We start from the raw sequence: 115343 nt of genomic DNA on the forward strand, positions 1-115343 counted from the left end.
AACACCTTCTGGCCCATGGTTATCAGTATTATAGGCGCCTCTCTTAATATCGCCCTTGATTTTATTCTCGTATTTGGTGTCGAAGGCCTTATTCCTGCCTTTGAGGTTGAAGGGGCTGCCTGGGCAAGTGTTATCGCCCAGGGCGTCATGTCGGTTTTGGCTCTGGTACTTCTTTTTAAGAAAACTCCCTTTTCACTCAAACTGAAATTCCCATTTCATCCAGAGATCAAGCGCCTGCTTTCACTTAGTCTTAATTTGATCCTAAGGGCCATCTCATTAAACATCGCCCTTTATATGGCCAATGCTTATGCAACAAAATACGGTGCAAATTATATCGCCGCTCAGACCATAGCTTTCCAGATATGGCTTTTCTTTGCATTTTTTATAGATGGCTATGCCAGTGCAGGCAATATTATGTCGGGTAAATTCCTTGGTCAAAAGGAATACGCCAAAATTTGGAAACTCAGCAGTCAACTCAACAAGTATTCCTTTTTCATATCGTTAGTTCTTGGATTGATCTGTCTTATATTTTATGAACCTATTGGCCTGTTGTTCAGCCAGGAAAAAGAAGTGCTTTCATTGTTCTACGGCATTTTCTGGATTGTCCTTTTGATGCAACCCGTCAATGCTGTTGCTTTCGTTTTTGATGGTATCTTTAAAGGACTTGCAGAAGCGGTCCTTTTGAGAAATACGCTTTTAGCTTCTACCTTTCTTGGCTTTATACCTGTCTTACTGATCGGTGATTATTTCGATTTGAAATTATACGCGATCTGGATTGCATTTTTTGTTTGGATGTTGATGCGTGGTGGCATCCTTCTAGTCATCTTTAAGAAAAGATTTCTCCCCAAAAAACTTAGATGATATTTGTTAGTTTTTTAATCGACCTGATTGATTATTTTTGTGCAAATGTTAAGAAAACTCCAATGAAAAAGTCAATATTTCACCTTTCAATCATCGTTATCTTATTCTCTTTTAACCTGGATGCTCAGGAAATAAGCCCCTACGTTTCGGTAGGTGAAACTCCGAACTCACTTGAACAAACCGAAAAATCCGTGGTAGATGCACTGGTTAAATCCGGTTTTGAAATTTTGGGTCAATATCACGCGGAGAACAACCAAACCCTTAAAGTGATTGTATACTCAAGAAAAGACCTGCAACAGATTACATTGAAGGTTAAAGACAGGGGAGCCCTGGCTGCGGCCCTCAAAGTTGGTTTAAAGGCAGATGGGCCCGGAACCCATATCAGTTATATCAATCCTGAATATCTTTTTCAGGCCTACTTAAGGAATTCATATGATGCACATGCCAAAGGACTGGAAAAAGTCACCGCCGATGTAAAGGCTGCACTTTCTCCTTTAGGCAACGAAAATAGAGAATTCGGGGGTTCTATGACTGTGGAAGAATTAAGAGAATACCATTATAAAATAATGATGCCATATTTCAGCGACCCTGTTACCTTAAAAGAATTCGGAAGCTTTGAAGAAGGGGTGAAAACCATCGAAAAAAACCTGAAATCAAAAAAAGGCAATGCTGAACTTGTATACAGTTTGAAATTTAACGATCAAAAAACTGCCGTCTTTGGAATTGGGTTCCTGGATGATGAGAAAGGAGAAAAACAATTTCTTCCAATCATAGGAGAAAGCCATCTCGCGGCCATGCCATACGAGATTATTATTCAAGGTAAAACGGCAACTATGTTACATGGCAGGTATCGTCTTGCCGTACATTGGCCAGAGCTATCCATGAGTACTTTTATGAAAATAAGAAGTACTCCGGGCGACTACAAAGATCTCTTTGAAGGACTTTGTGAATAGTAGTTTTTATTCAGAGATCATTGCACAGTATGACGTGAAAGGCATTGTCTAAGTATATTTTGTGATCAATTTTGCGGTTTTTTCGCTGGCTCCTTTCCCTCCTAAGGCCCTTTCCAATTCATAGTATTGATCAAACATAATTTCCCTTTCCTTGTAGTCCAGAATTTTAAACAATTCATTCTCCAGATTGGTTTCGTTAAATTCGTCCTGAATCAATTCTGTAACGACTTCCTTGTCAAGAATAAGATTAACCAGTGAAATATATTTCACATTGACCAGTCTTTTACCAATTTGATAAGAAATCTCATTTCCTTTATAACATACCACTTCGGGGACCTTAAAAAGTGCTGTTTCCAGGGTTGCTGTACCCGAAGTTACGAGAGCTGCCGTGCTAACAGACAGAAGGTCATAGGTTTTATTTATTACGATTGCAATATTTTCTTCGCTTATAAATTTGTGATAAAAAGAAATGTCCTGCCCGGGAGCCCCTGCTATTACAAATTGATAATCCGCAAATTTGGGAGCCATTTTAAGCATGACAGATAACATCTTTGAAATTTCCTGCTTTCGGCTTCCAGGCAAAAGGGCTATAATGGGTTTTTCATTCAATCCATTTTCCTTTGCAAACTTTGATGGATTAATTGGCTTTCTGCCAGCAATGGCATCGAGCAAAGGATGCCCTACAAAATGTACCGGAAAATCATGCTTATCTTCATAGAATTCTCTTTCAAAAGGAAGAATGACATACATTTGATCAACATCTCTTTTGATTTTTTTTATCCTGTTCTCTTTCCAGGCCCAAATCTGTGGCGAAATATAATAGTGTACAATGATTTGGTTCCTTTTGGCAAACTCGGCAATCCTTAAATTAAACCCCGGGTAATCTACAAGGATCAGTGCATCCGGAGCGTATTCAAGAATATCTTTTTTACAATACTTAATATTGTTGAGTATGGTTCTCAGGTTCATAATTACTTCGGCAAATCCCATAAAAGCAAGGTCCTTGTAATGCTTCACCATGGTGCCACCAACTTCCTGCATTAAATCACCGCCCCAAAACCTGAAATCAGCATGACTGTCTTCAATTTTAAGTGCTTTCATAAGGTTGGAAGCATGGAGGTCTCCTGAGGCTTCTCCCGAAATAATGTAATATTTCAAAATACGATCAATTTAAGTTATATTGATATCGGGCTTTATAAAAATTTACTGATCAAAATCAAAAAGGCTATAAAAAAGCAAGCAATTAATACGCCCCTTGCTCTGAAATCCTGTTTCTTTTTTAAAAAAATAAAAAAAACAAATAAGTTTGGAATAGCTGCCAGGCCAAGGACTTTTCCATACAAATTGCCTTCATTCAGTATTTTGATGGTTTCTTCAAAGCTATACGTCGATACAAATTCGACATAGATAAAAAAACCAAAGGCCGTTGCAATGAGGCCAACCAGGAATCCAATTAAAATTTCTTTTTTCATTATAATTTCCAGTTATTCAATGAGGGGAGAAAATGATGCGCCGTTAGATCAAATCCAACGGGTACCACTGCTATATAATTATTGTTAAGCGCCCATAAATCTGTATCTTCTCCTCGATCCAGATTTATAAACTTTCCAGTGAGCCAATAATATTCCTTGCCTTGTGGATTTACCCTTTTATCAAATTCTTCCACCCAATTAGCCCTGGCCTGCCGGCATATTTTAATCCCTTTAAAATCATCCCCTGCAATTTTTGGAAAGTTCACGTTGAGAACAACTCCATCCGGCAATCCGCGTTCCAGCACATTAAGTGCAAGGCTTTTAATATGCTTTTTAAGATGATCAAATTTCGCGTTCCACGAATAATCCAGAAGAGAAAATCCAATAGCAGGAATTCCCTCAATTCCTGCTTCAACGGCCGCACTCATTGTCCCTGAATAAATAACATTAATTGAACTGTTCGCACCATGATTTACACCGGAAACACAAAGATCGGGTTTCTTATTGAGAATTTCACTGATTGCCATCTTTACGCAGTCAGCCGGAGTCCCGGAGCATCGATATTCCAATTGAGGTCCCTCATCTATAGTGACTGCATCACAATAAATCGTCGAATCCAAAGTTATAGCATGACCCATTCCGCTTTGAGGGCTATCTGGAGCAATTACGATCACATCTCCTATTTCATTCATGACGGAGATTAATGTACGAATCCCGGGTGCCGTAATGCCGTCGTCATTTGTAACCAGGATCAAGGGTCGTTTTTGCATTTGAAAAGAATTTAAGACAAAAATAAAACTTTTGGAGTTACCGTCTGAAGTTTATGTTTAACATTTAATTATGAGCCAAATCGTGAATTTATAGCTAGTATTGTGTTCTGTTTTGTGAATTTTGCAGACATTTGTCGGACTAATTGTCATTTATTGAATGAAAAATAACGTTTTTCATTATCTTGGTCCGAATGTTGATAACTTTATGTAGCGAATAAATGAAAAAAAATTTCCCTCTGTATGAAAAAAAAGTATAAAATAATTTTTCCTTTGATCATTGTGGCCGGGATGTTATTTGGCTTTCAAATAGCAAATAATCCTGATCCGGAAAAAGATAAAATTTTAATTGGCCTTGTTAGATATGCCTTGAAACAAGGACATTATGAGCCACATGAAATTGACGATAATTTTTCTGAAAAAATATTTACTGATTTTATCGACGCATTAGATCCTTACAAGAGGTTTTTTCTAATGAGCGATATTGAAGAGTTCTCGCAATATGAGTTTCTGATAGACGACCAGATTAAAAGTGAGGACCTGACCTTCTACAATGTGGTCATGGATCGTTTCAATCAACGTGTTCTTGAATCTCAAAGCTTTTACAGGGAGATCCTTAAAAAACCTTTTGATTTCAGCACAGACGACAGTTTTAATGTTGACTATGACAAGAAAAACTTTTCTTCAAGTCAGGCAGAGTTGATCAAGAATTGGCAAATGCAATTAAAAGTTAGCACCTTGTCAAGACTTCATGAAAAAATTCAATTTCAGGAATCAATGGCAAAAAATGATAAATCAGGTGATAAGGGGCTTGATGCGTCAGATGAAAAACCAATGGTGATTAAATCGTTTGAGGAGCTGGAAAAAGAATCTCGTGAAGCTGCTGAGAAAAGTCTGGATGATTTGTACACCTTAATGTCGGAGCTTGATGAAACCGATTGGTTTGCGATATTTATCAATACGATGACCATACAATTCGATCCTCATACCAATTATTTTGCTCCAAAAGACAAAAAACGGTTTGATATCAGCATGGCTGGAAAATTGGAGGGCATTGGAGCAAGGCTTCAGAAAAGGGAAGACTATACACGCGTTGCAGAACTCATCTCAGGAGGTCCTGCCTGGCGCGGTGGGGAATTAGAAGTAGGTGACCTTATTTTAAAGGTTGGTCAGTCTGACGAAACGCCGGTTGATATTGTGGGAATGAGACTTGATGATGCGATTGAATTCATCAAAGGAAAGAAAGGTACCGAAGTAAGGCTAACTGTAAAGAAAATAGATGGTTCTATTCAGGTGATCTCTATTGTCAGAGACATTGTTGAATTGGAAGAAACCTTTGTTAAGTCAAGCGTGGTTGAAGTTGATCAGCGCAAATTTGGAGTGATAAACCTTCCAAAGTTCTACATTGACTTTAATGAGAGGAATTTTAGAAATTCGGCCACTGATATGGAGCAGGAAATCGCCAGACTGAAAGATGAAAACGTTGAAGGTTTATTGATCGACCTTAGAAATAATGGAGGAGGATCTTTAAAAACAGCTATAGAAATCGCAGGCCTTTTTATTAGTGACGGCCCGGTTGTTCAGGTTAAGTACCGTGGTGAAAAACCGAATATTAGATCCGATAAGGACAATAAAATTCAATGGAACGGTCCGTTGGTTGTCTTAGTGAATGAATTAAGTGCCTCGGCTTCTGAAATATTTGCTGCTGCCATGCAAGACTATAACAGGGCTGTTATCATTGGAAGCAAGCAGTCTTTTGGAAAAGGAACCGTACAAAATGTGCTCCCTTTGAATAATTATTTCAAATATGATAAGGATTTAGGAGCCTTAAAAATGACGATTCAGAAATTCTATCGCATCAACGGGGGGTCAACCCAATTGAAAGGGGTAGAAAGTGATATTGCCATGCCTGATAAATATACCTACTTTGAAATAGGTGAGCGTGATGAGAAAAATCCACTAAGTTGGGATAAAATCCAACCTGCTGAATATACACCTGTCGATATTTATGCAAATTTCCATACCGTTGTCAATGATAGCAAGAAAAGAATTGCGGACAATCCTCATTTTATTATTATCGATGAGAATGCCAAGTGGTTAAAACAAGGGCGTGATAACTCATTGGTGAATTTGAACTATGAGAAATACAAAAAAGAAATAGAGCAAAGAGAAAAGGAAAGTAAAGCCTTTGAAGACATTGCCCTGTATGAAAGTAATTTAACTTTTAATTCACCTTCATACGAAATACCAATGATGGAACAAGATTCAATTCTTGCCAAAAAACGCGAAATCTGGCACAAAAATTTGAAAAAAGATATTTACATGGAAGAAGCCTTAACGGTGCTCTCTGAATTAGAGGTCAATAATAAGAATCTTCTTGTAAAAAATTAAGATGTACAAACCCTAAAAAAGTCCTTAGTAAACGAAAATGGTTTAGTAAGGACTTTTTTTATCCCTTTTTGTTAAATAGCATAACTTTGCAGCAGGAAAACTTCAATAAGGCATCATTGTTCGACCGTTTCAAAATATACCTGCAGGAAAATTTCCAGGAGATGGAAAGCAAAAAATTACTCCTCGCTATTTCTGGGGGTGTTGACAGTATGGTTTTAATGGACCTGCTCTCACGGTTGGGCATGGAATTAAACCTGGCCCATTGTAATTTCGGTTTGAGAAGTGAAGATGCTGCTAAAGACGAAGCCCTTGTGAGGTCTGTGGCTGTGAACTATGGCCTGAATTTACATGTTATTCAATTTGATACCAAAGCATATGCAAAGCTTCACAGGTGCTCTGTTCAAATGGCAGCAAGAGATCTTCGATACCAATGGTTTGAGGAGTTACTAAAAGAAAACGAATACGACTATTTGCTCACGGCTCATCATGCCGATGACAATATGGAAACTTTTTTTATCAACTTATCGAGAGGAACAGGTATAGACGGCTTGTGTGGAATCCCTGAAAAAAGCAAGTATATCCTTCGACCTTTATTACCTTTCAACAAAGAAGAAATTCTTTCATATGCCACAGGTCAAAAACTTGTCTGGAGGGAAGATTTGAGTAATCAGGACTACAAATACCTCAGAAACAGAATACGTGCCGATCTGATTCCATTACTCAAGGATCTTAATCCCTCGTTTTTAGAAACATTTGAATCTACGATCTCACACCTAAAAGGAAGCAGAGATATCGTAAATGATAGAATAAAGGCCTTAAAGGACTTAATTATTGAACAAGGAAGCAATTCAGATCCTTATCTTATGCGTTTCAAAGTTGACAAACTATCTGAGGTGTCGAATAACGTTGCTTATTTGTACCAGCTTTTTCATCCCTATGGTTTTAACCAGTATAAGGATATCAGGTCATTGCTCAGCAGTCAGTCAGGAAAACAGGTATACTCAAAAAGTCATCGGCTTGTAAAAGACAGGGGGTTTTTGCTTCTCAGTAAAATTGATGAGTGTGACGATGCAGAAACTGTTGTTGAGCTGCAGGAAAATCAAAAATCTATTGCTCTTGACGGCGGTCAATTGCTCATGGAATCAATTCATTTGACAAAACGCTGGTCTCATGAGCGGATTGATACAGGTCCTGAAACAGCTTATTTTGATAAAGATCTGTTAACATATCCCTTAACTGTAAGAAAATGGGAAAAAGGCGACTATTTTTATCCTATCGGTATGGCAGGTAAAAAAAAATTGAGCAAATTTTTTAAAGACGAGAAGTACTCTCTGTTACAAAAAGAAAATATTTGGTTACTTTGTTCCGGTACTCATATCATTTGGGTCATTGGAAAAAGAAGTGATAACCGGTACATAGTTTCCGATAAAACAAAAAACATATTAAAAGCAACCTTAAACATATGAAATTTATTTCAACGTTATTTTTATTCATCTTTCTTTTTGTAACAGGATCATATGCACAGATTTATAATCCGGTTTCTTGGGAGACCTCTGTGGAAAAGATCAATGATTCTGATTTTCAACTCGTGATTTCGGCCAGTATTGAAGAAGGATGGCACCTTTATTCACAAAACGTTCCTGAAGGAGGTCCGATTCCAACAAGTATAAAAATTAATGAGGAACCCAATAGTTTTCAGCTAATTGGTGTGCCTTCAGAAGGTAAAGGTCATGAAGAATTTGACAAAGTCTTTGGAATGAATATCAAGTATTTTGATACCCGGGCTGTTTTTAAACAAAAAATACGGTTACTTTCAACGGATGAGGTCAATATAACAGGGATACTGGAATTTATGGTTTGCGATGATACAAATTGCCTGCCGCCTACCGAAGTGGATCTCAGCTTCAATCTTCAAGGAAAAGCCGGTGTGGCAACTGCAGAAATTGAAGGGGAAACCCAAAACGACTTTCTTCAAAAAGCAGAAATAGCAGACGAAGCGTCCAAAGATGTTTCAGAAACTGAACCGGAGGGCATCGTGAGTAAAACTAAAAAAGAAAAAAAGAAAAGCTTATGGACGCTTTTCATCTTGAGTTTCTTCGCGGGTTTTGCAGCACTTCTAACTCCTTGCGTTTTTCCGATGATCCCCATGACGGTTAGTTTCTTTACAAAACAAAGCAAAACAAAAGCAATAGGAATAAGAAATGCGCTTCTTTTTGGAGTTTCCATCGTTTTCCTGTATGTCTTGCTTGGAACTGTTGTGACTTCTATTTTTGGTGCAGATTCCTTAAACGCACTATCTACAAATGTATGGTTCAATCTGGTATTCTTCCTGTTACTCATCATTTTTGCTGTTTCTTTTCTAGGCGCCTTTGAAATTACGCTGCCCAGTTCCTGGGGAACCAAAGTTGATTCACAGGCAGACAGAGGAGGTCTTATTGGCATTTTCTTTATGGCTCTCGCACTTGCTATTGTTTCCTTTTCATGCACAGGTCCAATAGTAGGAACAGCTCTTGTGGCTGCGGCGGCCCAAGGCGGTACAGCTCCCGTGGTCAGTATGCTGGGATTTTCTTTGGCAATTGCCTTGCCCTTTTCATTATTTGCAGCTTTCCCGGGCTGGATGAATTCCCTGCCAAAATCAGGAGGGTGGCTCAATACAGTAAAAGTATTTTTAGGGTTTTTAGAATTGGCCCTGGCATTTAAATTTTTATCAAATGCTGATTTGGTCCTTCAGGGACATTGGCTCGAAAGAGAAGTTTTTATAGCCATCTGGATCACCATTTTTGGAGCGTTGGCACTTTACCTGTTTGGAAAGATCAAATTACCACATGATTCAGATTTGCCATATATTTCAGTGGGTAGACTAAGCCTTGGGTTGGTTGTGATGGCCTTTACCATCTATATGATCCCGGGACTTTGGGGAGCCCCCTTAAAATTGATCAGCGGCTTCCCTCCTCCTATGCATTACAGTGAATCTTCTTACGGGGTTGGATATACAAAACTCAGTGACACGGGCAGTAACTCAAGCACAAAAGTTCCTGAAGGAGCTCATCTTGGGCCTCATGATATTATTGCGTTTCTCGATTATGAGGACGGTATGGCCTATGCAAAAAAGGTGAACAAGCCGGTTATGATTGATTTCACTGGACATGCCTGTGTAAATTGCCGTAAAATGGAAGAAAGGGTTTGGTCTGATTCCAGGGTTTTACAGATACTGAAAAATGATATCATACTGATATCCTTGTATGTTGATGACAAAAGAGCACTTCCTGTTGAAGAGCAATACACCTCTTCAATCAATGGGAAAAAGGTAAGCACCATAGGGAAAAAATGGAGTGAATTTCAGATCGAGAAATATAAGGCGAACGCGCAACCTTATTATGTTTTGCTGGATCATAATGGAGATAATTTGAACGAGTATTCTGCTTATAATCCTGATATTGATGACTATTTGGCCTGGCTCAATGAAGGGATAGAGAACTTTCAAACCAAAAAAGACTAGAAAATTGGTATAAATTTTGATATCTTAGGTTTCGATGTCTATGAAAAACCCAGTATTTGTGGCTTAATATTAGAATTTGCCGATATGAACAGGTTGTTGCCTATAATCTTGCTTTTATTTTCTCTAAACACACAATCGCAAAATGAGACTTTATCATTTCAGCGCGGTGAATTCTTGAAATATAAAATACAATATGGGCTCATAAATGCCGGTATCGCAACTGTGGAGCTCAAAGAAAGCAATGAAAAAAGTGATACCCTGATGCACACAGTAGCTACAGGATGGACAACAGGAATGGTTCATTTTCTGTTTCCTGTTTTAGACATCTACGAAAGCTATTTTACAGAAACGGGGTTACAACCTAATCACTTCATCAGAAAAATTGATGAAGGCGGGTATACACAGGATAAAGAACTGTTTTTTGATTTTAATGCACATCAGGTAAAGGAGATCAATCATAAAAAAAACAAAGAGAAGTCATTTTTTATACAAAATGACGTACAAGACATGCTTTCTTCCTTCTATTATATGCGGAGAGTTGATTTTACAGGACTTAAAGAAAGTGATTCTATCTCGATAAATATGTTTTTTGACGGAAAAATGAATCCTATCAAACTCATGATTCTGAGCAGAGAAACCATTAAAACCAACTTTGGGAAAATTAAGACAATAAAGATCAGGCCCCTTGTTCAAAAAGGAAGGGTTTTTAAAGATGAAGAAAATGTGACGCTTTGGATCAGTGATGACGAGAATAAAATCCCTGTAAAAATAAAAGCTTCTTTGCTGGTAGGTGCAGCCAAAGCCGAATTAATTGAATATAATGGATTGGTTCATCCTTTTCCGTGAATTTTTAACTAATCTTAAGGTTATTTATTTATCAAATTCGATAAATTTGCAGCGTTGTTAGAAAATAATTCAAACGTGAAGATAACTATTGTATTTATTCTCGGATTAATTCTTTTGAGTTCCTGCCAAAAGGAAAATAAAGAAGTCGCCGAGACCGAAATTGTCGAAAAAGTTGAACCCATTATTATTGAAGAATTTGGATATATTTTAAACAACTATAAGGTTATCAAGGACACCATTCGAAGCGGCGAAAGTTTTGGTGAGATCCTCGACCGTCACCATATTGATTACCCAGAAATTTATAAGATCGCAACGGCAGCCAGGGATACTTTTGATATCAGAAAGTTACGGGCAGGAAAACCCTATACGATTCTCGCAAAAAATGATACAACCGAGCGCGCTCAGGTGTTTATCTATCAGCCCAACAAGGTTGAATATCTCATTGTTGACTTCACAGATTCCATACAAACCAAATTTGGTCGAAAAGAGGTCAAAATTGTTGAAAAAACCGCTACAGGTATCATTGAATCATCCTTGTCAGAAGCCATCGAAGGGCAAAACCTGAATTATATACTGGCTCATGAGATGAGTGATATCTATGCCTGGACCATTGATTTCTTTCACCTTCAAAAAGGAGACAATTTTAAACTGATCTACGAGGAAAAATATATCAATGATACTATTCCCGTGGGCATAGGAAATATCAAAGCCGCCTATTTCGTTCATAAAGACAATCCTATCTATGCCTTTAATTTTATCACTGATTCAACCAAAAACATCAATGATTATTACGATGAGAATGCCAAAACCCTGAGGAGACAATTTTTAAAGTCACCTATCAAGTTTAGCCGCATCTCTTCCAGGTATAACTTAAAACGTAGGATCAAATATTATGGCAATAAGGTAAGAGCACATAGAGGTACTGATTTTGCTGCCAATGTAGGTACTCCGATCATGACTACTGCCAATGGTACCGTAATCGAATCAAGATACAAAGGCGGCAATGGGAACTATGTAAAAGTCAAGCACAACTCAACCTATAGCACGCAATACCTGCACATGAAAAAAAGAGCTGTGAAAAAGGGAGATTATGTGAAGCAGGGAGATGTGATAGGCTATGTGGGAATGACCGGAAATACAGCCGGTCCACATGTTTGCTATCGTTTCTGGAAAAATGGTAAACAAGTGGATCCCTTTAGACAAAAACTACCTTCTGCAGCACCTATCAAGGAGCATTTAAAAGACGATTATTTTACATATATATCTCCAATAAAACAACAATTGGATGCTGTTCCAAACAGTTATTTGGAAACTGAAGTCGCAGCTAGTTTATCAGCTGAATAAAAAATACTTAAATTGAAATTATCATGTCATTAATAAATATAAATCCTACAACGACAGCTTCCTGGAAGGAACTTTCTGAACATTATAAAGACATTAAAGATATTCATATGAAATCTTTGTTCCTGGAAGATTCAGACCGAAAAAAAAATATGAGCCTGAAATTTGAAGATCTTCATCTCGATTTCTCCAAAAACAGGATTTCAGAAGAAACTTTAACCCTTTTGCTTCAATTGGCTAAGGAAAGTAAACTGGAAGATGCTATTGAAAAGTATTTCAGAGGTGACAAGATCAATGCTACTGAAAACAGAGCTGTATTGCATACTGCATTGAGAAATAACAATACTGAACCAATACTGGTGGATGGTCAGGATATCGTGCCGGAAGTACATGAAACGCTGCAAAAAATCAAGAAGTTTACCCAAGAGGTAGTCCAAGGGGAATTTAAAGGGTATTCCGGAAAGCCATTTACAGATGTGGTTAATGTTGGTATCGGAGGATCTGATCTTGGGCCGAACATGGTTGTTGAAGGGCTTCACTATTATAAAAATCACTTGAAGACCCATTTTGTATCAAATATAGATGGCGATCATGTAGCTGAGGTATTGAAAGAATTAGATCCTGAAACCACCTTATTCGTTATCGTTTCGAAAACATTTACAACGCAGGAAACCCTTACAAATGCCGAAACCATTAAAAAATGGTTCCTTCAATCTGCAACCGAAAATGATATACAGTATAATTTTGTAGCCGTTTCGACCAACCTGGAAAAAGTGAAAGGTTTTGGTATCGCCGAAGACAATATTTTCACGATGTGGAATTGGGTTGGAGGAAGGTATTCACTTTGGAGTGCTGTTGGCTTGTCTATTAGTCTTGCCATCGGATTTGATAATTTTAAAAATTTTCTGGATGGGGCCTACGCCATGGATCAGCATTTTAGAAAAACAGAATTTCGTCATAACATCCCGGTGATACTTGCAGTCATAAGTATTTGGTATAATAATTTTTTCGGATCTGAATCTGAAGTAGTTATTCCCTATACCCAATACCTGCAAAAATTAGCTCCTTTTTTACAGCAGCTTTCGATGGAAAGCAACGGAAAATCAGTTGATCGTAATGGTGAAAAAGTGACCTATCAAACGGGAAACATCATCTGGGGAAATACTGGTACCAATGTTCAGCACGCTTTTATGCAGCTTGTCCATCAAGGAACTAAATTGATACCGGTTGATTTTATAGGCTTTAAAGAATCTTTATATGGCAACGAAGATCATCATCAAAAATTGATGGCCAATTATTACGCTCAGGCAGAGGCCTTATTCGCAGGAAAATCTGCTGAGGAAGTGCACCTTGACATGAAAGTTTCAGGTGATCTACAGAAAATTAACACCCTCTTGCCCTTCAAGGTTTTCGAAGGAAACAGGCCTTCAAACGCTATTTTGATCAAAAAACTTGACCCAAGAAGCCTTGGATCGCTTATTGCCATTTATGAACATAAGACTTTTGTACAGGGAATTATTTGGAATATCTATAGTTTTGACCAGTTTGGTGTGGAATTAGGTAAAGAATTAGCAAATAAATTATTAGTTAACTAATTGTTAAATTCTGTTAAAAGAAATAGCCTTTTTTTAACATTCAATTTTATTTTTTTAAGTAGTTTTGCGGCAGTTATTAACTCAAATTAAACTACTTATGAAGACTATTCAAAAGTTTATAACTCTTGTCTTATTTTTAATGACAGCAGTTATTTATTCTCAAACAACAGTTAGTGGGACTGTTGTTGATGCTAATGGACCCGTTCCGGGGGCTAATGTTTTGGAAAAGGGGACTTCCAATGGAGCTACTACTGATTTTGACGGAAAATTTTCGATCCAGGTTCAGGAAGGAAGTGGTGTACTGGAAATCTCTTTTGTTGGAATGATTACTACAAAATTTCCTTTTACTGCTATAAGCGGTCAGAATATCGATGCTGGAACCATTTCTTTATCAAGCGATGAAAATGTACTTGATGAAGTTGTTATTACAGGTACTATTGATATAGCAAAAGACAGAAAAACTCCTGTTGCTGTATCTACTATCAGAGCGGTTGATATTCAGCGAAATTTAGGAACTCAGGGATTACCTGAAATTTTAAACCTTACTCCTTCTGTATATGCCACCAAACAAGGTGGTGGTTTTGGAGATGAAAGAATCAATATTCGTGGATTTGACCAGGCCAATACAGCGGTAATGATCAATGGTCAGCCAGTTAATGATATGGAAAACGGTTGGGTATACTGGTCAAACTGGGCAGGATTAGCTGACGTTACTACTGCAATGCAGGTTCAACGTGGTTTGGGATCTTCCAAATTAGCCATTTCATCTGTAGGTGGTACCATAAACATTGTTACTCAAACTTCTACTGCACGTAAGGGAGGAACTTTGGCTACTACTTTCGGCCATGATAATTCGTCAAAAGTTTTAGGGTCATATAACACCGGATTACTTGAAAGTGGCTTTTCTGCAAGCGTATTGATCAGTCATTCACAAGGTGATGGTTATATTGACGGTACAAAATATGTAGGAGACAATTATTTTATTGGTTTAGGCTATAAAGTAAACGAAAAGCATGATTTACAATTCATCTTTACTGGTGCGCCTCAATGGCACCACCAAAAGAGTTTTGCTCCTTCAATTGCCGATCATCAGTTATACCAAAAAAAGGGTCCAGATCCTGATGCCACAGAACCTAACAGAAAATACAACAGTGACTGGGGTTTCTTAAATGGAAAAGAATATGGTTTCAGAAGAAACTTTTACCACAAACCAGTAATGTCATTGAACTGGGAATGGGTACTTAATGAAAATATGAGGCTGTCTACAGTTGTCTATGGCTCTTGGGGTCGTGGAGGTGGAACCGGTGAGATTGGCAGAATTAACGGAAGACGCCAATACCAATTGAAAACTCGTGCAGGTTTGATCCCTGTTGATAATATCTTTGCTTGGAACAGTGGTGAATCAGTACCAAGCTTTGGTGATGACAGGACACAATTCAATGGTACATTTTCAAACACAGGAAATAATGGACATCCTGACGGAGGTGGAAGAAATGGTTCAGATAACGGTATCTCAAGAAGAGCTTCTATGAACTCTCATAACTGGTACGGAGCCATTATTAACTTTCATGACGACATCAATGAAAACTGGAGTTTTGACGTAGGAGCTGACCTTAGAACTTATAAAGGAATTCATTACAGAACTGTAAATGATGTTCTGGGTGCTGACAACTATATTGACTATGACAATAGGAACGAGCCAGCCTCTGGAAACCTAATTGAGCCTAAGGATTTTGTAGAAGCTAAGGCAAGCTGGAACCCATGGGATGATATTGACAGCCAAGAAAAAATTGATTATTACAATGATGGTCTTGTAAACTGGGTAGGTTTATTTGGACAAGTTGAATATACGAATGAGATTGTGTCTGCTTTTATTCAGGGGTCATTCTCTAACCAGGGCTTCCAAAGGGTTGAATATTTCAATGAGACTCCTGAGAACCAGAAATCTGAAAAAGAAAATATTGCAGGTGGTAACATTAAAGGTGGATTGAACTATAACATCAATGAAAACCACAATGTATTCTTTAATAGTGGGTATTATTCAAAACAACCTAAGTTCGATGCTGTTTTCATCAATTTTGGAAACAATTTGAATCCTGATCTGGTTAATGAAAAAATCATAGGGTTTGAATTAGGGTATGGTTACAGAAGTGCAAAGTTTTCAGCCAATGCGAATTTATACAGAACGTCATGGGAAGACAGGTTTGAAACCAGCTCTGTTACTATTGATGAATTCAGGGGAACAGCCAATTACAGCGGTGTAAAACAAGTGCATACGGGTCTTGAAATAGATTTCGTTTGGAAAGTTTTAGCTAATTTAAGCATCAATGGTATGACTTCAATCGGTAACTGGGAATATGAAGGAAATGCTGAAGCCGATCTTTTCGATGAAAGTCAAAACTATGTAGGTTCATCAACCTTATATCTTGACGGGGTTAAAGTAGGTGATGCAGCGCAGGTAACTGCAGCTTTAGGTGCCAATTACACTTTCTTTAAAAACTTTAGAGCCGGTCTTAACTGGAGATTAGCAAGCAGTTTATATGCCGATATAGATGTTACAGATTTTGATAGTGCAGACAATGACGGATCATTAGAATTGCCTTCATATAACCTTATGGATGCGCGTTTATCTTATAACTGGAACTTAAAGGGAAATAATTCACTTGAATTCAGTGTCAATATAAATAACCTTTTTGATGCTCTTTATATTTCCGAATCAGATACGAACATTCATGCTGAGGCCGGGGATGACACCTGGGAAGGCATTAATACAAGAAACAGAGTGTTTTTTGGTTGGGGAAGAACATGGAACTCTACAATAAGATTCAGGTTCTAAGGATTTGGTCTTTAAAAATTGAAAACCTACACTTTAAAAGATATTAAAGTGTAGGTTTTTTTTTTTGATTACTTTTGCCTACTAACTAAAACAATTTATTATCATGATCAAAATGCTACATTCAGGCTGGGCCTATATTACACTTCTTGTTCTCATCTTTGCTGTTGTAAATGTCGTCATAGGCCTTACATCCAAAAAAGAATTTAAAGACAAAGACTTAAGGATTTCTTTATTTACCTTGATCGTTGCTCATTTGCAGCTCATCATCGGGTTTATTGCGTTTTTTGTATCTGCACAGTTCGCCTATGTTTTAGATAACGGTATGGGAGCTGCCATGAAGGAGCCCGAAATCAGATTGATTGTGTTAGAGCATCCGCTGATGATGATATTGGCTATTGCAGCTATTACGGTTGGTTTTTCCAAACATAAAAGACAAACCACAGACAACGGTAAGTTTAAGACAATTGCCTTGTACTACGGTATTGCTTTAATTTTTGTTTTAAGCCGGATTCCATGGAGTCAATGGCTTTCATTTTAGTGCGGGAATTAAACCTTTTTACTTTATTTTGAATCTAAGACAATGGCACAATTCTTAAAGATTATTTCATATCCACTGTCGGTTATTCATTACCTTGTGTTTGGCTTGCTTTTATTAATTTTCCATCCTATCCAATGGCTGGCCTTTAATTTGTTTGGGAAAAAAGCACATAGGGCAACCGTTGTTGCCTTGAATATGGGATTGACCTGGAGTTTGTATTTATTGTTCTCCAGAGTTAAATTTATCAATAAACACAAAGTGCCAGAAGGGGTGCCCATTATCATTGTATCCAATCATCAAAGCACTTATGACATACCTCCAATGTATATGTTCTTTAGGAAAAACTTTCCGAACTTTGTGTCGAAAATTGAATTGGGAAAGGGAATCCCCAGTGTATCCTACAACTTAAGGCATGGGGATAATGTCTTGATTGACAGAAGGGACCGAAGACAGGCTATCAATACCTTGATGAAATTTGGTGAAAAAATTGAAAAAGAAAAACTAGTTGCTGTCATTTTCCCTGAAGGCACAAGAAGTAAAACGGCTGTACCAAAACCTTTTCGCGAAAGCGGCTTAAAAATGATGGTCAAAAAAGCGCCATCCTCTTATATCATACCACTTTCAATAAACAATTCCTGGAGGCTGGTCAGAAAAGGAGCCTTTCCTCTCGGTGTAGGGATTAAAGTAACCATGGAGGCGCATGAGCCCATTAAATCAGATTCTTTACCCTTTCCCGAATTACTGGAAAAAACCGAAAAGACAATAAATGAGGCATTATTGAAATTAAACCCTTCACACTGATCATTTATTTGATCACAAAATCATCACGGTCCTCTAAAAACCTGAATTGCCTTCTTGTTTGAATAATATGTTTAAGATCTATTGAAACTGATCTAACAGCCTCCTTTCCTGTCTCAAAGCTCAGGATAGTGCCTCCCATCGCGTCATAAACGGCAGAATGACCGGTATAGATCAGCTTATTATTGTCTTCCCCAACACGATTGACGCCAATAACATAACATAAATTTTCTATAGCCCGGGCTTTCAACAAGGTGTCCCAGGCAAGCATACGCGCATTTGGCCAGTTTGCCACAAAAATGATAAGGTCGATGTTGTCGGTATTTCTCGCCCATACCGGAAACCTCAAATCATAACAAATGAGCGGACATATCCTGAATCCTTTGTAGTCAAAAATCAAACGTTCCTTACCTGCCTTAAATACTTTGTCTTCACCGGCAAAAGAAAATAAATGGCGCTTATCATAATGCTCAAGATGGCCATCCGGGAAAGCAACGATCAGCCTGTTGAAAAATGCTCCAGACTCTCTTATCAACAAACTCCCTATCACGAGACAGTTTTTCCTTTTTGAAATCCCTTTCATCCATAGAACGCCCTTGCCATCCATTGATTCTGCCACCTTATCCGCTTCCATCGTGAATCCTGTTGAAAACAGTTCAGGAAAGATGATCATATCCGTTTGCTCTTCAATGTCATTAATTTTAGAGGAAAGACTGATTAGATTGGCTTCAATATTCTCCCAAATATTATTTGTTTGAACCAAACTTATGGTTAACGATGGCTTCATTTTGTGTATTGTTTAATGATCTGTTAAACGCTTTCAAATGTCACTTGATGCTGTTTAAAATAGCTGCTCCTTTTAACAGGGTTTCATCACTTTTTGCAAAACAGAACCGCAGTACTTTGTTATCTGTTGATTGCTTATAAAATGGCGATATGGGTATGGAAGCAAGTTTTAATTCCCGTGTCCATTTTTTGGCCAGTTCCAGATCAGGTTCCTTCGAAATCCTGCCGTAATCAAGCAATTGAAAATAAGTTCCCGATGATGGTTTAAATGAAAAGTTTGAATCTTTGATCGCATTTAGAAACAAATCTCTCTTGGCCTGAAAAAACCCGGGCAGATAAAGATAATTTTCCTTTTGCTTTAAATAATCTGTCAATGCTTTTTGAACAGGATGATTCACACTGAAAACATTAAATTGATGCACCTTTCTGAATTCCTTCATCAAAGCATGAGGCCCAGCGCAATAGCCCATTTTCCAACCCGTATTATGAAATGTTTTACCAAATGACGCTACCAAAAAACTTCGTTCGGCCAAACCCGAAAATCTAGCGATACTTTGATGCTCAAGGCCGTCATAAATAAGGTGCTCATATACTTCATCACTTAGGATCATGATCTGTGTATCTCTTACCAAATCCTGAAGTTTGAGCATATCCTCCTTTGCCATTACCGTTCCCGTAGGGTTATGCGGCGTGTTGATGATGATCATTTTAGTTCTTTCTGAAATGACATCTTTTACTTGTTGCCAGTCTATCCTGAAGTCAGGCGCTTTTAATTCTATTTCAACCGTTTTCCCTCCATTCAACCTAATTGTAGGGTCATAACAATCATATGCCGGTGCAAATATAATCACCTCATCATCCTTCTGTACGAGCGCTGTAATAATGGTAAAAATAGCCTGTGTTGCTCCTGCTGTAATTGTAATCTCTGATTCCGGATCATACTTCGCACCGTAAAGCATTTCTATTTTTTGAGAAATCACTTCTCTTAAAGGATAAATCCCAGGCATTGGCGCATACTGATTAAAGCCCCCTTTCATCGCTTTATTGACCAATTCGATCAATTCAGGGGAAGATGGGAAATCAGGATATCCCTGTGATAAATTAATGGCATGTTCTTCGTGTGCCAACTTACTCATGACCGCAAAAATACTTGTAGTGGCATCCGGTAATTTTGAGGAGACTTGTGCGTGGTAATCAGGCATGATAAAAATAGAATTAAGCTATGATCTAAAGTACTGCTTTTTCATAAAAACCCCTATACATTATTCAATAATAAGTTCCCCCGGCTTTGTATTACTGTTTAAGCCTGGACCTTTCCATAAGCCCGGCCGCGGAGACAATTAAGTCGGTCTCCTGTAAACAAAAAACCCCTCATTCCTGAAGGGTTTAGTTATTGTTGTAATGACTAAAAGCCATTTAAGAATTAACGATTAAATACTCGCCTTTAAATATTCACGGTTCATTCTGGCGATATTCTCCAAAGAAATATTTTTGGGGCATTCAACTTCACAGGCTCCTGTATTTGTACAATTTCCAAAACCTTCTTCATCCATTTGTTTTACCATATTCATCACCCGTTCCTTGGCTTCAATCCTTCCTTGCGGAAGTAAAGCAAACTGAGATACCTTGGCGCCGACAAACAACATGGCTGATGAATTTTTACATGATGCAACGCAGGCTCCACAACCAATGCAGGCTGCGGCATCCATAGAAAGGTCTGCATCGTGTTTTGGAATAAGGATTGAATTTGCATCCTGGGTATTTCCTGAAGTATTTACAGAAATATAAGCTCCTGCCTGCTGAATTCTTTCAAAGGCGGTTCTGTCAACAACAAGATCCTTGATCACCGGAAAGGCTTTGGCCCTCCATGGTTCAATATAAATGGTATCTCCATCATTGAACATCCTCATGTGCAGCTGACAAGTGGTTATCCCCCTGTCAGGACCATGAGGTTCCCCATTGATATGCAGGGAACAGGTTCCGCAAATTCCTTCTCTGCAATCATGATCAAAGGCTATTGGATCTTCGTCCTTCGCTACCAAACTTTCATTCAACACATCCATCATTTCTAAAAATGACATATGCTCAGAAATGTCGGTTACTTTATAGTCGACCATACGCCCCTTATCCTGCGGCCCACTTTGTCTCCAAATTTTTAAGGTTAAATTCATAATATCAATTATTTATAGGAACGTGTTTTCAATTCAATATCTTTAAACTCTAACTGTTCTTTATGTAAAATCGCTTCGCTTGGTTTGCCTGTATATTCCCAGGCAGCCACATAGGCATAGTTTTTGTCATCCCTTTTGGCTTCGCCATCTTCTGTAACGTGTTCTTCCCTAAAATGGCCTCCACAGGATTCTTCTCTTTCCAAAGCGTCTTTGGCGAATAATTCTCCTAATTCAAGGAAATCGGCAACTCTTCCGGCTTTCTCCAATTCGGGGTTCAACTCATTCAACTCACCGGTAACTTTAACATTCTTCCAGAAATCTTCCCTGATTTCATGAATCTCTTTAATCGCCTCTTTAAGGCCTTTTGCATTTCTGGCCATTCCGACCTTATCCCACATGATTTTTCCGAGTTTTTTATGGTAATAATCTACGGTATGTGTTCCCTTGTTATTGATGAAGAATTCCAATCTTTCTTTTACTTCTTTTTCAACTTCATCGAATTCAGGGCTATCCGTCGGGATTTTACCGGTCTGGATATCATCAGACAAATAATCCCCTATGGTATATGGCAATACAAAATATCCATCTGCTAACCCTTGCATCAAGGCAGATGCGCCAAGCCTGTTGGCTCCGTGATCCGAGAAATTCGCTTCTCCTATGCAATACAAACCGGGTACGGTGGTCATCAGGTTATAATCAACCCAAACACCTCCCATAGTATAGTGTGTAGCAGGGTAAATCATCATAGGGGTTTTATAAGGATTCTCGTCGATGATCTTTTCATACATCTGGAATAAATTACCATACTTGGCTTCTATAATAGCCGCCCCCAATTCAGTTATTTTCTCTTTCGAAGGGTTCGCAATATGCTTGATCTTGGCCTGCTCCTTTCCATACCTTTCAATGGCAGCAGCAAAATCCAAATAAACAGCTTCACCAGTTGCATTTACACCAAAACCGGCATCACACCTTTCTTTGGCAGCTCGCGACGCAACATCGCGAGGAACAAGGTTCCCGAATGCAGGATATCTCCTCTCTAAAAAGTAATCTCTATCTTCTTCGTGTATTTCTGTAGGTTTCATTTTACCTTCCTGAATTGCCTTGGCATCTTCAAGCTTAGCCGGTACCCAAATTCTTCCATCGTTCCTCAACGATTCTGACATCAGCGTTAATTTCGACTGATAATCTCCAGATCTTGGGATACAGGTCGGATGGATCTGGGTAAAACAAGGATTGGCAAAATAAGCCCCTCTCTTGTGTATTTTCCAGGCAGCTGTGGCATTCGACCCCATTGCATTGGTCGAAAGGAAATAAACATTTCCATAGCCTCCTGTTCCAATGACTACAGCATGCGCACTATGTCTTTCTATTTCACCCGTAATCAGGTTTCTAGCTATAATTCCCCTGGCTTTTCCATCGACGATCACTACGTCAAGCATCTCGTGGCGGTTAAACATTTCTATTTTCCCACGTGCAATTTGTCTGTTCATGGCCGAATAAGCACCGAGTAACAACTGCTGACCCGTTTGTCCTTTTGCATAAAATGTTCTGGACACCAGTACCCCGCCAAATGAACGGTTATCCAGTAAGCCTCCATAATCCCTTGCAAAAGGAACTCCTTGAGCAACGCATTGATCTATGATATTCCCAGAAACTTCTGCTAGCCTGTGAACATTTGCTTCACGTGAGCGGTAATCACCGCCTTTTACGGTGTCGTAAAATAATCGATAGTTCGAATCACCATCGCCCATATAATTTTTTGATGCATTTATCCCTCCCTGAGCCGCAATTGAGTGTGCCCTTCTGGGAGAATCCTGATAGGCAAAAGCCTTTACATTATAACCCAATTCTGCAAGGGTTGCAGCAGCTGAACCTCCGGCCAGACCGGTACCTACAACGATAATATCTATATTTCTTTTATTTGCAGGGTTAACCAGATCAATATTGTCCTTATATGTTGTCCATTTATCTTTTATTGGACCCTTTGGTACTTTAGAGTTTAACTTAGTCATAAATGAATAGATTAATGGTTAAAATGATGATATAAAGCAATGATGATGAAGCCTAATGGAACAACAAAAGAATAAAACTTGCCAAAAGATTTCACCGCACCGGTATACTTGTTGTTAAATCCAACCGACTGAAAGGCTGATTGAAAGCCGTGCAGCAAGTGTAAGGCCAAAAGTACAAAGGCAATCACATAGGCCCCTACCCTCAATGGATTAACAAATTTATGCTGTAATTCGCCAAAATACCGATTGGGATCTTCAGGCAGGAATTCAATATATTTATGATTCATTTCAGGAAACCAGAAGTCAACAAAGTGCAAAACAAGAAAAGCAAGAATTACCAGCCCTGAGAAGATCATGTTTCTAGACATCCAGCTTGCATTCGCACCTCCGTTATACTTTACATAGTTTATATTTCTGGCCTTTTTGTTCTTAAACTCCAAAATAAAACCCATTACAAAATGAAAAACCACACCAAAAATAAGTACCGGCTGCATGGCAAATTGTATTAGGGGATTTGTACCCATAAAATGCGATAATTCATTAAATAATTTCTCACTAAAAAGAGAAGTGATGTTGACCGATAAATGGATAATCAGGAAAATAATTAAGAAAAGTGCCGATAAGGCCATGGCAACTTTTCTTGCGATGGATGAAGATAAAAATCCGCTCATTTTGCTTGGTTTATAAAATAGAAAACAAATATACCAAATCTCATAATTCTATTATATCTAAATGCCCCGATTATTTTAATATGATTAACATTCTTATATTTATACACTCATAAAATTGAACAAAAATGTCGGATAACATGAAACACTCCTTAAATCCAAATAAATGGATAGTGTTGTATGCCGATTATTTATACAATTATGCCATTACAAGGGTAGATGATCAGGATGTGGCGAAGGACCTTGTTCAGGAAACTTTTTTTTCAGGAATTAAAGGCAAAGACAACTTTCGGGGTCAGGCCGCCGAGCGTACCTGGTTGGTTTCTATTTTAAAAAGAAAAATCATCGATCATTACAGAAAGGTCAACTCAGCTAAAGGGCAGAAAGAAGTCAGAATGAATTTCTATGAAGAAGGCAAAAAAAAAGGGAACTGGATAGAAGAGAAGGTGCCTCAGGCCTGGGGAAATGATGCTGAAAAAAAGATTGAGAATTCTGAGTTGAAAGATGCCTTGGATGCATGCATCAACAACTTGCCTGAAAAATACAGAATGGTTTTTTTACTCAAGACAGTTCAAAAATATGAAACTGAAGAAATATGTAATGAACTCGGCATAACTGCGTCAAATTTGTGGGTGATTATACACAGGGCAAGGATGCAGCTGAGGAATTGTATGGAAGAAAATTGGTTTAAACAATAAACAAGGGCGTATGAAATTTATGATAAATTGCGACGAAGCAACTGCTATCTGCGACAAAAATCAGTACGGCGAAGCATCACTCTCCGAAAAGGTCCGTTTAACTTTTCACCTGCTTGTTTGTAAATATTGCAAAAGCTATTCAAAACAAAACAATTTGATGTCGCAGATTTTTGGAAGACACCTTAGGCCTTGTGATGGTTCAGAAAAACTAAGTGTGGAAGATAAACTTGAGTTGGAAAAAAGTCTTCAGAAAGAATTGAAAAAACATTAAAAAAACAGCTCAATTATAAAAAAGGTATTGATTCGTCAATACCTTTTGTTTTATCTTTGAGAAAGATCATTATTCAAGGGTATAAAGGCAGCAATGTCATGAAAACAATTGAAGCCATGATCTGATCAAAATTTGATCTTGAATGGAATATATAGATACTATTAGGCCCTTTGCTTTAATCGCCTATTATGTTTTTATCAGCTTTATTATCATCATCATCATTCTTGATAATAAAAAGCCCGAAAAAGCTTTTGCTTTTATTTTTTTGATTCTTTTGGTTCCAATAGCCGGTGTGATCATCTACCTGCTTTTTGGGGCTCAGTACCACAAAAAGAAAATGCTGACTAAAAAACGCTATTTTGATAAAGTGTACCTGCATCAGGTCAGCGAAGCAACGAAGTTAACTCCAATAACCAACCCGGAATCTTCCTACAGTAAATTACCGACATTATTCTATACGATAGAACAGGTAAATTTTACCAACAACAACAACATTGAAGTTTTAATCAATGGAGAGGAAAAATTTCCAAGACTTTTGGAAGAGATCAATAACGCCAAAAAAAGCATACATCTTGATTATTATATTATTGAGGATGACACCATTGGAAATAAAATTTTTGACCTCCTTTGTCAAAAGGCTCAAAACGGAGTCAAAGTAAGGCTGATCTTCGATGATGTGGGCAGTTCGATTAGTAGGGACGGATTAAAAAAATTAAAATCGGCAGGTGTGGAAGCCTATGCCTATATGCCTGTTTTATTTTCAAGACTCGCTCACAAGGCCAATTATAGAAATCACCGAAAAATCGTTGTTATTGATAATGAAACAGGTTTTTTGGGGGGTATCAACATTAAAGATAAATACATCAACCCGAATGATTCAGGCTTATACTGGAGGGATACCCATATCTTGATCAAGGGCGAAGCTGTAACTGATCTGCAATACTTATTCATAAGTGACTGGTATTTTGTAAGCGGACAAAAAATTGATCTCAACGAAGTACTGTATAAAAATATACATCAAATATCCAACAAGGTCCCAACAAGTATTTTGGGAAGCGATTATGGAAAAAATAATCAAACCATTATGGAGGCTTTTTTTGGTATGATCACAAGTGCACGCGAAGAGATACTGATTACTACGCCTTATTTTATTCCGGATGAGTCTATTTTCAACGCTTTAAAAATTTCCTCTAAAAGCGGCGTAAAGATCAAGCTCATGGTTCCGGAAAAAACCGATATAAAAACAGCATTTTATGCTTCTCAGACCTATTTAAAAGAACTTCTGCTGAGCGGTGTAGAAGTCTACTTTTACACCAAAGGGATGATGCACTCAAAAACAATGATCATCGATTCTTTGATTAGTACCGTGGGAAGCACCAATATGGATCAGAGAAGTTTTAGCCTTAACGCAGAGGTCAATGCCTTTATATATGATGCAGCGATTGCCGAAAAGCTAAGGTTTCATTTTGAAGAAGATCTAAAGAATTGTTATAAATTACAACTTGAAGATCTTAGAAGAAGAGCCTGGTATGTGAAGGTCCTGTGCTCCATTGCAAGATTGATTGCTCCAATACTATAAGACTGAAACTATGAATTTTTTACCTGAAACCATTGATCAATACGCATCAGATCATTCTCAAAAAGAACCCGAACTTCTCCATGAGCTGTTTAAGGAAACATGGCAGAAAGCCCTTGTCCCAAGAATGATAAGTGGACACTTTCAGGGCAGGGTCCTCTCGATGATCTCAAAACTCGTGGCTCCAAAAACCATTCTTGAAATTGGCACCTACACGGGTTATTCGGCACTTTGTTTGGCAGAAGGCCTGCAAAAAGGAGGATTGTTACATACGATTGATCACAACGAAGAACTTTTTGATTTTCAAAGAAAATACTTTGACCGATCAGCTTATTCAAATCAAATCAAGCAATATGTCGGGGAGGCCCTGGAGGTTATGGTTGATATTCATGGCCCTTTTGATTTGGTGTTTATTGACGCTGACAAGGCAAATTATGCAAATTATTTTAAGGCTGTCATCGATAAAATGAATTCGGGAGGCGTAATCCTTTCTGATAATGTGTTATGGAGCGGTAAAGTAACGCAAAACCCAAATCCAAAGGATGAAGACACGATAGCCCTTATTGCTTATAATAAGCTGATCAATGAAGATCCAAGACTGGAAACTGTTTTGCTACCCATCAGGGATGGATTAACCATAAGCCGGGTGATATAAATATAAAAAGAGACTAGCTCTTTATCATGGTTAACACCATTTTGAATTTTTCCACAGCTCTGAGTGCATGGGGAACGTTTGCAGGCATTATAATGGATTCCCCCGATTCAAGCAAATGGGATTCCCCGTTGATGATGATCTCGGCCTTGCCATCAACAATAAGAACCATAGCGTCAAAAGGCGTGGTGTGTTCACTTAGCCCTTCTTTTTTATCAAAAGCAAATAAGCTGATGTTTCCTGTTTGCTTTTTGAGTATATGCTTGCTCACTACGGCCTTTTCGGCATAGGAAATACTTTCTGCAAATAAAAATTTCACGCCCTTTTCAAATTCGTTTTGTCCCATTTAACTGTGTTTTATTTTGTGCTAATCATCAAAATTTGTTGCTGCGGTATTAGTTTATGAATCAAAGGCCTTTTTTAAATGTTTGGCATGGTCATCCAGAAAATCCTTAATTTCTTCGAGAAACTCCTGATCTTTTTCAGTTCTGTTAATGGTTAAGTGAACCATGACCGAATCAGGCGCAGGTTCATATCCCGTTGTAACTGTCCAGGCAAGTGCATTGGGGCATTCTAAAAGAGAAAAGCGAAGGCCACCCTTAATTTCTTGTCTTGTCAAGGTAAACTCACCCCATAAACTGCCTATTGCGGCTTGATGTTCATTTAGTGTTTCCAACAAGAAAAGTTGAGCGCTGATGCGTTCCAAATTCTTAAATTGACCTGTGTTTTTGATGCCTTGCTCGTTGGTATTTACATCAACCTTTCGAAAAAACTCCATCGCTTATTATTCTATATAAATCGTATAAATATCGCTTTGTTTATCAAGTGTATACTCAGCATTATCAATCCTTTTTTCGTTGTATTTCGAAAAACTACAACAATTTTCGGAGGCGCGTTCCGTATCAACATACAAGTTCAAAATATCTTCCCCTGCAATTTTCACAACCACTTTGGCTACTTCAGTTTCCCATCCAATCGAACCGATAACAATCAAATTAATGTCATCTTCAGAAAGAAAACCAAAAGTTCGTTTTGAGTTATCGTCAGTATTTAAAACCTCTATTTGCTCAGGCGTATAGGTACCATTCGTAAAGAGGTTTTCTCCTGATTCCTTATCCACAATCTCAAATACAAATGAGGTTGGAGGCGTAAAGCAGAGCAAATCTTCACAATCATTATTATCACATCCCTGTAAAAATATAAACAACAATAATGAAAGATATTTCAACACATTTCTCATAATAAAAAGTACTCGAATCAGCTTGTAAAGCTAATCAAACAATGCTTTTTTAAGCTGATAATTGTCATAAAAAAACGACCATGTGTTTACGTGGTCGCCTGATTTAAAGATTGTACTCCGATCTATGATTGTGCCTTTGTTTTATTAAACATATAACGAGCAATTTTCCAGGTTCCTTCTGTTTTTTCAAAAACAAATAACTCTCTGTTTTCTTCCGGAACAGTTTGTCCATTTGCATGAATCAAAGTGGTTCCTTTAGAGCTTGTTGTGGCAAAAGCCAGGTTCCCTTCAATCACAATTTCTTCGATATAGAATTCAATATTGAGTTGAATTTGTGAGAATACAAAATCATAGGCTTCCTTAATATGCTGTGTGCCAACAGCTGAAGGTGCTTCACTAGGCATAAAAATTCCGTCTTTGGTATAAAGACTTGTTGCCAAACCTGAATCGGACGTGTTCAGAGATCTTTTATATTCGTTTAATAATGCTTCAATTAATTGTTTTTCTTGTTTATCCATGATTTCTGTGTTTAAAGATTCTTTATTATTCCCTTTGGTTGTATTCGGTTCCTCGCAAGCAAATACTAATGCGATAATCGTTGCTATTGTTATCATTTTTTTCATATGGTATAGTTTAAATGTTATAAAGCAAATTTGAGACAATAAGTTGTACCGGGGCTATAAGGTGGGTTAAGAAAAAATCTTAAGATAAATTAAGAATCTTCTTACCTCGAAGTGATCTCTCTTCTAATCTTAGAGAGAAATTCAGGCGTTACGCCTATGAAAGAAGCAATTTGAACATTTGAAATGCGGTTAAATAATTTGGGGTAGTTTTTAAGAAAGTCGAGATACCTTTCTTCGGCTGTGGCCGAGATGTTTTGTAAAACCCGCTTTTGAAGATTGACAAAGGCGTTTTCTACAAGCACCCTGAAAATACGGTCGAATACACTGTGTTCTGTATACAAATATAGCAGGTCCTCCTTGGCAATTTGAAGTATTACCGATTGCTCCATGGCCTCTATATACAATTCGCTGGGTATTTCAGAATGAAAACTCCCTATATCTGCGATCCACCCACCTTCTACGGCAAACTGGAGGTTGTGTTCGTTTCCTTTATCATCGACTTTATACATTCTAAAACACCCATCTACGACAAAAGTGTAATGCTTACACAGATCTCCTTGCTGAAGAATAAATTGCCTTCTTTTGATTCTTCTTTCTGCAAGTCTTTTTTCCAAATCATTTACCTCCTTTCTATTGAGTGCCCTGTAGTTTGAAAAATGATCTAAAAGTGGTTGTATATTCATATGCATTGTGAATTACCTTTTTATCTCCTTATTTGATCCTAATTTTAGTTCATGCCTGACGACAATATGTTATTTATCTTGACCTTATAGAGCCTGCTTTGACCATTTTCATATCCGCTAAATTCCTTCAAAAGCTCCTCTAAATTTTGGTAGGCCCTATTTGAGGTTAGGTTGCTTCTTTTACTTGTAAAATATAAAGTATTAGAATTCATATCTACAAAGGGACAATAATCGATTTCATCCGAATTAACCTGGTTTCCCAAATTTACAGAGGGTTGCCATCCACTGCCTTTATTGAAGCTTATATACAAATCTCCGCTTCCCAGGCCATCGGGTCGATTGAAACCGGTAAAAATAAGAAAGCTTTCATCAGGAGAGACAAAGGCATTAAATTCATAACCTTCTGTATTAATGGATTCACTTAGAGAAATAGGTTCCTGATACATGTCTCCGTCCCATTTGCTAAGGAAAATATCATCTTTTCCTTTTGTCGTAGACAAATTACTTGTGAAATATAAATTCATATTATCCGACAAAGAAGGATAGAATTCATTTTTTTCGCTGTTCACTGGCGACCCTAAATTTACCGGTTTGTCCCATTCAGCGGAAAGGGTTTGGCGCGAAACATACCAAATATCATAATCTTTGACCTCATCACCTGTGTTTTTCAAAGGGCGGTTAGAAGCAAAATACAGTCTTAAATTATCCGGGCTCAAAAAAGGTTCTATATCCTGGTAATTACCCGAGAATGAAGCAATAAACGGTTCTGACCACTCCTCTTTGGTTTTTTTTATATGCATGATGGCCGAAATTTCTCCATTTGGACTTTGCAGGGTAAAATAAGCTTCATCACCCGATGAAGCCAAGGTAAAATCCCTGATATTTTCAAATTTTGACAAAGAAGTGAAAGCAGGTTCAACCTTTTCAAGCCGCTGACACCATAAAACCTGGCTCGTCAATGATATCAAATAAATTAATTGCCACTGAATCCCCATATTGTTGTTCTTTTTCGGAATTGATTCATGTTTTTGAATTTTTATGTTTTCATAGAAGGCCTAATCGGCTTCACTTTGTAATTGATTTATTCCTTTATTTAAATAAATGGCCCCTGGCTCCAAACCTTACTGTTCTTGCCGAAGAAAATGGTAGGTTTACTAGCCGGAGTACTTTCTCAATCAAGAGCTTCTGAAGCAAAAGGCAACAGTATTTCATGAAAACCGTTTATAATATCTTAGCATATTCAAATTTGGGATCCCTCAGATCAATTACCCAACCGGAACCTACTCCTCAACTCTTTTGATATTGATAAACGGACTTCTTAACTGATAAAAAAATGACTGCTTATGGGCTCCTTCAAATTCTTTAAGGCCATAATTGATCTCTTGCACAGGTTTGGTCTTGAAAGTTCCAAAAAGCTTGTCCCAAACAATAAAGAGGGTTCCATAATTCGAATCGGTATAATATTGGTCCTGTTCGTGATGCACTTTATGATAGTTGGGCATCATGAATAACCAGCCAAACGCCTTATCTAACCAAATGGGATAGGTTAGGCTTGTGTGCTGCATAAACAGCACCGGGAACAGTAAAAACAAAAATATATTCATCGACATGATATCAAGGCCAAAAATCACGGAAAAAGCCAATTCACCAATGGTAAAAAAGATGATGTCGGTTGGAAAGGTCCTGAAGCTTGTTGAGGCGTCCATAGAGGTATCACTGTGATGAACACGGTGTTGTCTCCAAAGCAAGGGCGAAACATGATCCAGCCTGTGCAACCAGTAATCTGATAAGTCAAGTATAATGACTCCTGCCAGGACCTTAAACCAATAAGGCATGCTTATAAGGTTAAATAAACCCAGTTGATAGGTGCTGATCCCGTCGAAAGTAGTGACGACCAAAAACCCTAACACTGATCCTGTCGCAATCGCCAGCAATTGAAACAAAAAATTATGGAATAAATGATTGATCTTGCTCCCCACATGCTCCCTCTCCCGACGGTTAAAGAAAGTTTCAAGTACAAAAAACAAAATGATAAGACCCACTACTATATAATTGGGGTCTATGGCTAAAAGGGTGTTGATGGTTTCCATAAGGTTATAAATTTAAGGGATTCTTACAAACTGGAACAATACTACTTTTCCGTCTCCCGAGATAACGGCGTTAAGGCCTTTTTCAACTTTGGCATAGCGAATCTTCTTAGGGAATTCATTGGCCTTGTTTTCGCAGGTAAAACTCTCCAAGTCAATTTGGGTTACTTTGAAAATCGTGGGCTCAACAGCGTCATGTCCTTTCACTTCAAAGTTCCAGCTATCTTTTGATTTGATCAATCTGATTGATTCCTGCCATAGCGTGTCTGAGGCTTTTAAGGTATAGCCGCTGCCTTTTAATTCAGTATCATCAATTTTTTTCCAGTGTTCAAAAGTTTGGGACCCTTCCTGGTCATTTGTTCTTTTCCAGCTTCCGAGAAGCCAATCGAAATTGACTTGATCCTCATTTGATTCAGGGAAAGCATTTTTATCATTGCTTAGATCAGAAAACCCGAGAAAACAGCACAGGCTAATAAACAGGAGTATGTTTTTCATGGTATTGAATTTGCTGATTTCGTAAAAGTATCCTAAGATACTCAATCTTATTGAATGGGTCAAATCTGTTGAAAATGACCGTTTTACTTAGTTTCTGAATCAAAATTATCCTTCTATTCTCAAAGATTATCTTTACCTTGATCGCAATTCTTATCCAACCCATTATGAAAAAAACGCTACTTCTGATCTTGATACTTCTATCCTTACAATCTTGTAACAACGCTGATGCGTACATGGTGTTTTCTGAAGTTCCGGACCTTACAATGCCGGATAATGGCCTTCGTTTTAAAGAAATTGAAAATTATAAAAACTATAAAATTGTGGCCACGCATTTTGTGACTGATAATAGCGAACTCCGCTATATTCTGGCCAATAAAAAAGCTTTTATAGCCCTTTCTAAAGAGCAGCCCTTTCCTGAAGGCAGTATTTTAGTGAACATCGCCTGGAGCGTAAAGAATATGTCAACCTTTAAAGAGGCCTTGGAAGCTGATGAAATTCAGCAAATCGATTATTCCATTAAAGACAGTAAGCAATTCTCACAAAACCCCGGTAATTGGGGTTATGCAAGTTTTGAAAAACGAAACGGAAATTATCAGAGCTCAACGGGAGGTACGGCAAGGTGCATCGCCTGTCACAATAATGCGAAAGAGACTGATTTTAAATTTACAACTTACCAAAAAATGCAGTAATTAACTTATTTCGAGTCTTTGTCCTGGCTTTGGAATTGTATAAATTACGGAGAAGCCTGACTTATTTTAAGGGCTGTAAAGGAGAAAAATTGATGAATTGACCGAATTTTGAGTCCCGTTATTTTCATTAATTCAAATCTCAATCACTTCCTTTACCATGAAGCCTGTATTTCCAGTAGAAATTTTAGAATATAGTACTGAACAGCACCGGTTCAAAAATTCAAAAAGGCACAGAATAATCTATATCATCTTATTGTTGAGTTTACTTGCTATATGTGTAGCCCTGCCCCTTATAAGAATTGACCTTTACAAGACTTCTTCAGGGATAATCAGATCAGAAAAAGAGATAAATCCGGATGCAAGCCCCAAAAATGAAAGGAATACTGCTGATTTTATATATCAAAATGACAGTGTACTGCTGCTCAAAAGGTTGGAAACATCAAATCCTGGCTTTCTAATAAGTTCCCTTGATGGGGCATCTCCACAAACTGATCTTGTTGTCGAATGTTATTTATCTCCTTCAGATATGGCTTTGATCAAAAAAGACCAGAAAGTTAAATTTCGGATACATGCCTTTAAACAAGGGTATTGGGGTTTAGCCTCAGGGCATATTATTGGGATATACAGGAGCCTTGTTAAAATCAATGATCTTCATATGTACAGAATTTTATGTTCCCTGGATGAAACCAATCTTTTTTTAAATAAAACGACAATGGCAAATCTTCAAAAAGGCATGGCGCTTACTGCCCGGTTTCTTCTGGAAAAGAAGTCCCTGCTTCAATTATTGTTCGACTCGCTACATAAATAGAATCACACTTGCTTTAAACAATTATGTCAAAACTGAACATTAAACAACAGGATATTACAGACTGTGGAGCAGCCTGTTTATCATCTATATCTTCTTATTATAAACTTTATATTCCCATTTCAAAAATCCGTCAATTGGTTGGAACCGACAAGGAGGGGACCAATCTTATGGGTCTAATCGAGGGGGCAGAAAAACTGGGATTTGACGCAAAAGGAGTAAAGGGAGCAGAAGCAAGCCTGCATAAAATTCCAATACCGGCAATTGCCCATATTATTATCAACGGCCGTTTACAGCATTTTGTCGTGATTTACAAAGTTTCCGAAAAAAAGATCCGGATCATGGATCCTGGAATCGGTCAACTCAAAAATGTTTCTATTGATAGCTTTATTAAACAATGGACCGGTGTTCTTGTCATTTTGCTTCCAAATGATTCTTTTATGCCCGGAAATGAAAAAGTGTCTTTGATGTTAAGGTTCTGGTATTTGTTAAAGCCCCATAAATTTACCTTGATACAATCCTTGATAGGATCTGTATTCTACACCCTTCTTGGATTTTCAACCTCTATATATATTCAGAAAATCACTGATCATGTTCTCGTAAACGATAATACTAATTTACTGAATATCATGAGTATATCAATGGTCTTTCTATTAATCATACAAATCATTCTCAGTGTTTTTAAAGATATTTTTCTCCTTAGGTCCGGACAGGAAATTGATGCCCGGTTAATCCTTGGGTATTATAAACACCTTTTAAAACTTCCCCAGAAATTCTTTGACACGATGCGTGTGGGTGAGATATTGTCTCGTATCAACGATGCTGTGAACATCAGAATATTTATTAACAATACTTCTTTAACCCTAATGGTGAATATATTTATTGTTTTGTTCTCCTTTATGCTGATGTTCACTTATTATTGGAAACTAGGCCTTTTAATGCTGGCCGTGATTCCGATTTATGCAATGATTTTTTTGATCACCAATGCATTGAACAAAAAAACAGAACGAGTGATTATGGAAGCCTCCGCGGATCTTGAAAGTCAGTTGGTAGAATCCTTACATGCAATAGCTACTGTGAAACAATTCGGGCTTTTAGACTATATGCATACCAAAACTGAAACTAAGTTTATCAAGCTTCTCAAAATTGGATATCGCTCTTCACTAAATCATATCTTTAGTCAATATTCAACACAGAGTGTTACGAGTTTATTTACAATTTTGTTGCTATGGATCGGTTCTTTTTACGTCATTGCAAAGGAATTATCCCCAGGGGAATTGTTTTCGTTTTATGCGATCATCGGTTATTTTACCGGTCCGGTATCGGCGCTGATATCCTCCAATAAAGCAATTCAAAACGCGATCATCGCGGCCGACAGGCTTTTTGAAATCCTTGATCTCGAGATAGAATCAAAAGATATTAAATATCAAATTCATGAATCAGCAATAAACAGCATAGAATTTAAAAACGTCTCATTCAGATACAGCAACAGGCAAAATATATTCTCTGATCTTAATTTGTGCCTAAAAAAAGGTGAAATCACCGCGATTGTTGGCGAAAGCGGTTCGGGAAAATCCACACTGCTGAACTTACTTCAAGGCCTGTATCCAATAAACAAAGGAAGTATTCTTCTAAATGAACGAGATATAAAATATATGTGCCTGTCAAGTGTAAGAGCACTTATAAGCGTGGTTCCTCAAACTATTCATCTTTTTGATGGTAATATTATTGACAACATTACTATAGGATCATCGGATATCAATATGAAAAAGGTTCTAACGGTTTGTACATCTCTCGAAATAATGCAATTTATAGAAGATCTGCCTCAGGGGTTTTATACGCAATTAGGTGAAAACGGAGCTTCGCTGTCGGGAGGTCAAAAACAACGAATTGCCATTGCCAGGGCTCTTTATAAAGACCCTGAAGTCCTGGTCCTTGATGAAGCTGCGGCATCTCTTGACAGTGAGGCTGAATATGCGCTTCAAAAAACGCTTCTCGGATTTAAAAAAACCGGGAAAACGGTTATTCTGGTTTCTCATAGGTTGCTCAAACTGACTTTTGTAGACAACCTTTTGGTGCTAAAGGACGGAAAACTTGTTGAGCAAGGCAGCCACAATGAATTGATCCATAAAAACGGGTCGTATAAAACGCTTTGGGAAAAGCAATTTCCTCAATCCTCAAAAGTCATTTAAGCTAATTCTATATATAAACCTCCATTATGAAAAACCTAAAACAACTGGAAAGACTTCGAAAAATTCATCGAATGATAAAGCTTGAAAATACAGGAACCCCCTCAGAGCTGGCAGAGAAACTGCATATCAGCACCAGGCTTACCTATCTTTTACTTGAACAATTGAGAGAATTTGACGCTCCTCTATACTTTAACCGGCGGACAAAAACATATTATTATAAAAATGATTTTGAGTTAACGATTAACATTTCAGTTCAGGTAATCACCCATGAAAAATTGGTCAATATTTACGCTGGGGGAAAATTTGCAGATTATGTTATTTCACTGCAAGGAGGCTGCAGTAAGCAAAATTATCTTTGTTACCTCAAAAAAAAGCTAGACGTAGCCGGTTAGACGTAACCATATTTTGAAAAATCAAATGTAAAATCTGATATCTATGGAATCTGGATGTCAAAAAACTAAAAATTTATGAATGAATTAAATTATGCCACGAATGAATTATCATTCGACGAATTGACAACAACAACCGGAGGTCATCCGATTTTAGTTGTTTTAGGAGTAGTTACAACAACAGTAAGTCTTGGAAGGGCCTTGGATCAAGCGGGTCAATGGTTTCTCGAAGGATGGAATGCGCCAAATTAATCAATATGGAAAATCTTGAATATACATATTGCATTTACCTGAACCAGGATCAATTGATTGAGTGCAATGGAGGAGGCCCTATTAAAGATGCCGTGGAATGGTATTATAAATCTGTAGGGAGTTTTTACCGTGGAATCTACGATGGACTCATGGGAAATGAGCAAATCACTTAAAAAAAGAGAATTATGAAAACTAAAATCAATATCGGACTTTTATTTATATGTGTTGGGTTTTTTAATTTACTTTTTTTCCTGGATACCATCATAACAGACCCTATGGATGACTTTTCAATTTTTTCGGTAGATTCAAGCAAAACCATAAATACCATATACTATTTTATGATAAGCGTGATATTGATTTGTACTGGTATTTATTATCTCAAAAGAAATAATCTTAAAAACAAAAAATTAAAATGACACAATTAAAAATTTCAAGTGTAACAAAACTCAATAACAAAGAACTGCAATTAATAAGAGGCGGAACGGATCCCGCATCGGGTTCATATGCGGCGGGTTACGCTATAGGCAGCTGGTTTAGGGAAATGTACAACATCTGGTCATACGGCCTTACCCATCTTACAGACCGCTAAAAACAAAAAATGCCTCGTTGTTTAACGAGGCATTTTTTTATGTGATTCCTTTAATTCCTTTGAGTCAACAACCACTTTACCCTGTCATAAGAAACAAGATAATGTATGATGACAATCCCACCTAAAGCATAACTCAATCCGGTATATTCCAGGTTAAATACTGCCCAAACGGCCAAAGCAAAAAATATAAATTCAATCATTAATCTAATCATGCCAGACACCGGTATTGGAGCTTTACCGGAGCGACTTGGATCATCAGGAACAGCAAAGGTTCCCCACACAAAGGTCATTAAAATGGGTAAGCCCAGGCCAACTGCATATTGAAGCGTGCCGTCAAAACTTTTCCAGCCCCATAAACCTACAGATCCCAAAGCCGCAAGCTCCAGCAGAAATCGAATCATTAGATTAATAGGATGGCTTCCCATTGTGAATGGCAGTTGATTAATTTTTCAATGAAAAGGGATAAGAAACAAAGTTGAAAATAATGCCTTATTAAACCACTTTTAACAAAAAATAATTCCTTTTCCCTCTTTGTAATAAGACAAACTTATCTGCTATCAAGTCTTTGGTACTTAAAACAAAGTCTTCTTTTACTTTTTCCTTGTTTACGGAAATAGAATTTTCTTTAAGCGCCCTTCTGGCCTCGCCGTTAGATTTTAAAAAGCCTGATTTTTCATTCAAAGCATCAACAATATCCAAGCCGTTTTCCAGGTCAGCTTTTTCAATTTCGGCCTGAGGAACCCCGTCAAAAACGTCTAAAAAAGTCTGTTCATCCAGTGTTTTAAGATCTTCGGCTGTAGATTTACCAAATAAGATCTGAGAAGCCTTTACCGCATTTTCAAAAGCTTCTTCTCCATGACACATAATCGTTACCTCCTCGCCTACTTTCTTTTGTAACAATCTTAGATGCGGTGCTTCTTTATGCTCCACTATAAGCTTCTCAATTGTATCCTGATCGAGAAATGTAAATATCCTGATGTAATTCTCAGCATCTACATCTGAGGCGTTTAACCAATATTGATAAAATTTATAAGGCGATGTTCTATTGATATCGAGCCAGATATTTCCGCCTTCGGTTTTTCCAAATTTGGTTCCGTCTGCCTTGGTCACTAAGGGGCTTGTTAAGGCGTAGGCTTTTCCTTGTACCTTTCTGCGAATCAATTCAGTACCTGTGGTTATGTTTCCCCACTGATCGCTCCCTCCTATTTGTAGTTTACAATTATTATGGGTGTATAAATGTAGGAAATCGTAGCCCTGTACCAATTGATACGTGAATTCGGTAAAACTCATCCCTTCTTTTGACTCTGCATTGATTCGATTCTTTACAGAATCTTTGGCCATCATATAATTAACGGTGATATGTTTCCCGATATCCCTGGCGAAGTCAAGAAAAGAAAGGTCTTTCATCCAGTCGTAGTTGTTGACCATCTCAGCAGAATTCTCCACAGCACCTGAAAAGTCAATAAACCGTTCCAGGGTCTGCTTTACCCCTTTTATATTTTTTGCCAATGTTTCTTCGTCAAGTAAGTTCCTTTCATTTGATTTTCCTGAAGGATCCCCGATCATCCCTGTGGCCCCGCCAACCAATGCAATGGGTTTATGTCCGGATTTTTGCAAATGCATCAATAAGATGATCTGTACCAAACTCCCAATATGCAAAGAGTCTGCTGTTGGATCAAATCCTATATAAGCGGTAGTTGATTCCTTTTGCAGTTGCTCTTCTGTACCCGGCATGATATTGTGCAGGAGTCCTCTCCAGCGCAGTTCTTCAACAAAATTCTTTTTCATTCTTAAAAATTTGCAGCAAATATAAAAAAGAAAGCCTTCTTTGAAATCATATCTTGCATTTATTCACACAAATAAAGGGATTTATCAAAGCACCGGTATCGTTCAAATGTTTATTTTCGTAATATGATTTTGGTAACCGGCGGAACTGGCTTGGTGGGCTCCCACCTGTTATATCATCTTTTACGCGAAAATGATAGTGTTCGCGCTATTCATCAAATAGACAGTAACCTCAACGCCGTAAAAGAGGTTTTTAGGTTTTATGGTTCAGAAACAGACAGTCTTTTTAACAAAATCCGCTGGGTTGAAGCTGGGTTGAATGATATCCCTGAATTGGAAAAGGCTTTTGACAATGTTACCTGCGTGTATCATTGTGCTGCATTGGTTTCTTTTGACTCAAGGGATTATCAGAAATTGAGGAGGGTAAATATAGATGGTACTACGAATATTGTAAATCTTTGTATCAGCCGGCATGTAGAAAAGCTTTGTTTTGTAAGTTCAGTTGCCGCTATTGAAAATGGAGCGGAAGGTGAAGTCATGGATGAATCCGACAGTTGGAACAATGAAACCGATAAAAGTGATTATGCCATTTCAAAATACGGAGCAGAAATGGAAGTCTGGAGGGCTTCACAAGAAGGGGTTCCGGTTGTGATCGTAAACCCTGGTGTGATTCTGGGAGCTGGTTTTTGGCAAAAAGGATCAGGAAAGCTTTTTAGCAATGTACAAAAAGGTTTAAAATTTTATACAGAAGGCGTCACAGGTTTTGTCGGGGTGCAGGATGTAGTGAAAATCATGATTCATTTAATGAAGTCTGCTGTATTCAACGAACGATTTATTCTGGTTTCTGAAAACCTCTCCTATAAAAATATCTTGTTCATGATTGCTGATGCACTCAAAAAAGAAAGGCCGGTCATTCGGATCAATAAAATCATGGCTGCCTTTATTTGGCGGTTTGAATATCTAAGAAGCAAAATAACGCTTTCTTCACCCCTTTTAACCAGAAGAACTGCTAAGTCAGCACTTTCTAACCATCCCTATACAGCTAAAAAAATTAAAAACTTGCTTGAATTTGAGTTTGAGCCTATTGAAAATTGTATCACAAGAATTTCAACTGAATTAAAATCATAATATTGGGGTTTAATTCAGGATATTTTGTCTTTTCCTTTGAGCTTCAATAATGCTGTCTCTCTTTTCATTTGCCTTCTTCTCTGTCTCCTGAAGGCCCATAATTGAATCCATTCTTGATTCGTAGGTCTCTTTTAGAATTTTCATCCTTCGATGCACTTCTTCAAATATTTCTTCGTATTCGCCGATTTGGGATGTATAGTAAAGGTTTGATTGAGCAAATTGAGTGCTGTCTACCCCGTATTTTTCATAAACCAGGGACATATAATTTCTATTCTTTTCTAAATAAATATTTTGTACGTTGGAGGTTCCTACAACCAGGTGCATATCTAAAAGAAGATCGGTCATTTTAGACTTGGAGATCAGGTTTTCCGGTTTTTTATAATTGCCTTTATCTTGACAAGCAAAAAGGAACAGGATCAATATAAACGAATACAATATTTTCATTAACGGTCAAAAATTAATCGTTTGCCCTTGATGGAATCATTAAAAACCCCTTTATTATAGATTAAGTGCCCATTGACAAAAGTGTGGGTAACCGTTGAGTGAAACGTTGTTCCTTCAAAAGGAGACCAACCGCATTTGTACAGGATATTCTCCTTATCGACAGTTTGAGGAGAATTGGTATCAACGAGCACCAGATCGGCATAATAACCTTCCTTAACAAATCCTCTTTTTTCTATTTTAAATAATCTCGCGGGATTGTGACACATTTTTTCCACGACTTTTTCAATGCTGATTTTGTCCCTTTTAACAGCCTCCATCATTGCCAGCAACCCATGTTGCACCAATGGTCCTCCGCTTGGGGCTTTCGTGTAGACCTGTTTTTTCTCTTCCAGTGTATGGGGAGCATGATCAGTTGCAATTACATCGATCCTGTCGTCAAGCATGGCCTTCCAAAGGCCAATTTTATCCTTTTTGGATTTTACAGCCGGGTTCCATTTGATAAAAGTTCCTTTCTCTTGATAATCCTTGTCATCAAACCACAAATGATGGATACAAACTTCTGCTGTTATTTGTTTTTCTTCCAGCGGTATTTTGTTAGTAAACAGTTCTGTTTCTATAGCCGTTGACAAATGGAAAACATGCAGCCTGGCTCCCGTTTTTTTGGCAAGAGCAATCGCTTTTGAAGAAGATTTATAACAGGCCTCAGCACTTCTTATCACTGGATGCATTTCAATAGGGATATCATCACCATATATGCTTTTTTGCTTATCTAAATTTTTTTTTATAGTTGTCTCGTCTTCGCAGTGGACAGCGATAAGAAGTTTTGTCGACGAAAATATTTTTTCAAGAACTTCTTCATCATCCACCAGCATATTTCCGGTTGAAGAGCCCAAAAACAGCTTTATGCCCGCTACGTTTTTAGGATTGGTCTTTAAAAGTTCTTCCAGGTTATCATTCGTCCCGCCCATCATAAAAGAATAGTTGGCATATGAACTTTTTGCCGCTATTTTGAACTTATTTTCAAGCAGTTTTTGTGTTGTGGCCTGAGGAACTGTATTAGGCATTTCCATGAACGATGTAATTCCTCCCGCAACAGCCGCACGTGATTCTGTTGCAATTGTAGCTTTATGTGTAAGCCCCGGTTCCCTAAAATGAACCTGATCGTCAATAATACCGGGCATCAGGATCTTTCCCTTTGCATCAATCAGCGCCGTATTTCGGGGAAAATCACTAATATCTTTAGCTATTTTCTTGATGCTTTCTCCTTCAATCAATACATCGCTTACAAAAGTCTTTCCTTCATTGACGATTGTAGCATTCCTTATTAAAGTGTTCATAATCATAAATACCTAACTATTTACTGGTTTTGGCAATCCTGCAAATCTCATTTTGATAATTCCGAAAATAGCTTCCGTAATTATTGTTTTGCTCATTTTAGATTCACCTAAGGTTCTGTCTGTAAAGATCACCGAAACTTCCTGGATATTAAAACCGTGTTTCCAAGCTTTAAATTTCATCTCAATCTGAAAGGCGTAGCCTACGAACTTAATTTTATCTAACTGTATGGTTTCCAATACTTTTCTGTGATAACAAACAAAGCCTGCCGTAGTATCGTTAAAGGGCATCCCCGTAACAAATCTCACATATTTCGAAGCAAAATATGACAATAAAACACGTTTCATTGGCCAGTTGACTACATTCACTCCTCTTGAATATCGCGATCCTATAGAAACATCTGCTCCCTCTTTGACGCATTTATTATACAGCCTAACTAAATCTTTTGGATTGTGCGAAAAATCGGCATCCATTTCAATGATGTAGTCATATTTCTTTTTAATGGCCCATTTAAAACCATGAATATAAGCCCGACCCAGCCCGTCTTTCTTATTTCTAATCTCCAGAAAAAGACTCTTTGGGTATTCCTGCTGTAAATTCTTTACAATATCGGCAGTGCCGTCAGGAGAACTATCGTCAACAACTAGAATATCAAATGATTTTTTCTGAGAAAAAGTAGTCCTTATAATCTTCTCAATATTTTCTTTCTCATTGAAAGTAGGAATGATAACAAGCGTATCTTGCATAATACTTATTTATAGGGACAAAGGTAAAATAAATAATTGCTAATTTTGTGTTAAGAATATACTTAATGAAAAGATTAAAGAATCCTAAGATTCAATTTTTTTCCATCCTCCTTTTATTCTTCGTAATCAATGTATTACAGAGCAGGTTTACCAACCTTTTCGAAGACGAGGCTTATTATTATGTCTGGTCAAAAAACCTTGCTTTTGGATACTTTGATCACCCCCCAATGGTTGCATTGTGGGCTTTTATAGGGCAATTATTAGCCGATGGTGAACTTGGTTTAAGGCTTTTAAGCACCATTAGTTTTTGCTTGATGATATGGATTATTTGGACGATGGTCGATTACAAGGAAAAATGGCGTTTTGTGCTATTGTTTTTTCTCGTCGTGATTTCATTGACCTTATGGCAGGTTTTTGGGTTTATCATTACCCCTGATACTCCGTTATTACTCTTTACATCCTTGTTTCTTCTGTCCTATAAGCGGTTTCTTGACAAAGAAAGTACCTTGAACATAGTTTTACTGGGCTTTAGTATGGCGGCCATGCTTTACAGCAAATATCACGGTATCCTTGTCATTGTTTTTGTGGTTGTTTCACATCTCAAACTACTAAAAAACCCGCGTTTTTGGATGGCCGGGCTTTTGGGTTTGGTTCTTTTTATTCCTCATCTGAACTGGCAATATCAAAACGGCTTTCCGTCGTTTGAATACCATTTAAAAGAAAGGGGTAAAAAACCGTATAGCATACTCAATAACCTGACACATCTTGTAAATATGATTGCTGTAGTTGGTCTTACTTTTCCTGTGGTTTATAAGGCTTTTTTTAAGCAAAAAACCACCGGGGTATTTGCAAAGTCGCTGAAGTTTATTATTTATGGCTTCTTTATATTTTTCTTTATAAGTTCTTTTAAATCAGAGCCTCAGGCCCAGTGGGTCATCCTTATACTTATTCCATTAGCGCTCATTATTTTCCCTTATTTCATTGAACATCCCAAGGCTCGTAAATGGCTCGTGATCCTGGGAAGTATTCAACTGGGCTTGTTACTCATTATCAGGATATTTTTGGCCTTTCCTTCCCTGTCACCCATTGAGTTGGAACCCCATGTGTCTCAGCAATGGATCCCAGACCTAAAAACCAATACCGAAGGGAGGCCTGTGGTATTTGTCAACTCTTATCGCAACGCTTCATTGTACAATTTTTATACGGGCATAAAAACTCATTCCTACAGTATTTTAAAAGGACGAAAAAGTCAGTACAACCTTCTTGATTTTGAAGCTAACATGCAGGGAGAAGATATATACAGCGCTAACTCATATGTAAAAAACCAACCAAAATTAGCGAAAAGATATAGTAGTTTTATATATGGCAAGTTAATACCTGACTACCAAACTTTTGAAAAAGTAATTTGCCGCATTGAAACAGAAGCGTTAACCTTTCACCCCGGTACCAATCAATTTGAATTTAGATTTATCAATACTTATGATAAAAATATTACTTTTGATCAGGTTCGGTTTGTCGGGGTTTTTCAAGGGTATAAAAACAGAATTATTGCTAAAGTTCCTTTACAGGTAGTTCATCCTGAGAGTTTAATGGCAAAAAAAGAAAAGGTGATGCGAGCTGTTTTTGAAGCTCCGGAAATACCCCAAAATGAGGCTATTACATTCAGGGTTGCCCTTGAATTCTATAATTTACTTGAAGGATTCCAAGGAAACAAAGTGGCTGTTACTAAGACTAACAAATAAAAAGCATGTTTGAAGGCATAGAAAAAGTATCTGCAACCAGTGATTGGGTTACCTTGATCTTCCTTGTTGTGCTTATACTTATTGCAGTCCTTCAATTTAATTTTTCGGAGCGCTTTTCAAAACTTTTTTCACTTGTCTATTCAGAAAAATACTACACTGATTATTTCAAAACCAGACCATTAATCTTCAATCGTTTTCATATAATTTTCTTTTTTATCATTATTTTTAACATTTCCCTTTGCATTTATTTTACCTTAAACGCCTTCAATTCCTCGGAGACCACTGACACATTTTACTTCTATTTCCAAATCCTGATCATGACATTGGTATATTTTGTGCTGAGGTATATTGTAGGGTTTTTACTCGGAAATATCTTTGAATTAGAAGAAGGGCAAACTTATTTTACTTTTTTAAAAATTAGCAACTTAGCACTGATATCGATCCTTATTTTCCCCTTGTTGGTCTTAGCCAATTACAGTGTAGGAGGGTTTCATAAGTTTTTGATAACTTTAAGTATCGCAGCTTCAATAGTGATTGCATTATTTCGTTACTTTGTATTGATCAAAAATGAAAAATTAGGTTTTAACAATTTGTTCTATTTATTTTTGTACCTTTGCGCCCTTGAATTAGCCCCCTTTATAGTTATTTATAAACTGTTTGTTGATTAAAACAAAATTATATGAAAGTAAAAACTATACTTGTTTCGCAACCAGCTCCGAAAGCAGAACAATCACCTTATTTTGATCTAATGAATAAACAAAAAGTGAAAATAGATTTTCGCTCATTTATTCATGTGGAAGGTGAGTCTTCAAGAGAAGTTAGAAATCAGAAAATAGATTTTTTAAGTTTTTCAGCCGTAATTTTCACCAGTAGAAATGCTGTGGATCACTATTTTAGGTTAGCAGATGAAATGCGAGTCACAATTCCGGATGACATGAAATATTTTTGTCTTTCAGAAGCTGTCGCTTTTTATTTACAGAAATACGTGGTGTACAGAAAGCGAAAAATCTATGTAGGAACCAGAACTTTTGATGATTTAATGCCTTTGATCAAGAAGCACAAATCTGAAAACTTTCTTTTGCCTACTTCAGATATGGTAAAACAGTCGATGATAGACAATATGAATAGTCTGAATGTAGAATGGAAAAGAGCTGTATTATTTAAAACGGTGATCAGCGACCTTTCTGACCTTGAAAACGTATTTTACGATGTTTTGGTTTTCTTTAGCCCTAGCGGTATAAAGTCTTTGTTTGAGAATTTTCCTTCTTTTAAACAAAATAATACCAGAATCGCGGTGTTCGGTAATTCAACGGTAAAAGCAGCTGAAGAAGCTGGTCTTAAAATAGATATTGCTGCTCCTTCTAAAGAAACGCCGTCCATGACTATGGCTCTTGAAAAGTATATCAAAGAGGTTAATAAATAAAACCTTCTTTAAAACGATAAAAAAAAGCGACTTAAAAGTCGCTTTTTTTTATTGTTATTTATTCTAGCTTACTTTGATCATTTCGGTAATCTTAGCCTCTAGTTCATCGGCAAGCTCGGGGTTATCGCCGATCAAGGCTTTTACAGCATCCCTGCCTTGTCCTAATTTAGTATCACCATAGCTAAACCAGGATCCGCTCTTTTTGATAATATCCAATTCTACGCCCAAATCGAGAATTTCACCGACTTTAGATACTCCAAGGCCGTACATAATATCAAATTCTGCAGTTTGAAAAGGTGGCGCCACCTTATTTTTTACAACTTTTACTTTAGCTCTGTTACCCAGGACTTTATCACCATCTTTAATTTGGGTTCTCCTTCTGATATCCAATCTAACCGATGCATAAAATTTTAATGCATTACCACCAGTTGTCGTTTCAGGATTACCAAACATTACGCCAATTTTTTCTCTTAACTGGTTGATAAATATTACTGTACAATGCGTTTTATTAATCGTAGCAGTCAGCTTTCTCAACGCCTGCGACATCAAACGGGCGTGAAGCCCCATTTTTGAATCTCCCATTTCTCCCTCGATCTCACTTTTTGGCGTCAAAGCCGCAACAGAATCAATAACCACTATGTCCACAGCTCCAGAACTAATAAGGTTATCTGCAATTTCCAATGCCTGCTCTCCATAATCAGGTTGAGATATGATTAAATTATCAATGTCAACACCCAAATTTGAAGCATAAAAACGATCAAATGCATGTTCAGCATCAATAAATGCCGCTATTCCTCCTGCTTTTTGAGCTTCAGCCATTGCGTGTAAAGCAAGGGTTGTTTTTCCCGATGATTCTGGTCCAAAAATTTCTATGACCCTGCCCCTTGGATAACCCCCGACACCTAAGGCTAAATCAAGGCCCAGTGATCCGGAAGGGATCACATCAATATTTTCATAAGGTACATCACCCATTTTCATGACAGAACCCTTTCCATAGGTCTTGTCAAGTTTATCGAGCGTTAATTGTAATGCCTTTAATTTTGCTGTTTTTTCTTTGTCTTCAGCCATAATCTAACTTTGTATGTTTTATGTTTTTTTTATAATAATAGAAAGCTAAAATAGGAATTTTTGGGGGTAAATATTTCTTTTCCACATAAGATTGTTATTAACAAATTACAATAGGTTTTTACAAATATTTCTTTAACCTTTCTTTATTCGTGCCCTGATCATGAAAAGGTAAACGAAATCTTTTCATGATTCTAAAGAAGGTCTAGCTTTTAACCATATACGTATGCGGAATACCATCTTCCATATAATCTTGTCCGGTAGAAATAAAACCCAAAGATTCATAAAATTTCCTCAAATACTGTTGGGCACCTATTCTAATGGTTTTGGTGTTAAACAGTGATTCTATTTGCTGTATAGATCTTGACATCAATTCAAATCCAATCCCTTCCTGCCTATAGTCTTTGTGTACCACTACCCTTCCTATTGCTGCCTCGTCATAATAGTCTCCGGGTGCAAACAATCTGGTATAAGCAACTGTCTTTCCAAGATCGGTTGTTGCAAATAAATGATAGGCTATTTGATCCTTACCATCCAAATCCAGGTAAGGGCAGTCTTGCTCAACAACAAAAATGTCGAGGCGCAATTGTACAATATCGTGAAACTCCTGAACAGACAGGTCTTGAAATTTTTTTAAGGTCCATTTCATATGGAAAGTAATTTAATCCTGAATAATAAAATCCTTGTGATCATCTCTATCAAATTCAGGCTGAAGATTTGAGTGTTTGATATGAAATTTATCTAAAAGAATCATTTCTACCTCAGCACAAATCTTATCAAACTCAGATAGTTTTATATCTTTTTTAAATTCTATATGAGCCTCAAAATGAACATCATGGTCGTTTAATTGCCAAATATGTACATGGTGAATATTTTCTATTTCACGTACTGCGAGAATTTCATTTTGAATGCTCTCTATTTGAAGATGCTTTGGTGCAAAGAGCATTAATATCTTTAAGGAATCAATAAAAATATTCCAGCTCATATATAAAAGATATACAGATATAATAATGGTCAGAACTGAATCCAGCCAATAGATTTGATAGTATTTCATTAAAATACCTCCAATCATGACTGCTACTGAGGTGAGCATATCAGTAATTAAATGTAAATAGGCAGATCGCATATTTAAATTATGGTCTGCATCTTTCTTAAGTAATATAACACTTAAACCATTTGCCAGGATAGCTATAAAAGCCAACCAGATTACCAAATCACTGCCAATTTCGGTTGGATGATTCAATCTTTTTACTGCTTCAATACCTAAAAATACTGCAATGATAATCAGCGTAGAGGAATTGATAAACGCGGCTATGATCTCTGCTCTTTTAAATCCAAAAGTCTGGTGTAAGGTTTGTCTTTTCTTATTACTTAGTAAATTTGCCGAGTAACTTATTATTAAAGAAATTACATCCGATAAATTATGTACTGCATCGGAGATTAAGGCTAAACTTCCCGAAATAATTCCCCCAATAATCTGGGAGACAGTAATAATAATATTAAGTATTATTGAAAACAGTAATCTGTTTCCAGACAATTGGCCATGTTGATGTGTATGATGATGACCCATATCTACTTAACAGTTGTCGGTAGGAATTTTATCAATTCTTTTTTGGTGTCTTCCTCCTTCAAAATCAGTATTTAAAAAAGTTTTAACAAATTGAATACTATCTTCGAGAGATACAAACCGAGCGGGAATACTTAAAATATTAGCATCATTATGCTGTCTTGCTAAAGCAACCAATTCGTCATTCCAACAAAGCGCAGCACGAATTTTTTTATGGTGATTAGCAGTCATGGCTGCACCATTGCCGCTACCGCAAATAATAATTCCAAGGTCTGCTTTACCCGATTCTACAGCTTCAGCTACTGGGTGAATAGCATCAGGATAATCCATACTTTCCTCCTTATCTGTTCCAAAATTCATCACTTCAATACCGTTGTCCTTTAAATATTTTACTATTTCAAACTTATAACTGGTTCCTGCGTGATCGTTGCCTATTGCTATGTTCATATTCAAAATTTTCAACAAAATTACGTTTATTAAAGTAATAAACATAAAATTATTACATTGTTAAATGAAGTTCACAATAAGTTGATTTTAAATAGTTTAAAAAAATCCCTAATTGTTCATTACTTCTGGTATAATTCTCATAAATAAATTTTGCTGATAAATATTAAATCATCAATGCTTAAAATAAGATTATGAACCAAATTTATTTTTGAGTTTTTTAATGAATGTTATAAACAGTTTTTAAAAGGTTTATCAGCACTTTTATTATTTACTTTATCATAAAAAATAAGTTAACACAGATTTAAATGATTGTCAATAACTGTTTAAAAAAATTGATTATTAAGCATTTACTATTTTATAACTTGTTAATAGTTTTTTAAAACTCATATATCATAATATAACAGGTGATTTTTATTGTATCTATTAACAAACTATAATACACATCATTTGTTTCTTAAATTTTTAAATAAAAGCTTTTAATAATATTATAGTTGTTGATAAAAACAACTTTATTTAAAAAAGTGGCTAAGAAAAACGTTCAGAATCTATAGAAAAATGAAGTGTAGTTACCTCATTTGTTTTTTTATACTCAACTTTTTTAAAAGTATAATCAATACTTTTCTTGGCTGCATAAAGGCTTAATGCAAAAATAAGAATACAAAGAATGATTATTTTAACAATAGTTTTCATATACCTTAAAGACGAAGGCTTTTTTAAAATGTTACAGAAATGTTAAAATCTATGGAATAATGAATTGAACAGCATTATAAATTAAATTAAATTGGGCATTTCCTCTACCCACCAGTTCTCCATCGGCCTGTATATAACATGAGGTATTATTATCTGCTTTAAATTTTTTACTATGGAAACAGACAGCTTCTTCAACAGTTGCTATTTTACCATTATACAGTTTAAAAATTTGAGTAATTACTTTAGAAAGGCTGATTGGTTTTACAAAGGTAATATCTAAATAACCCTTCTTGTGGTTTTTATAATCTGTGAGTTGCATTCCTGCGCCAGAAAATTTACAGATACCCAAAGCGATAAGAAACATCCTGGATGTTTTTTTATCTGTATCTGAAACGTAGGTTATTTTGCCCGGGGTATATGTTTTTAAACTAACTAGAGCTGCAATAATATAAGCTAAAGATCCCCATTTTTTATATTTTGATATATTCTTCACTACAAAAGCATCAAAACCAATACCTGCAGCATTATTGAAATAAACTTCTTTGTGATCGTCTAAAAACGATATTTTTCCAATATCCTGATAGATTATCTTATTGTTATGTATAAGTCTGATTGCTTTTTCAGGATCTTTTGGAATTCTATAATTTTTAACCCAGTCATTTCCTGTTCCGATAGGAATAACCGCTAATGTAATTTGATCAGACGCTACATTTTTTTGTTTCATAATGCCGTTGATCATATGATGTATGGTTCCATCACCACCTATACATATGAAATTTAAATATCCCTGATCAATGGCTGATTGAACCAATTGTTCTTCATGATGAGTGTATTGTGTTACGATAAATTCATAGGATATTTGATGTTGTTTTAAAGAAGATAGAATACGATCTATTTTATTTTGCTTAGTGCCACCTCCTGAACTTGGATTAAATATGGTATACCAGCGCCTTTTTATAGATTCATTTTTCATTCGTGTAAATTACAATTTGTTTTTTATTAACAGTTTATGAATCCATAATCTGATAATAATACGTACTTTTGGGCCTAGAAATAATGATTTCATGTCAAAAAGAAAAAAAAGTATATTTAAAAGTAAAGGAAACAAAATCAGGAATTTAGATACAGATATTTTACAAGTATTTAATCAAAATTCTAATAAACTTCTCAATTATAAACAAATTGCGGCAAAACTTAATATCGTTGATGCAAATGGTAGAAATCTTGTTATTCAGGAACTTCAGGATTTAAAAGCTCAGGATAGGATTGAAGAAGTTGAAAGAGGTAAGTTTTTAATGGTTCCGAAGAGTCATTACTACGATGGAATCGTTGAAGTTACGACAAGAGGAAATGCCTATGTGGTTTGTGAAGATCTGGAACATGATATTTATATACCGTCAAGAAATTTGAACCATGCTTTAAACAATGATCTGGTAAAGGTTTATGTATATAAAAGAAAAAAGAACAAAAAACAGGAAGGCGATATTGTTGAGATTTTAAAAAGAGCAAAAACTGAATTTGTAGGTGTTTTACAGAAGAGTAAAAACTTTGGTTTTGTAGTGCCGGATGATCATAAAATGTATGCTGATATTTTTGTGTCACCCAAAGAATTGTCTGATGCCCAAGACGGTGACAAGGTTTTGGCCGAAATTACTGACTGGCCCGCTAATTCAAAGAATCCTTTTGGAAAAATCACCAGGGTACTTGGAAAACCAGGAGATCATGATACCGAAATACATTCTATTCTTTTAGAATATGGATTACCTTATTCGTTTCCCGAACACGTGGAGGCTTATGCTTCAAAATTACCTATTGATATAACTGAGGAGGAGATCGGTAAAAGAAGGGATATGAGGGAGGACCTTACATTCACTATTGACCCTAAAGATGCAAAAGATTTTGATGATGCTTTGTCTTTCAAAGTTTTGGAAAACGGGCATTATGAAATTGGAATTCACATTGCTGATGTTTCTCATTATGTAAAAGAAGATACAGCCCTGGAAGAAGAAGCTTATCTAAGAGCTACTTCGGTTTATTTAGTGGATAGGGTAGTACCTATGCTGCCTGAGATACTATCAAATAATGTTTGTTCTTTAAGGCCAAATGAAGAAAAGCTTACTTTTTCGGTTGTTTTTGAAATGGATGAAAAAGGACATTTATTGAACCAATGGTTTGGGAGAACAGTTATTTATTCTGATAAAAGATTTGCATACGAAGATGCTCAGGAGATTATAGAAGGAACTACAACCGGAGTTGATCAACCCTTACAGGAAGCTATATTAACCTTGGATAGCCTCGCAAAAAAGTTAAGAAAAAGAAGGATGTCAGAAGGTGCTATTTCGTTTGATAAAACAGAAGTTAAGTTCAATCTCGATCAAAATGCCAATCCGATAGGAGTATATGTAAAGGAATCCAGGGATGCTAATAAGTTAATTGAAGAATTTATGTTACTTGCCAATAAAAAAGTAGCTGAATTTATCGGGAAAAAGAAGAAAACCTATATCTACAGGATACATGATGAACCGAATATTGATAAATTAGCCCTTCTACAGGGTATTATAACAAAATTTGGATACAGGATTGATACCAATTCCAGGCAAAGTACTTCTGAATCATTAAATAAATTACTCTCTGATGTGCATGGAAGGCCTGAATCCAACATGATTGAAACACTTACGATCAGATCGATGAGTAAAGCCATTTATACTACTGAAAATATTGGTCATTATGGTTTGGCTTTTGATTATTATACGCATTTTACTTCTCCTATAAGGAGATATCCTGATGTGATGGCCCATCGCCTGTTGCAGCATTATTTGGATGGAGGTAAGTCGGTACAGGCTGAAAAGTATGAAGAAAAATGCAAACATTCTTCAGAAAGAGAATATATGGCCAGTAAAGCTGAAAGAGATTCTATCAAATATATGCAGATTAAATATATGCAAAATCACGATGACCAGGAATTTGAAGGAGTTATTTCGGGTGTTACTGAATGGGGTATTTATGTTGAAATCATTGAGAATAAATGTGAGGGTATGGTTAGAATAAAGGATATTACCAGTGATTATTTTATTTTTGATGAGAAACAGTATGCGCTTATAGGACAAGCTGATAAGCGAATGTACCAGTTAGGTGATCAGGTTACAGTAACGGTAAAGAATACCGATCTTGAAAGAAAGCATCTGGATTTTAATTTAGTGGAAGACTAAAAGTGTAACATTTATTATTTTATCAGGTCACATATATGATTTGTAAGAATGACTAATGAATCTCAATACAGAAATATTAATACATAAAAATCATAAAATTTTAAGAAGATGAAAAAATTAGTTTTTACTCTGATGTTTGTTAGCACCTTGTGTATGGCACAGGAAAAAGTCACCATGAATCTAGGTGATTTTCACACCCTGAAAACATATAGAGGATTGAAGGTTGAATTAATTAAATCAGATTCACCAAAAGTTATCATTGACGGTAGCAGATCGTCAGAAGTTTCAATCAAAAATGCGAATGGGACCTTAAAAATTTCCATGAGTATCAGTCATACTTTTTCGGCTGATGAGGTGATGGTATATCTGTACTACAAAGATAATATTGCTGTTATTGATGCAAATGAAGGGTCAAATATCTTTTCAGATGAAGTATTTAAACAGGAGAAAATTACAGTAAGCGCCCAGGAAGCAGGAAGGATAAAACTTGAAATTGATACTGATCAACTCGAAGTTAGCGTAGTTACCGGAGGGTACGTAAAATTAAAAGGAAGTTCAAAGAATCAGAACGTAAAGTCTAATACCGGCGGTATTTACAAAGGAGAGGAACTGGAAACCGAGTACAGCGATGTTAAAGCTAATACAGGTGGAACAGCTGATGTAAAAGCCTCAAAATTAGTTGATGCCAGCGCCAGTACCGGAGGTACGATCAGTATTATAGGGAAACCAGAAGAGGTAAAGAAAAGTGAATCTCTGGGCGGATATGTACGTCAATAGTTAGTATTTCAAATTTTAATTATTAACTTTGTAGACTAAATAATAAAACAATGATGTTACAAACGATTTTTTTAGGTTTTGTTGGTCCTTGGCAATGGATTATCATCGGTTTAGCTATTTTATTACTTTTTGGAGGTAAAAAATTACCTGAATTGATGAAGGGATTAGGAACGGGCATTAAGGAATTTAAGAACGCCACCAACGAAGAGGAAAAAGCTGAAAAGGCAAAGGAAAAGAAATAATCCTTGTTTAAAGGATATAAAAAAAAGCCTCAAATCACGTGATTTGAGGCTTTTTATGTTTAACATAGAAATGTTTTGATGCTTATTTCTTTTTATTATTCAGTTCATTTATTTTATTGGCCGCTAAAAGTGAAGCCGTCATATCGTTCAGCATATTGCTTGCAGCAGTGGGATTATTTGGCAAAAGAATAAGGTTGGAACTACTATCAGCACCTATGGATTGGAGCGTATCATAATGCTGTGTGATCACGATTAAAGCGGAGGCTTCCTGCGGGTTGATACCGGCTTTGTTAAGTGTATCAACACTTTCCTCCAGGCCTTTGGCAATCTCCCTTCTTTGATCGGCAATACCCTTACCCTGTAAGCGTTTACTTTCTGCTTCTGCCTTTGCTCGCTCAACAATGAGGATGCGTTGGGCGTCGCCTTCGTGTTGAGCAGCAACCTTTTCTCTTTCTGCGGCATTGATTCTATTCATAGCCTCTTTTACAGAACCATCAGGATCAATATCAGTGACCAGGGCTTTTATGATGTCATATCCATAGTCTAGCATGGCTTCTTTTAAATCTCTTTTTACAGCAAATGCGATATCGTCCTTTTTTTCAAAAACATCATCAAGAATCATTTTAGGAATTTCAGCACGTACCAGGTCAAATATATAAGCTGTTAATTGCTCATGCGGATTTTGTAACCTGTAAAAAGCATCATACACTTTATCCCTTAAAATCTGATATTGAACGGATATCTTGAGGTGCACAAATACGTCATCTTTGGTTTTGGTTTCAACAACCACGTCGAGTTGTTGTATTCTTAAACTCAGTCGCGCGGCTATCCTGTCAATAAACGGGATTTTAAATTGTAAACCGGCAGATCGGATACTGCTAAATTTACCAAACCTTTCAATGATATAAGCAGTTTGCTGCTTGACCATAAAGAGCCCGAGAAATAGTATAAGCAGGATAAAGAGGATAATTGGAATGGCTGTAATCATCGTGGTTTTCTTTAAAATTTTGAAAACTAAAGTTACGAATAATTATTTCAATGAAAGGTTAGAGGTTTTATAGAAAATTAATTTACTACTTTTGATACAACAATCTCAAAATATCTTATGAAACGATTTCTTACATATGCCGGAATTTCAATTTTAATTGTTTTTGTAATTTATATAGCTTTTATATATTTTGTTACTTTCAGTGAGGGCTATAGAGCGGGCGAGCTTATTAAAATTTCCAAAAGAGGAGTTCTGTTCAAGACCTGGGAAGGTCGTTTGAGTCAGGGAGTATCAGAGGAACAGCAATTCAATTTTTCTGTTCAAAAATCAGATAAAGAAGTCTTGGAAAAATTGAAGGAGTTTCAGGGCAAAAGAGTAAAGGTCACCTATATTGAAAGATTTGGCACTTTTTTCTGGTTAGGTGATACCAAATATTATGTCAAGGAAGTTGAAATGCTCAAAAGCGATAAGGATGTGTTAAATGAATAACCAATCATTTAAATCAGCTAAGGAGTCAGCGATTGTTTTAACAGAGCTTATGCTGCCGTCTTACTCAAATTTTAGCGGTAAAATTCACGGTGGTTTCATTTTATCTTTGATGGACAAAGCTGCTTTTACCACCGCAACCAAATTTAGCAGCCACTATTGTGTTACGGCATCAGTCAATAGAGTTGACTTTTTAAACCCGATCGAAGTAGGGGAGCTGGTGACCTTAAAAGCCAAGGTCAACTACGTTGGCAATTCATCCATGGTCGTTGGAATAAGAGTTATTTCTCAGAATATTATGACCGGAGAAAAAAAACATTGTAATTCATCGTACTTTTCAATGGTTGCCAAAGACAAAAACGGGAAAAATGCAAAAGTTCCGGGTTTAGTGATTTCTGATCAAGATGATCTTAGGCGGTTTCTGAGATCAATTGAACACATCAATAACAGGAATGTGCGTAAAACTGAATTTAGCAGAGAAAATTTTAACCATGGAGATTACATCTCAATGTTAAAAAACCATAATGTTAAAATAGAAATTTAGGTATTAACCTAGTTTTTCGACTGCTGAACGCATCCTTTTGACTGTTTCCTCCCTTCCTATTAAAAAGGCAATATCAGACAACTGTGGGCCTTTTAACGCACCTACAAGACTAAGCCTTAAGGGCTGCATGACTTTTCCAAAGCCAATTTCCTTTGATGTGATCCAATCTTTTATGGTTTTTTCTATTTTTTCTGAAGTAAAATCGGGAATAACTTCAATAACCTCACTTAATTCGGTCATAAGGTCACCTGTTCCATCTTTCCAATTCTTTTTCACCGCTTTTTCATCATAGGATACTGGTTCTGTAAAAAAGAAATTGCCAAGATCCCAAAGATCGGCAACAAAAGTGGCCCTTTCTTTGATCAATCCAACAACCTTTGTGATATAGTCTGCATCGAGGTCTTTATCAAAAGAATCACCTAAACGCTCTTGCAAAACCGGGATGAGTAATTTTGCAATTTCTTTATCATCGGTCCTTATAAGGTATTGATGCTGGAACCATTTGGTTTTTTCAGCATCGAATTTAGCACCTGATTTACCCACTTTTGAAATATCAAAAGCCTCTACGAGTTCTTCTAAATTGAATAACTCCTGTTCAGTACCCGGGTTCCATCCCAAAAAAACTAACATGTTGATAAAGGCTTCTGAAAAATAGCCATCCTCACGGTATCCTTTTGCTACTTCACCAGTTTCTTCATTGGTATATTCCAGCGGAAATACAGGAAAGCCCAGTTTGTCACCATCCCTTTTACTCAATTTACCCTTTCCTGTTGGTTTAAGAATTAAAGGCAAATGCGCAAATTCAGGAGCTTTCCAGCCAAAAGCACGATACAGGAGAACATGAAGAGCCAGAGATGGTAACCACTCTTCTCCTCTGATCACATGACTGATCTCCATCAAATGATCATCTACAATATTTGCCAGATGATAAGTCGGCATACCATCTGATTTGAAGAGGACCTTATCGTCGAGCACATTGGTATCGATCTTTATCTCCCCCCTGATCATGTCATTGAGTTCAAGAATTTCATCAACCGGAGATTTGAACCGAATGACATATTTTTCTTCTTTGTTGATTTTTTCCTGTACCTCCTCTGGTGAAAGTGTCAGAGAATTATTTAATTTTTCACGATTGTGCCAATTATAAATAAAGGTTTTTCCTTTATCCTGATGGTTATTTCGATGAAAATCTAACTCTTCAGCTGTATCAAAGGCATAATAAGCATTCCCGGACAAGATAAGCTCCTCCGCATATTTTTTATAAAGGTCCTTTCTTTCAGACTGCCGATAGGGTCCGTAACCGCCGCCTTTTCCTGGGCCTTCATCATAAGGGATTCGACTCCAGTTCAGGGCATCAATGATATATTGCTCGGCATTGGCTACATACCGGTTTTGATCAGTATCCTCTATTCTCAGGATAAAAGTTCCATTGTGCTTCTTGGCAAAAAGATAATTAAAAAGGGCTGTGCGAACACCGCCTATATGTAATGGCCCTGTTGGACTGGGAGCAAATCGTACTCGAACTTGTTTTGTCATTTGATTCAAATTATGCCGCAAAGATAATGGGTTATAATCTTTTAATGGATCTATGAGATAAAATTTATAATTGTATTTTTACATAGAAACACGAATTACAAAATGAAATATTTAAAATGCATTTTACTCTTATTTCTGTTGATCAGTTTGAATCTGAGTATGAATGCACAAGACTGGCCGGAATTGAATAGATTTAGAAAACAAAATAAGAATTTGGGTGCACCTGCGAAAGGGGAGCAGCGGGTAGTGTTTATGGGAAATTCCATTACTGAGGGCTGGCCGAATAAAGACCCTGAATATTTTGAGAAACCAAGTTATATCAACAGGGGTATCGGAGGGCAGACCACGCCGCAAATGTTGTTGCGTTTTCGGGCTGATGTGATTGACTTAAAACCAAAAGCAGTTGTTATCCTTGCCGGAACCAATGACATTGCTGGAAATACCGGCCCGATGACACTTGAAGAGATCAGGGATAACATTATTTCTATGTCTGAATTGGCAATGGCTAACGATATTAAAGTAATAATCAGCTCTGTTTTGCCGGCATATGATTATCATTGGAGGCCCGGCCTCGAACCTAATATTAAGATTCCAAAGCTAAATGCGATGTTAAAGGATTATGCCGAAAATAATGGCCTTATTTATCTTGATTATTTTACTGCCATGGCTGATGAGCGCAATGGATTGCCAACAGAACTGGCAGATGATGGTGTTCACCCTACCAAAGAAGGGTATATGATCATGAAAGGATTGGCTGAGGAGGCAATTAAAAAGGCACTCAATGATTAGCTGGACACATTAGGTTAATTGTAATTTTAGAAATTAGATTTGAGTCACTATAAACACATACACGATAAGTTACAGGGCTTCATAAAGAAGTTTTACACAAATGAGATCATCAAGGGCAGTATCTTCTTTTTGGCCTTTGGGATGCTGTATTTATTTTTTACACTTATCGTTGAATATTTTCTTTGGTTGGAGCCCTTGTCAAGAACCATTTTGTTTTGGTTGTTTGTTGCTATTGAATTCATATTATTATTTCGATTTATCTTAATTCCCGTGTTTAAATTGTTTGGGATCAGAAAGGGAATTTCCGAAACGGAAGCTTCCAGGATCATTGGAAGGCATTTTAAAGAAGTAGATGATAAATTGACCAACATTATTCAGTTAAAATCAAGGGGTGTCGGCAACGAATTGCTAGAAGCGAGTATTGAGCAAAAATCAAGAGAGCTGCAACCTGTCAGTTTTAAAAGGGCCATTGTTTTTAAAAGCAACGCTGTGTACCTCAAATATTTACTTGTTCCTTTGGTCATTTGGTTTCTCGTATGGATTACAGGAAACAATTCTGTTTTTACGCAAAGTTTGAATAGAGTCGTTCATCATCAGACAGCCTTTGAAGCGCCGGCACCTTTTTATTTTGAAGTTCTAAATGATAATTTACAAACCATTCAGGATGAGTCATATATATTAAAATTTAGAACTATTGGAGAGCTTGTTCCTGAAAATATCCGAATTTCTTATGAGGGCAACAGCTACTATATTTCACCAGGGGAAGACGGGATTTTGTCTTATACCTTTGAATTCCCAGAAAAGGAGATTCAATTTTATATGGAAGGAAATGCTGTCCGTTCGAAACCCTACGTATTAAAAGTTCTTGCCGCTCCTAAGATCACCGGCTTTAGTATGGAGTTGAAATACCCTTCTTATTTGAACAAACCAACCGACACAATAAGCAACACGGGCAATGCGGTGATTCCGGTCGGTACCGAGGTAAGGTGGCTGGTTTCTTCAAGCAATACGTCATCTTTGGATTTTGCCATAACAGATCGAAGCGGAGCGAATCCAGAAAGAATTGAAAAAATGACAGAAGTTATAAGCGGCCGGTTTTCACTTACAAAAAACATCGAAAGAAAAACTTCTTATGAAATCCGTTCTTCTAATGATTATTTAAAAGAATATGAAACTTTAAGTTATCAATTAGAAGTTGTTAATGATGAATATCCCAAAATATTTGTGCAATCTGATATTGATTCAGTAAAGAGGGGCCCGGTCCAGTTCCGCGGTCAGCTAACTGATGATTATGGCGTGTCAAGGTTACAGGTTGTAGCGAAAGATAAGACCAGCGGAAAATTAAGTATTGGAGCTATACCTGTTGAACGAAGTGATTTTGAAGAATTTTTCTACGTGTTTCCTCAAGGGATTCTTTTGGAAGAAGGACATAGTTATGAACTTTATTTTGAAGTATTTGATAACGATGTTTTAAAAGGTCCCAAGAAAACCGTTTCCCAGACCTTCAGTTACAGGAATAAAACCCTCCAAGAAGAAGAATTTGAAATTCTTGAGGAACAAAAACATGGGATGGAAGAGATGGAGAAGTCTAAGGAATCTAATGAGCAATTGGAAAAATTATTGGAAGAGTTTTCAAAAAAGCTAAAGAATAAAGAACAGGCTGACTGGAATGACAAGAAAGAACTGGATGACTTTTTAAAAAGACAAAAGGCATATGATGAGATGATGGATAAGAATGCCGAAATGATGAAGGAGAACCTGGATGAAATGGACGTAGAGGATCAACCGGATCTCAAAGATAAAAAAGAAGAACTAAAGAAGCGTTTGGATGAGATGGCTGACTACAAGGAAAAAGAAGCGTTGATAAGGGAACTGGAAAAATTAGCTGAAAAACTTCAAAAAGAAGATCTTTTAGAAAAAATCGACAAACTAAAAGAGCAAAGTAAGCAGGAAAAGAGAACGCTGGAACGTATACTGGAATTGACCAAACAATTTTATGTGGAGAAGAAGTCGGCACAGATCATGAAAAGGCTGGAAGAGCTTTCTGAGGAGCAGTTGGATTTGAGTACCGAGGAAAATAATTCCAGGGATGAGCAAGAAAAGTTGAATCGTAAGTTTGATTCCTTGAAGAATGACTTTAAAGATCTCCGTGAACAGAACGAGCAATTGAAGAACCCCATGGATATATTTGACAGCGAGCCTGACGAAAAATTGATTGAGATGGATATGAAGCAGGCCCGGGAATCATTGGAAAAAAGCGAGCAGCAGGAAGGAAATTCAAAAGAGGATACTGAAAAAAAAGCAAAAGAGCAGCAAAGAAGGGCATCTGCGAGAATGAAGGAACTTAGCAAAAAAATGGAATCAGGGTTGATGGAAATGGAGATGCAGGGTTTAGAAGAGAATATTAAGGATTTACAGCAAGTACTGAAAAACCTGTTGATTTTTTCATTGGATCAGGAAGAATTGATGCTTTCTTTTGAGGATGTAAGTTCAAAAAATGCCGATTATCCCGAAAAGCTAAAAAACCAAATAAAGCTTAAAGAACATTTTGAGCATGTAGATGACAGTCTTTATGCACTTTCTTTAAGGATGGTTAAATTGACTTCAAAAATACAGGAGGACCTTAGTGCAGTGCATTACAATTTGGATAAATCGTTGGAAAATATCACAGAAAACAGAATTCAACAAGGCATGAGTAATCAGCAATATACCATGACCGCTGCCAACAAACTAGCGGATCTTTTAAGTGATATGCTTGAGAGTATGCAAAATCAAAAACCCGGATCAGGAAAAGGCAAGGGTAAAAAAGGGGAGTTAAGTCTACCGGATGTTATTAAAAAGCAGCAGGGGATGATGAAGAAAATGAAGGAAGGAATGGATGCACAAAAGGGTCCTGGTAAAAAGGGCAAGGAGGCCATGAGTGGTGAGCAATTCCAAATGTACCAGGAACAAAGGATGTTAAAGGACCAGATGCAGAAACTTCTAGACCGGGAAGGTCAAGGTGGACAGAACGGTAAATCGGTACTGAGTCAAATGGAAGCGTTGGAAAAAATTTTACTTGAAAAAGGTATAACCAGAGAGTCATTGCAACGAATGCAGCAATTGGAGCACGAGTTACTGGAAATGGAAAACGCAACACTTGAAAGAAACAAAGACAGTAAAAGAAAGGCAGAGACTAATAAGCAGGAGCAACAGGTTAGGGATATTGATGCATTGAATGAATTGAAGAAGTCAGGAAGGGAAGATGAATTATTGAAACGGAAGAGATTGGAACTCTCACCTGATTATAAAAACAGAGTTAAAGAATATTTTGAGCAGGATAAATCTTAAACGAAAATGATAGAGTTTACATTTGTTGGAAAGTTTCAACTTGATGATCAGGATAAAATTGTGGATTGGGTTCATTTCGTCCTTGATGAAGAAGGAAAGGATCTCGGTGAAATCAATTATATTTTTTGTGATGATGATTATTTACATGAAATCAATATTAAAACATTGAAACACAATACATTAACAGATATTATTAGTTTTGATTATACCATAGGTACAGTTGTATCCGGCGACATTTATATTTCCTATGAACGGGTGAGAGAAAATGCAGGCAATCTGTCTGTTACCTTTAAGGATGAATTGCACAGGGTAATGATTCATGGTATATTGCATTATTGCGGATACAATGACAAAGAAGAGGAAGACAAAACGATGATGCGGTCGAAAGAGGATTATTACCTATCTTTGCGAACTTTTTAATAAGGCTTAAATGTTTCACGTGAAACAATTACTATGAAGTTGTTCGAATCAAAATATGATGTAATCGTTGTTGGCGGTGGCCATGCAGGTAGTGAGGCTGCGGCCGCAGCTGCCAACCTGGGAAGTCACACCTTACTTATCACCATGAGCTTACAGAACATTGCACAGATGAGTTGTAATCCTGCAATGGGCGGAATTGCAAAAGGGCAGATTGTTCGTGAGATAGATGCTTTGGGAGGTTATAGCGGTATTGTTACTGATTTAACAGCGATACAGTTTAAAATGCTGAACAAATCCAAAGGGCCTGCTATGTGGAGCCCCAGGGCTCAGAGTGATCGTATGAGATTTGCAGAAGAGTGGCGTATGAGGTTGGAGCAAACGGATAACCTTGATATGTTCCAGGATTCTGTAAACGGACTGCTGTTTGAAGGAGATCAGGTAGTGGGGGTAAAAACCCAGCTTGGTTTGAGAATTTATGCAAAAACTGTAATCGTAACTGCCGGTACTTTTTTGAATGGTAAAATACATATCGGTGAAAAGACCTTTGGCGGAGGTAGAGCTGGTGAAGGAGCGTCTACAGGGATTACAGAAGATTTGGTTTCCAAAGGCTTTGAGGCCGGGAGAATGAAAACAGGGACCCCACCAAGGGTAGATGCCCGTTCGCTTGATTTTTCTAAAATGATTGAACAGCCGGGAGATGATGTGACCTCTAAATTTTCTTATACAAACACAAAGAGTTTAACAAAGCAGCGATCTTGCTATATGTCTTACACTTCTCCTGAGGTTCATGATTTATTGCGAGAAGGCTTTGAGAATTCACCGATGTATACGGGTAGGATTAAGGGGATAGGACCCAGATACTGTCCGTCTATAGAAGATAAGATAGACAGGTTCTCAACCAAAGACAGACATCAGTTATTTGTTGAGCCTGAGGGTTGGCATACCACTGAGATTTATGTAAATGGATTTTCAACATCCCTGCCACACGAAGTGCAATACAAAGCTTTAAAGAAAGTTGCGGGATTTGAAAATGTAAAATTTTTAAGATTTGGATATGCTATTGAATACGATTATTTTCCACCGACTCAATTGCAGCTGACTTTAGAAACCAAGTTAGTGAAGAACCTGTATTTCGCCGGTCAAATTAATGGTACTACCGGTTATGAGGAAGCAGCAGCTCAGGGTTTAATGGCAGGAATCAATGCTGCCTTAAAAGTAAGGGGTGATGGTCCTTTTATCCTACAAAGAGATGAAGCTTATATAGGCGTGCTTATCGATGATCTCATCACAAAGGGAACGGAGGAGCCATATCGAATGTTCACGTCAAGAGCCGAATACAGAACCTTGTTAAGACAGGATAATGCGGATCTTAGATTAACTCCAAGATCATACGCAATAGGATTAGCTTCCAGGGAGCGAATGGATCGGGTAGAGGAAAAGCAAAAGAAAACAGATCTGTTTATCAAGTTTTTGAAGGACACAAGCGTAAGGCCTGAAGACGTCAATCCAATCTTAAAAGAAAAGAAATCGGCTGCTGTAAACCAGTCGATGAAGATGTTTAAAATAGCTTCCAGGCCCCAACTTGATTTTGATGATATAAGGCGCTTTCCAAAGGTTGAGGATTTTATCCTGGCAAACAAGATCGACAGGGAAGTTTTGGAGCAAGCAGAGGTACATGTTAAGTATTCGGGGTATATAGAAAAGGAAAAGAATTCCGCAGATAAATTACAGCGTTTAGAGAATATAAAGATCCCGGTTAATTTTGACTATAAAAAGATTCATTCTATATCATTTGAAGCCAGGGAGAAGCTGTCTAAAATTCAACCTTCCACAATATCCCAGGCAAGCAGAATTTCAGGGGTTTCCCCAAGTGACGTTTCGGTACTTCTGGTTTATATGGGCCGCTAAAGATTCTAATAATAACCTGTTAATATGAAGCAAGTGGAAAATGCGGCCAAGGAACCGTATAAAAACAAAGAGCTTTTACAACCTTTTCTTAGCTGTGTTGACCACAGTGTTTCACGTGAAACCTTTTCATTATTTCTAGATCCGGAGACTGATCTTCTTGTTACCCTGCCTCGCCCTTCAGCTACTGAGCTGCCATCGTATTATGAAAGTGAATCATATATTTCCCACACCGATTCGAAACGTTCATTGATGGATAAAGCCTATCAGTTGATCAAAGGTTATTCCCTGAAACGAAAATTAAAATTGATCAACAGTTTATCGAATAAGAAAGGAAAGATTTTAGATATTGGATGCGGGACTGGTGATTTGTTATCTGTTTGCGAAAAAGACGGTTGGGATATTTTTGGTGTTGAACCCAGTCAAAAGGCAATAGCGCTGGCAAGAAGTAAAGTGATTTCTTCAGAACGTATCGTAAGCGACCTGAGCAGTCTCGATACAAATAACACGTATGATGTGATCACCATGTGGCACGTACTTGAGCACGTTCCTAATTTGATGGAATATATTGAAACATTGAAAAGCCTGTTGAGCAAGGATGGTCATTTGATTGTTGCGGTACCCAATTTCAAAAGTCATGACGCTCTTCATTATAAAGAATTTTGGGCAGCCTATGATGTGCCAAGGCACTTATGGCATTTTAGCGAAAGGGCGATCAGGCATGTTTTTGGACAAGGAGGTTTTGAAGTGGTCAAGACCAGTCCATTGATCTTTGATTCTTTTTATGTAAGTCTTTTGTCAGAAAAATATAAAACAGGCAGGTCAAATATCCTTGCCGGAATTAAAACGGGTTTGATCTCAAACATAAAGGCAAGAAACACGGGACAGTACTCGTCGCTGATCTATTTGATTAAAAAACGATAAATTATTGTTTTAAGCGTTTTTAAGCGCATTTCATATGATTAAGGTTCACATATATGCTGAATTCACCAAAGAGCTTGGAAATTACGTCTGATTAGCTCAAATTCCATAAGCCATACTTATAGGTTCATAATTTTAATAAATAACCCTTATGGTTATTGTAAGGTGGAATATTTAAAAAGTTTTTGATTATTAATCAATTCATTATTTTACATTTGCCACACTAAATCAAAATTAAATCATAATGAAAAAAGTAGCAATAGTATTTTCTTTGATGATGTTACTAACATCTTGCACCCAGGTAAAGATTGCCTATGTTGATGTCGAAGAAATATTGAAAGAGTATGAAGGAGCTATAAAGGCCGAAGAAGAAATGAAAGAGCAATCGCAGCTTATTAGCCAGCAATTAGATCAGATGGCTTCTCCGTTACAGCAAAAGATCCAGGAGTATCAACAAAACATGGATAAGCTTTCGGCATCAGATCGCCAAAAGAAAGAGGCAGAGTTGAGGCAGGAACAACAAATGTTTCAGCAGCGCCAGCAAATGGCCCAACAACAGGTGCAGGCTGAAGGACAAAGAATGTATGAAAAGATCAATAGTGATATTGAAACATTTTTAGCCGACTATGGTCAATCAAATGGCTATACCTACATCCTTGGATCATCGATGCAAACAAAAAGTGTTTTGTACGGAAAAGAGTCACTCAATATTACTGATGAGGTGATTGAAGCTCTTAATGCTGATTTCGAAGAAGAAGCACCTGCAGAAGAAACACCAACAACTGAGGAAGTACCGGTAGAAGAAACCCCAGCAACAGAAGAATCAACACCAGTGAATTAATAAATACCTGGTTCAAGTAAATTTAAAGCCTCGCCTAGCGGGGCTTTTTTTTATTCCTAAGACTGCCTTTAGCCGGCAAAAAATATTTTGGTACTATATAATTTTATCTTCTTTTCTGCGTTATTAACACACTGTTGATAAGTAGCCAATTTTAAAAACGCGCCTGTTAGAAACGAGTTTTATTTAATTAACAGTTTAAAATTGGATATTAAATATTTGAAATACAAACAATTATAAGTTACAAATTATGAAAAGGGGATTCATATTAATTTTTTTTCTTGCTTGGGTTTTACAAGCCACGGGACAATCAACTGGTAAATACCAAATCAAATTTTTAGAAGTAAATAAAAAGAACTCTGATTATGGTGTAGCCATTTTAGACGAGAATAAATTGATTTTTACTTCAGCCGATCACAAAGTGACTACGGCCAATAAAAATTACAACCCAAGAAAGGATCTGTATGCAGGAGATATTAATTTTGATGGAGAAATCAAAAATGTAAAAAGGGTTAGTAAAGACATCAATAAAAAAGTGAATCAAACTGGCGTTACCTATTCTACGGATGGAAAAACAGTTTACTTCAGCAGGAACAAATACAAGAAGAAATTAAAAAAGCAAAACCTGCCAAAGAACAAAAGATTACTTCTTTATAAGGCTGATGTTGCATCAGACGGAAGCTGGACCAATATTAAGAAGCTACCTTTTAACAAGAAGAATTCCTCAACAGGTTATCCTGTTTTAAGCCCTGATGGCAAGAAATTGTATTTTGTTTCAGACAGGCTTCCCTCAAAAGGGAATACTGATATTTTCGTAGTTGATATATTAGGAGATGGAAATTATAGCCAACCACGGAACCTGGGTTCACTGGTAAATACAAAAGGCAATGAAACTACGCCATTTATTACAGAAGACAACATTTTATATTTTTCATCTGATGGTCGTGAAGGTCAAGGTAAACTTGATGTTTACGCCGTTGAGGTATATGATAATGCCACATCTGAACCATACGAATTGGCAGCACCTATAAACAGTATCAATGATGACTTTGCCTATATCGTTAATAAGGATAACAACCTTGGATTCTTTACATCCAATCGTTTGCAGGGTGATGGATTCAATGACCTTTATTCTTTTACGCTTGAAGAAGATTATCGACCAGGCGAATGTTTTATAACAGTTGATGGAAAAGTAAGAGACAAAGAATCTTTAGAATCTATCTCAGGAGCTACAGTTGACCTGTACTCTATTGACGGAAGTTTACTTGAATCAGTATCCACTTATAATGATGGTACATATCAGTTCACAGTATCCTGTGCCAAGGAATACCAGTTAGTTGCTTCAAACCCTAATTATCTGGACGACAAAAAGCGAATAGAGATTCTTGAAGAAAACTATCATTCTGCATTGCACACGAATTTAAACCTAACGAAGGTGATGAAAAAAGCTCCTGCAGTAGAAAGGTTATCTCCAATTTATTATGAATTTGATGATGCCAACATTACTGAGGAAGCTGCAGAAGAAATGGATAAGATTGCAGAAATCATGTCTCAGAATGAGAACCTTATAATTGAAGCTTCGTCCTTTACTGATTCACGTGGAACAAACGCCTATAATGTAGAGCTTTCAAAAAGACGTGCAAAAGCAGCAGTTGAATACTTGAAGTCAAAAGGTATTGATGAAAGCAGAATAAAATCCAAAGGTTATGGAGAAGAGAAGTTGATTAATCAGTGTGTGAATGGTGTTGAATGTAAAGAAGAGTCACATCAAATGAACAGAAGGACTGAATTTAACTTTGCGAATGTTCCGGCCGCGGTTCCCAGTAAAAAGAAATCGGGATCCTCAAAAACGAAGGTGGCCGTGCAAACAAAGAAAACGGTGGCGCCTGTTATAACAAAGCCTAAAGACGCCAAAGAAACAGAAGCTGTAGCTGAGGTATCATTAAGTGAAGTTAAGGAAGTGCCGAGTGTTGTAAAAGTTGATGAAGGAACAAAACCGGCTCCTCTTCAAAAGAAGCTAAGTTTAGAAAGTGCCAGGATTGAGACCGTCAAGGTTGCCGCCACGGATCATCAAATAAGTGCCCCTGTAATATATAAAAACAGTGTGAAAAGTACGCCTGTTGTTCAGGTAGAAAAGGAAGAAATTGAAACTCCTGCAATTGCATTGGAAGAAAAAGTTATAGAAAAACAAGTAGACACAAAGGAAATTGAAACTCCTGCAGTTGCATTGGAAGAAGAAGTTATAGAAAAACAAGTAGACACAAAGGAAATTGCTGAAAATAAGCCTGAATTAAAAGAGGAAAATAGCGGGAAAATTGAAGAGAAGCAGGAAGAAGTAGTTGCTTCAGAAGAAAAAGAAAAAACAGATAATAAGGAAGTTAAGGAGGCTGTAATTATCAATTATAATTCAACCATCGTTGCCACCAATCCTGAAAGCAACAAGGTGCTCAATTATATTGGAACTGAAAAAGTGAAAATGATGGATCAGTTGTCGGATCTGGAAAAGCAATATGATGAAGCCATTCCACTTTACCCAAAACTTTCTGATTCGTTGAAAGTAGAAAAGGGCAGAATTGCAGATATTATTGCAAACGCCAGGGAGCTTGAGGAGACAGGCTGGTCGAACATAATAGAATATAAGAACAATGTCCTGCATTTTAAGAAAAGGTATAGGGATCTAATGGTCACTAATAGCAGAAGAACAGTTTCAGGTTCAATGACAAGAGAAGAAAGACAAATGGCTCATGCTCCTAAGAAAGCCGAACAGAATATGGTTGCAGAAGCTGACAAACCCAAACCAAAGGTTGTGGAAATGGAGGAGAACTTAAGTGTTGACAATGTTGAGATCACGGCCATGAAGAAAAATGGGAATGGTAAATACCAAAAAACAAATAGTGCAAGTAAAACCGATCTTATAAAAGTAACGTTCAAATTGAAGAGCAACGAAAAAGTGAATTCAGGACGTAAGGAAGCACATTTGGTTTTACAGAATCCTGATGGGCAGGTTGAAGAGGCGAAGGGAATATTTACCCCAAAAGATGCTGATACAGAATCAAAATATACCGATCATGCCATCATCAATTACAACAATCACGATGTAGACGTTACCATGTTCATTCAAAGAAGAGGTAATAACTTTCAGAAGGGAGTTTATCCTGTTAAAGTATTTCTTGAAGGAGAGTTAATGACAGTGACTAAATTAAATCTTGAAAATTCTTTTTAGAAGTTTTCCAAGACAAATAAACCAAACACGGTAAGAATAAAATATACCGTAATATTCATAGCCCCGGAGAAATCCTGGGCTATTCTTTGTCCGGTCATCAGCACGATCAATGTCATTGAAATTGCTAAAAGACCCCAAATAGCGAACATTTTACTACCTCCGTTTAGCAGCAGGTATAATCCGGTAATATTTAAGCCTACGCAGGCTGTTTCCATAAGGATCACAATAATGATGGCTCCCTTGACGTGATTTTTTAGAAAACTTTTTTTGAAATGCTTTGTGTAATAATCCAGGCTATTTTGCCATTGAATTATTTTTTCTATAACTGAATACCCCATACATAAGGTTAGATAAGATATGATTAAAGAAATAGCGAATGGTTGGTTCATGATCTGTATTTTCTGGAGTATTCAAAAATAATCCGAATAGCTTTATTAAAAGCATATTTTTTCAGGGAAATAAATATCTTTGATCAAAATCAATTTTATGTTGCTTTCGGTAAAAAAAGACCTTTTCACTACGCTGTTCTTATTTGCCCTTTCACTACCCTTGCTATCTCAAACCGATTTTAGCAGCGCATGGGAAGATTTTTTTTCATACAACAATATCAAAGATTTTATAAGCAAGGATAATAGAATCTATGCCATTGCAGACAATGCTGCATTTATTTATGATCAGCAAACAGGTTATATGGAAAAAATATCATCTGTGCATGGATTGTCAGGTAAGGAAACGACAAGCCTTTATTTTAGTGAAACCACAAAGCGCTTGGTTATTGGTTACCAGACAGGACTGCTTGAAATAATAGATGAAACAGGTAAAATCACGGTCGCAAATGATATAGAAAGATTAGACATTACCGGACAAAAACAGATCAACCACATTACCGAACACAATGGTATTTTGTATTTGTCAACACCATTTGGCATAGTAGCATACGATATCAATAACCTTAATTATGGGGATACTTTTTATATAGATGAAAATTCTAATGCGGTTTTTGTCAACGAGACTCTAATTGACAATGAAACTATTTATGCGGTTACCCAAAAGGGAATTTATTCTGCTGATATAAATGACCCTAATTTAATTGATTATAACAACTGGTTGCAACCCGAGGGAAACCTAAGGGGTAATTTTCGTTCTATTTCAATATTATCCGGTCAAATTTTTACCTGTAACTCAAGCATTTTATATCAATTGACCGGAATAGATGATTTAAGACAACGAAGAAATTTTAACAGAACTATTCTAAAACTGAGGTCTTCTGAAGATTTGATGTCTGTAACACTAAATAAATCTGCGTTGATTTTGGATAAGGATTTGACCCTTATTCACGAGGCGGTTTCAAGCCCTGATTATAATTTTCAATTGAACAGTTCGTTTGCAGAAGCTGATCAGGTCTTTTTAGCCACAAAAAGGTTTGGAGTTTTAAAAGCATCGGTTACCAACACTGACTATCAGGAAATTCACCCGGAAGGGCCTTCTTCAAATAAGGTGTTTTCCATTGAAGCTTCTAATAACAATCTTTGGGTGGTATACGGAGGGTATAACCTTTCTTATGATCCACTCGGTAAGAGATTGGGATATTCACATTACAACGGATCGACGATGGCTTCATCCGCCTGGACAAACAGGGGATACGATCAGAATTTTCCGGCTCAGGACCTTGTGCATATTGCACTTGATCCTGACGATGAAAACAAGGCCTATCTCAGCTCATGGGGAAGCGGAATGCTTGTTGTTGAAAATGATGTTCCGTCTATTCTGTGGGACGACAGCAACAGTGGGCTGGAAGACCTTTATCAGGGTGGCGACCCTGAATCGAGTATCAGGATTAATGGAGCAGCATTTGACAACAGAGGTAATTTTTGGATTACAAACTCCTGGGTTCCAAAGAAATTAAAAAAACTAGACAGCAATGGTAACTGGTCAGGATTTGATCTGAGCTCTGTTTTTACCAACACAGCTTTTGGCCTGTCAGAACTGGCTATTGATAAATCGGGAAGCATTTGGATAGGATCAAGAAGGAATGGAGCTTTGGTTTATAACGAATCCGGGGATAGAAAGAGAGCCCTGATCACTGAAGCAACAAAAGGTTCCTTGCCTGATTTAAATGTAAGGGCCCTGGCTGTGGACCGCAATAACAGGATATGGATTGGTACCCAAAAAGGGCTTGTGGTATTTTCGGGAGCGGACGGCGTTTTTGAGGCTGATATCTACGATGCCGCGCCGGTTATTATAGAAGACAATGGCATACCTAAAAAATTACTGGGCGACCAGCCGGTCAACTCAATAGCTATTGATGGTGCCGAGAACAAGTGGTTTGGAACAGATACCGGAGGGGTGCTGGGTACGAATCCATCCGGCAGTGAAACCTTGTATAATTTTAATAAAGACAATTCCCCTCTTCCTTCGAATAGTGTTTTAAAGATAAAAATCGACAATAGCACCGGAAAAGTTTATTTTGCCACAGATAAAGGAATTGTGGCCTTTAACAGTGAAGTGGCCCCTTTTGGGGAATCCCTTGACGAAGTATACGCTTTTCCAAATCCCGCAAAAAAAGAGCATGACTACGTCACTATAGACGGCAGAAACGGGGCTCACTTGCCTAAAGGAACAAATGTGAAGATCCTGGATATTTCGGGCAGGTTGGTTTACGAAACAAATGTTGATATTGGTCAGGAGCTTAGAGGAGGAAAAGTAATATGGGAAAAGACCAACCTGAGAGGCCGAAAAGTGGCCTCGGGGGTTTATATAGTGCTGTTGACAAGCCCTGACAAATCAGAAACATCTTCCACCAAGATTGCAATCATCAATTAATTTCTTAGAAAAATGTTGATCAAAACCAAGGCAATTGTATTGACTTCCCTAAAATATGGAGATGCGGATCTTATCGTGAAATGCCTTACGGAGGAGGGGGTTAAATCTTATTTGCTCAGAAGTATTTTCAGAACGAAGAGCAAAAAACTCAAGACAGGGTATTTCCAGCCATTAAGCCAGCTGGATATTACGGCTGTTCATAACAACAAAGGTAATCTTAACAAGATCACTGAGGTAAGAGTATCTTATCTCTATCAGACACTTGCTACAGATATATACAAGCAGTCAATTGCCTTGTTTTTAGCAGAGGTCTTATCTTACGCTTTAAAAGAGGAAGAACAGAATACTGTTCAATTTCAATATATTGAGAACTCTTTGAAATGGTTGGATCATCACCATGCTTTTGCGAATTTTCACCTTCTTTTTCTGTTGCAATTGACAAAGTTTTTGGGTTTTTACCCCGATGTGACCTACATGGATGCTTTGTTCTTTGACCTTGAAGAAGGTTGCTTTTGCGCCTCTAAGCCCACAAGACACTTTTTAAGTAATCAAAAATTAATTCTGTTTAAATCGTTAATCGGCATAAAATTTGATCATATGGAAGGACTGAAATGGAATTCGGAAAACAGACAAGTTGTACTCGATATACTTTTGGAATATTACGAACTTCATTTACCGGGATTTAAAAAGCCACGATCACTAAAAGTATTAAAAGAGGTCTTTAATGAAATTTCTTAATGCAGTTTTAATTGTCCTTATTGGGCATTTTTCGTATGGGCAAAAATGTGTTATAGTTGACAAGGACTCTGAATTGCCTATTCCCAATGTACAGGTGATCAATGAAAATCAATCCAAATCAGCCACTTCTGATAGAAATGGAATCCTCGACCTAAGCAATTTTGGTGAAATGGAACTCATAACTTTCAGGCATGTGAGTTATGTTGAGATGGAATTGATCAAAAAACACATTAAAAGGGATTTTACAACGGTATATCTGCAATTCAAGTCTGAGCTGCTCAAGGAGGTCTATTTATCAGGTGCCAAACAAGATGTGGAACGAAAAAGAATTGCCGAGGAAGTAGCTGTTTTTTCAATTAAGGACATTCAAAATGCAGTTCCACAAACCTCTGCTGATATGCTCGCTAAAATACCGGGAGTCAAGGTGCAGAAAACCCAATTTGGGGGCGGAAGCCCGATATTAAGAGGAATGGAGGCCAATCGCATTCTGCTTGTGGTGGACGGGGTGAGAATGAATAATGCCATTTACAGAAAAGGACATTTGCAAAATTCTATTACCGTATCGCCCAGCATGCTGGAGAAAACTGAAGTTATTTTTGGTCCTTCCTCAGTAATTTATGGATCTGATGCCTTGGGAGGAGTGATACATTACTACACACGGAAACCAAAGGTTTCAGAAAGGAATAATGTGAATCTGGAATTATTAGCACGTTATAGTACCGTTAATGAAGAAAAAACTGCCAATGCGGCTGTTGAGTTGCAATTTGAAAAAATCGCTTCATTCACAAGCATTTCACATAGTAATTTTGGAGATCTGAGAATGGGAGAACTAAGGCCCCATGGATTTGAAAACTGGGGGCTTCAGCTGGAAGTTTCAGACAACACGGACACCTATTACAATGCCGATCCGGTGCTTAATTCTGACCCTTCTGTTCAACGCAATATTGGTTATCAGCAAACAGATTTTTTGCAAAAATTGCTTTTTCCTTTTAAGGATGGCCATGAATTGATGTTTAACCTCCAATACAGCACTTCATCCAGGATCAACCGATTCGACAAGCTTACAGAAAGGCGTGACGGGAAACTGAGATTTGCAGAATGGTATTACGGACCCCAGGACAGGCTTTTATTCTCGACACAATACAACATAAAATCGAATAAAAAATGGATGGATAAGGGACTTTTTACAGCGGCTTATCAGCAAATCAAAGAATCGCGTATTGAACGAAAGTTCGGAACCTTTGACAGATCCTCACAAATTGAAAAAGTACAGGTATTTAGTCTTAATGGCGATTTTACGAAAAACGTTAATGAAGACCGTAACCGAAATTTTGGTTATGGATTTGAAGTGGCTTATAATGATGTAAACTCAACTTCAAAAGGTGAAACACTTGATGTGGTTGGCAACAGCATCATTGGTGTTAAGGATAATTATGCCGTTCAAACGCGATACCCCGATGGAGGCAGCAGTTATTTAAGTTCTGCAGTTTATGCCAGCTACCGGCAGGATTTAGGCAAAAAATCTACCTTGAATACCGGCCTTAGAATTACCAATACGATGCTTACTGCAAAATGGATTGACACAACGTATGTAAAACTTGATGAAACTGAAATAGAATCCATGAACACCTCAGTTACTATAACTGCCGGGTATACCTTTAGGCCAAACCCGAACTGGCAATTAAACGGCGTTGTATCATCGGGTTTCAGGTCTCCGAATATTGACGACATTGGCAAGGTCAGGGAAAAAAACGGAGACGTTACCGTGCCCAATGTTGACCTAAAACCAGAATATGCTTATAACTTTGAAGCAGGATTTATCAAGTATTTTGATGAGAAGAAAACATATATAGGCCTGGCAACGTATTATACCTTGCTCGACAACTATATCGTAAGGGGGCCGTTTGAACTGAACGGGAATTCTCAGATCATTTATGACGGGGAAATGGCGAACGTAGTGGCAAATGTTAATAAGGGAAATGCCTTCCTGTTTGGGGGTACCATGACTTTTAGATCCCAGCTGACCAATACCTGGAATGCACGGGCTTCACTTACGTATACAAGAGGTTCGGCCTATGACACTGATGAACCATTATCTTCGGTTCCACCACTTTTTGGAATGCTGGAGTTAGATTACGTGCGGAACAGAATTGAATCAGGAATAAACGTGGTCTTCAACGGCAGGAAAAAAGCCGGAGACTATAATATTTCAGAGGGCATTGACAACATAGAACAAACCCCGTATGTAGATGCTGAACAGGCGTATTATGGAAGTCCTTCGTGGTATACGTTGAACTATTTTATGAGAATTAAGACATCAAAATTCCTCGATGTTTTGATCAATGTTGATAATATTATGGATCATCATTACAAAGAGTTTGCCTCAGCTATAAGTGCTCCGGGCAGGAATTTTTCACTTACATTAATCGGATCTTTTTAAGGAAAAGCACAAAATATTTAAGGATAGATCAGGTTTTTTATTGCTGTCCATGAAACCATTTGAATCTTTTGTTCCTTTATAAGGTTTTCACATTGATCACTGGTAAAGAAGTCGAAATCAATTTGTCTCCATGCCGCGCCAAAATTTGGGTGGTTTTTTGTGATTGCCCTCATTTCATGATTGTCATAAGCCGTGTGAATGAGTATCATGTTTAAACCCGGCTGCAATTTTTTTAAAGAATTTGCATAATAATCTGACAGTCTTCCATTCTCAAAATCTTTAAAATTCCCCAAATAAAGATGATCGATCATGACTTCATTTTCAAGAGCTGTCTCTGCCGTCTTATTTCCTGAAACTTCAGTGATCAATTTCGAATTAAGCATTACCGGCAATTGATATAGTTTTCCTACTTCCCGATACAAGGCTAAAAACTCATGAGAGGCCCCAAGTGTATACATATGAGAATCCAGGTGAGAAGGCTTAAGCCCAAAAGAAATAGCCCTGTCAATTTGCGCGCATAATTCTTTTTTTAGCTCGTCTGGTTTGGCTTTGTTCAAAACCTCATTCCTGGATTTAAAAAAATAGCCCTGAGCATCGACCAGGCTTGGAACTTCTTTTTGACCCAAAACGGGACCAAATTTATAAGAATTCCATTCACACGTCAGGGTAAGGTGAACGCCGCAATCAAAATTTGGGTATTTGAGCGCGAATTCTGCGATTTCATAAAACCACGGGCAGGGAACCATTATACTATAAGAGTTGACCAACCCTCTTTTAAGTGCGTCTATTGTGGCTTGGTTTTCGGAATGTGACAAGCCAGCATCATCAGCGTGAATCATCAGAAGTTTTTGGCCATTGTCATAACCCAGTGCCTGGAGTAATTGTTCTGCTTTACTCATACACCCTTATGATTTCTCCATTAGTTCTTCCTTCAACGCTTCGCACATATGCATTGACCACTTTTATCATTGGAACAGGATTGTGTCCGGGGAAAAAATCTTTGTATTTATTATAAGCATCTTCAACAACACCCAATGAAACTGCATTCACCCTCAATTCATTTTCGATTTCCAGAGAAACAGCTTTTACAAAACTATGAATGGCACCATTGACTAAGGCAGCGCTCGTTGTTTTTATTACCGGGTCATCTGCGAGTATTCCTGTAGACAATGTTATGGATCCTTTTGATTTTAAATAATCCTGGCCAATGCGAACAAGGTTGACTTGTCCCATTAATTTACTTCTTATGCCAATATAATAATCTTCTTCGCTTAAATCTTTGAAGTCGTCCCATTTGGCTTCTCCTGCTACACATATAATAGAGTCAAGAGAGGGTATAGACCCTAAAAGTTTACGAATGGAGTCAGCATTCGTTATATCAACTGTATAATCTCCAGACTTTCTGCCTGCAACAAGCACGTCGTGTTTTTCGCTGAGGTGGGAAACTACCCGTTTCCCTATGATACCGTTACCTCCTATGACCAGAATTTTCATATGTTATGGTGATGATTTTAAATTCGTTTTAGATGATTCCACAGTCAAATCGTTTTCAGGGATTGGAATATACCATATATTTTTTTGAAGATCAACGCCGCCGTTCATTAATTCCTGGACAACACGATCAACGATATACACTCCTTTTTCGGCCATGCTATCGAAGTTATCAATACCATTATTTGGAAAATTTTGTCTCGTTCTGTGAATATTGAATCGATCAGAGAACTTTTGACCAAATGCATTTTCAATACCTTCTTTACCAATCATAAATCCAAGCAGGCCTCCCCAGGTGGCTGTCGGATTATCGGAATCCCATCCTGTCAGAGCTCCGATTTTTATGGTTTCAACAATGTCACCCTCCCCATAAAGCAAACTAATGATACTTGCAGCATAATTGATTCCGGCAGCAAAACAACCATTACAATACAGGTTTTTTGACGTGATGTTATATCCGTCTTTTTGTTCTACCTGATATCTTTGGTAAACATTGTCCCGAGTATCTTCCCAAGATAGCCCTGCTTCATATTGACTTTTGACAAAATCAAACATTTTTGCAGGATATGAAGAATCGGGAAGTCTTTTCCTGGCTTCATCAGCCATCCAATGGACCTTTTGTTTTAAAGTCAATTCCTGATCTTCATAAGAAGCCAAGGCATACATCTCAACATAAAATTCAGAGATCCTGGCTGCTTCTTCCCGAGCAGTGGTCCTGATTGGCAGGTAAGCCATTTTAAGGGCAATATCAGGGCGTGTTGGAGCAAAGAAGCCAAATATTTCATTCGTAAGTTGAGCGTCAATCATCATATAATTCTCGTTATGATCAGGATGACTTGTTTCAGGCGGGAGAAGTCCCTTCAGCATCAAGTCGAGCGCTTTTTGATTTGATACCCATAAAAAGTTTTCTTCCTCTACCCAAATATGTTTTAACCAGCCATCACGAATCTGTTCAGGACTTAGTATTGTGGCTCTATTCGTATACAGAAGGTGTTGATACATATACTCTATATCAGTATCGTCATCCGCGCCCCAAATACTATCTTCACCCATGACTACAAAATCTATTGTGGGAGACAAATTGCTAGGGACTCCCTCACCCCAAATGCTTGGCTGATCAGGCTTATTCCAATCATGACGGGTGTAAAAATCACCTGTTTTAATAGGGCCTATATTACCAATCTTGTCCATTTCGGTTACCAAACCGGTCCAGTTGGCTATGCATTGTCCAAGCCAAAATCCATATAACCGATTTTTATAAGAGGCTCTTGACAGTATGCGGTCGGTTTCTTTAGGTTCATAAGACGTATAGATAAGCGTTGAATCTTTTATAACGACAGGGGTTTCAATATCGATTTCAAGGTTCTTTTCTGTCTTGCAGGCATGAATGGCCAAGATGCCAAAAACAACTAAAAATGTGCTTAATTTTTTCATCGGGATGCGTATGCCATCAAGAATCTGATACATAGTGAATCGCATTAATTTACATCAAGTTTTATGTTTAGGCCAATTTCTGCTCCCAGGTTTCTGCTTCTCTCGGTCGGAAGGCTGCCCGAGGCAAAAATCTGGAACGAGCCTTTGTATTGAACTTTTTCTCCATTTTCATTGATCAGCGAAAGCATTTCAGGACTGATATCAAACGTCATCGTTTTACTTTCTCCTGCTTTCAGGCTGATTCGTTCCACTGCTTTCAGCGAGAATAAAGGGCTTTCGATATCTTTATTATTTGCAGAAATATAGAGCTGGACGATTTCATCTCCGTCAACTTCAGAACTGTTTTTTACCGTACAATAGAGCGTTGTATTTTCTTTTTTTCTGATTTTTTCTTTTGACAGTTTCAGGCCTGAATACATAAACTTCGCATAGCTTAATCCATATCCAAAAGGATACATAGGCTCCTGAGTCATATATCTGTAGGTTCTTCCTTTCATAGAATAATCTTCATAAGCAGGCAACTGATCAAGGCTCTTTGGAAAAGTAATGGGAAGTCTTCCCGAAGGAGAGACATGGCCGAATAAAATATCAGCTGCAGCATTTCCGCCTTCTTCACCCGGATACCATGCAAAAAGGACAGCATCTGCAATGTCATGAACTTCTGAAAGGTTCATAGGGCAACCACCGGTTATAATGACAATCACGGGTTTGCCATGATCTCCTTTAATTTTTTTTAAATAATCCATTTGATTCTGTGGAATATTATAATCCAGCCTGTCGCCGGAATAGGGAGAGGAAATTGATTCTCCTTCTTCTCCTTCAATGTGGCGGGTCAAACCCATGACAACAATGTTGGCATCGGCCTCTGCGGCTTCTCCTGTACTCCAGTCGGCAGGATTAATGTTTGGCCGGTCAAGCGTAGTGCCAGGGCTGTATTGCACCTGGCTTCCAAGAGCAACCCTTGAACTAATACCCTCGAGAAAGGTTACAATTTGTGAATTAACACCAAAATAATTTCCAAGCAAAGCATCTATTGAGGCGGCATTGGGCCCCACAACATAATAACGCTGTAAGTTGTTTTTTAGAGGCAAGACGCCATTATTCTTGAGTAAGACCATTGACTTTACAGCTGTCTCATATGCAAGGTCTCTATGTTTTTTACTGTCTATTACTTCAGAAGGAATTTTATTATAAGGATTCATTTCCGGTGGATCAAAAAGGCCTAGTTTAAAACGGGTCTTAAGCAGTTTGGACAACTGATCGTCAATATCCGACTCCTTGATCAGCCCTAGTTCCAGAGCTTCAAGAAGCGAAGAAAAAGTATTTCCGCAATTCAGGCTCACACCACTTTTTAAAGCCAAAGCAGCGGCTTGAGTGCTGTTTGATGCAACTCCGTGACCGATTTCGGAATAAAAGTCGGTCAGGGCGCCACAATCGGTAAGGATATGTCCCTGAAAATTCCATTTGTCAATCAACAGTTCAGTGAGAAGGGTATTGCTTCCGCAACAAACTTCATCATTTACCCTGTTATAGGCACACATCACCGACTCCACATTTGACGCAACCAACTGTTCAAAAGCGGGTAAATAAGTTTCGTATAGATCTTTTTGACTCACTTTTGCGTTAAATTCATGCCTCAGCTTTTCGGGGCCACTGTGCACCGCAAAATGTTTGGCACAAGCCGCGGTTTTTAAATAAGTCGGATGGTCTCCCTGAAGGCCCTTTACAAAAGAAGCGCCCAGTATTCCTGTTAAAAACGGATCTTCACCATAAGTCTCTTGTCCGCGACCCCAGCGAGGATCCCTGAATATATTCACATTTGGAGTCCAGAAGCTAAGCCCCGTATAACGTCTGTAATTTCCTGCTTTTTGAGACGCATTGAACATGGCTCTGGCTTCATCAGAAATAGCAGTCGATACACGATACAACAAATTTTTGTCAAAGGTTGCTGCCATACCAATGGCTTGCGGAAAAATAGTGGCATTACCTGATCTGCCTACCCCATGCAGCGCTTCGTTCCACCAATCATAGGGGAGAATACCCAATCGTTCTATACCTTTTGAACTATTCACCATTTGAGAGATTTTTTCTTCTAAGGTCATCTGATCCAGAAGCAGTGCAATGCGATCTTCAGCAGGTAATTTGGGATCTTTAAAAGATCCTTCCTGAGCATGGGAAAGAAAGAAACTAGTTGTCAATAAAAGTGTCAGGGCCCAATGAAAAAGGGGTTTAACGGAGAGAAAATTCATTTAGGTTGATTTAGAAACACAAAGATAAAGAATGTGATTTTAAAAGGACCAATCAATAAGTCACAGGATAAGAAGAAATACCAAAAAGGAGATCAAATTAAAAAGAGGATTCAACATTTCAGTACGAATCCCCTTTTCGAGCCAAATAAAAAGCTTTATTCTGGCAATACTTTGTTTAATTTTTAGGTTTAATATTTTGATTTACCCTAAAGAGGTTTCCCGGATCATATTTAGTTTTAATTTCTACAAGCCGGTCATAATTTTGCCTGTAACTGTCGCGAACTCTTTCCTGACCTTCATCCATCATAAAGTTGGTGTAGGCACCACCCGAAGAATATGGATGCAGTGCTTCCTGATAGCTCTTGGCCCAGTTAGTGAGCTTTTCGGCATTTCCCGGATCAGGATCTACGCCTACAAAGACACCTGCATATTTTGCATCTCTATATGCCCATGGTGTATCTGTTATACTCGGTCTGCTTGCCGCCCCGCTGATTGGATACAGATGCATCTGTGAAAGAGGTGTTGGAATGCTGGAACCGAATTTTTTGTGTTCTGCTCTTGCTTCTGGTCCGAGTTCAGTAAAGAAGTCAGCTCGCCAGTACCATTGCATTCCAGGAGGTAGCAATCCATCAAATAAGGTTTGAACCGAAGGATATGGCATTTCCCCAACATGTGCAAATAATGGGTTTTTATCCAATACTGGTTTGAAAAGCTCATCAAATTTTGCAGGATCACCAACATAGCACCATACGATTCCACAGAATTTTTTAAGATGAAGGTGTTCTGGAAAAGGCGGGCCCGGAATGATCATAGTGGCAACAAAACCATTTAGGTTTTCATCAGCATTATGTATAAAGTCATGGTACCATTCCATTATTTCTTCGGTTTGTTCCACGGGCCAAAGTGTAGGGCCACCAATAACCGTTTTAACAGGATGCGCCTGAAATTTAAAAGAAGTTACAATACCGAAATTTCCACCACCACCACGGATGGCCCAATACAGATCGGGATGCTGTGAGGCGTTAACAGTAACAAATGAACCATCGGCCAAAACCATATCAGCCTCAAGCAAATTATCAATAGTGAGTCCGTATTTTCTTGATAAATGACCCACACCGCCACCTAAAGTCAAGCCTCCGACCCCGGTAGTCGAAATAATTCCTGCGGGCACGGCCAGACCAAATGGATGTGTGGCGTGATCAACTTCTCCCCACAGATTTCCACCTCCTACCCTTACGGTACTATCGGCTGTATTTACACGAATAAATTTGATTCCGGAAAGATCAATAACCATTCCTCCGTCACATATTCCAAGACCACCACCATTGTGTCCCCCACCTCTTACGGCTACTAAAAGATCATTTTCACGTCCATAATTAACGCAAGACATCACATCGGCAGCGTCAACGCATTTTACAATCATTCCTGGGCGCTTATCGATCATCCCGTTATACACTTTTCTGGATTCATGATAATTTTCATGATCAGGAAGAATTACTTCTCCCCGAATCTGAGCTTTAAATTCTTCAAATTTGGCTTCCATAAGTTTGATATTTATTTTAGTTTAATTAAATTGATTCATCATTGGATCCTTTAAAATTACAGGTAAAGCAAATACTTTAATGTAATATTTAGATCAATTAATAGTACAAATAGTTCATAGACAATACTGTACAAATTGTAATCATCCCTTTTGAGCTCAGAGGGCAGAATGCCAAACGAGTTTCCAATAATTACATACCCTTCTTTATGAATATCGCCTTAACTCGTCAGTGCCAGGTTCTGCATATAGGCAGTTAGACCATCCTTAAACGAAAAAATATTCGGAAGAAACGCTGCGAATGTCCATCTATAATCGCATGGCAATATGATTCGTTTAAGATTTTTTATTAGTTGTAAGATAAGAATTTATTTTTTCCTCTTCTTAAACACGCGTGATATGACAATCTAAATTGGATGCTAGTTTTTTTTGATTTCATCGCGACGCATGGGCATACGATCTATTTGGGCAAATAATTCTTGATGCGTAAGGAGTTTTGATTGTTGCAGTTTTACATATCCATCCAGACCTACCAGTATTACTTCAAAACCGTCAGTTTCTTTTTTGAGTTTCTTAAAATTCAGGACAGCTTTCTGTTCTATCCCATTGTCAATGCCGGTTATTTGATAATTTGGAGTCAAAGTAATGACAAGAATTTTTCTTTCTTTTAGTCCCTGAAGATCAGTTTTTAAATCTTTTAACTGTAATTGATACATTTGACTGTCTTGCGAATCAGTCAGGAGAACAACCAGTCTGTTTTTCCATTGATAGTCTGATATCTGTTGCCCCATGATTGTTGAGATGTTTAAGAGTAGTATTAATAGTAAAGGGAGTTTAAAATTTGACATGATTTCAAGTATTTGATTACAATATTCCGGGAATTACAGCTTTTCTGTCGACAGGATAATTCTCGAATTGGTTTCTGTACCAGCGATGATGTCCTATTGCCCTGGGAATAAGGTTGGCAAAGGTCCACACTAAAAAAGTAAGGGCTGGTAAATTCCAGGCCATAAGTGCAAATCCAGACCATTGAATCAATTCCCCGAATAGATTTGGGCATGACAGATAATTAAATAAAAAACCAGAGGGAATCTTATAGCCGGTTTCTCCTTGTTTTCTAAGGTTGATGAGCATATGATCACTTTTTTGATTGATGATAAACCCCGAAACGAAAAGCATCGCACCCAAAATAAAATTCCATTGATAAAAAGAATGGATCGTATACGATTCGAAATGTGCGAGAAAATAACCGTTCAGTCCCGCATTGATGCAGTTAAAGAAAATAGCTGAACCCACAATCACCAAAGGCATCATTTTTCCCTGAGTCCTGATCCTGAAAGGGTATATAAAAGTTCTGTTCAGATAATGAACTAACCATAATAAAGACAGGGTACCGGCATACACACTTTGATCTGAGGTCATATAAAAATAGAGGATGATTAAAAATGAAGGAGCCTCCATGACGATCCAGCCAAGCCTGTTTGAAATTTGAGGACCCCATCCTTTTTTTACATGTCTGCCATAGGGGGCCGTGACAAATTGCAATAAAATAAAAGAGGCTATTCCTATAGCAGCCCAGACTATACAAATCATATTCAGTGTTTCTTCATTCATGTTATTTTATTTTTAGCAAACCACTTAATAAGATCCTCTATACTATTTTCGATTGCCCGGTTGTTATGCCCAAGTTCTTTGACGGCTTTTGAGGAGTTCATCTTTTTGGGAGCATACTTTAAAGCATTTAAACTTTCCTTGTTTACAGGCCACTTCAGTTTAAAAAACCTATCATACAATTCGATGAAGGGCAGTAACCCAATCAACAGCTTAAGCGGTAAGAGCAAGGGAGTCTTCGTTGAGTGTGCCATTTTTGCGAGCTTCTTTAAATTGATGTACTGACCACCAGTAAGATAAATGGAACCCTTTTTTGCCCTTAAAAGGCTATTGATAATGGTTTGTGAAAGATCTCTTACATCGACCATATTATAGCCGCCATCGGTTATAAAGGGTAACTTTCCCAGGTGAATATCAAGGATGGTACGTCCAAACCTGGAAGGCCCCGGATCTTCGGGCCCAACAATAGCCGTTGGTCTGATAATATAGGCATCTAAGTTATTATTTTTGACCCTTTGTAAAACTTCTATTTCTCCCTGGGCCTTTGTCCAGGCGTAATAAAAGGATTTGTCTGATCTGTATGGGCGATTTTCATCAAAAACTTCATCTTCCAAAGGGTCTTCCACAGCTGTAGAAGAGCTGATGTATGCTAAACGAATGGGCTTGTCGAGACAGGCATTCAATAGGTTTTGGGTCCCTGTTACATTCACTTCGTATATAGATTCATGATCGATTTCACCAAGGGAGATGGCACTGGCACAATGGATAATGGCATCGCTTTGGTCAGTCAAACGGGCTAAGATTTCCAGATTGTTCAGATCACCTTGAATCCAGGTTAAATTTGGATGAGACAAAGGAAAAGATGAATGTCTGATCAAGGCTTTTACCAGAAAATTCTGTTCAAGAAGGGCCTGGATGAGGTTGATCCCCAAATGCCCGGTTCCCCCTGTTATGGATATCATCTTTATATTTTTCAATGACTGCTCTTTATTTAATTTTGAACCCAATCTCGTTTAGGTTGTTATGGCCATGGATCTTTTCTTCTGGGATCGTATTGATGTCTGTTATGCTCCTTTTGATACAACAGGAATCCAAATCTCCTCAATGGCCTCCGGATCGTCCGGCCTGTAGTTTTCGGGCAATAATTCAAAATGCTCCCTGTGATCAAGCTTATAACCTGAATTTGGAAACCATTGCCGGAAAATATACTCAAATGTGATTTTAAATTGTTCTGGAGTTCCTTTGTGAAGAAAGACGGCGTAGAGTCCGCCCTGAAGCACATAAGGGAACAGGCCTTCAGGCAGGTTTTTAAGATCGCTTACTTCAACTGCTGCCCATTTTGTAAATTCTGTTGAGGCTTTAAAATTATCAGCATTTGATTTATTATCATATACCTGCATTGAAATCAATTCCTGACTTTTTATATCAGTAATATGTTTGCGAAGGGGCATAAAAGTTCGCCAAAGTTGTTCAGTTGTGTTGTTAAGCATTGACATTCGTTGAGAAAGCCCGCAGAGTTTCTTTTCTTCAAGATGTATGATACCTTTAAACATACCAAGGATATTTGTTAAAATTTTTCATCTCACCCATAGCGTAAATATAGTTGTATTGATCATACCAAAACAGATAGAAATAAATGAATCATCTAGAAATCAAAGGTTTTAGACACATACAAATCATTATCAAACATTACCTGAGCATGGCCGCTTGGAGCATCATAAGGGGCCTTTGGAAGCACCGACGGATTTGAAGGATAGGTGCCCTGAGCAAAGGTCAGCTGTTTAAAGACACCTGCATCTTTTACCAGCAAAAGAGACCACCCGTTTACTTTTGAAGGTTCTACAAAGATAGGTGCCCGGGTGACCGTGAATTTCGTAATAATCGCTCCGTATTTATCCAAAAGCAAAAATGTACATCCCCCTGAGCCACAAAAATAGGGGCCGGATAAACGCACAAAAATCTCTTCATTACCATCGTCGTTAAGGTCGATTTTATAGAATTGAAACTTTCTGTCAACGGGCTGTAAAAACGACAGATCGTCCTTTAAATAATCTTGCGTCAAAAAGGTTTTGATGTTTTGAGCCGTTTGTTCATCTGTGGATTGCGGAACAAATTTGGTTTTGATTTCTGACTCTTCACTTTTTAGGTGAATGCTGTCTTTCGCTGCAGCAGCCTCCGCTTCTTTCGTTGTATCAATACTTTTTTTACAAGAGACAAACAAGAAGCTAAAGCAGATGAAATATGTCAAAATTTTGGTCATCATTGATCGTTGTGGTTTGGAAAACAGATTATACAAACAACATATTTAATGCTTAAAGATATCAATTATTATCATTTTTTTCACCCAGATAATAGATCGCGAAATCTTCAAATGAAGCAAAAGTCTTATCGGCGCGAGCACAATCTCCAAAGCCATAAGACATAAATATAAAAGGAATCCCCGCTTTGCGACTTTGAATCATATCCGAATTTGTATCTCCAATATAAACCGGACTTCTTAAATTATACTTTTCGATAAGCCTGTTCATATTTTGGTATTTTGCCTTATAGTTTTGCCCGTGAGAGATTGAGTCAAGAATATAAGGATTGATTTTTGCAAATTTTACAAAGTGATCAATGGTGTACTTTGGGCAATTACTTATGATAAACAGTTTATATTTTTCACTGAGCAAAGGAATGTATTTAAGCACTCCCTCATAGATCTTGCCTCCTTGTTGATCAATGAGGTCATACTGGATCTCAACGACTTTTTTATAACTCAGGGCCCGCTGGTCAGCCGTAAATTCAGGAAGTACCGCCTCAAGAAATTTATGCTCTTCCAGACCCATTAAATGATCGAGGTCCGTCTTGCTGAGCAGTTTGTTCAATTTGATTTTTTTAAAATAGGTGTTCCAAGCCTGGGTATAGGTTTCCACGGCATCCCAAAGGGTACCATCCATGTCAAATAATAAGGCGTCCGTAGTCTTTATATCCGCTCTTTCAATTTTCAAAACTAGAAATTTTAGTTATCTTTTTTTAGCCAACCTCCTTAAAACAGCCCATTGCCTTAAGGTTTCTTTAGCTTCAATGGCAGGATAGCCGAGGATGGTCATTCCATCAGGAATATCATTCATTATCCCTGATCTGCCTCCTATAGTCACGCCATTTCCAACATTGATATGGTCTTTAATTGCTGCCTGGCCCGCCATAATTACGCCATCACCCAAAGTAACTGATCCTGAAATACCACAGAGGGCTGCAATCATGCATGCCCTTCCAATTTTACAATTATGGGCTATTTGTACTAAATTATCAATTTTAGTGCCGTCACCTATTGTGGTTGAACTGAATTTGCCCCTGTCAATACAACTCGAAGAACCAATTTCAACCTGATTACCTATGACTACATTTCCTATATGTGTTATTTTGACAATGCCTCTGCCATCAGGACCGGGCCTGAATCCAAAACCATCTGTGCCTATACTTACATTGGAATGCAGGATACATTCATGACCAATGATGCACCTCTCGCCAATAACGGTTCCTGATTTAACGACACTGTGGCTTCCTATTTCAACATGGTCAAGAATGGTCACGTTTGGATATACTATCGTATTTGAGCCAATTTTGACATGTGCACCTATATACGAATTGGCTCCTATGGAGACACCTGAATCGATCGACGCTGAAGTGTCAACCACAGCCGACGGATGGATGCCCTCCGCTAATTTGATTGCTGCAGGAGTATATAAATCCAGTAATTCTGCCATCGCTAAATCAGCATTTTCAACTTCAATAAACGCCCTGTTTACCCCGGGGTCTTTAAGTTTCAGGGAACGATCCACAATGGCGGCTGAAGCCTTGGATTTCTGCCAAAGCGAGATATATTTTTTATGACCTATAAAGGTAATAGAGCTTGGTTTGGCTGATTCTATGTGTTCTGGTTCGGTGATTAACTGATCTGTGTAACCGATAAGATTTCCGTTTAGCAAATTGCAGAGCTCTTGAACAGGATACGATTTAACTATATTTTCCATAGATAAAAGATAAGAATTTATTTTCAGCCGATGATTTAACCCAGCGACAATTCGTATAAATTATTAACCGAGTATTTGGTGATTTTCTCACCGACTTTTTGAAAACCATAACTTTCATAATACTGACATAATCTCAGGTTAGAGGCGTTGCAATCCAAACGGAATTTTTTTATGTTCTCTTGTTTTAGCTGTTCAATAATTTTAAGCATTACTGCCTTTCCCACCCCCTTGCCTCCAAAAGATGGGAGCACGACCAGGGAATGAACATATCTCACATCATTTTCCAGGCCTTTTTCTTCCCAATACAAGGTGTCTGTTTCAAGGAGCCTGAACATTGCTATTTTATTTCCTGACAGGTCAAACACAAAGTAAAATTCATTATTTTCAAAACCTTCCTGAACCCAGTCGATTTTATCTTTTGGCGGATTTTGCCAATAATCCCATTGATTAACTTTTTTTTCTTGCAGAGCCAAACTGGCTAGTTTAAAGAATTTCAAAGCATCAGGCAGTTCAGAATGAGAGGCTTTTTTAAAAATAATATTCATCTTATTTTTTTACGATCATTTCGTTGAATTCCAATGCTTTTCTTACCCAAAAATCCATGTCAGTATCTTTGTCGATATCAATTCCTATACACATCTTTTCATTGACCATAAAAATAAGGCCACTCATCATTTTCTTTTCTATAACAGGGCCTTTATGAATCAGTCTTTGCCTTACCCTGTCGGCTAAAAATTCACTGTATACCATTTTTAAACTGTTTTTTGAGGGATTTTTAATCGATCACTAATTTAATAATTTAAGTTATGCTATTGGCTAAGAGTACATTTTATGCCTTTACGGTCCATTTCAACTATACATTCATTGCACCTATTGCATAAACTTTTGTCAATACTACCATCCTTGATTTTTTTAAGGAATTCCGGGTCGTGAATAAGAGGACGGGCCATAGCGATAAAATTGAACCCTGAATTTAAAATTTGTGCGATTCCTTCGCGTGAATCCACTCCTCCCAGATATACCAGGTCCATTTTTACAGCCTGCCTGATCATGAGGGCCTTTTCAAGAAAAAAATTTGGGTGAAACGGGTATTTTTTAATGATCAATGGGCCAAATACCATCATGGTTATTTTTTCTGCCCATGAAGAAGCGTTGTCTATCATTCCTTTTAAAGGAACTTCACCACGCATGAGATAAAAAGGCGATTTGCTGGTAAATCCTCCGCTTAATACAAGAGCAGCACAACCAATAGCTTCAAGTTGTTTGGATACATGCGCACAATCTTCGATCGAGAACCCTCCTTTCAGGCCGTCATCCAGATTTAATTTAATAAGTACAGGAAATTCCGGTCCAACTGCGTCTATCACATTTTGTACTAATTCTAAAGGGAATCGCAATCTATTGTTGATACTCCCCCCATACTTATCGGTTCTTTTATTAGTCAAAGGGCTTAAAAATTGGCTTAGTAAATAGCCATGACCCATATGAATCTCCAAGGCGTCAAAACCAATCGATTTTAGAGAGAGCGCTGACCTCACAAAATCTTCTTTAACTTTTTCAAGATCATTTTGGCTCATGGCCTTTGCAAACCCGAGACCCGAAAAGAACCCATAGGCGTTAAATAGATTACTTGGAGCAAGGAGTTTTTTGACTTTTTTGTTTTTCGAAAAATAACCGCAATGGGTTAATTGCATAGACACCTTTCCTCCCTGATCATGTACTTTCTCAGTCAACTTTTTTAAGGCTTTCAGACTTTCCGCATTGATGTGCATTTGATTTGCAAAGGTTTTGCCCTCTTTAGATACAGCACCATACGAAACGGTAGTTAAGCCAACACCATTTTTTGCCAGCTCAACATGATGTGTAATAAGCTTTTGATTGGGAACACCGTCATTGTCATACATGCCTTCATAGGTTGCAGACTTGATAAAACAGTTGTTGAGCTTTAGAGATGAAGTGCCTAATCTTTTATTGGTAAAGGCCCTTTCTATTGTATTATTGATTGATGTCTTTTTGCTCATTGGCTTAATAGTGTGATGCTAAAGTAAAGGAAGCCTTAAAAACAATCAAGAAATTTGAATTTATTTTACGCCAAACAATCCTTCGTTCATCTGCTTTTCCATAGCATTCCTGTTTTCCTTAACCACAATTAAAATCTCCCCATTTTCTTCTGTCGCACTGAAGCCGCCCAAATTTAAATAATCAGCCAGGGGAATCCTTTTAACTCCTTTTACATAGGTTTCGAAGAATTCAGTTTGATCACTTCCGCTGGCCTTAGACATGAGAAATTGCAACTCTTCCAGGCTATATCCCATATCGGTTCCGCCGTATTTTTTGAACAATGTTCTCATCACATCATCAATACTCTTTTCATTGTCTGTCGAAGAACGGATAATCATATCCTGAGCAATACCTGTAAAAAACCCTCCACAATAGATCAGGCCCCAATGATCGTGTTTCTCCTCACCTTGTGTCATGGATAGTCGCCCAACACCATCGTCATTGTGATAACGTTTATAAAAGAATTCATTTAGGACCTTCAGGAAAGCCTGTTCGTTTAAATAACCGATATGAAATAGTGACTTAAGGGTATAATAATTCGTAATACCTTCTTTAAACCACTCACAATCATCACCTTCAGGTGCAAAAGATTTGCCGTTCCAAAGATGAAAAAACTCATGTGCAAATATAAACCTGCCAAGCAATTGCGACATCTCATCTCCATCTTTTTCCAAGAGGATACTGATATTGTTCCCGATGACCTCACCGTCAGTTATGGAGGAAGAATTCATGATGACTATGGCCTTTTTAAAAGGATTATCAGGAGACGGGTTTGGCACGCCCCCCATAAGTTCAATATAATAATCCAGGACGTCTTCTGCCATATCCATAAATGATTTTTTCTGTGCGAGGATTTCCTCACCGCCAAAAGCAAAAACCAACTCAAAATCACCGCGTTTGATGATAAATTCTTCATGAATTCCTGCAAAAAACATACTGTCTGATAATTCGGTTTTATTAAAAGTTATGTATTCAAGTCCATTGTTGTTCGATGGTTTCCAGGGTGTTGAAACCTTCCACTCGTTTGGAATAATAAAATTCACTTTAATGTTTTCTTTTCTAGCATTGCTCATAACAAAAAGGCTTCGCCCGGTGTAAAAAACCCCCCAATCTCTTGCATATGCAGCTCCGTCAACACCACCACTCCATTTATAATTTTCATGATCCAGGTGTACTTCATATGTCAACCGTACCTTAGACCCGTTTGGACTGTGAATCTTCCATTGAGCTCCGGTTAAAGTATCAATCTCTATTCTACGTTCATCTAATGTTTTCGCTTCAAGATGGTGAATAAAAGCAGCCCACCTTGATGGAAACTGATTTGCCCCGGTGTCACTCATAAACAATAAACTGTCTTGAACTTCCAAAACACATTCTACAAAAGCAATTTTTGGACTGTCTTTGTCAATCTGTATTGTATAAGAGGCCGGGACGGGTCTATTTTGTGAGGTAGCTGTCAGGGAGCTAAAGAGATGAATAATTAAAAAACAACAAGGAATCTTTAAGAGGGCAACTGATTTGAACATTTGTATAATAATAAATTAGGTTACAGCCATTGGACGACTTATCACTATTATTAGTTACACAAATTAATTCATGAGAATTATTCATTCATGTTCAAAGGCATGATCCTCGGACTCCAGATTTCGTAGATTGGATCGCCTTTTGAACTCAGGCCGCTGTGATGCCATTCGTTTTCTTTGATTTCATAGTGAAAGGATAATGTTGCCCCAACACGATTCCTGTCTCTGGAAAAGAATTCTATATTTTCGGTATAGTTGCCATTTTGAGCGGTATAGGTGCCTCCGCCTGTTCCAAAAAATTTACCGGTCGCCGTATTATATGCGATCCATTGAAATCTGGACCCGGATAAAATTTTCATGGTTTTGCGATCTCCGGGTGCTCTTCTTGTAAGGGTACCATCTCGTTTTCTGCCTGTTATCAACCAGGCTCCTTTCAATTCACCGTTTTGACCATCATCGATTCTGGTCCATACCTTATCGCTGCCTTCAAATGTGATCGTATCGCCTTTGAGATCAAAAACAAGTTCTTTCACATTTCCTACTTTCGAACTGTCAGCCGAAGAGAATTCAAGGGTCAATGTAAACACATTTTTCTCCACGTTCCAGGAGCCACCAAATGTTCGTATGAATTCCCTGGTGTTTTCATTGTAAAATGATTCGGCCAGGTATCCGTCCATAACAATGGTGGTAATGGTTATTTTTTCACCTTTTTCATTGATTTCATAACTGGTCCATGCTCCCTGTAAATCCGTTGAAACATCAGGTCCGTTATCCGGAATTTTGACTTCCGATACAATGTTGTGTGAAGGAATATGCACCCCGTCTTTTACTATCAAAAAATTCAGTAGAAAGAAAGGTAAGTAAATTAAATTTTTCATTAGTTGATGAATTAGGATAATTCGGTGATCTCAAAACAGCTTTTGTAAATTTATGTAAAAGCCGGAATACCTGTGATATCCATTCCTGTAATAAGCAAATGGATGTCATGTGTACCTTCATAAGTGATCACAGATTCCAAATTCATCATATGTCTCATAATCGAATAATCGCCTGTGATTCCCATGGCTCCTAAAACCTGACGAGCTTCACGGGCTATGTTCAATGCCATGGCGACATTATTTCTCTTAGCCATTGAAATCTGTGCAGAAGTGGCTCTGTTTTCATTTCGAAGCACACCCAGTCTCCAGGTAAGTAACTGGGCCTTGGTAATTTCGGTAATCATTTCGGCCAGCTTTTTCTGTTGTAACTGAAAACCGGCTATTGGTTTCCCGAATTGAGTTCTTTCTTTGGCATATCGAAGAGCGGTATCATAACAATCCATCGCAGCCCCTATAACTCCCCATGCAATACCATATCTTGCAGAATCAAGGCAACCCAGAGGCGCACCCAATCCGCTTTTATTGGGTAAAAGATTTTCCTTTGGAACCTTGACATTGTCGAAGATCAATTCTCCTGTGGCAGAGGCTCTTAAAGACCATTTATGGTGTGTCTCAGGAGTTGTAAACCCTTTCATTCCTCTTTCTACAATCAAGCCGTGTATCCTTCCATCCTCGTTCTTCGCCCAAACTATCGCAATATCTGCAAAAGGTGAATTGGAGATCCATAATTTCGCTCCATTCAGTAAGTAATGGTCTCCCATATCTTTGTATTTTGTCTCCATTCCTCCAGGGTTTGACCCGTGGTTGGGTTCTGTAAGGCCAAAACAGCCTATCATTTCACCAGATGCCAGTTTCGGGAGAAATTTGGATTTCTGAGCTTCATCCCCATATTTCCAAATGGGATACATCACCAGGGATGATTGAACAGAAGCAGTTGATCGAATACCGGAATCTCCCCTTTCAATCTCCTGCATGATGAGTCCGTATGATATTTGATCTAATCCGGCACCCCCATACTCCTCTGGAATATAAGGACCAAAAGCGCCGATTTCAGCTAAGCCGCTTAACAAATGATTTGGGAATTTTGCCTCCTGAGCGGCATCTTCAATGATTGGAGAAACTTCTCTTTTTACCCAATCCCTGCAAGCATCCCTAACCAGTTTGTGCTCTTCAGTTAACAGGTCATCAAGAAGAAAGTAATCAGGGGCTTGAAATAGATCTGCAGACATATGTTTTATTATTTTGTTATTAAAGCAAAGTTACAATTATTGGGTTGATAAAAACAAGGCACATAAACTTTAAAATACATAAAAAATAAATGTTTAACTTTGTCTGGATGCGCAATACTTTTGGAAAGCAGGAAAAGCTTAAAAAGAAAAACCTAATAGCAGAATTATTTGCTTCAGGCAAGTCCACTTCAGTATTCCCTTTAAAAATGATCTACCTGGAATATGATCATGACTCCCCATGTAAGATACAAGCCGGAGTATCAGTATCTAAAAGAAATTTTAAGAAAGCAGTTGAAAGAAATCGAATTAAAAGGCTGATGCGTGAATCTTACAGAAAAAATAAATATTTGATTTACAATAATGAGGATACTAAAAAGCATATTATTATGTTTATATATCAAGCGAAAAGCGAAGTAACATATAAACAAATGGAAGTTAAAATGAATCAATTGCTTCAAAAATTTCTCCAAAGGCAAAAATCTCAGGCGGTATGAAAAGAATTAAAAACACTGTGGTTATTTTCAGCCTCGTAATAATGAGTACGTTTTTATTGGCATTTAAATCGGATTTTTTCGAGGTGGCAAAACAAATGGAAATTTATACGACGTTATTTAAAGAACTGAACCTTTATTATATAGATGAGATCAATCCGGCTGAATTGACCGAAAAGGCCATCAATGAAATATTGAATGATCTCGACCCTTATACAAGATATTATGACGAACAAGGGGTTGAGGAGGTCAAGATCAATTCTTCAGGTGAATACAGCGGTATCGGTGCCGAATCGAGATACTACGATAATAAACTAGTCATTGCTGAGGTTTATGAAGGGTACTCCGCAGAGGAACAGGGAATCAAAGTTGGAGATGAAATCATAAAGATTGATGATATCTTTGTCAATGATTACGATAACGACCGAATTTCAACCTTGTTAAAGGGCGTACCCCAAAGTACCGTGAAACTTGTCATCAAAAGACAAAACAAAGAACTTTCTTTTACAGTTACCAGGGAAAAAATAATCGTTGATCCCGTTCCACATTTTCAAATGGTTAGCCCCGAAATAGGCTATATAGCGTTTAATAAATTCAACAATAAGGCGTCTTCATCAATAAAATCAGCTTTTGTTGATTTGAAGGAAAAGGGAATGAATAAACTCATTCTGGACCTTAGGGGTAATCCCGGAGGCCTATTGAATGAAGCCATCAATATTACAAACTTCTTTGTTCCTAAAAATGAAGTTGTAGTGAGCACAAAGGCGAAATTAAAAAAATGGAGTGAGGTATACCGAACCAATCATGAGCCTATTGATTTGGAGATACCAATAGTTGTGCTTATCGACGGGAAGTCGGCCTCTGCTTCTGAGATCGTGGCAGGATCGTTACAGGACCTTGACCGTGCAGTTATTCTTGGTGAAAGATCATTTGGTAAAGGCTTGGTGCAGCGGTACAGAAACCTTACTTATGGAACCAAACTAAAATTGACAATTTCGAAGTATTACACCCCAAGCGGAAGAAATATTCAGGAGCTTGATTACACCCATCGGGATGGTGATGATGTCCCAAAATTTGCAAAAGAAAACAGAAATGCTTTTAAGACCAAGAATGGCAGAACGGTTTATGACGGAGGCGGTATTTTACCTGATATTGAGATAAAAAAACCGGCCTTAACCGAATCAACCAAGGCATTGTTCAGGTCGGACGCAATTTTCAACTTTGCTTCTGATTATTTTTATCGGAATCAAAGCCTGGCAAGCCCTGATACATTTATCTTCGAAGACAAGGAATACGATCAATTTATGTCTTTTTTGCTGGAAGGAAATTCAAATTTTCAAACTAAAACTGAGAAGAAATTTGAAGCGGCATTCGATCTTTCAAAAGATGAAAACCTTTCTGAAGGAATTCAATCTTCCTATAAAAACCTCTCTGAGCAATTGCAGCAGCAAAAAATAGAAGAATTAAACAAGAACAAGGAAAATATAAAGGAAGTGCTCAGCGACGAGATCATTAACCGGTATTATTTTAAGAAAGGGGAGTATCAAAATCATATAGCGTTTAGCCCTTTTATAAAAGAGGCTATATCCGTTCTTGAAAATGACGAACACTATAGAAGTATTTTAATGGATGGAAAAAATTAAAAGAACAAGGGCTCAGATCTCGACAAATGCCATTGAGAGGATATATATCACCATGCGGCATTTATTCATCAGGGGATTTTACAAACCAATGGGTGTATCCGGAAATACGCTCATCAATGAACTTTTGATTTTACAACCCGAGATCTACGGTTCTATCGGAGAGGATATTACCGAACTTGAAGGACTGCTTTATATCATAGACAGATTGCCTGAAGGCATAGCCGAATGCCGTTTTATTAACCTAACAGCTGATGAAGGATTAAGAGAATCCCATTTTAAAAAAATTGTACCCGCTAAGCGAAGGAGGAATTGTTATCGAATTGACCGTGATCAGATGACGATTGAAATTACCAGGGGCAGGTCTGATATTTATGATATCTTGACCCACCTCACTTTTATGTTTATTGAGGCCAAAAAGATTGCGAATAAGGTGTTGATCAATGATGAGGGCCATACAATAAGGGAATGGAAGCATCTCGAGGAAGTTGTCTTGACGAATAAAAAAATCAACAAAAATGAGAGAGAGGTTCTTATTGCTCATTTGTCTACATTTTTAGGGAGAAGTTATGAGGAGATTCAAAGAACAGACACCAATTTTGCTACGGCTCAAGCTCCAAACAGGTTTTTTCAGGTTATCTATTGGATGGGTAAACTGGCCCTTAACGGGATCCTGGAAGACAAAAAACACGAAATTACTTTTAGCCCAATTTTAAGAGAGCGCATCGGGCATCATATTTCGGGAGAAAGCTGGGCTGTCAATATCAAAAATGAACTTTTCAAAAGAAACTTATTTGAGAGGCCAATTCATGTGATCAGTGCTAATATGCATAGCGTAATGAATTCAATTTATGCTCCTATGTTCCTTAAAGAAGAGGCAGGGAACAATAAGGGTATAGCCCTGTTTGAATTGATTGGTAATTCGGAAAACAAGGAATTGAGGAAGATCATCAAAAAAGGAGCCGCAAAAAAAGGGTTGACCTTCATCAAAGATACAACCGGTGCCAATATAGATGTTCAGATTATTGATACAGAAAAGATAGATCTTGATAAAACCATCTATGAATTAAACCATTGTAAAGATGTGAGACCCGTTATTATTGTCATGGATTATGCCTTTGGGGAACAAGCCTACGAGACATTGGATGAATTATTGAAACCCTATGAACTGCGTTCAGGAGAAAAAATACATTTAAATATCGAGTCGGTATCCGTAATGGGAAAGGCTGGAATCCTCAAAGGGAAAAAGGGTGATATCATGATCCCTAATTCACATATTTATGAAGGGACTGCAGATAATTATCCATTCAAAAACGAATTAAAGGCAGATGACCTAAAAGATGAGGAACTCAATGTTTATGAAGGGTCGATGATTACCGTCCTTGGAACTTCGTTACAAAACAGGGATCTTTTGGAATTCTTTTATAATTCTACATGGAAGGTAATTGGGCTTGAAATGGAAGGGGCCCATTATCAGAAGGCCATACAGTCAGCCTCGAAGATAAGGGGTAATATAAAAAAAGATATCAAGGTAAGATATGCTTATTACGCTTCGGACAACCCTTTGGAGACGGGTAGTACCTTGGCCTCAGGAGGTTTGGGCGCTACAGGCGTAAGGCCGACTTACCTCATCACACAGAAAATTTTGGAGCAGATCTTTTAAAAGAATCCAACGTTCCTGAGCAAAGAAGCATTTACCAACAGGATCTATTCTAAGTAGATTTTTTAAAGTATTTTTGTGTGCATAAATAAAGCGTACATGAATTTACTTATTTTAGGGTCGGGAGGCAGAGAATGTGCTCTTGCCTGGAAATTGGCTCAAAGCACTAAATTAGGAAAACTTTTTATAGCTCCCGGTAATGCTGGTACCGTCCGGTATGGAACGAATCTTGAACTCAACCCGAATGATTTTTTACAGGTAAAAAAAGCTGTACTTGACCATGATATTCAGATGGTTGTTGTTGGGCCTGAAGATCCTTTGGTTCTGGGAATACATGATTTTTTCCTTGAGGACAAGGAGCTTATAAAGATTCCGGTTATTGGCCCTCAGAAGTTGGCTGCTCAACTGGAAGGAAGCAAAGAGTTTGCCAAAGAATTCATGTACAGACATCATATACCTACAGCTAAATACAGAAGTTTTACCCTTGAAAATGTAGATGAAGGCTTGGAGTTCCTTGAAACATTGACGGCACCTTATGTGTTAAAAGCTGATGGCCTTGCCGCCGGAAAAGGCGTCTTGATTCTCAATGATCTTCAAGAGGCCAAAAAGGAACTTGATGAAATGCTCAGGCAACAGAAATTTGGTTCGGCCAGTTCTAAAGTGGTGATTGAGGAATTTTTGGATGGAATCGAAATGAGTTCATTTGTGCTTACTGATAGTGAGAACTATGTAATTCTGCCGAATGCTAAAGACTATAAACGCATTGGAGAAGGTGACACAGGGCTGAATACAGGGGGAATGGGAGCTATATCTCCTGTACCTTTTGCTGACGCCGAATTCCTTACAAAGGTTGAAGAAAGGGTAATCATTCCTACTGTTGAGGGCCTTAAAAAAGATGGAATCCCTTATGTTGGATTTATATTTATCGGATTGATCAGGGTGAATAATGAACCGTTCGTAATCGAGTATAACGTCAGAATGGGAGATCCTGAGACCGAAGTAGTGATTCCCAGGATAGCATCAGATCTTTTGGATCTTTTCATAGCTACGGGAAACAAGGAATTGGATGAGTTTGACCTTAAAGTTGATCAAAGAGCCGCTACGACTGTCATGATGGTTTCCGGTGGATATCCTGAAGCTTATGAAAAAGGGAAGCAGATTACAGGGCTGGAAAGCGTTGCTGATTCGATCATTTTTCATGCGGGGACTAAACTTTCGGGAGACAAAGTTTTGAGCAACGGAGGAAGGGTACTTGCGGTAACTTCTTATGGAGAAGATTTTAAGCAGGCCTTAATAAAATCATATAAAAACATTGAGAAGATTCATTTTGATAAAATGAATTACAGAAAAGATATAGGTTTTGACTTATAGGGAATCACAAAGGCTAGGTTTCCGGTTTCATCATATGTCCAAGGCATCACATTGATCGAAAAGACCGAACATAAAAAGATCCTGGTAGCTCCTTTAAATTGGGGATTGGGCCATGCCACAAGATGTATTCCTGTTATAGAGGCATTGATCAGGTATGATTTTGAACCCATATTGGCAGGAGATGGCACTTCTCTGGACCTTTTGAAACAAGAATTTCCGGGATTGAGGCATTACGAACTTCCGTCTACTGAAGTTGAGTATGCTAAAAACGGTGGACTTTTAAAATATAAAATACTTTCACAGGCTCCAAAATTCATGAGAGCTGTTTCTTTAGAAAAAAAGAAAACACTTGAGATCCATAAAAAGGAAAAACTCAGTGGTATTATCTCGGATAATCGATTTGGCGTGAGGTTAAAGGAAGTACCAAGCATTTATATAACACATCAGTTGCAGGTACTTAGTGGGGCAACGAGCTTTTTAAGCACTGCATTGCATGAGCAGATTATTGGTAAATTTAAAGAATGCTGGATTCCTGATGACGCATCAAAGGGATTAGCCGGAAAGCTGTCTAGCCCTTCCAGAAAGACTGACTTTTATAAATATATTGGTCCGTTAAGCCGGTTTACGCATCATGAAATGCGAAAGGAATGGGATCTTTTGGCAGTATTGAGCGGTCCTGAACCTCAGAGACGAATGTTAGAAGAGAAACTCAAAGAGCAATTAAGATGGTATGAAGGCAAAAGCATGATTGTTCGGGGAATTGTCGAAAAGCACCAAAAGACAACTATAGAAGGGAAAACAACAATGGTCAATTATATGCTTCATAGGGAGTTAAGAGATACAATTGAGCGCAGCCGGCTCATTATCTCCCGTTCAGGTTACAGCAGTATTATGGATCTTTTTACCCTGGAGGCCAAAGCTTTTTTTATTCCAACTCCCGGTCAATACGAACAGGAATATCTGGCTGCATATTTGAAAGATATGCGGTATGCCGACTTTTGTTCACAGGAATCATTTCAACTTAAAAAGTTAAATGGTTCAACTATGTATAAAGGGTTTAAGCATAAAAAAACATCAAAAAATAACCTCGAACGGTCGCTTTTTGATGTTTTTAGTTAGTTTTAAGCTCTTTAAATAAAAGATAAAGTAGATTCTTCTACTTCCTTAACTTTAATGACTTTATTTGATTTGTAGGTAACTTCCTTTATGGATTCTTCACCCACCAAATACCATTTTCCTTCTTTTTTACCATTGCTATAAATAGCAATCACCTTTATTTTTCCTTCCTGATCATAGGAAATCCATTTATCATGGAGTTTATTATCTTTGAAAAAACCAACTTCTTTAACCATTCCGTTGTCATGGTAATAGGTTGCTTTCACAAGGTCATTTTGCTTTTCAAAGGTTGGTTCCTTTTCTTGAGCAAAAGAAACACTTACCGTGAGTATGAAGACTACTAAACTCGCTAACAACTTTTTCATAATCTGATGTTTTGATACCATAAAAGTATGGATTTAACACAAAATAAACAATAAGTTTACAATAACTTAACATTGGAAAATTAAGAATATTGTGTTAATATAGTTGTAAATCAAATTATTAGGAATTTAATATAGCTTTGTTTATGGTAAATGAGAAAGTAGAACCTTTGCCAATTTTACTTTCAACAGACAGTTCCTGATCATGTGCCTCGACGATATGCTTTACTATGGAGAGGCCCAAACCCGAACCTCCCTGATCTCTTGAACGGCTCTTATCAACACGATAAAACCGTTCAAATAATCGCGGTAAATCCTTTTTATCGATACCTATTCCGTCGTCTCTAACGATGATTGCGATTTGGTGGTTAGAATGTGTAACAATACTGACCAAAGTGGTCCCGTCAAATTTTCCGTATTTTATGGAATTTGAAAACAGGTTGATCAAAACCTGTTCAATTTTTTCTTTATCCGCTTTGACCATTATCGGATAGTCATAGGGCTCCTTAAAGGAGAAAACAATATTTTTTTTACTGGCCTTCATTTCCAATAATTCAAAGGCATCGTGTATGACCCTTATAACATTAAAAACAGTTTGTTCAAGTTTCATACCCGATTCGAGTTTTGCGATCATATCAAGATCCTTAACGATATATGACAGTCGTTCAATACTCTTATTTGTTCGTTCCAAATATTTTTTTATCAAAACGGGATCATCTATTGTGTCGTCCAGAACTGTCAGAAGATAACCTTGAGCTGTGAAAAGAGGGGTCTTAAGTTCATGCGATACATCACCTATAAAATCGCGTCGAAAATCATCCCTGTTGTGAAGTTGCTCAATGACCTCATGCTTGTTTTCAGCAAATTTTTTGATACGTTCTATAAAGTTTTCGAAATCCAGATCCTTAAGGTTTCGTCTTAATAAAGGTTCATTCTCAAAGAGATTGGATTTATAAACCCTGTTTAACTGGAGGAATATGAATCTCTTAATCAGAAATCCATAGATCAGAGAAATTACTATAAAATAGAAGCTGCCTGCCAGGATGAGGTTGAGTATGTTGACCTCTAAAAAAAGAGTAAAAAACAATGCAATTACTGCGAGGCTTATAAAACTTAAAACAGCTGTTTGAATAGCCTGTTTTTGAAGAAGTGATGATTTCATTCCCAAATATAAGGGAAGATAAGCTTATACAACAAATTTATATCCTACTCCTTTAATGGTTTTGATAAATTCACTGCCTATTTTTTCCCGTAGCTTTCTGATATGAACATCAATGGTTCTGCCTCCTACCACAACGTCCTGACCCCAAACTGTTTTTAAGATGATCTCGCGGTTAAAAACCTTATTTGGAACACTTGCCAAAAGGGATAACAACTCAAATTCTTTTCGCGGGAGTGTGATCTCTTTTCCATCGATCTCGACATAATACTGATCCTTGTTAATGGTTATTCCATCAAAAATCATGATACTTTCTTTCTTTTCTTCTTTTGACATGAGCCTTCTAAGTAAACCTCGTACTTTACTTACAAGGACTTTTGGCTTAACAGGTTTGGTAATATAGTCATCTGCTCCGGCTTCAAAGCCAGCTACTTGAGAGTAATCTTCTCCTCTTGCCGTAAAAAATGCAATAATTACATTTTCAAGACCTTCAATGTTCCTTATTTTCTCACAAGCTTCTATGCCGTCCATTTCAGGCATCATGATATCGAGCAAAATCAAATGAGGTTGTATGACTTTAGCGTTGACTACGGCTTCAGTTCCTTTAGACGCCTTGAATACCTGATAGCCCTCCTTTTTTAAATGATATCCTACTATTTCAAGTATATCCGGTTCATCATCAACTAAGAGAATCTTTATTGATCCATTATCCATAGGATTGTCTTTTAAGATTTTATGTTGCAAAAGTAGACAATTTTTGATGCCTACATGGCTGTTAACAATAACTTAATATAGTAACACAAGCAGCACTTTTTTTTGACCAACTATTAAATCGGATTTAACATTGCTGTAACATAAGTAATGGATTTTTGCATCGTAAAATTTTCTAAATCAATGAAAACTAAAAAACTAAAAATGGAAAAACTATTATTTTCGAGTTTAATCATGGTTTCCATGGCGATAACCAGCATCAGTTGCGATGACGAAACCGGTACCGGAGGAGCTTCATGTTTTAATGGGATTAAAGACGGTACTGAAACCGGGGTAGATTGTGGAGGCCCTGATTGCGGACCATGTGCTACTTGTGATGATGGAATAAAGAACGGGCAGGAAACAGGAATAGATTGCGGAGGGCCCGATTGTGTACCATGTACAGGACTAATAACCAAGTCAGGTCAGATTACAGCTGATGAAACGTGGACCTCGAATAACATATATATTCTGGCTGGAAAAGTGGTAGTCGAAGATGGTATTACATTAACGATCGAACCCGGAACCATTATTAAAGGACAAAAAGGGACTGGTTCGCTGTCATCTGCACTGATCGTTGCAAGAGGAGGAAAGATTATGGCTGAGGGGACTTCTGAAAGCCCTATTATTTTTACATCCATTGACGATAATATTCAAGTTGGTCAAAAGGCCGGAACAAATTTAAATGAAAGCAACAATGGTCTTTGGGGTGGAGTTTTGATCCTGGGATATGCTAAAGGTTCATTTAAAGGAGACGTGACGGAAGTCCAAATCGAGGGAATTCCCGCGGGAGACACCTTTGGTTTATACGGAGGTGATGACGATGATGATAATTCAGGTGTTTTTAAATACGTATCAATACGCCATGGTGGCGCCTTGATCGGAGAAGGAAACGAGATCAATGGTTTAACACTTGGTGCAGTAGGAAGAAATACTGTGATTGATAATGTTGAAGTTGTTGCCAACTTTGATGATGGCGTTGAATTCTTTGGAGGAACTGTGAATGCTTCTAACCTTATTGTATGGGCACAGGGAGATGACGGTCTTGACATTGACCAGGCTTATGCAGGAACTGTAACTAATTCGTTAGTGGTTTTAGGGGAAATTTCGGACCATGCCTTTGAAATTGATGGCCCTGAAGGTGCATACCAGGCCCAGTTTACCATAAGCAATACTACAATTATTGGAAATGGGGTAACCCCTGGCGGTGAATATGCCGATTACAGAAGCAAGGCCCTTGGAGCTACGAATAACATTTATGCCTATGGATTCAAGGAGAGTTCGGATGTTGAACTTGACAATAACGGGGTTTCTCAAAACTTTTTAGACGGTAAATTAACTTTTTCAGGTTGGGAAGTAGTCGGATTCGACAACAGCATTTTTGCTGAAAAAGTAGCCAAGGATCAAGATGGAAATGAAACGGAATCCAAAATTATCCTAAATCCGGATTTTACTGAACGCGCAGCAGCATGGACAACCGAAGTTATGCAGGGCAGTCAAACTGTTGGTGCAGACCTTAGCCAGTTTAACTGGACTTATGCTAAAGCTAAAGGTGCATTTTAAGAAAAAAACACATGAAACAATTCAATTGCTCATCCTGAAACAGATGGGCAATTGTTATACTAAATAGTTAAGAAAGATAGAAATGAAGAAACAATTTTTATACCTGATTATTTTTGCACTGTTCAGCAATTTGATTTATTCACAAACAGGTGAATTGGCAGGGAAAGTAATAGACAAGGAGTACAATGACATCCTTCCATTTGCAAATGTGATCATTAAAGAAACAGGAACCGGAACTACCACCGATTTTGAAGGCAATTACAGCATAAAATTGGAAGAAGGCATGTATACGGTTGTATTTTCTTTTATTGGTTATGAAACGGTTGAGATATCTGAGGTGCAAATCAAAGCCGGGGAAGCTACAGATTTGAATACGAGTATCGGCCCTCTGTCCAATGAATTACAGGAGGTTATCGTCAAGGCAACATCAGCAGAAAACACCGAAGCCTCAATACTAAATGTGCAGAAGAAATCTATTAACCTGCTCGATGGAATTTCGGCCCAGACCTTTAGTAAAATTGGAGCCAGCAAAGCGGCCAGCGCGGTTAAAAGCGTTCCCGGAGTATCGGTTCAGGGAGGTAAATACGTATATGTTCGTGGATTAGGAGATCGATATACAAAATCTATCTTAAACGGAGTCGACATTCCAGGTTTGGATCCTGACAGGAATACCATTCAACTGGATATCTTTCCTACAAATGTTTTGGATAATATTCAGGTAGTAAAGTCATTTACAGCAGGTTACCCTGCTGATTTTACAGGGGGTGTTGTGAATATCATCACCAAAGACTTTCCTAATAAGGAAGAATACAGTATTTCTGTTGGAGCTGAATATAACTCAAACATGCATTTTAACTCAAACTATTTGAGTTATAAGGGGAGTAAGTCAGATCCTTTAGGGTTTGATAGTGGTAAACGCGCCAAACCAATTCCCAGAAATATTAACATTCCTCCACCGAGTGACAATAATCCTGCAACGTCCTATTGGACTTCTCAATTCCAGCCTGAAATGGCAGCTCAGAAAGAAACGAGTTTTATGAATTCTAATTTTGGATTCACTGCAGGAAATCTTTTTGATGTGGGTGCCGGGAACAAATTGGGGTATCAGGCAGTTGCATCTTATAGAAACGAGTTTTTATATTACAAGGACATTCAAAACGGAAACTGGAGGAAGTCAGAAGACAAAAGTATCAATGAACTGGACCCTGATAAACTTCAGAAAGGGGATTTAGCAAAAAACAATGTGCTTTGGAACGTTATGGCAGGCCTTACCTTTAAAACCGACCAGAGCAAGTACAGGTTGTCGGCACTTCATATTCAAAATGGCGTTTCAAGCGCCGGTTATTTGAGACAGGAAATATTGTTTTCGGATGCGGTTACGATTTTCAAAGATAACCTGGAATACAAACAAAGCCAGATTACAAATATCCTGTTAAACGGTAAACACTCAAACAATGATGGCTCCTGGAATATTGAATGGAAGGTAGCACCTACTATTTCAAAGATCAATGACAAAGATGTCAGGGTCACGCCTTTTGAGTATGATTCAGGAGACGATGTGTATTTTATAAGCCCCAGTTCTGCAGGGAGCCCGCAGAGGATATGGAGAGACCTTGAAGAAATCAATCTGGTTGGCAAATTGGATTTTACCAAACGTCATGACCTTTTTGGTAAAAAAGCAAGACTCTTGTTTGGAGGTAATTACACCTACAAGCAAAGAGATTTTTCAATTGATGCCTACCAGCTTAGGATTCAAGGAGGTGCAGGTCAGGAATTTGAAGGAGATGCAGACCGGCTGTTGGACCCACAAAATATTTGGACCATAAATACCCAAAAAGGGACCTTTGCTGAAGGAAACTTTGAACCTGCAAATACGTTCGATGCGACTCAAAATATAGCCGCAGTTTATGCCTCTGAAGAATTTCAGATTACAGACAGATTGAAATCAATCATTGGATTGCGTTTCGAGAAATTTGATTTGTACTATACAGGTACTAATAACCAGGGAGATATAATTTTAGACAATGAGAAGATTTTAGACAAAGCAGATTTCTTCCCTTCGGCTAATTTCATCTATGCCCTTAACGATGAATCCAACCTCAGGCTCGCTTATGGCCGGACGACCGCAAGGCCATCTTTTAAGGAGGCTTCCATTACCCAAATATTTGATCCGATTTCAAGTACGACTTTTAATGGAAATATTGATCTTCAACCCAGTTATGTTAATAATTTGGATATAAGATGGGAGCATTTTGGAGAAAAGGCCCAGATGTTTGCCGTAAGTGCTTTTTACAAAAATTTTAAGGACCCAATTGAAATGTCTTACTTTTTGTCTGCTTCAGATCAATTTATTCCTCTAAATACAGGTAAAGCAACCGTATATGGCGCGGAGTTTGAGATAAGAAAGAACTTTGGGTTTATTATAGAAAAACTGGAAGATTTTAGTGTCAACCTGAACTTTTCATTGATCAAATCTGAGTTGGAAATGACTGATGCTGAATTGGAAAGAAGAAGGTTAAGTTTACGAGATGGAGAATCTTTAAATGATACTCGGGATATGCAAGGCCAGTCACCTTATCTGATGAATTTTGGATTGAATTATGCAAATGATCATGGATGGCAAACAAGTCTTTACTATAATGTACAAGGGAAAACCCTTCAGGTTGTCGGTACAGGGGATGTACCTGATGCTTATACCATTCCATTCAACAGTTTGGATTTTATTTTGAACAAATCATTTGGAAAGGAGAAGAATTCAAATATTAATTTTTCGGCGAAGAATATTCTTGATAGTAAAATGGAAACCCGCTATCAGTCTTTTAAGGCAGAGGATCAAATATTTTCAACTTTAAGCCCTGGTATCGGAATTTCTTTAGGATATTCATATAAGTTTTAACCGAGGAGGCTGCAGCCTAATACTGCTGACTTCATGTTTACTTTAAAAGCCCTTGCGAATCAATAGATATGAATCGCAAGGGTTTTTTACATCGTATCCTGTTTTTAGATATAGAAACAGTTCCATTAATGCCAGAATTCGAGTTACTGACCGAGAAAGACCAACTTAGATTTGAAAATAAAACAAGCTATCAAAGACAAGGAAAAATAACACCCGCTGATTTTTATAAGAAGGCTGGCATTTGGGCCGAATTTGGAAAGATCGTTTGTATTTCGACGGCTTACCTTAAAAGAACTGAAACGAAACGGCACATCAGCGTACAATCGTTTTACGGAAACAATGAAAAGCAAATTTTACTTGATTTTAAAACATTGCTTGAAAACAGTTTCAATTCAACAGCCCACCTCTTATGTGCTCACAATGGCAAGGAGTTTGACTTTCCGTTTATTGCGAGAAGGATGATAATCAACAGGGTTCAGTTACCGGAGATTTTAAATTTGTACGGGAAAAAACCCTGGGAAGTAAGGCATCTTGATACCATGGAATTATGGAAATTCGGTGATTATAAGCATTATACTTCTTTGGATTTACTCAGCTCAGTACTGGGTATCGAATCGCCCAAGAATGATCTTAATGGGAGTGATATTCGATCTGAATATTATACGAATAACCATATTAACAGGATTGTAGCATATTGTGAAAAAGATACTCTTGCCGTGGCAAAAGTATATTTTCGACTCATTGGAGAGTCAATTGAAGATCTTGAGGTGTTAGGAAGGGGCAATTTATAGAAATAAGACTAGCCCTCCATTTTTTCGGATAATTCAAGCCATCTTTCCTCCTTAACTTCTAGTTCTGTTAAAATTTCCTGTAATTTTAGAGAAGCTTCCTCAATGTTTTCAGGCATTATGTCATTGCCTGAGAATTTCAGTTCAATGTCAGCTTTCTTTTTTTCAAGGATGGCGATGTCTTTTTCCAATTTACCAAACTCCCGTTTCTCCGAATAAGAGAGTTGCCCCGCCTCTGGATCTGTTTTTCTGCTGTCTTCCTTTTTGTTTTTTTCGGTATTTTCAGCAGGATTAGAATCTTCATAACTTCTGTAATCAGAATAATTACCTGGAAATCCATTAATAACCCCTGAACCTTCAAAAACAAATAAGTGGTCAACAATCCTATCCATAAAATATCTGTCGTGAGATATAACGATAAGATTCCCGGGAAAATCCAAAAGGAAATTTTCAAGTACTTGCAGGGTGACGATATCCAAATCATTGGTAGGTTCATCCAAGATCAAAAAATTTGGATTTTGAATCAAAACGGTACACAGAAAAAGTCTTTTCAGTTCGCCTCCGGATAGTTTTTCAACAAAGTCATATTGTTTTTTGCGATCGAATAAAAAGCGCTCCAATAACTGGCCTGCACTTATTGATCGTCCTTTTGCCAGGGGAATATAGTCTCCAAATTCGCGTATGACCTCAATCACTTTTTGACCTTCCTTGATATGGATGCCCCCTTGAGAATAATAACCAAATTTGATGGTTTCGCCAATAATTACTTTTCCCGAATCCGGTGAAAGACCTCCTGTAAGGATGTTTACAAAAGTTGATTTTCCGGTGCCATTCTTACCGATTATTCCAATTCGCTCACCTCTTTTAAAGACATGGTCAAATTTATTGATCAGAAGTTTTTCATCAAAACTTTTAGAAATATGATGCAACTCAACCACTTTACTCCCGAGTCGCTCCATTTGAATATCAAGCTGGACCTGATGTTCTTTCCTTCGTTGATTTGCAACTTGCTTGATCTCATAAAAATCATCAATACGCGATTTGGATTTTGTGGTTCTCGCTTTTGGTTGCCTTCTCATCCATTCGAGCTCTTTTTTGAAGAGGTTTTTTGCTTTGGAAACCGAACTTTGTTCCGCTGTATTGCGTTCTTGTTTTTTTTCGAGAAAATAAGAATAATTCCCTTTGTAACGAAAAATTTCTCCTTGATCGAGCTCCAGGATATCATTGCAAACACGATCGAGGAAGTAACGATCATGAGTCACCATAAACAAAGTAGTATTCGCTTTTTTAAGGTATTGTTCAAGCCATTCTATCATTTCAAGGTCCAAATGGTTCGTGGGTTCATCTAAAATGAGAAGATCCGGCTGATCAAGAAGTATTATCGCCAGAGCCAGTCTTTTTTTCTGACCCCCTGATAGCGATCCGACTTTTTTCTCAAGTTCATTCAACTTTAGTTTGAAGAGGATTTGTTTGTATTGTGTTTCGAAGTCCCAGGCATTATTTTGTTCCATCAGGTCGAATGCCTTTTGATAGGTGTCAGCATCATCGGGATGTTTTAATGCCTTTTCATATTGCTCGATGATTTTAAGGATGGCATTGTCTGAGTCAAAGATGGCTTCTTCAATGGTTAATTCCTCATTGATTATTTCGTTTTGAGACAGGTAGGAGACCTTGATCCCTTTTCGGATAATGATATTGCCCGTATCAGGTGTCTCATCTCCGGAAATGATCTTTAGTAAAGTCGTTTTTCCGGTACCATTTTTAGCAACAAACCCTATTTTTTGATCTTTATTGATCCCAAAAGAAAGGTTTTCAAATAACATTCTGTCCCCAAAAGATTTGGAAATATTCTCAACGGATAAATAATTCACTTAATTATATTTAGCAATGGTTTAGCTTCGAAGCGTTTTTTAGAGAAGATCCTGAACAGTTTTAGTGAACAAGGATTAACCCCTGAATTGAGAAACAAAATCTTTTTGATATTGATTCCATTGTTCCTGACTATTGATTTTTTCGTGGTCGTTATTCAGAAACAGTTTTAAGTACAATTCCAATTGGCTGGGAGTTTTATATCCCGGCAAAGGAAGTAAGGTTTCACCGCTTTCATTAAAGAAAACAATGGTTGGATATGCTGTAATTCGCAATGCTCCTGCTAACTGATGTTGTGCATTTCTGCCGGTCCTGTTTGGATCGTAATCAGGGTTTTCAAATAAATAGTTTTTGAAATTTACTTTTTCGTTTCCTTCTGCATTGAATTTTACGGCATAATAATGTTCATTGACATATTTGACAACATCCGGATTCTGAAAAGTGTTCCTGTCAAGTAATTTACAAGGTCCACACCAGGAGGTGTACACATCCATCATTATCTTTTTAGGGCTTACAGCCTGGGCTTCAACCGCCTCTTCAAGGCTTATCCAGTTGATCTCACCTTTTTGTGCTTCAATAGAAATGGTAAACAACACCATAGCAACTATAAAAACGATCTTCTTCATTGTATTCTAATTTTCCTTGCCTTAGTAGCCATAATTTTTGCAAAATTACATAATTGGATCTAAAAATTTGTTAAAATAATCCCATATTCAAACAGATTTTGAGTCAAATTATTTTATACCATGCATTAATTTTTTAAGGACTGGATTTAGCATAATGGAAACAAACCCAACTCCAATCGGAACAACAGTAAAGATTAAAAAGAACGAACTCAAGGAATATTGTTCAGAAACCTTGTCGATCATACCACCCATGGTTCCTGCAGCTTTCTGCCCTATGGCTATGGCAAGGTACCAGATACCGAACATAAATCCGATCATACGGGGAGGCACCAATTTACTCAAATAAGACAGCCCAACGGGCGACAGGCAAAGCTCTCCCATTGTATGCAAAAGATAGGCGAGAATTAGAAAGATCATGCTTACTGATGCTGTTTTTGCTCCCTGAGGGATATCTGCAGTTCCAAATGCCAGTATCGCGAAACCAAGGCCCAATAAGATCAGGCCGATTCCATATTTTACGGCGGCACTCGGGTTGTATTTACTCTCCCACCATTTAGAAAAAAGAGGGGCAAGGCTAATAATAAAAAAGGAGTTTAAAATTCCAAACCAACTGGCGTCGATCTGGTTGCCTTCCTGTGAAAATTTATCCATAAGCCTGTAGATCACCAATCCCCATACACCTATAAATGCTATGGCAAGGATCACGTTTGACATTGGAATTTCGGCATAGGTTTTTTTAAATAATAGATATAATACCCAGGTGATAATAATCAAGGGAATAGTCGTTAAAAGGCCATCCACAATTTTAAAAATAAGTGCTGAGGTACCCATAAGTTCCCTGTTGGTATAGTCTCTGGCAAACAAGGTCATGGAACCAAGGGACTGTTCAAATGCCGCAAAGAAGAAAACGGTAAACAACCCAAATATGGCTACTGCAATGATCCTGTCTCTTACAATGGGTAAATAACGCGAAACACGAGTAATTAATAATATCAGAAATAATACCAGTGCCGTCAGTACAACAACATTTGAACCACTTAATCCCCCTATTTCAAAGGGCAACAGGTTAATGCCTTCTATGAGTTCCAAAGGTTGATTAAACAAGTAGAGCAGTCCCCCGACAGAGGAGAGTACGATCAGTACAAGGTCGAATTTAGTAAACGGATTTAGTTTTTCATTAATATCCTTTTCTTCTTTATCTAAAGTGCCATTGTCTTCAGCTTCCTTAATTGTTCGGGGCGACTCGCCTATGGATCCGAAGAGGTCTTTGGCAAGCCAAAACTGAAGCATTCCCAAAAACATAAAAATCCCTGCCAATCCAAATCCCCATGACCATCCAAAATTTTCAGCCAGGTAACCACAAAGCATCATACCGAAAAAAGCTCCTGAGTTCACGCCCATATAAAAAATCGTATAAGCGCCGTCTTTTTTGGATTCTTTACCCTTATACATAGAAGAGATTATCGAGGTAATATTAGGCTTAAAAAATCCTGTTCCAATCACCAACAATCCCAGCCCCAGATAAAGTGCCCAGGTCGTTTCTATGGCCATACTGGCATGTCCGAGCGTCATGATAAAACAACCAATGATTACCGCCCATTTGTACCCGGTGTACTTATCGGCTATATAGCCACCTATGATAGGAGTCAAATACAGTAAAGAAGCATAGGTTCCGATCAATGCCAATGCATTTTCACGTGGCCACTCCCATCCCGGATTATCACTTATGATAGGGGCCGTTAAAAAAAGAACCAGTAAAATTCTCATTCCATAGAATGAAAATCGTTCCCACATCTCAGTAAAGAAAAGGATAAAAAGCCCTGCAGGATGACCTAAAACGGTATGCTTAAATAGATTTTCTATATCAGTCTTCATAAATTAAATATTTATAGTAGAAAAAACCCCTTTAAGAAAGAGATTCTTAAAAGGGGTTTATGATTAATTATTTGCTAATGCTGCTTTTTCTTCTTCCGTGACTTCATGTTCATCATCTTCTGCGCCATGGGTAAGTAATTCCAGTTTTTTTCTGAATAGGAGTACCACGCTTCCAAAAACAATGCAGAATACGGCAATACCCGTGAATACTGTAAATTCTCCCAGTCCTTCAGCTGATTCTCCAAGCCACCCGGCTAATTTGTTGCCAAATCCTGTCATGGCAAAATAAATACCCATCATCAGGGAGCCATATTTTAACGGAGCCAATTTTGTAATATACGAAAGGGCAACAGGCGAAATACACAATTCACCAATGGTATGCAACAAATAGGCTAAAACCAGCCAATACATGGCAGAAGATCCATCGGCCTCAAATTGTGAGGCTGCTGCTGACATAAAAAAGAAACCTGTTCCCATGATGATCAAACCAATGATCATTTTAAACAAAGAGGTTGAAAGCTTTCCTTTCAATTTTTTCTTGGCCCAATACGCAGCAACGGTAGTACCAAGAAATATAATAAACATGGCATTTAAAGATTGAAACCAGGAAGCCGGAATTTCCCAGCCCATTAACATCCTGTTGGTTTTTTCTTTAGCGTAAATATTCATCAATCCACCTGCCTGTTCAAAGGCTCCCCAAAAAATAATTACCAATAAAAAGGAAATCATTAGCACGATGATCCTGTCTTTTTCAATTTTGGTAAGTGGTTTTTTCATAGCTTCCTTTTCTGCAGAATTTTGTGAAACACCTAGAAAGTTTCCAACGTTTTTTAAATATTTCTGGCCAAAAAGGTACTGTAACAAACCCATGGCCATTCCTATGCCTGCCAAACCAAAACCATAATGCCATCCGTGTACTTCTCCCACATAGCCAACAATCAAACTTGATAAAAAGGCACCTACGTTGATACCGATGTAAAAAATAGTAAATCCTTTATCTCTTCTTATATCACCCTTTCTGTATAAGCCGCCCACCATTGTTGAAATATTGGGCTTTAACATACCTACTCCCGCTACGATCAGTCCCAGTCCTGTGTAAAAGGCCCAGTATTCTTCTATGGCCAGGATACTGTGTCCGGCTACCAAAAGTATCCCGCCGTATAACACAGATTTTTTTTGACCAAGAAATTTATCCGCAATCCACCCTCCGGGAATAGAAGCCACATATACCAACATCGTATACCATCCATACAGGGCAAGAGCCTCTCCGTTCGACCATCCTAAACCAGGATTTGAATCGGTGGTGGCCTGAACCAAATACAGCACAAGAATCGCTCTCATACCATAATACGAGAAGCGCTCCCACATTTCGGTAAAAAACAATATATACAGTCCTACAGGATGGCCAAGAAACTCTCTTTGTTCTGGCGCTTTTGTCAATGATGTCATAAATTCGGGTTTAAATTAGTCGATGATATTCTGTTCATTATTAGAAGGCTCCCCAAGGGAACGATCGATAAATGTAGTCATTTTTTTGAAAAGGTGCAGTCTGGTGTTTTTGCCATTGCGAATTCCGTGGGCCCTGTCCGGGTAGGTAAAATAATCGAATTGTTTATTAGCCTCCACAAGGGCATTGATCATTTGCATGGAATTCTGCACGTGTACGTTATCATCTCCGGTTCCGTGGATGAGTAAATAATCACCTTTTAGCTGATCGGCAAAATTGACGGGTGAGTTATTGTCATAACCAGAAGCATTTTCTTGGGGAGTTTGCATATATCTTTCTGTATAAACCGAATCGTAGTACCTCCACGAAGTTACAGGTGCTACAGCAATGGCCATTTTGAAAACATCGGCTCCTTTGGTAATGGCAAGGGAACTCATGAACCCTCCATAACTCCATCCCCAAATTCCGATTCTGTTTTTATCTATATAAGATCTTTTACCTAATTCTTTAGCTGATGCTATCTGATCCTCGATTTCGTATTTACCCAATTCTTTATAGGTCACTTTTTTAAAGTCTCTTCCTTTAAAACCTGTTCCCCGGCCATCAATGCATACAATCACGTAGCCTTTTTGGCTTAGCATCATGTGCCAATAATCATGTTTCCAGATGTTATTCCAGGTATTGGCAACTCTCTGGGAACCCGGTCCCGAATACTGAAACATGAGCAGGGGATACTTTTTATTTGGATCAAAATCTTTGGGTTTGATCATCCACATGTTAAATTCTCCATTAGGGGTTTTAATAGTGCTGAATTCCTTTGAAGGTACATCATATGCTGTCAATTTTTCAGCAAGATTCAGGTTGTTCTTGATTTCTTTCAGTTCATTTCCAGACCTGGCATCAACCAGGGTGTAGACCGTAGGGTTAGTTGCACTTGAATAGGTATTCACAAAATAATTGAAACTGTTGCTAAAGGCAGCAGAATTTTCACCGACATACTTGCTCAGCTTTTTCTTTTTGTTTCCAGAGATGCCAATGGAATAGACACTTCTGTTGATAGATCCTTCTTCGGTTGACTGGTAGAATACTTTTTTGGTTTTTATATCAAATCCGTAGTATTTGGTAACTTCCCAATTGCCCTTTGTAATTTGATTTTTTAATTTTCCTTTGGCATCGTAATGATACAGGTGTTTAAAACCATCCCTTTCGCTACTCCAGATAAAGCTATTGTCATAAAGGAAAGTCAAGTTGTCGTTAATATTTACATATGCCGCATCTTTTTCGTTTAAAAGCAAATCAGCTTTCTTTAAGCCCGCATCAAATGAGACGAGATTAAGGTTGTTCTGATGTCTGTTAAGTGTGGTGACAACCAAATGATCGTCTTCTTTTTTCCATTGAATTCTAGGAATATAGTATTGTTCAAGGGAGTTCATATCGACCCTGTATTTTTCATCGCTGGACAGGTCGTATAGGTATAGGCTAACTTTTGAATTGTTTTCCCCTGCCTTGGGATATTTAAAAGTTTGTGTTTTAGGGTAAAGTCCATTTCCGTAAACATCCATCGAAAACTCCGGAACTTCTGTTTCGTCAAATCGAATAAAGGCGAGCTTATTCGAAGACGGGTTCCATTCAAAGGCCCTTACAAAACCAAATTCTTCTTCATAAACCCAATCTGTGATACCGTTGATGATCTTGTTAGTTTCACCATCGGTACTTATTTGAAGGGTCTTTTTGCTAAGTAAATCTTTAATGTAAATATTGTTTTTATGAACAAATGCAATCTTCGTCCCGTCGGGAGAAAAGGTGGGTTCCTGAATGTCTAATTCAGAAATGAGTTCAAGGCTTTTGTCTGTAAGGTCGTAAACGTAATATTTGCCTTTTTTTGAACGTCTGTAGATCTGCTCAAGATTGACCCCAATAATTAGTTTGGACTCATCCTGGTTAAACGTATAGTCATCAAAGTATGTAATACCCTGAAGGTCTTTTCCCAATACCAGAGTTTCTACTTTTTCCAGCGTTTTATAATCGTATTTATCCATATAAGTACCATATGAATTGTGATTGAGAATCGTGTAGAAGTCGCCATTTTTCATCGATTGAAAAGCTTCAAGAGAAGCTGTTTCAAATACATTTTCGACCCAGATGTCTTCAAGGGTTATTTTTTTTTGCTGAGAAAAAACAGGTAGTGTAAGTATTGTGAGTAGAAGTAAAAAGGCTCTCATAGCAGGAATTTAAAAAAAACATGGCCAAGTTTACGGAAAATATATGAATCCAATTCCTAATTTGGAAAGAATCTTAAGCCATAATGGTCAGGCAAGCAAGGCGTTCAAATACACTTATGATAAGGAGCTAAAAGATGTTTAAGCAATTATTAAAAATTTTAAATTGATCTTTGTGATTCGTTCATTTTCTTAAGAATTTCCTTGGATAATATTCATATTAATCTTTTGCCCCTATTGATTATCTTTACTCCCGGTTAACACACTTACTATGTCAAAAATGATCAAAGGGTTTTCGAAATTCAGTAAAACAGAAAAAGTAAACTGGCTGGCCGAAAATTTTTTCCATGATAAGAGTTCAGGTATAGATACGCTGAAGCAATACTATAATGAAGATCCTGAACTTCAGCAGCTTCATGATGAGTTTATTGAAAACACAATCAGTAATTTTTACATTCCTTATGCCATTGCTCCGAACTTTTTGATCAATGGGAAAACCTATGCAATTCCGATGGCTATAGAAGAAAGTTCGGTCGTTGCAGCCGCTTCTTTGACCGCCAAGTTTTGGAGTACCAGAGGAGGCTTTAAAACAAAGGTGATCTCAACTACAAAAACGGGCCAGGTTCATTTTACCTATAAGGGGAATAAGGATGAGCTGCGTGATTATTTCTCTTCTGTAAAATCTAAATTGATTCACTCAACTGATCACATTACGGCTAATATGAGGAAGAGAGGCGGTGGCATTGTTGATATAGAATTGAGAGATAAAACCGAAAATCTCGCTGATTATTACCAGATACATGTTAGTTTTCTAACAGGCGACAGTATGGGCGCCAATTTTATTAATTCATGCTTAGAAACTATTGCAGCCTCATTTCAAAAGGAAGGGATCTTTATCGTGATGAGTATTCTATCGAATTATGTCCCGGATTGCCTGGTAAGGGCTGAGGTGACTTGTAAAGTTGAAGATTTCTTTCCGGAAAATGCAGAACTATATGCCCGTAAATTTGTTCAGGCTGTGCAAATAGCGGAGGTGGAACCCTATAGAGCCGTGACGCATAATAAAGGTATCATGAATGGGATTGATGCTGTTGTCCTTGCCACCGGCAACGATTTTCGGGCC

Annotated in this window: 105 protein-coding genes (2 of these 105 only partly in view); 50 read left to right on the forward strand and 55 right to left on the reverse strand. The window is 37.7% G+C overall.

All coding sequences use genetic code 11. The annotated features are described in order from the left end of the window. On the forward strand, nt 1-861 hold the 3' portion of the coding sequence (locus AABB81_RS12745) for an MATE family efflux transporter (protein ID WP_342160935.1). The gene continues 477 nt to the left of window position 1, outside the view; 861 of the gene's 1338 nt are visible here — the last part of the coding sequence; its start codon lies off the left edge, out of view; its stop codon occupies nt 859-861. A 62-nt stretch (nt 862-923) separates the two neighbouring features. Further along, a complete protein-coding gene (locus AABB81_RS12750) occupies nt 924-1814 on the forward strand; it encodes a DUF302 domain-containing protein (protein ID WP_342160936.1) in 891 nt (296 codons plus the stop codon). 48 nt (nt 1815-1862) lie between these two features. Here AABB81_RS12750 and lpxB read toward each other — a convergent pair whose 3' ends face one another. Genes lpxB through surE form a run of 3 tightly spaced genes read right to left on the reverse strand, consistent with a single transcriptional unit; the run spans nt 1863 to nt 4056 of the window. Beyond that, nucleotides 1863-2972: a lipid-A-disaccharide synthase gene (gene lpxB / locus AABB81_RS12755; protein WP_342160937.1), complete on the reverse strand. Its 1110-nt coding sequence runs from the start codon at nt 2970-2972 to the stop codon at nt 1863-1865. A gap of 35 nt (nt 2973-3007) precedes the next feature. Beyond that, entirely contained in the window at nt 3008-3286 is a 279-nt protein-coding gene (locus AABB81_RS12760) for a hypothetical protein (protein WP_342160938.1), read from the reverse strand. After that, nucleotides 3286-4056: a 5'/3'-nucleotidase SurE gene (gene surE, locus AABB81_RS12765; protein ID WP_342160939.1), complete on the reverse strand. Its 771-nt coding sequence runs from the start codon at nt 4054-4056 to the stop codon at nt 3286-3288. The genes AABB81_RS12760 and surE overlap by 1 nt, the downstream gene beginning before the upstream one ends. Nucleotides 4057-4296: 240 nt before the next feature. Between surE and AABB81_RS12770 the strand changes: the two genes are divergently transcribed. The 9 genes from AABB81_RS12770 (at nt 4297) to AABB81_RS12810 (ending at nt 17900) form a co-directional block, all read left to right on the forward strand. Continuing rightward, on the forward strand, nt 4297-6444 hold the full coding sequence (locus AABB81_RS12770; RefSeq protein ID WP_342160940.1) for a carboxy terminal-processing peptidase: 2148 nt from the start codon (nt 4297-4299) through the stop codon (nt 6442-6444). A 161-nt stretch (nt 6445-6605) separates the two neighbouring features. Further along, entirely contained in the window at nt 6606-7910 is a 1305-nt protein-coding gene (gene tilS / locus AABB81_RS12775) for a tRNA lysidine(34) synthetase TilS (protein WP_342160941.1), read from the forward strand. Continuing rightward, on the forward strand, nt 7907-9943 hold the full coding sequence (locus tag AABB81_RS12780; RefSeq protein WP_342160942.1) for a protein-disulfide reductase DsbD family protein: 2037 nt from the start codon (nt 7907-7909) through the stop codon (nt 9941-9943). The genes tilS and AABB81_RS12780 overlap by 4 nt, the downstream gene beginning before the upstream one ends. A 174-nt stretch (nt 9944-10117) precedes the next feature. Further along, nucleotides 10118-10789, forward strand: coding sequence for a DUF3108 domain-containing protein (locus AABB81_RS12785; protein WP_483099686.1), 672 nt, complete (start codon nt 10118-10120; stop codon nt 10787-10789). A 75-nt stretch (nt 10790-10864) separates the two neighbouring features. Next, on the forward strand, nt 10865-12133 hold the full coding sequence (locus AABB81_RS12790; protein WP_342160944.1) for a M23 family metallopeptidase: 1269 nt from the start codon (nt 10865-10867) through the stop codon (nt 12131-12133). Between the two features lie 23 nt (nt 12134-12156). Next, a complete protein-coding gene (pgi, locus tag AABB81_RS12795) occupies nt 12157-13725 on the forward strand; it encodes a glucose-6-phosphate isomerase (RefSeq protein ID WP_342160945.1) in 1569 nt (522 codons plus the stop codon). A gap of 97 nt (nt 13726-13822) precedes the next feature. Beyond that, nucleotides 13823-16561, forward strand: coding sequence for a TonB-dependent receptor (locus tag AABB81_RS12800; protein ID WP_342160946.1), 2739 nt, complete (start codon nt 13823-13825; stop codon nt 16559-16561). A gap of 103 nt (nt 16562-16664) precedes the next feature. After that, entirely contained in the window at nt 16665-17099 is a 435-nt protein-coding gene (locus AABB81_RS12805) for a hypothetical protein (RefSeq protein WP_342160947.1), read from the forward strand. 42 nt (nt 17100-17141) lie between these two features. Further along, a complete protein-coding gene (locus AABB81_RS12810; RefSeq protein ID WP_342160948.1) occupies nt 17142-17900 on the forward strand; it encodes a lysophospholipid acyltransferase family protein in 759 nt (252 codons plus the stop codon). A 4-nt stretch (nt 17901-17904) separates the two neighbouring features. Here AABB81_RS12810 and AABB81_RS12815 read toward each other — a convergent pair whose 3' ends face one another. The 5 genes from AABB81_RS12815 to AABB81_RS12835 all read right to left on the reverse strand — a co-directional run bounded on the left by AABB81_RS12815 (nt 17905) and on the right by AABB81_RS12835 (nt 23537). After that, on the reverse strand, nt 17905-18684 hold the full coding sequence (locus tag AABB81_RS12815) for a nitrilase family protein (RefSeq protein WP_342160949.1): 780 nt from the start codon (nt 18682-18684) through the stop codon (nt 17905-17907). Between the two features lie 40 nt (nt 18685-18724). Beyond that, the gene (locus AABB81_RS12820) at nt 18725-19885 is read right to left on the reverse strand and encodes a methionine aminotransferase (protein ID WP_342160950.1); all 1161 of its coding nucleotides are present in this window, start codon (nt 19883-19885) and stop codon (nt 18725-18727) included. 228 nt (nt 19886-20113) lie between these two features. Beyond that, on the reverse strand, nt 20114-20863 hold the full coding sequence (locus AABB81_RS12825; protein WP_342161578.1) for a succinate dehydrogenase/fumarate reductase iron-sulfur subunit: 750 nt from the start codon (nt 20861-20863) through the stop codon (nt 20114-20116). Beyond that, entirely contained in the window at nt 20863-22866 is a 2004-nt protein-coding gene (locus AABB81_RS12830; protein WP_342160951.1) for a fumarate reductase/succinate dehydrogenase flavoprotein subunit, read from the reverse strand. Before AABB81_RS12830 ends, AABB81_RS12825 begins: the two co-directional genes overlap by 1 nt. 11 nt (nt 22867-22877) lie before the next feature. Further along, entirely contained in the window at nt 22878-23537 is a 660-nt protein-coding gene (locus tag AABB81_RS12835; RefSeq protein ID WP_342160952.1) for a succinate dehydrogenase cytochrome b subunit, read from the reverse strand. Nucleotides 23538-23662: 125 nt separating this feature from the next. Here AABB81_RS12835 and AABB81_RS12840 point away from each other — a divergent pair, with 125 nt between their 5' ends. The 4 genes from AABB81_RS12840 (at nt 23663) to AABB81_RS12855 (ending at nt 26734) form a co-directional block, all read left to right on the forward strand. Further along, the gene (locus AABB81_RS12840; RefSeq protein ID WP_342160953.1) at nt 23663-24232 is read left to right on the forward strand and encodes a sigma-70 family RNA polymerase sigma factor; all 570 of its coding nucleotides are present in this window, start codon (nt 23663-23665) and stop codon (nt 24230-24232) included. 10 nt (nt 24233-24242) lie between these two features. Next, on the forward strand, nt 24243-24503 hold the full coding sequence (locus AABB81_RS12845) for an anti-sigma factor family protein (RefSeq protein ID WP_342160954.1): 261 nt from the start codon (nt 24243-24245) through the stop codon (nt 24501-24503). Between the two features lie 142 nt (nt 24504-24645). Continuing rightward, nucleotides 24646-26082, forward strand: coding sequence for a cardiolipin synthase (gene cls, locus AABB81_RS12850; RefSeq protein WP_342160955.1), 1437 nt, complete (start codon nt 24646-24648; stop codon nt 26080-26082). Nucleotides 26083-26092: 10 nt separating this feature from the next. Continuing rightward, nucleotides 26093-26734 (forward strand): O-methyltransferase, encoded by a 642-nt coding sequence (locus AABB81_RS12855; protein ID WP_342160956.1) that lies wholly within the window; start codon nt 26093-26095, stop codon nt 26732-26734. A 13-nt stretch (nt 26735-26747) separates the two neighbouring features. On the opposite strand, the gene AABB81_RS12860 is transcribed toward AABB81_RS12855, so the two are convergent. From AABB81_RS12860 to AABB81_RS12895, 8 genes are all read right to left on the reverse strand, one after another. Beyond that, nucleotides 26748-27077 carry a cupin domain-containing protein gene (locus AABB81_RS12860; protein ID WP_342160957.1) on the reverse strand — a complete coding sequence of 110 codons (330 nt, stop codon included), beginning with the start codon at nt 27075-27077 and terminating at the stop codon, nt 26748-26750. Between the two features lie 54 nt (nt 27078-27131). Next, the gene (locus AABB81_RS12865; RefSeq protein WP_342160958.1) at nt 27132-27509 is read right to left on the reverse strand and encodes a hypothetical protein; all 378 of its coding nucleotides are present in this window, start codon (nt 27507-27509) and stop codon (nt 27132-27134) included. A 6-nt stretch (nt 27510-27515) separates the two neighbouring features. Beyond that, a complete protein-coding gene (locus AABB81_RS12870) occupies nt 27516-27971 on the reverse strand; it encodes a hypothetical protein (protein WP_342160959.1) in 456 nt (151 codons plus the stop codon). A 122-nt stretch (nt 27972-28093) separates the two neighbouring features. Continuing rightward, nucleotides 28094-28594: a YybH family protein gene (locus AABB81_RS12875; protein WP_342160960.1), complete on the reverse strand. Its 501-nt coding sequence runs from the start codon at nt 28592-28594 to the stop codon at nt 28094-28096. Between the two features lie 101 nt (nt 28595-28695). Next, nucleotides 28696-29277: a Crp/Fnr family transcriptional regulator gene (locus AABB81_RS12880; protein WP_342160961.1), complete on the reverse strand. Its 582-nt coding sequence runs from the start codon at nt 29275-29277 to the stop codon at nt 28696-28698. Between the two features lie 44 nt (nt 29278-29321). Beyond that, nucleotides 29322-30245, reverse strand: coding sequence for a TolB family protein (locus AABB81_RS12885; protein WP_342160962.1), 924 nt, complete (start codon nt 30243-30245; stop codon nt 29322-29324). A gap of 312 nt (nt 30246-30557) precedes the next feature. Beyond that, complete coding sequence (locus tag AABB81_RS12890; protein ID WP_342160963.1) at nt 30558-31367, reverse strand: sterol desaturase family protein; 810 nt, start codon at nt 31365-31367, stop codon at nt 30558-30560. Nucleotides 31368-31379: 12 nt separating this feature from the next. Then, complete coding sequence (locus AABB81_RS12895) at nt 31380-31859, reverse strand: hypothetical protein (RefSeq protein ID WP_342160964.1); 480 nt, start codon at nt 31857-31859, stop codon at nt 31380-31382. A 164-nt stretch (nt 31860-32023) separates the two neighbouring features. Between AABB81_RS12895 and AABB81_RS12900 the strand changes: the two genes are divergently transcribed. The 7 genes from AABB81_RS12900 (at nt 32024) to AABB81_RS12930 (ending at nt 36775) form a co-directional block, all read left to right on the forward strand. Continuing rightward, entirely contained in the window at nt 32024-32548 is a 525-nt protein-coding gene (locus AABB81_RS12900; RefSeq protein WP_342160965.1) for a cytochrome P460 family protein, read from the forward strand. A 157-nt stretch (nt 32549-32705) separates the two neighbouring features. Next, nucleotides 32706-33356, forward strand: coding sequence for a beta-barrel domain-containing protein (locus AABB81_RS12905; protein WP_342160966.1), 651 nt, complete (start codon nt 32706-32708; stop codon nt 33354-33356). 23 nt (nt 33357-33379) lie between these two features. Next, the gene (locus AABB81_RS12910; protein ID WP_342160967.1) at nt 33380-35545 is read left to right on the forward strand and encodes a peptidase domain-containing ABC transporter; all 2166 of its coding nucleotides are present in this window, start codon (nt 33380-33382) and stop codon (nt 35543-35545) included. 26 nt (nt 35546-35571) lie between these two features. Then, a complete protein-coding gene (locus AABB81_RS12915) occupies nt 35572-35937 on the forward strand; it encodes a DNA-binding protein (protein WP_342160968.1) in 366 nt (121 codons plus the stop codon). A gap of 75 nt (nt 35938-36012) precedes the next feature. Continuing rightward, entirely contained in the window at nt 36013-36186 is a 174-nt protein-coding gene (locus AABB81_RS12920; protein ID WP_342160969.1) for a hypothetical protein, read from the forward strand. A gap of 5 nt (nt 36187-36191) precedes the next feature. Then, nucleotides 36192-36359: a hypothetical protein gene (locus AABB81_RS12925; RefSeq protein ID WP_342160970.1), complete on the forward strand. Its 168-nt coding sequence runs from the start codon at nt 36192-36194 to the stop codon at nt 36357-36359. A 239-nt stretch (nt 36360-36598) separates the two neighbouring features. Further along, nucleotides 36599-36775: a hypothetical protein gene (locus tag AABB81_RS12930; RefSeq protein WP_342160971.1), complete on the forward strand. Its 177-nt coding sequence runs from the start codon at nt 36599-36601 to the stop codon at nt 36773-36775. 50 nt (nt 36776-36825) lie between these two features. Here the strand turns inward: AABB81_RS12930 and AABB81_RS12935 are convergent, their stop codons facing one another. Further along, nucleotides 36826-37176 carry a YrdB family protein gene (locus AABB81_RS12935; protein WP_342160972.1) on the reverse strand — a complete coding sequence of 117 codons (351 nt, stop codon included), beginning with the start codon at nt 37174-37176 and terminating at the stop codon, nt 36826-36828. A gap of 91 nt (nt 37177-37267) precedes the next feature. Next, the gene (gene tyrS / locus AABB81_RS12940) at nt 37268-38563 is read right to left on the reverse strand and encodes a tyrosine--tRNA ligase (RefSeq protein WP_342160973.1); all 1296 of its coding nucleotides are present in this window, start codon (nt 38561-38563) and stop codon (nt 37268-37270) included. Between the two features lie 123 nt (nt 38564-38686). Here tyrS and AABB81_RS12945 point away from each other — a divergent pair, with 123 nt between their 5' ends. Further along, nucleotides 38687-39688 carry an SDR family oxidoreductase gene (locus AABB81_RS12945; protein WP_342160974.1) on the forward strand — a complete coding sequence of 334 codons (1002 nt, stop codon included), beginning with the start codon at nt 38687-38689 and terminating at the stop codon, nt 39686-39688. A 9-nt stretch (nt 39689-39697) separates the two neighbouring features. Here AABB81_RS12945 and AABB81_RS12950 read toward each other — a convergent pair whose 3' ends face one another. The 3 genes from AABB81_RS12950 to AABB81_RS12960 are packed head-to-tail and all read right to left on the reverse strand — an operon-like array spanning nt 39698 to nt 42213. Then, nucleotides 39698-40132 carry a DUF4296 domain-containing protein gene (locus AABB81_RS12950; protein ID WP_342160975.1) on the reverse strand — a complete coding sequence of 145 codons (435 nt, stop codon included), beginning with the start codon at nt 40130-40132 and terminating at the stop codon, nt 39698-39700. Then, nucleotides 40132-41475: a dihydroorotase gene (locus AABB81_RS12955; protein ID WP_342160976.1), complete on the reverse strand. Its 1344-nt coding sequence runs from the start codon at nt 41473-41475 to the stop codon at nt 40132-40134. The genes AABB81_RS12950 and AABB81_RS12955 overlap by 1 nt, the downstream gene beginning before the upstream one ends. Nucleotides 41476-41481: 6 nt before the next feature. Further along, entirely contained in the window at nt 41482-42213 is a 732-nt protein-coding gene (locus tag AABB81_RS12960) for a polyprenol monophosphomannose synthase (protein ID WP_342160977.1), read from the reverse strand. Between the two features lie 65 nt (nt 42214-42278). Here AABB81_RS12960 and AABB81_RS12965 point away from each other — a divergent pair, with 65 nt between their 5' ends. The 3 genes from AABB81_RS12965 to AABB81_RS12975 are packed head-to-tail and all read left to right on the forward strand — an operon-like array spanning nt 42279 to nt 45378. Further along, nucleotides 42279-43955 carry an ArnT family glycosyltransferase gene (locus AABB81_RS12965; protein ID WP_342160978.1) on the forward strand — a complete coding sequence of 559 codons (1677 nt, stop codon included), beginning with the start codon at nt 42279-42281 and terminating at the stop codon, nt 43953-43955. A 5-nt stretch (nt 43956-43960) separates the two neighbouring features. Continuing rightward, on the forward strand, nt 43961-44623 hold the full coding sequence (locus tag AABB81_RS12970; RefSeq protein WP_342160979.1) for a DUF4271 domain-containing protein: 663 nt from the start codon (nt 43961-43963) through the stop codon (nt 44621-44623). A gap of 11 nt (nt 44624-44634) precedes the next feature. Continuing rightward, a complete protein-coding gene (locus tag AABB81_RS12975; protein WP_342160980.1) occupies nt 44635-45378 on the forward strand; it encodes a uroporphyrinogen-III synthase in 744 nt (247 codons plus the stop codon). A 63-nt stretch (nt 45379-45441) separates the two neighbouring features. Here the strand turns inward: AABB81_RS12975 and recA are convergent, their stop codons facing one another. From recA to AABB81_RS13000, 5 genes are all read right to left on the reverse strand, one after another. Beyond that, complete coding sequence (gene recA / locus AABB81_RS12980) at nt 45442-46446, reverse strand: recombinase RecA (RefSeq protein WP_342160981.1); 1005 nt, start codon at nt 46444-46446, stop codon at nt 45442-45444. A 202-nt stretch (nt 46447-46648) separates the two neighbouring features. Then, on the reverse strand, nt 46649-47092 hold the full coding sequence (locus AABB81_RS12985) for a GNAT family N-acetyltransferase (protein ID WP_342160982.1): 444 nt from the start codon (nt 47090-47092) through the stop codon (nt 46649-46651). Nucleotides 47093-47104: 12 nt separating this feature from the next. Continuing rightward, nucleotides 47105-47980: a cation diffusion facilitator family transporter gene (locus tag AABB81_RS12990; RefSeq protein ID WP_342160983.1), complete on the reverse strand. Its 876-nt coding sequence runs from the start codon at nt 47978-47980 to the stop codon at nt 47105-47107. A 39-nt stretch (nt 47981-48019) separates the two neighbouring features. Then, on the reverse strand, nt 48020-48457 hold the full coding sequence (gene rpiB / locus AABB81_RS12995) for a ribose 5-phosphate isomerase B (RefSeq protein ID WP_342160984.1): 438 nt from the start codon (nt 48455-48457) through the stop codon (nt 48020-48022). Nucleotides 48458-49196: 739 nt separating this feature from the next. Beyond that, nucleotides 49197-50120 (reverse strand): diacylglycerol/lipid kinase family protein, encoded by a 924-nt coding sequence (locus tag AABB81_RS13000; protein WP_342160985.1) that lies wholly within the window; start codon nt 50118-50120, stop codon nt 49197-49199. A 91-nt stretch (nt 50121-50211) separates the two neighbouring features. Between AABB81_RS13000 and rnr the strand changes: the two genes are divergently transcribed. The 3 genes from rnr to tatA all read left to right on the forward strand — a co-directional run bounded on the left by rnr (nt 50212) and on the right by tatA (nt 53375). Next, complete coding sequence (gene rnr / locus AABB81_RS13005; RefSeq protein WP_342160986.1) at nt 50212-52356, forward strand: ribonuclease R; 2145 nt, start codon at nt 50212-50214, stop codon at nt 52354-52356. Nucleotides 52357-52464: 108 nt separating this feature from the next. Next, a complete protein-coding gene (locus AABB81_RS13010) occupies nt 52465-53133 on the forward strand; it encodes a head GIN domain-containing protein (RefSeq protein ID WP_342160987.1) in 669 nt (222 codons plus the stop codon). Nucleotides 53134-53183: 50 nt separating this feature from the next. Further along, nucleotides 53184-53375 (forward strand): twin-arginine translocase TatA/TatE family subunit, encoded by a 192-nt coding sequence (gene tatA / locus AABB81_RS13015; RefSeq protein ID WP_342160988.1) that lies wholly within the window; start codon nt 53184-53186, stop codon nt 53373-53375. An 82-nt stretch (nt 53376-53457) separates the two neighbouring features. On the opposite strand, the gene AABB81_RS13020 is transcribed toward tatA, so the two are convergent. After that, on the reverse strand, nt 53458-54363 hold the full coding sequence (locus tag AABB81_RS13020; RefSeq protein ID WP_342160989.1) for an SPFH domain-containing protein: 906 nt from the start codon (nt 54361-54363) through the stop codon (nt 53458-53460). Nucleotides 54364-54480: 117 nt separating this feature from the next. On the opposite strand from AABB81_RS13020, the gene AABB81_RS13025 reads away from it, so the two are divergent. Together AABB81_RS13025 and AABB81_RS13030 are read left to right on the forward strand one after the other, a co-directional pair. After that, entirely contained in the window at nt 54481-54852 is a 372-nt protein-coding gene (locus AABB81_RS13025; RefSeq protein WP_342160990.1) for a 6-phosphogluconate dehydrogenase, read from the forward strand. Continuing rightward, the gene (locus AABB81_RS13030; RefSeq protein WP_342160991.1) at nt 54845-55393 is read left to right on the forward strand and encodes an acyl-CoA thioesterase; all 549 of its coding nucleotides are present in this window, start codon (nt 54845-54847) and stop codon (nt 55391-55393) included. The genes AABB81_RS13025 and AABB81_RS13030 overlap by 8 nt, the downstream gene beginning before the upstream one ends. Before the next feature lie 3 nt (nt 55394-55396). Here AABB81_RS13030 and gltX read toward each other — a convergent pair whose 3' ends face one another. Then, nucleotides 55397-56929 (reverse strand): glutamate--tRNA ligase, encoded by a 1533-nt coding sequence (gene gltX / locus AABB81_RS13035; protein WP_342160992.1) that lies wholly within the window; start codon nt 56927-56929, stop codon nt 55397-55399. Nucleotides 56930-57031: 102 nt separating this feature from the next. Between gltX and AABB81_RS13040 the strand changes: the two genes are divergently transcribed. The 7 genes from AABB81_RS13040 to AABB81_RS13070 all read left to right on the forward strand — a co-directional run bounded on the left by AABB81_RS13040 (nt 57032) and on the right by AABB81_RS13070 (nt 68355). Further along, the gene (locus tag AABB81_RS13040; protein WP_342160993.1) at nt 57032-57718 is read left to right on the forward strand and encodes an SGNH/GDSL hydrolase family protein; all 687 of its coding nucleotides are present in this window, start codon (nt 57032-57034) and stop codon (nt 57716-57718) included. Between the two features lie 39 nt (nt 57719-57757). Next, complete coding sequence (locus tag AABB81_RS13045) at nt 57758-61048, forward strand: DUF4175 family protein (protein ID WP_342160994.1); 3291 nt, start codon at nt 57758-57760, stop codon at nt 61046-61048. Between the two features lie 6 nt (nt 61049-61054). After that, complete coding sequence (gene ybeY, locus AABB81_RS13050; protein ID WP_342160995.1) at nt 61055-61468, forward strand: rRNA maturation RNase YbeY; 414 nt, start codon at nt 61055-61057, stop codon at nt 61466-61468. A gap of 33 nt (nt 61469-61501) precedes the next feature. Continuing rightward, the gene (gene mnmG, locus AABB81_RS13055) at nt 61502-63376 is read left to right on the forward strand and encodes a tRNA uridine-5-carboxymethylaminomethyl(34) synthesis enzyme MnmG (RefSeq protein WP_342160996.1); all 1875 of its coding nucleotides are present in this window, start codon (nt 61502-61504) and stop codon (nt 63374-63376) included. A 24-nt stretch (nt 63377-63400) separates the two neighbouring features. Continuing rightward, nucleotides 63401-64297, forward strand: a complete 897-nt coding sequence (locus AABB81_RS13060; protein ID WP_342160997.1) for a class I SAM-dependent methyltransferase — start codon at nt 63401-63403, stop codon at nt 64295-64297. A 241-nt stretch (nt 64298-64538) separates the two neighbouring features. Continuing rightward, the gene (locus AABB81_RS13065; RefSeq protein WP_342160998.1) at nt 64539-65135 is read left to right on the forward strand and encodes an OmpH/Skp family outer membrane protein; all 597 of its coding nucleotides are present in this window, start codon (nt 64539-64541) and stop codon (nt 65133-65135) included. A 247-nt stretch (nt 65136-65382) separates the two neighbouring features. Beyond that, complete coding sequence (locus AABB81_RS13070) at nt 65383-68355, forward strand: OmpA family protein (RefSeq protein WP_342160999.1); 2973 nt, start codon at nt 65383-65385, stop codon at nt 68353-68355. On the opposite strand, the gene AABB81_RS13075 is transcribed toward AABB81_RS13070, so the two are convergent. Then, on the reverse strand, nt 68352-68693 hold the full coding sequence (locus AABB81_RS13075; RefSeq protein WP_342161000.1) for a hypothetical protein: 342 nt from the start codon (nt 68691-68693) through the stop codon (nt 68352-68354). The genes AABB81_RS13070 and AABB81_RS13075 overlap by 4 nt on opposite strands. 130 nt (nt 68694-68823) lie before the next feature. On the opposite strand from AABB81_RS13075, the gene porZ reads away from it, so the two are divergent. The 3 genes from porZ to AABB81_RS13090 are packed head-to-tail and all read left to right on the forward strand — an operon-like array spanning nt 68824 to nt 74356. Then, nucleotides 68824-71178, forward strand: a complete 2355-nt coding sequence (gene porZ / locus AABB81_RS13080; RefSeq protein ID WP_342161001.1) for a type IX secretion system anionic LPS delivery protein PorZ — start codon at nt 68824-68826, stop codon at nt 71176-71178. A 12-nt stretch (nt 71179-71190) separates the two neighbouring features. Further along, entirely contained in the window at nt 71191-71916 is a 726-nt protein-coding gene (gene recO / locus AABB81_RS13085; RefSeq protein WP_342161002.1) for a DNA repair protein RecO, read from the forward strand. Beyond that, nucleotides 71903-74356, forward strand: coding sequence for a TonB-dependent receptor plug domain-containing protein (locus AABB81_RS13090; protein ID WP_342161003.1), 2454 nt, complete (start codon nt 71903-71905; stop codon nt 74354-74356). Before recO ends, AABB81_RS13090 begins: the two co-directional genes overlap by 14 nt. A 17-nt stretch (nt 74357-74373) precedes the next feature. Here AABB81_RS13090 and AABB81_RS13095 read toward each other — a convergent pair whose 3' ends face one another. The 18 genes from AABB81_RS13095 to AABB81_RS13180 form a co-directional block, all read right to left on the reverse strand. Next, nucleotides 74374-75255 carry a polysaccharide deacetylase family protein gene (locus AABB81_RS13095; protein ID WP_342161004.1) on the reverse strand — a complete coding sequence of 294 codons (882 nt, stop codon included), beginning with the start codon at nt 75253-75255 and terminating at the stop codon, nt 74374-74376. Continuing rightward, nucleotides 75248-75850, reverse strand: a complete 603-nt coding sequence (locus AABB81_RS13100; RefSeq protein ID WP_342161005.1) for a short chain dehydrogenase — start codon at nt 75848-75850, stop codon at nt 75248-75250. Before AABB81_RS13100 ends, AABB81_RS13095 begins: the two co-directional genes overlap by 8 nt. A gap of 3 nt (nt 75851-75853) precedes the next feature. After that, a complete protein-coding gene (locus tag AABB81_RS13105; RefSeq protein ID WP_342161006.1) occupies nt 75854-77314 on the reverse strand; it encodes an ADP-ribosylglycohydrolase family protein in 1461 nt (486 codons plus the stop codon). A gap of 11 nt (nt 77315-77325) precedes the next feature. Next, nucleotides 77326-79530 (reverse strand): glycoside hydrolase family 3 C-terminal domain-containing protein, encoded by a 2205-nt coding sequence (locus tag AABB81_RS13110; protein ID WP_342161007.1) that lies wholly within the window; start codon nt 79528-79530, stop codon nt 77326-77328. Nucleotides 79531-79705: 175 nt separating this feature from the next. Next, complete coding sequence (locus tag AABB81_RS13115) at nt 79706-81073, reverse strand: FAD-binding oxidoreductase (RefSeq protein ID WP_342161008.1); 1368 nt, start codon at nt 81071-81073, stop codon at nt 79706-79708. Nucleotides 81074-81489: 416 nt separating this feature from the next. Next, complete coding sequence (locus AABB81_RS13120) at nt 81490-81918, reverse strand: DUF4174 domain-containing protein (protein WP_342161009.1); 429 nt, start codon at nt 81916-81918, stop codon at nt 81490-81492. Between the two features lie 16 nt (nt 81919-81934). Next, the gene (locus tag AABB81_RS13125) at nt 81935-82684 is read right to left on the reverse strand and encodes a DUF1295 domain-containing protein (protein WP_342161010.1); all 750 of its coding nucleotides are present in this window, start codon (nt 82682-82684) and stop codon (nt 81935-81937) included. After that, nucleotides 82681-83643: an NAD-dependent epimerase/dehydratase family protein gene (locus tag AABB81_RS13130; RefSeq protein WP_342161011.1), complete on the reverse strand. Its 963-nt coding sequence runs from the start codon at nt 83641-83643 to the stop codon at nt 82681-82683. The genes AABB81_RS13125 and AABB81_RS13130 overlap by 4 nt, the downstream gene beginning before the upstream one ends. A 102-nt stretch (nt 83644-83745) precedes the next feature. After that, nucleotides 83746-84234, reverse strand: coding sequence for a GyrI-like domain-containing protein (locus AABB81_RS13135; protein ID WP_342161012.1), 489 nt, complete (start codon nt 84232-84234; stop codon nt 83746-83748). 92 nt (nt 84235-84326) lie between these two features. After that, nucleotides 84327-84944, reverse strand: a complete 618-nt coding sequence (locus AABB81_RS13140; protein ID WP_342161013.1) for a hypothetical protein — start codon at nt 84942-84944, stop codon at nt 84327-84329. Nucleotides 84945-85002: 58 nt separating this feature from the next. Then, entirely contained in the window at nt 85003-85671 is a 669-nt protein-coding gene (locus AABB81_RS13145) for an HAD family hydrolase (RefSeq protein ID WP_342161014.1), read from the reverse strand. Between the two features lie 15 nt (nt 85672-85686). Next, a complete protein-coding gene (gene lpxD / locus AABB81_RS13150; RefSeq protein WP_342161015.1) occupies nt 85687-86697 on the reverse strand; it encodes a UDP-3-O-(3-hydroxymyristoyl)glucosamine N-acyltransferase in 1011 nt (336 codons plus the stop codon). Between the two features lie 35 nt (nt 86698-86732). Then, the gene (locus AABB81_RS13155; RefSeq protein WP_342161016.1) at nt 86733-87242 is read right to left on the reverse strand and encodes a GNAT family N-acetyltransferase; all 510 of its coding nucleotides are present in this window, start codon (nt 87240-87242) and stop codon (nt 86733-86735) included. 1 nt (nt 87243) lies between these two features. After that, nucleotides 87244-87447 (reverse strand): hypothetical protein, encoded by a 204-nt coding sequence (locus AABB81_RS13160; RefSeq protein WP_342161017.1) that lies wholly within the window; start codon nt 87445-87447, stop codon nt 87244-87246. Between the two features lie 59 nt (nt 87448-87506). After that, the gene (locus tag AABB81_RS13165) at nt 87507-88718 is read right to left on the reverse strand and encodes an NADH:flavin oxidoreductase (protein WP_342161018.1); all 1212 of its coding nucleotides are present in this window, start codon (nt 88716-88718) and stop codon (nt 87507-87509) included. Nucleotides 88719-88778: 60 nt separating this feature from the next. Continuing rightward, nucleotides 88779-90284, reverse strand: coding sequence for a M61 family metallopeptidase (locus AABB81_RS13170; protein ID WP_342161019.1), 1506 nt, complete (start codon nt 90282-90284; stop codon nt 88779-88781). Nucleotides 90285-90361: 77 nt separating this feature from the next. Next, complete coding sequence (locus tag AABB81_RS13175; RefSeq protein ID WP_342161020.1) at nt 90362-91159, reverse strand: membrane or secreted protein; 798 nt, start codon at nt 91157-91159, stop codon at nt 90362-90364. A gap of 50 nt (nt 91160-91209) precedes the next feature. Further along, nucleotides 91210-92388, reverse strand: a complete 1179-nt coding sequence (locus AABB81_RS13180; protein ID WP_342161021.1) for an acyl-CoA dehydrogenase family protein — start codon at nt 92386-92388, stop codon at nt 91210-91212. A 107-nt stretch (nt 92389-92495) separates the two neighbouring features. On the opposite strand from AABB81_RS13180, the gene rnpA reads away from it, so the two are divergent. The 5 genes from rnpA to AABB81_RS13205 all read left to right on the forward strand — a co-directional run bounded on the left by rnpA (nt 92496) and on the right by AABB81_RS13205 (nt 98669). Next, nucleotides 92496-92882, forward strand: coding sequence for a ribonuclease P protein component (rnpA, locus tag AABB81_RS13185; protein WP_342161022.1), 387 nt, complete (start codon nt 92496-92498; stop codon nt 92880-92882). Further along, nucleotides 92879-94522: a S41 family peptidase gene (locus tag AABB81_RS13190; protein ID WP_342161023.1), complete on the forward strand. Its 1644-nt coding sequence runs from the start codon at nt 92879-92881 to the stop codon at nt 94520-94522. Before rnpA ends, AABB81_RS13190 begins: the two co-directional genes overlap by 4 nt. Then, nucleotides 94509-96182, forward strand: a complete 1674-nt coding sequence (locus AABB81_RS13195) for a DUF6909 family protein (protein ID WP_342161024.1) — start codon at nt 94509-94511, stop codon at nt 96180-96182. Before AABB81_RS13190 ends, AABB81_RS13195 begins: the two co-directional genes overlap by 14 nt. 96 nt (nt 96183-96278) lie before the next feature. Then, on the forward strand, nt 96279-97550 hold the full coding sequence (purD, locus tag AABB81_RS13200; RefSeq protein ID WP_342161025.1) for a phosphoribosylamine--glycine ligase: 1272 nt from the start codon (nt 96279-96281) through the stop codon (nt 97548-97550). 51 nt (nt 97551-97601) lie between these two features. Beyond that, nucleotides 97602-98669, forward strand: coding sequence for a glycosyltransferase (locus tag AABB81_RS13205; RefSeq protein WP_342161026.1), 1068 nt, complete (start codon nt 97602-97604; stop codon nt 98667-98669). Between the two features lie 11 nt (nt 98670-98680). Here the strand turns inward: AABB81_RS13205 and AABB81_RS13210 are convergent, their stop codons facing one another. The 3 genes from AABB81_RS13210 to AABB81_RS13220 form a co-directional block, all read right to left on the reverse strand. After that, nucleotides 98681-99031 (reverse strand): toxin-antitoxin system YwqK family antitoxin, encoded by a 351-nt coding sequence (locus tag AABB81_RS13210; RefSeq protein ID WP_342161027.1) that lies wholly within the window; start codon nt 99029-99031, stop codon nt 98681-98683. Between the two features lie 118 nt (nt 99032-99149). Continuing rightward, nucleotides 99150-100190, reverse strand: a complete 1041-nt coding sequence (locus tag AABB81_RS13215) for a sensor histidine kinase (RefSeq protein ID WP_342161028.1) — start codon at nt 100188-100190, stop codon at nt 99150-99152. A 24-nt stretch (nt 100191-100214) separates the two neighbouring features. Further along, nucleotides 100215-100901 (reverse strand): response regulator transcription factor, encoded by a 687-nt coding sequence (locus AABB81_RS13220; RefSeq protein ID WP_342161579.1) that lies wholly within the window; start codon nt 100899-100901, stop codon nt 100215-100217. 201 nt (nt 100902-101102) lie between these two features. On the opposite strand from AABB81_RS13220, the gene AABB81_RS13225 reads away from it, so the two are divergent. From AABB81_RS13225 to AABB81_RS13235, 3 genes are all read left to right on the forward strand, one after another. Beyond that, complete coding sequence (locus AABB81_RS13225; protein WP_342161029.1) at nt 101103-102500, forward strand: hypothetical protein; 1398 nt, start codon at nt 101103-101105, stop codon at nt 102498-102500. An 82-nt stretch (nt 102501-102582) separates the two neighbouring features. Further along, nucleotides 102583-105396: a TonB-dependent receptor gene (locus tag AABB81_RS13230; protein WP_342161030.1), complete on the forward strand. Its 2814-nt coding sequence runs from the start codon at nt 102583-102585 to the stop codon at nt 105394-105396. Nucleotides 105397-105464: 68 nt separating this feature from the next. After that, nucleotides 105465-106187, forward strand: coding sequence for a 3'-5' exonuclease (locus AABB81_RS13235; protein ID WP_342161031.1), 723 nt, complete (start codon nt 105465-105467; stop codon nt 106185-106187). 8 nt (nt 106188-106195) lie between these two features. Here AABB81_RS13235 and AABB81_RS13240 read toward each other — a convergent pair whose 3' ends face one another. From AABB81_RS13240 to AABB81_RS13260, 5 genes are all read right to left on the reverse strand, one after another. Beyond that, a complete protein-coding gene (locus AABB81_RS13240; RefSeq protein WP_342161032.1) occupies nt 106196-108055 on the reverse strand; it encodes an ABC-F family ATP-binding cassette domain-containing protein in 1860 nt (619 codons plus the stop codon). A gap of 75 nt (nt 108056-108130) precedes the next feature. Then, the gene (locus AABB81_RS13245) at nt 108131-108679 is read right to left on the reverse strand and encodes a thioredoxin family protein (protein ID WP_342161033.1); all 549 of its coding nucleotides are present in this window, start codon (nt 108677-108679) and stop codon (nt 108131-108133) included. A gap of 108 nt (nt 108680-108787) precedes the next feature. After that, on the reverse strand, nt 108788-110554 hold the full coding sequence (locus AABB81_RS13250; RefSeq protein ID WP_342161034.1) for a peptide MFS transporter: 1767 nt from the start codon (nt 110552-110554) through the stop codon (nt 108788-108790). 63 nt (nt 110555-110617) lie between these two features. Further along, nucleotides 110618-112003, reverse strand: a complete 1386-nt coding sequence (locus tag AABB81_RS13255) for a peptide MFS transporter (protein ID WP_342161035.1) — start codon at nt 112001-112003, stop codon at nt 110618-110620. Nucleotides 112004-112018: 15 nt separating this feature from the next. Then, nucleotides 112019-114223 carry a S9 family peptidase gene (locus tag AABB81_RS13260; protein ID WP_342161036.1) on the reverse strand — a complete coding sequence of 735 codons (2205 nt, stop codon included), beginning with the start codon at nt 114221-114223 and terminating at the stop codon, nt 112019-112021. A gap of 268 nt (nt 114224-114491) precedes the next feature. On the opposite strand from AABB81_RS13260, the gene AABB81_RS13265 reads away from it, so the two are divergent. Beyond that, nucleotides 114492-115343: the 5' portion of a hydroxymethylglutaryl-CoA reductase, degradative gene (locus AABB81_RS13265; protein ID WP_342161037.1), read on the forward strand. Its footprint extends 426 nt past the window's final position; the window shows 852 of its 1278 coding nt (coding positions 1-852); its start codon is at nt 114492-114494; the stop codon falls past the right edge of the window.

The sequence above is a fragment of the Lutimonas vermicola genome, from assembly GCF_038433205.1.
Classification (GTDB): Bacteria; Bacteroidota; Bacteroidia; order Flavobacteriales; family Flavobacteriaceae; genus Lutimonas; species Lutimonas vermicola.

Excerpts from the sequence above, each read along its gene's own strand:
- AABB81_RS12750 (WP_342160936.1), top strand. The coding sequence starts at position 924 with ATGAAAAAGTCAATATTTCACCTTTCAATCATCGTTATCTTATTCTCT.
- AABB81_RS12760 (WP_342160938.1), bottom strand. The coding sequence starts at position 3,286 with ATGAAAAAAGAAATTTTAATTGGATTCCTGGTTGGCCTCATTGCAACG.
- surE (WP_342160939.1), bottom strand. The coding sequence starts at position 4,056 with ATGCAAAAACGACCCTTGATCCTGGTTACAAATGACGACGGCATTACG.
- AABB81_RS12770 (WP_342160940.1), top strand. The coding sequence starts at position 4,297 with ATGAAAAAAAAGTATAAAATAATTTTTCCTTTGATCATTGTGGCCGGG.
- tilS (WP_342160941.1), top strand. The coding sequence starts at position 6,606 with ATGGAAAGCAAAAAATTACTCCTCGCTATTTCTGGGGGTGTTGACAGT.
- AABB81_RS12780 (WP_342160942.1), top strand. The coding sequence starts at position 7,907 with ATGAAATTTATTTCAACGTTATTTTTATTCATCTTTCTTTTTGTAACA.
- pgi (WP_342160945.1), top strand. The coding sequence starts at position 12,157 with ATGTCATTAATAAATATAAATCCTACAACGACAGCTTCCTGGAAGGAA.
- AABB81_RS12800 (WP_342160946.1), top strand. The coding sequence starts at position 13,823 with ATGAAGACTATTCAAAAGTTTATAACTCTTGTCTTATTTTTAATGACA.
- AABB81_RS12805 (WP_342160947.1), top strand. The coding sequence starts at position 16,665 with ATGATCAAAATGCTACATTCAGGCTGGGCCTATATTACACTTCTTGTT.
- AABB81_RS12810 (WP_342160948.1), top strand. The coding sequence starts at position 17,142 with ATGGCACAATTCTTAAAGATTATTTCATATCCACTGTCGGTTATTCAT.
- AABB81_RS12815 (WP_342160949.1), bottom strand. The coding sequence starts at position 18,684 with ATGAAGCCATCGTTAACCATAAGTTTGGTTCAAACAAATAATATTTGG.
- AABB81_RS12820 (WP_342160950.1), bottom strand. The coding sequence starts at position 19,885 with ATGCCTGATTACCACGCACAAGTCTCCTCAAAATTACCGGATGCCACT.
- AABB81_RS12830 (WP_342160951.1), bottom strand. The coding sequence starts at position 22,866 with ATGACTAAGTTAAACTCTAAAGTACCAAAGGGTCCAATAAAAGATAAA.
- AABB81_RS12835 (WP_342160952.1), bottom strand. The coding sequence starts at position 23,537 with ATGAGCGGATTTTTATCTTCATCCATCGCAAGAAAAGTTGCCATGGCC.
- AABB81_RS12840 (WP_342160953.1), top strand. The coding sequence starts at position 23,663 with ATGTCGGATAACATGAAACACTCCTTAAATCCAAATAAATGGATAGTG.
- AABB81_RS12845 (WP_342160954.1), top strand. The coding sequence starts at position 24,243 with ATGAAATTTATGATAAATTGCGACGAAGCAACTGCTATCTGCGACAAA.
- cls (WP_342160955.1), top strand. The coding sequence starts at position 24,646 with ATGGAATATATAGATACTATTAGGCCCTTTGCTTTAATCGCCTATTAT.
- AABB81_RS12855 (WP_342160956.1), top strand. The coding sequence starts at position 26,093 with ATGAATTTTTTACCTGAAACCATTGATCAATACGCATCAGATCATTCT.
- AABB81_RS12860 (WP_342160957.1), bottom strand. The coding sequence starts at position 27,077 with ATGGGACAAAACGAATTTGAAAAGGGCGTGAAATTTTTATTTGCAGAA.
- AABB81_RS12865 (WP_342160958.1), bottom strand. The coding sequence starts at position 27,509 with ATGGAGTTTTTTCGAAAGGTTGATGTAAATACCAACGAGCAAGGCATC.
- AABB81_RS12870 (WP_342160959.1), bottom strand. The coding sequence starts at position 27,971 with ATGAGAAATGTGTTGAAATATCTTTCATTATTGTTGTTTATATTTTTA.
- AABB81_RS12875 (WP_342160960.1), bottom strand. The coding sequence starts at position 28,594 with ATGAAAAAAATGATAACAATAGCAACGATTATCGCATTAGTATTTGCT.
- AABB81_RS12880 (WP_342160961.1), bottom strand. The coding sequence starts at position 29,277 with ATGAATATACAACCACTTTTAGATCATTTTTCAAACTACAGGGCACTC.
- AABB81_RS12890 (WP_342160963.1), bottom strand. The coding sequence starts at position 31,367 with ATGGAAACCATCAACACCCTTTTAGCCATAGACCCCAATTATATAGTA.
- AABB81_RS12895 (WP_342160964.1), bottom strand. The coding sequence starts at position 31,859 with ATGAAAAACATACTCCTGTTTATTAGCCTGTGCTGTTTTCTCGGGTTT.
- AABB81_RS12900 (WP_342160965.1), top strand. The coding sequence starts at position 32,024 with ATGAAAAAAACGCTACTTCTGATCTTGATACTTCTATCCTTACAATCT.
- AABB81_RS12905 (WP_342160966.1), top strand. The coding sequence starts at position 32,706 with ATGAAGCCTGTATTTCCAGTAGAAATTTTAGAATATAGTACTGAACAG.
- AABB81_RS12910 (WP_342160967.1), top strand. The coding sequence starts at position 33,380 with ATGTCAAAACTGAACATTAAACAACAGGATATTACAGACTGTGGAGCA.
- AABB81_RS12915 (WP_342160968.1), top strand. The coding sequence starts at position 35,572 with ATGAAAAACCTAAAACAACTGGAAAGACTTCGAAAAATTCATCGAATG.
- AABB81_RS12920 (WP_342160969.1), top strand. The coding sequence starts at position 36,013 with ATGAATGAATTAAATTATGCCACGAATGAATTATCATTCGACGAATTG.
- AABB81_RS12925 (WP_342160970.1), top strand. The coding sequence starts at position 36,192 with ATGGAAAATCTTGAATATACATATTGCATTTACCTGAACCAGGATCAA.
- AABB81_RS12930 (WP_342160971.1), top strand. The coding sequence starts at position 36,599 with ATGACACAATTAAAAATTTCAAGTGTAACAAAACTCAATAACAAAGAA.
- AABB81_RS12935 (WP_342160972.1), bottom strand. The coding sequence starts at position 37,176 with ATGATTCGATTTCTGCTGGAGCTTGCGGCTTTGGGATCTGTAGGTTTA.
- tyrS (WP_342160973.1), bottom strand. The coding sequence starts at position 38,563 with ATGAAAAAGAATTTTGTTGAAGAACTGCGCTGGAGAGGACTCCTGCAC.
- AABB81_RS12945 (WP_342160974.1), top strand. The coding sequence starts at position 38,687 with ATGATTTTGGTAACCGGCGGAACTGGCTTGGTGGGCTCCCACCTGTTA.
- AABB81_RS12950 (WP_342160975.1), bottom strand. The coding sequence starts at position 40,132 with ATGAAAATATTGTATTCGTTTATATTGATCCTGTTCCTTTTTGCTTGT.
- AABB81_RS12955 (WP_342160976.1), bottom strand. The coding sequence starts at position 41,475 with ATGATTATGAACACTTTAATAAGGAATGCTACAATCGTCAATGAAGGA.
- AABB81_RS12960 (WP_342160977.1), bottom strand. The coding sequence starts at position 42,213 with ATGCAAGATACGCTTGTTATCATTCCTACTTTCAATGAGAAAGAAAAT.
- AABB81_RS12965 (WP_342160978.1), top strand. The coding sequence starts at position 42,279 with ATGAAAAGATTAAAGAATCCTAAGATTCAATTTTTTTCCATCCTCCTT.
- AABB81_RS12970 (WP_342160979.1), top strand. The coding sequence starts at position 43,961 with ATGTTTGAAGGCATAGAAAAAGTATCTGCAACCAGTGATTGGGTTACC.
- AABB81_RS12975 (WP_342160980.1), top strand. The coding sequence starts at position 44,635 with ATGAAAGTAAAAACTATACTTGTTTCGCAACCAGCTCCGAAAGCAGAA.
- recA (WP_342160981.1), bottom strand. The coding sequence starts at position 46,446 with ATGGCTGAAGACAAAGAAAAAACAGCAAAATTAAAGGCATTACAATTA.
- AABB81_RS12985 (WP_342160982.1), bottom strand. The coding sequence starts at position 47,092 with ATGAAATGGACCTTAAAAAAATTTCAAGACCTGTCTGTTCAGGAGTTT.
- rpiB (WP_342160984.1), bottom strand. The coding sequence starts at position 48,457 with ATGAACATAGCAATAGGCAACGATCACGCAGGAACCAGTTATAAGTTT.
- AABB81_RS13000 (WP_342160985.1), bottom strand. The coding sequence starts at position 50,120 with ATGAAAAATGAATCTATAAAAAGGCGCTGGTATACCATATTTAATCCA.
- rnr (WP_342160986.1), top strand. The coding sequence starts at position 50,212 with ATGTCAAAAAGAAAAAAAAGTATATTTAAAAGTAAAGGAAACAAAATC.
- AABB81_RS13010 (WP_342160987.1), top strand. The coding sequence starts at position 52,465 with ATGAAAAAATTAGTTTTTACTCTGATGTTTGTTAGCACCTTGTGTATG.
- tatA (WP_342160988.1), top strand. The coding sequence starts at position 53,184 with ATGATGTTACAAACGATTTTTTTAGGTTTTGTTGGTCCTTGGCAATGG.
- AABB81_RS13020 (WP_342160989.1), bottom strand. The coding sequence starts at position 54,363 with ATGATTACAGCCATTCCAATTATCCTCTTTATCCTGCTTATACTATTT.
- AABB81_RS13025 (WP_342160990.1), top strand. The coding sequence starts at position 54,481 with ATGAAACGATTTCTTACATATGCCGGAATTTCAATTTTAATTGTTTTT.
- AABB81_RS13030 (WP_342160991.1), top strand. The coding sequence starts at position 54,845 with ATGAATAACCAATCATTTAAATCAGCTAAGGAGTCAGCGATTGTTTTA.
- gltX (WP_342160992.1), bottom strand. The coding sequence starts at position 56,929 with ATGACAAAACAAGTTCGAGTACGATTTGCTCCCAGTCCAACAGGGCCA.
- AABB81_RS13040 (WP_342160993.1), top strand. The coding sequence starts at position 57,032 with ATGAAATATTTAAAATGCATTTTACTCTTATTTCTGTTGATCAGTTTG.
- ybeY (WP_342160995.1), top strand. The coding sequence starts at position 61,055 with ATGATAGAGTTTACATTTGTTGGAAAGTTTCAACTTGATGATCAGGAT.
- mnmG (WP_342160996.1), top strand. The coding sequence starts at position 61,502 with ATGAAGTTGTTCGAATCAAAATATGATGTAATCGTTGTTGGCGGTGGC.
- AABB81_RS13060 (WP_342160997.1), top strand. The coding sequence starts at position 63,401 with ATGAAGCAAGTGGAAAATGCGGCCAAGGAACCGTATAAAAACAAAGAG.
- AABB81_RS13065 (WP_342160998.1), top strand. The coding sequence starts at position 64,539 with ATGAAAAAAGTAGCAATAGTATTTTCTTTGATGATGTTACTAACATCT.
- AABB81_RS13070 (WP_342160999.1), top strand. The coding sequence starts at position 65,383 with ATGAAAAGGGGATTCATATTAATTTTTTTTCTTGCTTGGGTTTTACAA.
- AABB81_RS13075 (WP_342161000.1), bottom strand. The coding sequence starts at position 68,693 with ATGGGGTATTCAGTTATAGAAAAAATAATTCAATGGCAAAATAGCCTG.
- recO (WP_342161002.1), top strand. The coding sequence starts at position 71,191 with ATGTTGATCAAAACCAAGGCAATTGTATTGACTTCCCTAAAATATGGA.
- AABB81_RS13090 (WP_342161003.1), top strand. The coding sequence starts at position 71,903 with ATGAAATTTCTTAATGCAGTTTTAATTGTCCTTATTGGGCATTTTTCG.
- AABB81_RS13095 (WP_342161004.1), bottom strand. The coding sequence starts at position 75,255 with ATGAGTAAAGCAGAACAATTACTCCAGGCACTGGGTTATGACAATGGC.
- AABB81_RS13100 (WP_342161005.1), bottom strand. The coding sequence starts at position 75,850 with ATGAAAATTCTGGTCATAGGAGGTAACGGTATCATAGGGAAACGGGTA.
- AABB81_RS13105 (WP_342161006.1), bottom strand. The coding sequence starts at position 77,314 with ATGTATCAGATTCTTGATGGCATACGCATCCCGATGAAAAAATTAAGC.
- AABB81_RS13110 (WP_342161007.1), bottom strand. The coding sequence starts at position 79,530 with ATGAATTTTCTCTCCGTTAAACCCCTTTTTCATTGGGCCCTGACACTT.
- AABB81_RS13115 (WP_342161008.1), bottom strand. The coding sequence starts at position 81,073 with ATGGAAGCCAAATTTGAAGAATTTAAAGCTCAGATTCGGGGAGAAGTA.
- AABB81_RS13120 (WP_342161009.1), bottom strand. The coding sequence starts at position 81,918 with ATGTCAAATTTTAAACTCCCTTTACTATTAATACTACTCTTAAACATC.
- AABB81_RS13125 (WP_342161010.1), bottom strand. The coding sequence starts at position 82,684 with ATGAATGAAGAAACACTGAATATGATTTGTATAGTCTGGGCTGCTATA.
- AABB81_RS13130 (WP_342161011.1), bottom strand. The coding sequence starts at position 83,643 with ATGATATCCATAACAGGGGGAACCGGGCATTTGGGGATCAACCTCATC.
- AABB81_RS13135 (WP_342161012.1), bottom strand. The coding sequence starts at position 84,234 with ATGTTTAAAGGTATCATACATCTTGAAGAAAAGAAACTCTGCGGGCTT.
- AABB81_RS13140 (WP_342161013.1), bottom strand. The coding sequence starts at position 84,944 with ATGATGACCAAAATTTTGACATATTTCATCTGCTTTAGCTTCTTGTTT.
- lpxD (WP_342161015.1), bottom strand. The coding sequence starts at position 86,697 with ATGGAAAATATAGTTAAATCGTATCCTGTTCAAGAGCTCTGCAATTTG.
- AABB81_RS13155 (WP_342161016.1), bottom strand. The coding sequence starts at position 87,242 with ATGAATATTATTTTTAAAAAAGCCTCTCATTCTGAACTGCCTGATGCT.
- AABB81_RS13160 (WP_342161017.1), bottom strand. The coding sequence starts at position 87,447 with ATGGTATACAGTGAATTTTTAGCCGACAGGGTAAGGCAAAGACTGATT.
- AABB81_RS13165 (WP_342161018.1), bottom strand. The coding sequence starts at position 88,718 with ATGAGCAAAAAGACATCAATCAATAATACAATAGAAAGGGCCTTTACC.
- AABB81_RS13170 (WP_342161019.1), bottom strand. The coding sequence starts at position 90,284 with ATGTTCAAATCAGTTGCCCTCTTAAAGATTCCTTGTTGTTTTTTAATT.
- AABB81_RS13175 (WP_342161020.1), bottom strand. The coding sequence starts at position 91,159 with ATGAAAAATTTAATTTACTTACCTTTCTTTCTACTGAATTTTTTGATA.
- AABB81_RS13180 (WP_342161021.1), bottom strand. The coding sequence starts at position 92,388 with ATGTCTGCAGATCTATTTCAAGCCCCTGATTACTTTCTTCTTGATGAC.
- rnpA (WP_342161022.1), top strand. The coding sequence starts at position 92,496 with ATGCGCAATACTTTTGGAAAGCAGGAAAAGCTTAAAAAGAAAAACCTA.
- AABB81_RS13190 (WP_342161023.1), top strand. The coding sequence starts at position 92,879 with ATGAAAAGAATTAAAAACACTGTGGTTATTTTCAGCCTCGTAATAATG.
- AABB81_RS13195 (WP_342161024.1), top strand. The coding sequence starts at position 94,509 with ATGGAAAAAATTAAAAGAACAAGGGCTCAGATCTCGACAAATGCCATT.
- purD (WP_342161025.1), top strand. The coding sequence starts at position 96,279 with ATGAATTTACTTATTTTAGGGTCGGGAGGCAGAGAATGTGCTCTTGCC.
- AABB81_RS13210 (WP_342161027.1), bottom strand. The coding sequence starts at position 99,031 with ATGAAAAAGTTGTTAGCGAGTTTAGTAGTCTTCATACTCACGGTAAGT.
- AABB81_RS13215 (WP_342161028.1), bottom strand. The coding sequence starts at position 100,190 with ATGAAATCATCACTTCTTCAAAAACAGGCTATTCAAACAGCTGTTTTA.
- AABB81_RS13220 (WP_342161579.1), bottom strand. The coding sequence starts at position 100,901 with ATGGATAATGGATCAATAAAGATTCTCTTAGTTGATGATGAACCGGAT.
- AABB81_RS13225 (WP_342161029.1), top strand. The coding sequence starts at position 101,103 with ATGGAAAAACTATTATTTTCGAGTTTAATCATGGTTTCCATGGCGATA.
- AABB81_RS13230 (WP_342161030.1), top strand. The coding sequence starts at position 102,583 with ATGAAGAAACAATTTTTATACCTGATTATTTTTGCACTGTTCAGCAAT.
- AABB81_RS13235 (WP_342161031.1), top strand. The coding sequence starts at position 105,465 with ATGAATCGCAAGGGTTTTTTACATCGTATCCTGTTTTTAGATATAGAA.
- AABB81_RS13245 (WP_342161033.1), bottom strand. The coding sequence starts at position 108,679 with ATGAAGAAGATCGTTTTTATAGTTGCTATGGTGTTGTTTACCATTTCT.
- AABB81_RS13250 (WP_342161034.1), bottom strand. The coding sequence starts at position 110,554 with ATGAAGACTGATATAGAAAATCTATTTAAGCATACCGTTTTAGGTCAT.
- AABB81_RS13255 (WP_342161035.1), bottom strand. The coding sequence starts at position 112,003 with ATGACATCATTGACAAAAGCGCCAGAACAAAGAGAGTTTCTTGGCCAT.
- AABB81_RS13260 (WP_342161036.1), bottom strand. The coding sequence starts at position 114,223 with ATGAGAGCCTTTTTACTTCTACTCACAATACTTACACTACCTGTTTTT.